Below are 115,343 nucleotides of genomic sequence, written 5' to 3' on the forward strand. Positions count from 1 at the left end.
CACTTGCGCCTCCGATCTCTCGTTAGCGGGAGGCGAATTCTACAGCGTTACACGCTGCTGTCAACACCTCTTTTTCTCCGCTTTCGACCGAGAGGATCGAAACGTTAATAGAGCCAAACAACATTGCTCTACTAACTCCTTCTGGGCTTCGATGGACTGAAGCAACTCGCTGTCGAATTCTGCATAACTCTTTGTTTACCAAGGAGTTTTCCGTTTCGACTGCGCCGGAAGTGGGGCGAATTATAGACTTCCAGAATCTGCCGTCAACCCCTATTTTCACAAATCTGTCATATCGGTCAAAAAAGCCCCGAAAACGCGAAAGCCGGCCCCCAGGGGCCGGCTTTCTATTCATGCAACCTTACAAACTAGGGAACGCGAACTGCGAGGCTTCATGGCTGGCACGCTGCGGCCAGCGCTGGGTGATCGCCTTGCGACGAGTATAGAAACGCACCCCATCCGGCCCATAGGCATGCAAGTCGCCAAACAGCGAGCGCTTCCAGCCGCCAAAGCTGTGATAAGCCACCGGCACCGGCAATGGCACGTTAACGCCCACCATGCCCACTTCAATCTCGTCACAGAACAGGCGTGCCGCTTCACCGTCACGGGTAAAAATGCAGGTGCCGTTGCCATATTCGTGATCATTGATCAGTTGCATCGCCGCTTCCAGGCTGTTCACCCGGACGATGCACAGCACTGGGCCAAAGATTTCTTCTTTATAGATACGCATCTGCGGCGTCACACGATCAAACAGGCAGCCCCCGAGGAAGAAACCGTCCTCATGCCCACTAACGCTCAGGCCACGGCCATCGACCACCAACTCAGCACCCGAAGACACACCGTCTTCTATATAGCCACTGACCTTGTCCCGCGCCTGCGCAGAAACCAGCGGCCCCATGTCCAGGCCACAAGAAGTCCCCGCGCCAATCTTCAGCGCCTTGATCTGCGGCACCAGCTTGGCAATCAATGCATCCGCCACCTGGTCGCCCACACACACTGCCACCGAGATCGCCATGCAACGCTCGCCGCAGGACCCGTAGGCTGCGCCCATCAAAGCACTGACGGCGTTATCCAGGTCCGCATCCGGCATCAGCACCGCATGGTTCTTGGCCCCGCCCAGCGCCTGTACACGCTTGCCGCGCTTGGTGGCTTCGGAATAGATGTACTCGGCAATCGGCGTCGATCCCACAAAACTCAAGGCCTTGACCTCAGGCGCCTCGATCAGCGCATCCACCGCGCCCTTGTCACCATGCACCACGCTCAACACACCTTTGGGCAAACCCGCGTCCTGCAGCAGTTGGGCAATCAGCAGGGTCGAGCTTGGATCGCGTTCCGATGGCTTAAGGATGAAACAGTTACCGCAGACGATGGCCAGTGGATACATCCACAGCGGCACCATGGCCGGGAAGTTGAACGGGGTGATGCCCGCCACCACGCCCAGCGGCTGGAAGTCGGACCAGGCATCGATGTTCGGGCCAACGTTACGGCTGTACTCGCCCTTGAGGATTTCCGGGGCCGAACACGCGTACTCGACGTTCTCGATCCCGCGCTTGAGCTCACCGGCAGCATCTTCCAGCGTCTTGCCATGCTCCTCGCTGATCAATTGCGAGATGCGGGCTTCGTTCTGCTCCAGCAATTGCTTGAAACGAAACATCACCTGGGCACGCTTGGCCGGTGGCGTATTGCGCCAGGCCGGGAATGCCGCCTTGGCCGAGTCGATGGCCCGTTGGATGGTTTCGCGGCTGGCCAATGGCACCTGGTGAATCACCTGGCCGGTGGACGGGTTGTAAACGTCGGCACTACGCCCGCTGTCGTTGACCATTTCGCCATTGATCAAATGCTGGATAAGGCTCATGCAAGGCTCCTGAAAAGTTGTCCACAGGCGCGACACGCGTCGCGCCAGGCTGTTGTTCTATATAGAAGGAGAAATCAGTCGATCTTGTTCAGCACTTCGCCGACTGCATCGAACAAGCGATCCAGGTCCTGCGGCTTGCTGTTGAAGGTTGGGCCGAACTGCAGGGTGTCGCCGCCAAAGCGTACATAGAACCCAGCCTTCCACAGCGCCATGCCCGCCTCGAATGGACGCACAATGGCATCCCCATCACGCGGCGCGATCTGGATCGCACCGGCCAGGCCGTAGTTACGGATGTCGATCACGTTCTTGCTGCCCTTGAGGCCATGCAGCGCACTCTCAAAGTGCGGCGCGACTTCGGCCACGCTCTGCACCAGGTTTTCCTTCTGCAACAGATCCAATGCCGCCAGCCCCGCCGCACAGGCCACAGGGTGTGCCGAGTAGGTGTAGCCGTGTGGGAATTCCACCGCGTACTCGGGCGTCGCCTGGTTCATGAACGTCTGATAGATCTCGCTGCTGGCAATCACCGCACCCATCGGGATCGCGCCGTTGGTGACTTGCTTGGCAATGCACATCAGGTCTGGGGTCACGCCGAAGCTGTCCGCACCGAACATCGAACCGGTCCGGCCAAAGCCGGTGATCACTTCGTCGAACACCAGCAGGATATTGTGCTGGTCACAAATTTCACGCAGGCGCTTGAGGTAACCCTGGGGCGGCACGAGTACGCCAGCGGAACCTGCCAGCGGCTCGACAAACACCGCCGCGATGTTCGACGCATCATGCAACTCGATCAGCTTGAGCAACTCGTCCGCCAGGGCAATACCGCCCTGCTCAGGAATACCGCGGGAGAAGGCATTGCTCGCCAGCAGGGTATGGGGCAGGTGGTCGACATCCATCATCGCCTGGCCAAAAATCTTACGGTTGCCGTTGACGCCGCCCAGGCTGGTCCCGGCGATGTTCACCCCGTGATAACCACGGGCGCGGCCGATCATCTTGGTCTTGGTCGCCTGGCCCTTTAAGCGCCAGTACGCACGCACCATCTTCACCGCCGTATCGGCGCACTCGGAGCCGGAGTCGGTGAAGAACACATGATTCAGATTGCCTGGAGTCAGGTCGGTAATCTTTTCTGCCAACTGGAAGGACAACGGATGACCGTATTGGAAGCCCGGCGAGTAGTCCAGGGTGCCCAACTGCTTGGCGACCGCTTCCTGGATTTCCTTGCGCGTGTGCCCTGCGCCGCAGGTCCACAGGCCTGACAATGAGTCATAGACCCGGCGCCCCTTGTCATCGATCAACCAACTGCCTTCGGCCCCCACGATCAGGCGCGGGTCGCGCTGGAAGTTACGGTTGGCGGTGTAAGGCATCCAGTGGGCATCCAGCTTCAATTGGCTGGCCAGGGTGGATGGGGCGTTTTCGGGCATGTTCATCAGCAAAACCTCGCAAGGCAAAAGGCAGCGTCGGGATTGAAAGCGTTGTTGCAGCTAAATTGCCACGGGGATAAAGTCTGGGAAATCCAACTCTTCTAACCTTCAGTCAGGTCTTTACTAAACTATGAGCAGCCGCCGACCCGACCCACTGGCCCAAGTCAGCGACTTCGATATCCGCCTGTTGCGCATCTTCCGCAGTGTGGTGGAGTGCGGAGGCTTCTCGGCGGCGGAAACCGTGCTAGGCATCGGCCGCTCCGCCATCAGCCAGCAGATGAGCGACCTCGAACAACGCCTGGGCCTGCGCCTGTGCCAACGCGGGCGCGCCGGCTTCTCCCTGACGGAGGAAGGCCGCGAGGTCTACCAATCGGCACTGCAACTATTAAGTGCCCTGGAAAGCTTCCGCACCGAGGTCAACGGCCTGCACCAACACCTACGTGGCGAACTGACCATCGGCCTGACCGATAACCTGGTGACCCTGCCCCATATGCGCATCACCCATGCCCTGGCGCAGTTGAAAGAACGTGGCCCCGACGTGCAGATCCAGATCCGCATGATCGCCCCCAACGAAGTGGAGCAAGGCGTGCTCGACGGGCGCCTGCATGTCGGCGTGGTGCCCCAGGCCAGCGCGCTGTCGGGCCTGGAATACCAACCCCTGTACAGCGAACGCTCGCTGCTCTACTGCGCGGTGGGCCATCCGTTGTTCTACGCCGACGACAGGCAACTGGACGACCAACGCATCAATAGCCAGGACGCCATCGCACCGACTTTCCGCCTGCCCGCCGATATCCAAGCCCACTATCAAGCGCTCAACTGCACCGCCAGCGCTTCCGACCGCGAAGGCATGGCCTTCCTGATCCTCACCGGGCGCTATATCGGCTACCTGCCCGACCACTACGCCAGCCTGTGGGTGCAACAAGGCCGACTGCGCGCGCTGAAACCGCCTACACGCTTTTACGATTTAAGCCTGGCTTCGGTCACCCGCAAGGGCCGTCGCCCCCATTTGGTGCTGGAAAGCTTTCTCGAAAGCCTGGCCGCGACCCGTTGATACGGGGCCCACAAAAAACCTGAGCAACTGGACAGCTTTTTGCAAGGCACAGGGACCATGAACCGTCAGCCCTGAGTCCCCATGCCATGCCACCAGAATCCTCCAGTGCCAGCGACCTGATCTACGGCCTCAACGACCGCCCCAAACCATTGCCCGCGTTGCTCGCGGCCCTGCAACATGTGCTCGCCAGCTTCGTCGGCATCATTACCCCACCGTTGATCATTGGCTCGACCCTTGGCCTGGCCGCCCACCTGCCCTACCTGATCAGCATGGCGTTGATGGTTTCCGGTGTCGGCACCTTCATCCAGGCCCGTAGACCATTTGGAATTGGCGCAGGGATGATCTGCCTGCAAGGCACCAGCTTTGCCTTTCTCGGCGCGGTGTTGTCGGCGGGTTTCCTGGTCAAGCAGCGCGGCGGCAGCCCGGAAGATATCCTGGCGATGATCTTTGGCGTGTGCTTTTTCGGCGCGCTGGTGCAGATCGTGTTGAGCCGTTTTATCGGCCAGTTGCGCCGGGTCATCACGCCGCTGGTAACCGGGATTGTGATTACCCTGATTGGCATCAGCCTGATCAAGGTGGGCATCACCGACCTGGGCGGTGGCTTCAATGCGCCGGACTTTGGCGCACCGACCAACCTGGCCCTGGGCCTGTTCGTGGTGCTGACGATTATCCTGCTCAACCGCTCGAACACGCCGTGGGTACGCCTGAGCGCGATCATCATCGGCCTGCTGCTGGGCAGCGTCGCCGCCTGGTTCAGCGGCAAGCTGGTGCCCCAGCCCTTGCCCGACCTGCCCTTGATCAGCCTACCGACGCCGTTCCATTTTGGCTTCAACTTCGACTGGAGCGCTTTCCTGCCGGTGGCGCTGATTTATCTGATCAGCAGCATCGAAACCGTGGGCGACCTCACCGCCAACTGCATGATCGCCCGCCAGCCCATCAACGGCCCTTCTTATATAAGCCGGCTCAAGGGCGGCGTGCTCGGGGATGGCGTCAGTTGCATGATCGCCGCCACCTTCAGTGCCTTCCCCAACACCACCTTTGCCCAGAACAACGGCGTGATCCAGTTGACCGGCGTCGCCAGCCGCCATGTGGGCCTGTACATCGGCGTGGTGCTGTTTGGCCTCGGGTTGTTTCCACTGCTTGGCGCGGTATTGCAGCAGATCCCCAAGCCAGTGCTTGGCGGCGCGACCCTGGTGATGTTCGGCAGTGTCGCCGCCGCCGGCGTGCGCATCCTGGCGCAGGCCCCGCTGGACCGACGCAGCATGCTGATCATCGCCACCTCGTTTGGGGTTGGCCTGGGCATCGCCGCGCAACCGAACCTGTTGCACCTGATGCCAACCCTGGTGCAAAACCTGTTCGATTCGGCTATCACCAGCGGAGGCCTGACGGCGATTGTGTTGTGCCTAATCCTGCCGGAATCCAAGGCAGTAACGCCTGCCGCAAATCCAGCCCTGGAAAGCGACACGCTGGAACCGCTTTGACGCTTTTATCGTATCGGGACTTGTCTGGGGCTTGAGGGTGGGTTATCTGTGCAGCAATCGCATTCATCGATCTGCACGGAAACCTCCATGAGCCTCGAAGTTCCTGCCCACAACAGCCACGCTGGAAAACCCGCCAGCCGCATTCGACAAAAGAACGAACAAGCGATCATCCAGGCCGCTGAAGACGAATTCGCCCGGCATGGCTACAAAGGCACCAGCATGAACACCATCGCCGCGAGCGCCGGGCTGCCGAAGGCCAACCTGCATTATTACTTCACCAATAAGCTGGGGCTGTATATCGCGGTACTGAGCAATATCCTCGAACTGTGGGACAGCACCTTCAACACCCTGACCGCCGAGGATGATCCCGCCGAGGCACTGACCCGCTATATCCGCACCAAGATGGAATACTCGCGACGCCAGCCGCAGGCCTCGCGGATCTTTGCCATGGAGATCATCAGCGGCGGCGAATGCCTTAGCGAATATTTCAGCCAGGACTACCGCACCTGGTTCAGCGGCCGGGCCGCGGTATTCCAGGCCTGGATCGATAGCGGCAAGATGGACCCCGTCGATCCGGTACACTTGATCTTCCTGCTGTGGGGCAGCACCCAGCATTACGCTGACTTTGCCACCCAGATCTGCCGCGTGACCGGTCGCACCAAGCTGACCAAACAGGACATGGAAGACGCCGGCAACAACCTTATCCACATTATTCTCAAAGGCTGTGGCATCAAGCCGGCCCTCTGAACGAAGCGACCCGATGCCTTTCACCCTTACGGGCTTTTGCGAATTTCGCGAAGAAATCCGCAAAAGCCGCTTCATCACCTACGCCGCGCCGATTACCAGCCCGCAAGACGCCCAGGGGTTTATCGAGCAGCACAGCGACCTCAACGCCACGCACAACTGCTGGGCCTGGAAACTCGGCGGGCAATACCGCAGCAACGACGACGGCGAACCCGGTGGCACGGCCGGGCGGCCGATCCTGGCCGCCATCGAGGCCCAGGGCTTCGATCAGGTCGTGGTGCTGGTGGTCCGCTGGTATGGCGGTATCCAACTGGGCACCGGTGGCCTGGCCCGGGCGTATGGCGGTGGCGCGAATAAATGCCTGCAAAATGCCGAGCGGGTCGAACTGATCAGCCGTGTGCCCTTGAGCTGCGCCTGTGGCTTCGCCGAGCTGCCCCTGGTCAAGCTGCGTGTCGCCGAACTGGGCGGCCTGGTGCTGGAAGAAACCTTCACCGCCAATGGCGTGGAGTTGCAACTGGCACTCGGCAAGGCCCATATCGACACCCTGCAAACGCAGTTAGCCGACCTGAGCCGCGGACGAATCCTGCTACAACGCTGAACCTGATAAGGTTGTTCACTGAACCTCGACGCCAAAGGAAGCCCTTATGTCTACGCCAAAAACCGCATTGATCATCGGCGCCTCACGCGGGCTGGGCCTTGGTCTGGTCAAGCAGTTGCTGGCTGACGGCTGGCAAGTCACCGCCACCGTGCGCAACCCGCAAAAAGCCGACGCCCTCCAAGCCCTGGGCCCGGTCCAGATCGAGCAACTGGATATGGACGACCAACAGGCCGTCATCGCCTTGAACCAGCGCCTGAAAACCCAGACCTTCGACCTGCTGTTCGTCAACGCCGGCGTCAAGGGCCCAGCCAACCAGGCCCCGGGCCATGCCACCCTGGCCGAAGTCGGCCAGCTGTTTTTCACCAATGCCGTAGCGCCGATCAACCTGGCCCAGCGCTTTGCCCCGCAGATCCGCCAGGGCAGTGGCGTGCTGGCGTTCATGAGCTCGGTGCTGGGCAGCGTGACCATGCCCGATGCGCCAGAACTTGCGCTGTACAAGGCCAGCAAGGCCGCGCTGAACTCCATGACCAACAGCTTCGTGACGCAACTGGGCGAGCAGAAACTGACGGTGTTGTCGCTGCATCCGGGCTGGGTCAAGACCGATATGGGCGGCGAAGGGGCCGACCTGGATGTGGAGACCAGCGTGCGCGGCCTGATCGCGCAAGTGAACGCCTACACCGGCAAGGGCGGCCATCACTTCGTCAACTACAAGGGCCAGACCATTCCCTGGTAAGCCGGTGGCAGATAAGCGGTGGATAGACCCCACCGCCCACTCCACGTAGACTTCCCTCCTCGCTCTTACCGGCGACCCTGGATCAGCAGACAGGGCAACACTGAGCTGGCAAACCTGAACCCATCATTCAGAGGAGCCGGCCAATGCCTGCGACCCGTATCTGGTTAAAAAACCCTCTCGCGATTTTCACCGCCAATGCCCTCGATGCCCGTGGCGGCCTGGTGCTGCAAGACGGCGTGATCGTCGAAGTGCTCGCCCTCGGCCAACAACCGAGCTTGGCCTGCGAACACACCTTCGACGCCCGCGAACATGTGATCCTGCCCGGCCTGATCAACACCCACCATCACTTCTACCAAACCCTGACCCGCGCCTGGGCGCCGGTGGTCAACCAGCCGTTGTTCCCCTGGCTGAAAACCCTGTACCCGGTGTGGGCGCGCCTGACCCCGGAAAAACTGGCCCTGGCCAGCAAAGTCGCGCTTGCCGAGCTGCTGCTCTCGGGCTGCACCACCGCAGCCGACCACCACTACCTGTTTCCCGATGGCCTGGAACAGGCGATCGACGTGCAAGTCGACAGCGTGCGCGAGCTGGGCATGCGCGCCATGCTCACCCGCGGTTCGATGAGCCTGGGCGAAGCCGACGGCGGCCTGCCACCGCAACAAACGGTGCAACAGGGCGAAGTGATCCTTGAAGACAGCCAGCGCCTGATCAAGCGCTACCACGAGCGCGGCGACGGCGCGCAAATCCAGATTGCCCTGGCGCCCTGCTCGCCGTTTTCGGTCACCCCCCAAATCATGAGCGCCAGCGCCGAACTGGCCAACCAGCTCGACGTGCGCCTGCACACCCACCTGGCCGAAACCCTCGATGAAGAAGACTTCTGCCTGCAACGCTTCGGCCTGCGTACCGTGGACTACCTCGACAGCGTCGGCTGGCTCGGCCCCCGCACCTGGCTGGCCCACGGCATCCACTTCAACCCCGATGAGATCGCCCGTCTGGGCGCGGCCGGCACCGGTATCTGCCATTGCCCAAGCTCCAACATGCGCCTGGCCTCCGGCATCTGCCCGACCCTGGACCTGATCGCCGCCGGCGCGCCGATTGGCCTGGGCGTGGACGGTTCGGCCTCCAACGATGCCTCCAATATGATCCTGGAAGCCCGCCAGGCCCTGTACATCCAGCGCCTGCGCTACGGGGCGGAAAAAATCACCCCTGAAGGCGTGCTGGGCTGGGCGACCAAAGGCTCTGCGCAACTGCTCGGCCGTAGCGACATCGGCGAGTTGGCCGTGGGCAAACAAGCTGACCTGGCGTTGTTCAAGCTCGATGAGCTGCGCTTCTCCGGCAGCCACGATCCGATTTCGGCGCTGCTGTTGTGCGGCGCCGACCGCGCGGACCGGGTGATGATAGGCGGCAAGTGGCGGGTGATCGACGGGCAAATCGAGGGCATGGACCTCAAGGGCCTGATCGCCGACCACAGCCAGGCGGCGCGGCAGTTGATCGCCGGCTAGCTACACGCCCAACAGCGACAGCATGATAAAGGTCGCAAACAGTACAAAATGGGTCATCCCTTCGATGGCGTTGGTTTCGCCATCGTTGAGGTTGATCGCGCTGACAATCAGCGTGATAAACACCATCACCGTTTGTACCGGGGTCATCGCCATCTGAAACGGCTGGCCGGTGTACAGCGCCATGGCTTCCATCACCGGCACCGTCAGGATCACCGTCGACAACGAAGCCCCCAGCGCGATGTTGACCACCGACTGCATACGGTTGGCCAGCGCCGCGCGCAAGGCGGTCAGAATCTCGGGGGCGGCGGAAATCGCCGCCACCAGGATCGCCGTGATCACCGGCGGCGCGCCCGTGCCTTCCAGGCCCAGGTCCAGGGTCTTGGACATCACTTCGGCCAATGCGCCAATCACCACCACGCCAAATACCAGGGTGACGATGGAGAATGTCAGGCTGACCGGCGAAGCTTGTTCGGCCGGCAACGGCTTGCGGCGTTTTTCCGGGTAGCTGTAGCTGAAAAAGTAACTGTGTGGCCCCACCTGCATGCGCAGGAACAAGGCATACAACACCACCATCGCGCCGATGGTGAAGGCCGAGTAGATTTTCCAGTCGGCCTCGGGGATAAATTCCGGCACCACCATGGACACGCCCATGGCGGTGAGGATCATCACGCTGTAGGTCCGCGCCGAATCATCATTGTAGGACTGTTCCCCATGCTTGATCCCGCCCATCAGCGCGGCCAGGCCGAGGATGCCGTTGATATCCAGCATCACCGCCGAGTAGATCGTGTCACGCACCAGGGTCGGCGAGGCCTCGTTGCCCATCATGATCGCCAGGATCACCACTTCCACCAACACCGCCGCCAGGGTCAGGATCATGGTGCCGTAGGGGTCGCCGACCTTTTCGGCGAGCAGTTCGGCGTGGTGGGCCACGCGCATCGACGCCATGACGATAAAGCCGATCAGCACCAGGCCACCGATAAGTGCCGTGGCCTGCCCACTGTGCAGCAGCCAGTGCTCCAGCGGGTAGGCGGCGATGGCTGCGATCAGTGCCAGCCACAGGAAGGTTTCTTGCTTGAGGGATGTGAGCATTGCAGGCCTTTCGAGCGGCGAAGCCATCATGGATGGGGTACAGACTGCGGCATCTTGCTAACGTTTCGTTACATCTTAGTTTATTCACCCAATGCCGCAGGCACGAACAATGCTTTCCGCTCGGTCAGGTTTTACCGATTATTTGCGCCCTGGCCTGTAGAATGCCGTCATTGCACCTGATGAGAACGCACCCATGTACGACTGGCTCAATGCCCTGCCCAAGGCCGAACTGCACCTGCACCTGGAGGGTTCGCTGGAGCCCGAGCTGCTGTTCGCCCTGGCCGAACGCAACAAAATCGCGCTGCCGTGGAACGACGTCGAAACCCTGCGCAAGGCCTACGCCTTCAATAACCTGCAGGAGTTTCTCGACCTCTACTACAAGGGCGCCGATGTACTGCGCACGTCCCAGGATTTCTACGACCTGACCTGGGCCTACCTGCTGCGTTGCCAGGCGCAGAACGTGATCCATACCGAACCCTTCTTCGACCCGCAGACCCACACCGACCGTGGTATCCCGTTTGAAGTGGTGCTCAATGGCATCGCCAGCGCACTCAAAGATGGCGAGCAGCAGCTGGGTATCACCAGCGGCCTGATCCTCAGCTTCCTACGCCACCTGAGCGAAGAAGAAGCCGAAAAAACCCTCGACCAGGCGCTACCGTTCCGTGATGCGTTTGTCGCCGTGGGCCTGGACAGCTCGGAAATGGGCCACCCACCGAGCAAGTTCCAGCGCGTATTCGATCGCGCCCGTGGCGAAGGTTTCCTGACCGTCGCCCATGCCGGCGAAGAAGGCCCGCCCGAATACATCTGGGAGGCCCTCGACCTGCTGAAGATCCAGCGCATCGACCATGGTGTGCGCGCCATCGAAGACGAGCGCCTGATGCAGCGGATCATCGACGAGCAGATCCCCCTGACCGTGTGCCCGCTGTCCAATACCAAGCTGTGCGTCTTCGATGACATGGCCCAGCACAATATCCTCGACATGCTTGAGCGTGGGGTGAAGGTCACGGTGAACTCGGATGACCCGGCGTATTTCGGTGGTTATGTCACCGAGAACTTCCACGCGCTGCACACCGCCCTGGGCATGACCCAGGACCAGGCCCGCCGCCTGGCGCAAAACAGCCTGGATGCACGCCTGGTCAAGCCCTGACCATCCCTGTAGGAGCCGGCAAGCCGGCTCCTACACAGCCGCCATCCGGGCAATTTCCAGGCGCCCGGCCTCGGTGACCTGCAGTGCGCTCGATTCGCTGATCGGTTTCAACCAGCGCGATTGCATGAACAACTGCAACAATCCCGCCCCCAACGCCCCCCCCAGGTGCGGCTGCTGCTCGCTCCAGTCAAAACAATCGCAAGCCATCGTCGAGTAACTCTGGTGGGCCAGGGCCTGGGTAAAAATGCCATGCCCGGCCAAATGGCGTGCGCCCAGGGGCGTCACATAGACCCGCTGTTCGTAGTGATCGATCCACTTCGCCAGCACCATGCGTTGATAGAGGGCCGCCGCCATTTCCCCACCCAGATGGTCATGGCAGAGTCGCGCCTGACGCAACGTCGCCGGCGCCAGCAACGCCGCTACCGGGCGGCAGGGTGCACTGCGCGCCACACTGGCCATTGTGGTACTGGCCAATGCATCGACTGCCGCGCCCACATCGGCCGCTGCCATGCGAAAGAAGCGTTTGCGCCCGCGGGCTTCAATGCGCAGTAATCCACCCGCCGCCAACCGCGCCAAATGCGCATTGGCCGATGGCGCTGACAACCCAGCCAGCATGGCCAGTTCCTCGGACGGTTTGGCCGAGCCGTCCATCAACGCCCAGATCATCGCGGTGCGCTTAGGGTCGGCCAGCAAGGTGGCGATCTGGCTGATGCAAGGTGCCTGTTCCATGTACTCACTCCCTGTTAAATCGTTGATCTGCTCCATTGCGCGCAAAAGTATAAGTGTGTAAGCAGCAGATTCCGTGGCGTCTTACAGCCAAATCAGCGACAGCACTTGCCTGAAATTTCCTGAATTCCCCGAGGTTATTGCGTAGTCCCCCGCCGTTCAGGCAACTGCGCGCCCAACTTCCCACAACGTGCCACGAGCATTTCGCGCAGGAGGTTGATCGGCTTGCTCAATTGCGCGCGATGGGCGCACAGCAGATTGAGCGGTGTGCGCTCGCCACGCAGCTCCGGCAAGAGCAACTGCAGGCGGCCGGCCAGTACTTCGGCGCTGACATCCAGCCAGGACTTATAGGCAATGCCCACCCCGGCCACGGCCCAGCGCCGCACCACATCGGCATCGTCACTGAAACGGTCGCCGCTGACCGTCAGGCTGATTTCCCGTTTGCCATCCTCAAAAGTCCAGTGATCGTGCACCCGGCTGCCGAGCATATACAGCAGGCAGTTGTGCTGGGCCAGTTCCTCCAGATGGCGCGGCTCGCCATGCCGGGCCAGGTAGCTGGGCGCCGCGCACAGCACCCGGCGATTGTCCGGCGCAACCGGCAAGGCCACCAGGCTCGAATCTTCGGGTTCGCCGTAGCGCAAGGCGATATCCACCGGCTGGCGGAACAGATCGGCGATCCGGTCGCCCAACAGCAGGCGCACGCTCAATTGCGGGTGCTCGCGCTGAAACTCGTCCAGCCACGGCAACAACAGGTTGCGTCCGAAGTCCGAAGGCGCCGACAGCTGCAGGACACCGCTGACATGATCCTGCCCACTGGCCAGCAGGCGCCGGCCTTCATCCAGTTGGCTCAAGGCGCCACGGGCGTATTGCAAGAAACCTTCGCCCTCGGCGGTCAGGCGCAGGCTACGGGTGGAACGCGCCAGCAATCGCGCGCCCAGTTGTTTTTCGATGCGTTTCAACGCCGCACTGGCCACCGCCGCCGACATATCCATGCCCCGTGCCGCGGCCGACAAACTCCCCAAGTCCGCCGCACGCACGAACAACTGCAAATCATCAAAACGCAGCATGACCACCGTCCCGGCTCATTATCAAAAATATATTGAAAGAGACTGCTCTTTTAGCGGCTTTTATCTGCAAGAGAAATAGCCAATGATCGGCTCATCCCATTCCGCACTGCCTGGAACCAGCCATGAAAGCCATCGCCTACTACGCCGCCTTGCCGATCAACGACCCCAAGTCCCTACAAGATATCCAATTGCCTGAGCCGGTCGCCGGCCCGCGCGACCTGCTGGTGGAAGTCAAAGCCATCTCGGTCAACCCGGTGGACACCAAGATCCGCCAGAACGTCACCCCGGAAAACGGCGCGGCCAAGGTACTGGGCTGGGATGTGGCCGGGGTGGTCAAGGCCGTCGGCAGCGAAGTCACGCTGTTCAAGGCCGGCGACAAGGTGTTCTACGCCGGCTCCCTGGTACGCCCGGGCGGCAACAGCGAGCTGCACACAGTGGATGAGCGCATCGTCGGCCATATGCCCAAGAGCCTGGGCTTTGCCGAAGCCGCCGCCCTGCCGCTGACCGCCATCACCGCCTGGGAACTGCTGTTCGAGCGCCTGCAAGTGCCGCAAGGCAAGACCGATCAAGGGCAAAGCCTGCTGATTGTCGGCGCGGCCGGTGGCGTAGGCTCGATCCTCACCCAACTGGCGGCGCAACTCACCGCGCTCAAGGTGATTGGCAGCGCCTCGCGCCCGCAAACCCAGGCCTGGGCCAAGGACCTGGGGGCCGATCTGGTGGTCGACCACCGCCAGCCCCTGAGCGAAGAACTCAAGCGCGTAGGCCACCCACAGGTGACCCACGTCGCCAGCCTGACCCAGACCGACCAGCACCTGGACCAGTTGGTCGAAGCCCTCGCGCCCCAGGGCAAACTGGCCTTGATCGATGACCCCAAGTCGCTGGACGTGCTCAAACTCAAGCGCAAGAGCCTGTCGCTGCACTGGGAATTTATGTACACCCGCTCGATGTTCGAGACAGCCGACATGATCGAGCAGCACAACCTGCTCAATCGGGTGGCCGAGCTGATCGACGCCGGCACCCTGAAAACCACGGTGGGCGAACACTTCGGCGTGATCAATGCGGCGAACCTGCGCCGGGCCCATGCCTTGCTGGAAAGCGGCACGGCCAAGGGCAAGATTGTGCTGGAAGGCTTCTAAGAGGCGGGCTCTGTCAGTGTCGTCCGCTATTGCTGTAGGTAACGGACGGCACCGCTAGTCAGACACTTGATCCTTGTCATATTTGTAAGCGTATTCGGGTTTATATTGGCCGCCTTTGCCACGCAATCTTTTACGTGAGGAAGTCAGCAATGAAGATCCTGATAAAAGCGTTAGCAAAATCCAAAGGCACCCAATGGCAGGTCCGCCTGGACCAGGACGCCATTACCTTCCGCAGTGAAGCCGAGGCCCGGGCCTTTGCCGACACCCTGCAAAACCGCATCCAGGCGCCCCATCGCTTTCCCCAAGGCCAGCAGCGCGCTACTGGCTGAAAACGCCGTCAGACCTGCGCTTGCAAGGCTCGCTGGCGTTGCAGGCGCTGGGTCAACATCGCCACGGCGACCGCCAACACCCCGCACACGCTGATGACAATCGCCATCGGCATGGCCGTGCCGTCGTGCAGCACGCCGACCAACGATGCCGCCCCCGCCGCCACGCTGAACTGGATGCACCCCAGCAACGCCGAAGCGCTGCCGGCCCGCGCCCCCTGCCCATTCATGGCACAGGCCGAGGTATTGGGCATGATGCAGCCCAGGCTGGCCATACAGATAAACAGCGGCACCAGCAGCGGCCACAAGGCTTCGGTCTGCAAGATACTGACCGCCAGCAACGCCAGCGCCGCCGCGAGGTAGACCCACACCGCACGGGTCAACAGAAACGCCGGGCCGCGCTTGGACAGCAGCCGCGCATTGAGCTGAGCCACCAGGATAAAACCTGCGGCATTGGTGCCGAACAGCCAGCCATAATGCTCGGCCGGCACGCCGTAGAGCTTGATAAACACGAAAGGTGAACCGGCAATGTAGGCAAACATCCCGCCAATGGCGACGCCACCGGTCACGGCATACCCCAGGTACACCCGGTCGGCCAGCAGGCGCCCGTACTGGCGCAACGCCCCAGACAATGGCTGGCGCGGCTGATGGGCCGGGAGACTCTCCGGCAAGCCGATCGCTACCGCCACACCGGCGCCGACGCTGAAGACCGTCAGCGCAAGGAAAATCGACTGCCAGCCCCACAGGCTGACCATCACCCCACCCAGCAGCGGCGCCAGGATCGGCGCCAGCCCGACCACCAGCATCAGTTGCGAAAAGACCTTGGCCGAGCCCACCGCGTCGCACTTGTCGCTGACCACGGCCCGGGAAATCACCATACCCGCACACCCGCCCAGGGCCTGGACGAAGCGCGCACCGATCAACCACTCCAGGGACGGCGCATAGGCGCAGGCCAGGGAGGCGACAGTGAACAAGGTGACACCGCTCAACAGCGGGACGCGCCGACCAAAACGATCCGCCAACGGCCCATAGATCAATTGGCCGATCGCCAGGCCCGAGAAATACACCGCCAGGGTCAACTGGATATGTTTTTCGTCGGTCCCGAACGCCACGGCCATGGCTGGGAAGCCCGGTAGGTAAAAGTCGATGGCCAGCGGCGCAAATGCGCTCAAGGCCCCCAGAATAAGGATTATGCGAAGGTTCATCAGGCATCCGGAAGAGTCGGCAGCCCGACAGTCTAGCCGCGCTTGGATGCCTTGAACATTACGTTAGCTCGCTACCTATTAAATAATCAGGCGAGCTTGGCGCTGTAGCCTTCTTCGCTGATCAGGCCGATCACTTCTTCCGGCGACAAACGACTTTCCACGCCCACTTCCTTGGCGCCCAGGTTCACATTGACACTGGCGGCCGGGTCCTTGCTTTGTACCGCCTGGGTTACGGCCCGAACGCAATGGCCGCAGGTCATTCCTTCAACGCTGAATATTTGCATGACATGACTCCTTGAATGAGGTTGCCCTCAGTTTCTTCCTTGACACGATGGCAAGGTCAAGGATTGAAAACAACGGCCGGGCTGGTATTCCAGGGCAGCGTCGGCCAAGCTGCAAGCATCCACGATTTGAAACCGGAGAATTCATCATGCGCTGGTCGTTTTTTGGCCTTGTCAGCCTGTTGAGCCTGTTCGCCGCCGTCCCCCAGGCCAGTGCGGCCGAGGACTATGCGGTGCTGATCATTTCCAGGGAGCGCCTGGAAGTCCCCACCAACTGCGAGATTGGCCTGTACGTCAATGACCGTTTGGCCGGGCGGCTGTTCCAGGAACAGGCCACCTCGTTCAACTTCCCCGAAGGCCGGGTCTCGCTGCGCCTCAAACTGCTGCCGGGCCAGGCCCCTGGCTGCCTGCCGGGCCTGTTGGCGCCCAAGGCCCAAGACATCCAGTTGAACGCCGGCGACGTGCGCAAGTTCCGCATTGCCCAAGGCGCCGACGGCATGTACCTCAAGGCCGCGAAGCTGGGCTACTGACCCGCCACCCGGGCTCATCACTGGAAGACGTAAAGGTGCTTGACCTTCCCCCAGGGTCAAGGTTGATCCTACAGGTAAGTTCACCCTGGAAGACTGCCCCATGAATGGATTCAACCTCTTTGAGCGCGGCGATCCGCGCCGGGGCCCCGCCGCCCTGCCCCGCGTGGGCGTGGCCGGCCCTGCACAGCTATTGAAAACCTGGAAACCCAAGGATCTGGAGGAGCACCGCCCATGAACATCGGCCAGGCAGCCCGGCAAAGCGGCTTGAGCGCCAAAATGATTCGCTACTACGAATCCATCAACCTGCTCAAGCCGGCCCATCGCAGCGACAGCGGCTATCGCCTGTATGGCGCCGACGACCTGCATACCCTAGGGTTTATCAAGCGCTCGCGGGACCTGGGGTTTTCCCTGGAGGAAGTCGGCAAGCTACTGGAGTTGTGGCAGGACCGGCAACGGGCCAGTGCCGACGTCAAGGCATTGGCTCGCCAGCATATCGAGGAGTTGAACCACAAGATCCGCGAGCTGGGGCAGTTGCGCGATACCTTGCAGGACCTGGTGGAGCACTGCCAGGGCGATCACCGGCCCGATTGTCCGATTCTCAAGGAGTTGGCGTCGGGCAGTTGCTGCCACTGACTGCACACAAAACCCAATGTGGGAACTGGGTTTGTGTAGGAGCTGGCTTGCCTGCGATGCAGGCACCTCGGTATATCAGTTGCACCGAGGTGATGCTATCGCGGGCAAGCCCTAATGCCAGTCAGTTAAGCCTTTTTGTAGGAGCGAGCTTGCTCGCGAAGAACTTGAGAGCGCCGCGTTTACCTAGCAAACACGCGTTATCGTTGACGTCCTTCGCGAGCAAGCTCGCTCCTACAGAAAGCAGAATCCGCTTAACTGACTGGCATTAGGGCAAGCCCGGCTCCCACACAAGCCCAGCTCCTACACAGCTAGCTCCCACATGTTTAGATCTCCATGAATCTGGAGATCACTGCATCCAGGGCGGCGGCGGTTCTTCTGCCGGTTTACCCGGTGGCGCATCATCCGCCGCACGGATCGCCTGGCGCCGCTCTTCGTCGAGGCGTGCCGCTTCGATCTCACGCATCACGCCGCCCACGTCCGCCAATTCTTCCGGCTCGTCGAACTCGCCAGTCAATACGCTGGCCGGGTGCAAGGTGCCGGCTTCGTACAGCGCCCACATTTCCTTGGCGTACTTGGTGGCCTTCAATTCCGGGGCAAAGCGCCCGAAATACGAAGCCATGTTGCCCACGTCCCGCTCCAGCATGGTGAATGCGTGGTTGTTACCCGCCGCGTCCACCGCCTGAGGCAGGTCGATGATCACGGGGCCCGTCGGCGTCAACAGCACGTTGAACTCCGACAGGTCACCGTGCACCAGGCCGGTACACAGCATCAGCACGATCTGCGAGATCAGGAAGGCGTGATACTCCCGGGCCTGATCCGGTTCCAGGACCACGTCGTTCAGGCGTGGCGCCGCGTCACCGTATTCATCGGCCACCAGTTCCATCAGCAACACGCCTTCAAGGAAGTCGTAGGGCTGGGGCACGCGCACACCGGCACCGGCCAGGCGAAACAGGGCCGCCACTTCGGCGTTCTGCCAGGCGTCCTCGGTTTCTTTCTTGCCGAACTTGGAGCCCTTGGCCATGGCCCGGGCCTGCCGGCTGTTGCGGACCTTGCGGCCTTCCTGGTATTCGGCCGCCTGACGAAAACTTCGTTTATTCGCCTCCTTGTAGACCTTGGCGCAACGTAACTCGTTGCCGCAGCGCACCACATAAACAGCTGCTTCTTTACCACTCATGAGTGGGCGCAGCACTTCGTCGACCAGACCGTCCTCGATCAGGGGTTCAATGCGTTTAGGAGTCTTCATCAGCTTTTATTGTGGGTCCTTTATTACCAAACACGCGTATGGCACTCGTTATACGGCAATCCTCGCACAGCGGGGAGAGGGTAACGAGCTTTGATCTGCTAAAGAATGCATCCAATATGCCAGATTAATCCGACAACGCCGTCATTGTTGAAGGCGTTCGGATGATAGCCGAGATCAGCGCTCAATGATTGCCGTCACGCCCTGCCCGCCCGCGGCGCAGATCGAGATCAGCCCACGGCCCTTGCCCGCCGCGTCCAGCAGCTTGGCCAGGTTGGCGACGATACGCCCGCCCGTGGCGGCAAACGGATGCCCGGCGGCCAGGGAACTGCCCTTGACGTTCAGGCGGCTGCGGTCGATGGCGCCCAACGGCGTGTCCAGGCCCAGGCGGGTCTTGCAGTAATCGGCGTCTTCCCAGGCCTTGAGCGTGCACAACACCTGGGCGGCGAAGGCTTCGTGGATTTCGTAGTAGTCGAAATCCTGCAAGGTCAGGCCATTTCTCGCCAACAGGCGTGGCACGGCATACACCGGCGCCATCAACAGCCCCTCGGCGCCATTGACGAAATCCACCGCCGCCGCTTCGCCATCGCGCAGGTAGGCGAGGATCGGCAAGCCACGTTCCTTGGCCCAGGCTTCGCTGCCCAACAGCACCAGGGACGCGCCATCGGTCAGTGGCGTGGAGTTGCCGGCGGTCAGGGTGCCCTTTGCGCTGCGCTCAAACGCCGGTTTGAGGCTGGCGAGTTTCTCCAGGGTCAGGTCCGGGCGCAGGTTGTTGTCACGGGTCAGGCCCAGGAACGGCGTGAGCAAATCGTTATGCCAGCCTTCAGCGTAGGACGCGGCCATTTTCTGGTGGCTTTCCAGGGCCAGTTGGTCCTGCTCGGCGCGGGGGATCTGCCAGGTCTGCGCCATCAGCTCGCAATGCTCGCCCATGGACAGGCCGGTGCGCGGCTCGCCATTGCGTGGCAGTTCCGGCTTCAGGTGTTGCGGACGAAGTTGTAACAGGACTTTTAATTTATCCGCCATGGATTGGCTGCGATTGGCTTGCAGCAGGATCTTGCGCAACCCCTCATTGACGCCGATGGGCGCATCGGAGGTGGTGTCGACGCCGCCGGCAATCCCGCATTCGATTTGCCCCAGGGCAATCTTGTTGGCCACCAGCAGCGCCGCTTCCAGGCCGGTGCCACAGGCTTGTTGAATGTCATAGGCCGGGGTTTGTGGCGACAGGCGCGAGCCCAGCACGCATTCACGGGTCAGGTTGAAATCCCGCGAGTGCTTGAGCACCGCGCCGGCGGCCACTTCGCCCAGGCGCAGGCCGTGCAGGTTGTAGCGCTCGATCAGGCCTTCCAGGGCTGCGGTCAGCATGGCCTGGTTACTCGCGGTGGCGTAGGGGCCATTGGAACGGGCGAAGGGGATACGATTACCGCCAATGATCGCGACACGGCGCAACTGAGTCATGGAAAGCTCCCGGTTAGGTGGTAGGTGCAATCCTGAGCCTAGACTAGGAACGACTGTCACCTATTGATGGTCCACCCTTTGAACCCCAGCAGCCGGAGAGCGTTCCATGTCTGACCGTTATATCGACTTCGCCAACTCAAGCCTCGGCCACCGCCTGGTCTCGGCCATTGGCCTGCCGTCCCCGGTACGCCTGGAGCGCTGGCAAGCCGGACGCCTGCGCCCGGTGGACGGCGCCCTGCTGTTGGGCGGCGGCCCGCTCGCGGCCCAGGTACAGGGGTTTGCCCATAAACTCACCGAGGCCATCTACAGCTACGGCCCCGAACCGCTGCCGGCCACGCCGTGGATTCCCGGGCATGGCCCCAAGCTCAAGGCGGTGCTGTTCGATGCCAGCCACTTGCAGCACACCGACCAACTCAAGCAACTGCGCGAATTCTTCCAGCCGCTGCTGAAAAATCTCGATCACAGCGCGCACCTGGTGATTCTCGGACGTGCCCCGGAAAGCCTCGGCGAACCGTTTGCCGCCAGTGCCCAGCGGGCCCTCGAAGGCTTCAGCCGCTCGCTGGCCAAGGAGCTGCGCAACGGCGGCACCTTGCAGTTGCTGTATGTCGCAGAGGGCGCCGAGGAGCAGCTGGAAGGTGCGCTGCGGTTTTTCCTCTCACCCAAAAGCGCCTATATCTCTGGCCAGGTGCTGCGCCTGAGCGCCTGCCCGACCCAGGTGCATGACTGGACGCGCCCGCTGGCCGGGCTCAAGGCCCTGGTGACCGGAGCCGCCCGTGGCATCGGTGCCTCGATTGCCGAAACCCTGGCCCGCGACGGTGCCGAGATTGTGTTGCTGGATGTGCCGCAAGCCAAGGCCGACCTCGACGCCCTCGCCGCACGCCTGGGCGGGCGTGGGATTGCCCTGGATATCTGCGCCGATGACGCCGCCACGCAACTGATCGAGCAATTGCCGGACGGCATCGACATCGTGGTGCACAACGCCGGTATCACCCGCGACAAGACCCTGGCCAATATGCCCCCGGAATACTGGGACGCCGTCTTGGCGGTCAACCTCAACGCCCCGCAAGTGTTGACCAAGGCCCTGCTCGACAGCGGCACCCTGCACGACAATGGCCGCGTGGTAGTACTCGCGTCCATCAGCGGCATCGCCGGCAATCGCGGGCAAACCAACTACGCCGCGAGCAAGGCCGGGCTGATCGGCCTGGCCCAGGCCTGGGCACCGCTGCTGGCGCCACGGGGGATCAGCATCAACGCGGTGGCCCCGGGGTTTATCGAGACCCAGATGACGGCGCATATCCCCTTCGCCCTGCGTGAAGCCGGGCGACGCATGAGCTCGTTGGGCCAGGGTGGCTTGCCGCAAGATGTTGCCGAAGCGGTGGCCTGGCTGGGCCAGCCGGGGTCGGGCGCGGTCAGTGGCCAGACGCTGCGGGTATGCGGGCAAAGCCTGCTGGGAGCGTAACCATGCTGTGGCACACCTTACCCGGCAGCCCGGCGCTGCCACCGCTGTACTGGCGCGCCGCGCTCAAGCGCAAGATCACCGGCACCACGTTGCCCGACTCTGGGCTGCACTGCCGGGTGCAGGTCAATCCCGAGGCGGTGGCGGCCTACCGCAAGGTCTGCGGGTTTGCCCAGAGCCCGGTGCTGCCGGCGACTTACCCGCACATCCTGGCGTTCGGCCTGCAGTTGCAGTTGCTGACCGCGCGAGAATTCCCCTTCCCGCTGCTGGGGCTGGTGCATTTAAGCAACCGTATCCGCGTGTTTCGCCCTATGGGCGGGGTCAGTGATGTGCGGGTCAGTGTGCATACGCGCAACCTGCAAGCCCATGCCAAGGGCGCGACCTTTGACCTGATCACCACCGTCGAGGATTCCCTGGGTTTGCTATGGGAGGGCGAAAGCCAAATGCTTTGTCGCGGGGTGAAACTCGAAGGCCTGGCGCCAGAATCCCTGCCCACGCCCAATAGGGTCAGCGAGCTGAGCCGCTGGCAGGCACCGTCCGATATCGGCCGGCGCTACGCTCGGGTATCCGGCGACTACAACCCGATCCACTTGAGCGCCCTCACCGCCAAGCTGTTCGGTTTTCCCCAGGCGATCGCCCATGGGCTGTGGAACAAGGCACGCACCGTGGCAGCCCTGGATGAACATCTGCCGGCGGCGAATATCGAGATCTACGTTGAGTTCAAGAAACCTGTGCGCCTGCCTGGGGAGGTCATCTTGTTGACCAGTGCGCCCGGCTCCAGCGGCGAGTTGCAACTCAAGGGGCCTGGCGATATCGAACATATGCTCGGCAAGTGGCAACCCATTGCCTGAAACAGAGGCGACTCGCTGATTAATTGTATATATACACCCTAAGTTATAGCGGGCTCTTGATAGCCCGCTAATTTATTCAACTAGTTGATTTACATCACACTCCCACAAACAAAAAACCACTTTATATACCTTTGGTATTAATCACCAAGACGCATACCCACGCCAGTATATAAATCGTTAATACCAAGTTGAGCGTTGCGATAAAGAGTCCCGAAGACTGTTATAGCCACAACGGACGCATGTATTGCCTGCCGCAGAACAGACGAACGTGCGAAACCAACAAAGGCTGTACCAGGTGCTAAGGAACTCATCATGAAAACTCAAGTCGTGTTGTGGAAGGCAAGTACTGCATTGGCCCTTATCCTGGCAATGAGCCTGGGAGGCTGCAGCAGTGGTGGTGGCGGTCATAAGAGCAGCGTTGCTTCCTCCTCCCCGGATGCCGGCGCCGGCACCGGTGGTGGTACTGGTGGTGGCGACGGTGGCGGAACCGGCGGTGGTACCGGTGGCGGCACGGGTGGCGGAACCGGCGGTGGTACCGGTGGCGGCACGGGCGGCGGAACCGGTGGTGGTACTGGCGGCGGCACGGGTGGCGGAACCGGTGGTGGTGATGGTGGTACTGGCTCGACCACCACCCCCTTGGTCACTGGCCAGATTGCCGCCAACCTGGGCGATACCCTCGGCAACGTAGGCACCGCCATTGGTGGTATCGGCACAACCGTTGGCGGCGTTCCAGTGGTCGGCGTCACCGCCGGCGGGCTGGTGACCAGCGTGGGCACCGCCGTTGGCAGCGTCAGTGATGGCCTGACCGATGGCCTCGGCTCCCTGGGCACCAACAGCAACTCCCTGGGCATTACCGTGGCCGGCGTGGGCAACGCGGTCGCCGATCTGGGCGCCGGTGTTTCGACCACGGGCCAATCCCTGTCCACCACCTTGGGTGGCATCCCGGTCGTCGGCGGGCTGGCCGGGGGTGTCGGCGGCACTGTCGGTGGCGTGGTCGACGGGGTGGGCCAAACCGTCACCATGCTCGGCGATACCTTGAGTACTGCCAGCACCACTGGCCCCCTGGGATCGGTCACCAGCACCCTGGGCGGCAACGTCCTGGTGCCGGTGGTCTCGCTGGTTGAAAACACCACAGGCAACCTCGGCACAGCCACCGGCCTGGGCACCCCGCTCAATGGCCTGCTGGATCAAGTCGGCTCAACCGTCACCAGCCTCAGTGGGCAAGTGGCTGACGCCGGCGGTACTGGCAACCCTGTCACCGGCGTCGTAAGCAGTGTACTCGGCGGTACAGGCACAGTGGCGGGCACTTCCGGCGGCCTGGTGTCGCCCTCTGCCGGTACCAGCCCGACTTCCGGCCTGCCGGAACTGGTGGGTGGCGTAGTGACCAACATCGGCAGCGGCCTGGATACCGGCACCACCACCGGCATCGGTACACCGGTCGACGGCCTGGTGACTCAAGTAGGCGGGGCGGTCAGCAGCCTCGGCACCAGCATCACCGCCACCAACACCAGCCCCATCACCAACACCCTGGGGCAAACCGTCAACACCGTGGGCGGGGTGGTCACCTCGCTGGGCGGCGCAGTCACCGGTGGCACCACCAGTACCACAGGCCTGCTCGGCGGCCTGACCGGCCAATAGAAGAATTACACCTGGCCCATTAGACGGCCTCCCCTACAGCGCCTACGCTTGGTTGAGACGAGAGATTCCAATGGGACTCTCGTCTTTTTTATGGGTGCTCCCCAACCGCGTCCAAGAACCCGGCGGGCCCCTGCGAAATGCCGCTGCAGTTTTGACCATGGAGTGTCCTATGCGCGTTTTGACGCCGTTGTTATTGCTCACCCTCAGCGCTTACGTCCAGGCCGAGACCCTACCCAGCTTCCTCAACAGCAACGACACCATCCGCAACCTCCCCGTCCCCAACCTGCCCGCCGACGCCTACCGCCCGGTGACGCCCCAGACCCAATTGCCGCAGCCCCCAGCCGCACAAGCGCAACCGTTGCTGATGGACACCAGGGTCACCATCGGCAAGCTGCAGATCGAAGGCGGCACGGTGTACCCGCTAAAGGACGTCGCCCAGGTGTTCGAGCCGTTGATTGGCCACGAAACCAACCTCGCCCAGCTGATCGAAGCCACCCGCAGCATCACCCGTCGCTATCAGCAGGATGGCTACCTGTTGTCCTACGCCTTCCTGCCCGACCAGCGCTTTGAACAGGGCCTGGTGCGCGTGGTCTTGGTGGAGGGGTATATCAAGGACTACCAGGTGCAGGGCGACATCGGTCCGGTCTCGGCCTACATCGACAAGCTGGCGCAAAAACTCCAGGCCGAACGCCCGCTGACCCGCAAGACCTTCGAGCGCTACACCACCTTGATGGGACGGATTCCCGGCGTGACCCTGCAAGCACAAGTACCGCCACCGGGCACGACCGATGGCGGCGCCCATATGAATATCCAGGCCAGCCGCAAACCCTTTACCAGCAGCATGAGCATGACCGACAACAGCCGTGGCGGCCTGCAAGCCCTGATCGCCGGCACCAGCAATTCCCAGACCGCGATGGGCGAACAACTGAGCCTCAGCGGCCTGTTCCCGCCGGGTGAAGACAAAGAGCATTACTACCGGCTCGACTACAGCCAGTTCATCAATGCCGAAGGCACGCAACTGAGCCTGTATGGCGCGCGTTATCGCAGCGACCCGAGTACCCACATCCGCCTGGACGGCGGCTTTTCACTCAAGCCGCACCGCGAGAACGACCGCTTCTCCATCGGCCTGAGCCATCCGCTGATCGCCTCGCCCGGCGAGTCCCTGACCCTCGGCACACGCTTTTACGGGGTCAACGACAAGACCCGCTATCAACTGGTGGGTTACCCGCAACGCTTCGACGTGGAAACCGACCTGCGTGCCCTGGCCTTTGAAGGCGATTGGCGCAAGGCCGACCAGCGCCAGCTGCGCATCCTCAGCGCCGGCCTGTACCAGGGCATCGACGGCCTGGGCGCCAATACGCGCAGTGACTTCGAGGGGATAAAATCCGACCTGGACTTCTTGCGCCTGCGCCTGTCCGGGGTACAGAGCGACAAGTTCTTCGACAACTGGCAAGGCGTGCTGTCGGCGGCGCTGTACTGGAGCGACGACACCCTGCCCGACAGCGAACGGGCGGTGTTTGGCGGGCAGAATTTCGGGCGGGGCTACCCCGATGACCAGGGCTCGGGCGACAAGGGCTGGGGCGTGGCCTACGAGGTCAACTACAGCTACAACCGTGCGGGCGACTGGGTCAGGATCGTCCAGCCCTACATCGTGCTCGACCGTGCCAGGACCTGGTTCAACGACCTGCCGGTGAAGGGCAGCGACCTGTCCTCTGCGGCGGTCGGCCTGCGGTTTGGCGATGCCAAGTACTACAACATTGCACTGGAGGCGGCCAAGCCGATGTCGGATATGGCATTGGACAGTTTTAACCGGCGGCCGCGGTATACGTTGAGCTTCAGCTATCAGTTGTAGTGTGGGAGCGGGCTTGCCCGCGATTGCGGTGTGTCAGTCAATCTATTCGGCGACTGACGCACCGCTATCTGGAGCAAGCCCACAGGAAATACCGCTGCGCACTCAGGTCAGGGCATCCCCCACCTTGCCAAAGAACGTGGTGATCTGCGGCCCCAGCAACTTCCCGGCCGCCAGCACCACCAGCGCAATGACCGCAATCAGAATCACATACTCGATGGCGGTCGCACCGTCCTTGCGGTGCAGGAACAGCATGAACCGCACATGCAACTTCAACAGCAGGGCAAACAACATGGGACCTCTCCTCGATACGTAATGATCAACGATGGCGCAATGGCGTGTTCATCTGTTCCCTGCGCCGGGGAAACAGAGTCTCCAGGGTCTCGATCAGGCGTGTCAGGTAAATGGGTTTGCGAAACAGGTCCAAAACCTGCAGTCGCAACATGTCGCTGACGTCATCCATTTCGGCATGGCCGGACATGACAATGACCGGGAGGTGTTGGCGCGAGGTATGTTCACGCAGGCGCTTGATCAGGGAGATGCCACTTTCTTCCGGCATGCGCAGGTCAGTGATGACCAGCGCGATATCCGGGTGCAGGGTCAGTTCCTGCAAGGCAAAGGTGACGGAGGTGGCGCAGAAACAAACAAAGCCCTCGTTCTCCAGCGACTCGGCCAGTTCAACGAGGGCATCCTCTTCATCATCCACCAGCAGGATTTGCTGGCGGCTCGCGGCAACGGCGTTCATGAGCAATACCTTCCACGACAATCACTGATGGGCATGCTCGATGTACCACGGCCGATCAGGTCAACGCTGCCCCGACTTTAGCGAACATGGCCGCGATCTGAGGCCCAAGCAGTTTCCCCGCCGCCAGCACAACCAACGCAATGACCGCGACCAGAATCACGTACTCAATCGCCGTGGCGCCCTCTTTGCGCTGAAAGAACAGTTGGAGTTGGACGTAGAGCTTCATCATGACGGTAAGGAACATATGACTTCTCCTTGGTGCCTGCTGGCGCAGATCGCGGTGCTGCACGGTGATTGCTGCGTGCCACTAGAGCATTGTCAACAAACCCCACCTCAACAACTGTAAGAACGGATTAATCACAAAGTAGTAGTCGCACCATTGGCGTCATCACCCCGGGGCTTAAGGACGCAGGTCGAACGTTTCAAAATAAATCACGATCGCTAATGGCATTTTGTCCTAGCTCGGCTACCGTCAAATAGCCAAATCGTTAGATGTTCATAGCTGCCTGGTTGCGAAATCAACTCGTTGGGAAAAACGGGCCTGTGATGCAACAGGAAAGGGAGAGCCTTCATGAACAGTCGTGTCAGCATGATCCTGGCTGGGTTGTTATTAATCGGTGCGCTGTTCGCAGGCTATTGGGGATTGGTGCTGAGTCGTCCACCTGAACTGGCGGCCGAGCCACCGCCATCCGGCGTTTCCATGGAAAAAACCGTCACTGCCGTCGAGGACCAGACCCGTCAAGCCGTGGTGGTCCTGGTACGTGATGTGCCGCCCTATGTGGCGCTCACCGCCGCTGACCTGGCCCTGGAAAAACTGCGCACGGCACCGGCCGGCAGCTTGACCCGCCTCGACCAGGCCATTGGCCGCACCCCGTGGAGAACCCTGCATGCCGGCACCTGGCTGGATGACGCCAGCTTCAATGCCGGTGGCCCCCTGGCGCGGATGATCCGCCCTGACGAACGCGCCCTGGCGGTGGCCGTCGATGAAGTCATCGGCGCGGCTGGCCAGTTGAGCCCCGGGGATTATGTGGATGTGCTGTTGTTCCTGCGCCCGGAAGGCACCAACCCGGAGCCCTCGACCCAGATCATCGTGCCCGCCCTGCGCCTGCTCAGCGTGGGCGATAACCTCGGCCCGACCAACGATGGCAAGCCCGCCGTTGCGCCGCCCTCCACCGATGAAGAAAAAGCCCGCCAGGCCCAACGCCAGGCAAGCCCGCCGCGGACCGTGGTGCTGGCCGTGCCGCAACCGTTGATGAGCCGCTTGATGCTGGCCACCAGTGTCGGCGCCTTGCGCCTGGCCGTACGCAGTGCCGATGAACAGCTGTTGAGCCAATACTGGGCCGGCAATAACGAGGCCCCCGCCAAGCTGCAAAGCGCCAATCGCGAGCTGTACCAGTTCACTCAACTGGCCATGGCCGGCGCCCCCAAAAGAGTCGCCCAAACCGGGAGCGCCAACGAATCCAGGCGTGCCGGCATCGAGGTCATACGCGGCAACCAAGCGACCCAACAAAATCCCTGATTGAACAAGGATGCCTTGAATGCCCCATCGTCTCGCACCTGCGTTCACGCACATGGCCTGGGCCCTGATGCTGTCCGGCCTGCCGGTTGGCCTGGCATTCGCCGCCCCGGACAGTTGCAGCAACCTGGGCGTCCTGCCGGCCGTGGTCGAGGTCAGCGAAGGTTTGCAACAAACCCTGCAATCGCCGGTGGCGATTACCCGCCTGGCCATCGGCGACCCGAAAATCGCCGATGTGCACCTCAACGGTGATCGTGGCTTCCTGCTCACCGGCATTGCCTCCGGGGCCACCAGCCTGATGGTCTGGACCCACTGCTCCAGCGCCCCGCGCCAGAGCATGGTGTTCGTCAAGGGCAAGGCCAATTCCAGCCTGACCAGCCTGGCCCTGGCACCGTCCGACGATCCGTCCCTGCCCAGCCAGGTGCAGACCGATATCCGCTTTGTCGAAGTCAGCCGCACCAAACTCAAGGAGGCCAGTACCTCGATCTTTGGCGGCACCCGCAACTTCCTGTTCGGCAGCCCGCGCACAGCCGGGGGGGCCCTGCCCCTGGATAACGAAAGTTTTAATATCGGCATCGGCGGCGGGCGCTTTTCGGCGATGATCAATGCCCTGGAACGCAGCGGCTTTGCCTACACCCTGGCGCGGCCAAGCCTGGTTGCCATGAGCGGGCACAGCGCGACGTTCCTCGCCGGCGGCGAAGTGCCGATCCCGGTGCCCAGTACCGGCAGTAACACCATCTCCATCGAGTACAAAGAGTTCGGTATCCGCCTGACCCTGACCCCGACCGTGATCGACCGCACGCGGATTTCCCTCAAGGTCGCACCGGAAGTCAGCGAACTGGATTACGCCAACGCCCTGCAGGTAGAAGGCATCCAGGTGCCCGCCCTGACTGTGCGCCGCACCGACACCACGGTGTCCCTGGCCGATGGCGAAAGCTTTGTGATCAGCGGCCTGATCAGCAATAACAACCGTTCCACCATCAGCAAGTTTCCAGGCCTGGGCGACATCCCGATCCTCGGTGCGTTTTTCCGCGACAGCAACGTCAGCCGCGAGGAAAAAGAGCTGCTGATGATCGTCACCCCGCACCTGGTCCAACCCCTGGCCGCCAACGCCCGCCTGCCCTCCCTGCCCGGGGAAAAACTGCGCAACTACGACCCCAACTGGTATCGCCTGTACTTCCTGGAAAACGGCAACTTCGACCGACGTACAGGACTTTCCCAATGAGCGATAACCTGAGCCAGACGTTCCTGGCAATCACCCGCAACACCACCGACCTGGAATGGCTGCAAGGCGCCCTGGCGCCCCTGGGCCAAGTGGTCAGTGCCGGGGGTGGCAGCCTCGATGAGCTACTGGCCCTGGTGGACGTGACCTTCGCCAACCTGGTGTTCGTGGGCCTGGACCGTGAGCATGTGGTGGCCCAGAGCGCCTTGATCGAGGGGGCCCTGGAAGCCAAGCCGATGCTGGCGATCGTTGCCCTGGGCGACGGTATGGACAACCAACTGGTGCTCAACGCAATGCGCGCCGGGGCGCGGGATTTTGTTGCCTATGGCTCACGCTCCAGTGAAGTCGCCGGCCTGGTGCGACGCTTGAGCAAGCGCCTGCCACCGGTGGCCCACAACACGCACCTGGGTGGCCTCACCGTGTTGTATGGCACCCAGGGCAATGCCGACGGCGCCCTGCTCGCCAGCCACCTGGCCATGGTGGTGCAAAAGAGCGGCCAACAAACCCTGCTGCTGGACCTGGGCTTGCCCCGGGGCGACAGCCTGGCCCTGCTGGGCCTGGAAAGCGCGTTCAACTTTGGCGATGCCTTGCGCCATTTGCGCCGCCTGGACACCACCCTGATCAACAGCGCCTTTACCGCCACCGACGGCGGCCTGCGCATCCTCGCCTACAGCGAAGGCGACGAGCCGCTGGAAATGACCAGTGCCGCCGAGCTGTACATGCTGCTCAGTGCCTTGCGCCAGCACTTCCAGCACATCGTAGTGAACCTCACCGGCCAGCGCGACAGCGAAGCCCTGCGCACCTTCGTCAGTCACTGCGACAAACTTCTGTGGTGCACCGACCAGAACGTCCTCGACTGCCGGCGCAACCTGGCGGTGCTCAATCAGTGGCGGGAAAAAGGCATGAAGCTTGATCATGCCAAGTTGCTGGTCGACCGCTACCTCAAAGGTGCTGCGCCAGATACCGAGGCCCTGGAAAAGAGCTTCGGCCTGGAAGCCATCGCGGTGTTGCCGCTCAGCGCCGAGGTCCGCCTGAATGCCAAGAACCAGGGGCAGACCCTGTTCAGCCTGGCGCCGCGAGAACCCCTGACGCAGCACCTCAAGACCCTCGGCGAACGCCTGGCCAAACGTACCGAGGGCCTGGAAAAACCTTCCCCCCGCTGGTTCACGCGGCTGTTGGGGAGCGCCAAATGAGCGGCGAAAACCTCTTCGGCACACCCACTCGCGGGCTGGGTAGCGCCGTGGATAACGACGGCCTGAAACTGGTGCTGCACCGCTACATCATCGACGCCATCGAAGAGTCGGGGAAAAACCTGCTAGAGGGGTCGCGCCAATCCCTGGCGCAATTTGTCATCGACAAGGTGTCCGAATACATCACGCGCATGCACCTGGCGATTTCCCGCTATGAAATGGAGCGCCTGGCCGAGGAAATCGTCGATGAGCTGACCGGCTTCGGCCCGCTGGAAGTGCTGTTGCGCGACCCCTCGGTGACCGAGATCCTGGTCAACGGCCCGCACCGGGTGTTTGTCGAACGGGACGGCCTGCTGCACCAGAGCGACCTGCGCTTTATCGACGCCCACCATGTGGAGCGGGTCATGCAACGCATCCTCGCGCCGCTGGGCCGGCGCCTGGATGAGTCATCGCCGATGGTCGATGCCCGGCTGCCCGATGGCAGCCGGGTCAACGCGATCATCCCGCCGATTGCCCTCGACGGCCCGTGCCTGTCGATTCGCAAGTTTCGCAAAGACATGCTCAAGAGCAGCGACCTGGTGGCGATGCAGACCATCGACCAATCGATCTTCGAGTTTTTCCAGGAGGCGGTGGGCAAGCGCTGCAATATCCTGATCAGCGGCGGCACCGGCACCGGCAAGACCACCCTGCTCAATATTCTCAGCCAGTTGATCAACCCCCATGAACGCCTGGTGACCATCGAAGACGTCGCCGAACTGCAACTGGGCCACCCCCACGTGGTCCGCCTGGAAACCCGCCCGCCCAATGCCGAAGGGCACGGCGAGGTGAAGGCCAGCGACCTGATCCGCAACGCCCTGCGGATGCGCCCGGACCGCATCATCCTCGGCGAGATCCGCGGTGTGGAAGTGCTGGATGTGATGACCGCCATGAACACTGGCCACGACGGTTCCATGAGTACCGTGCACGCCAACAATGCCCAGGACGCGCTGTTGCGCCTGGAAACCCTGGTGGGCCTGACCGGCCGCGCGATCGCGGAGAAAACCCTGCGCCAGATGATCTGCGCGGCGCTGGATGTGGTGATCCAGTTGACGCGCCTGCCCGATGGCCGGCGTTGCGTCAGTGAAGTGGTGGAAGTGGTGGGGGTACGCGATGACGTGTATGTCACCAACACCTTGTTCCGCCATGACCGGCGCACCGGCTTCGGCTTCCTGCGCGAGGCCATCAACCCGGCGGGTGAAAAGCTGCGCCGCGAATCCGCCCTGCCGTTATAGGAGCGTCACCATGACCGGCGCCATCCTGATGTTCAGCTGCGTGATCCTGATTGGCGTGTCGGTGCACCTGTTCCTCAGTGGCCTGCACCAGGCGCAAACCGACCGGGTCCTGGAACGGCTCGCCAAAGGCCAGCCATTGTTGGCCGAAGAGCGCGGCCATTGGGTCGGCCTGGAGCACATGTTCCAGCGCGCGGGCCTGGGCAAGCCCACCGACCGCCTGGGCCTGTGGCTGACCGGCTGGATGCTGGGCGCAGCCCTTGGGTTCCTGGTGTGGAGCTGGGCCGGCCTGTTCGCCATGGCCTTGCTGCCGCCCTTGTTGCTGCGGCTGTACATCGCCTGGCGCTATCGGCGGCGGGTCAAGCGGATGATCGAGCAGTTGCCGCAAGTGCTCGACCATACCGTGCGCAGCCTGAAGTCCGGGCGCACCCTGGCCGACGCCCTGCTGGGGGCCATCGACAGCACCGAAGAGCCCTTGAAGCCCGCCATGGCACGCATCCAGCGCAACGTGCAATTGGGGGTCAGCCTGCCCGACGCCGCCAGTGACTTCGCCGAATTCTACGAACAGGACGAGTTGCGCATGCTTGCCCTGGGGCTGAAGGTCAACCACCGCTACGGCGGCAACGCCAGTGACTTGCTGGAGAACCTGATCAAGGTCATCCGCGAACGGGAACAAGGCGCCCGGCAATTACGCGCCATGACCGGCGAGACGCGGGTCACCGCGTTTGTGCTGGCCGGCATGCCGATTGCGATGGTGGGGTATTTCATGCTGATCAACCCCGGCTACCTGCTGACCATGTGGAACGACGACAGCGGCCGCTACATGCTGCTGGCCGCGCTGACCATGCAGGTGCTGGGCTGCCTGACGATGTGGCGCATGTTGCGGAGTATTTGAGATGGTCTTGCTGATCAGTGCCTTGTTGTTCCTGGCTGCGCTCGTGCTGATCGTCGGCCAGTGGCTGACCCAGCGCCGCCGCCTGCGCCTGGTCAACCAACGCCTGCAAGGCCAGTTGGTGCGCGGCGACCGCCTCGGCACCCTGCTCAACCAGTTTGGTAACAGCCAGTTGGCCCAGCGCTCGGTGAACATGGATAACGAAACCCAGGTCCTGCTCAACCGCGTGGGCTGGCGCAAGGCCAATCAACGCGCGATCTTCGCCGCCTGCCAGATTGGCGTGCCGCTGGTGCTGGCCGGCGTGATCCTGGTGGGCGAGAGCTTGCTCTTTCCCAATGCCGACTCCCCGTGGATCGCGCCCCTGCTCGGCCTGGGCGTGGGCTACCTGATCCCCAAGCGCGTCCTCGCCAGCGTGGCCAAGGCCCGCCAGCAGCAAATCTCCCGCGAGGTGTCGACCTTTATCCCGCTGCTGCGCATCCTGTTCGAGTCGGGCATGGCGGTTGAACAGTCTCTGCGCGTGCTCAGTGTTGAAGCGCAGCGCCTGCTGCCGGCGCTGACCCAGGAACTGCGGTTGATCCTGGCACGGGTCGACTCGGGCCTGGAGCTGGGCGAGGAACTGGGCAAGACCGCCCGGTTGCTGGCCGTGGACGAGTTCACCGACACCTGCATCATTCTCCAGCAACTGATCCAGCAGGGCGGCGGCGCCATGAAGTCGCTGCTGGCCCTCAAGCAACTGCTCGACGACCGCCGCTTGACCCGTTTGCAGGAGTTCATCTCGAAGATGTCGGCCAAGATGTCGGTGGTGATGATGGTCTTCCTGTTTCCCGCTTTATTGATTGTGCTGGGGGGGCCGGCATTCATTGCGATCTCCCGGGCCCTGAGCAGTTTTTGAGGAGCGCGCGATGAAAGCACTGATTGCAGGCCTGGGCCTGCTGATGCTCGGCGGCTGTGCCAGCAACGGCCAGACGCCCTGGGCGGCACTGATGACCCCGGGCAGTTGCGCCAAGCCCAGCGCCGAACAGGAGCTGTCATTGAACCTGGCCGACGACATGGCCAACGAAGGGAAGATGCACGCCAGCCTGGCCAACCTGCAAAGCCTGCCGGAGTCTTTGCCGCAAGTGCGCCAGCGCAAGGCCAAGGTCTACCGCCTGCTCGGGCGCAGTGAAGCGCAACCGCTGTACCGCAGCCTGCTGGGCACCTGCATGGCGGCCGAAGGGGAACACGGCCTGGGGCAACTGGCGGCGGCCCAGGGTGACAACGCCCAGGCCCTGGCCCATATGCAACGGGCGGCGCAACTGGCGCCCACCGATGAAAAAATCCGCAACGACCTGGGGGTGGTCTACCTCCACCAACGGCGCCTGGAAGAGGCACGCTTTGAGTTCATGACGGCCATGGAGCTCAAGCAAAGCGATCAACTGGCGGCCGTCAACCTGGTGACCCTGTTGATCTACCAGGACAACTGGGGGCAGGCCGCGCAACTGGCCAGCCAGGTGGGCCTGAGCCCCGAACAGGTCACCGAGGCCCAGGCCCGGGCCGAGAAACTCAAAACCAAGGGCCAGGTGGCGGCGGCCAGCGATGCCCCGCCCGTACTGATCAAATAAGCGCTTGAAGGAGCCGCTGATGAAAATCCATTACCTCACCAGCCTGACGCTGCTGGCCCTGCCCCTGACGGTACTGGCCATCGAGCCGGGGCCCTCGTCCAAGGCCCAGCAGGAAACCGAGCACTGGCTGGGCCTGCAAGTCAGCGGGCAAGCCGCCTCACCCACGGTGCAAAGGGCAACGTCTGCCGAGCGCGAGCTGGCCATGCAACGCTGGATGGAAAGCAAAAAGTTCGCGATCCCCGAAAAATTCAACGAGGACGGCGCCAGCTCGGACGACAGCAAATAAGCCCCGGCACTGGAGAACCTGTGGGAGCGGGCTTGCCCGCGATAGCGGCGTGTCAGCCAGCAAATCTGTCACTGACATACCGCTATCGCGGGCAAGCCCGCTCCCACATGGCTGTACGCAAAGCTTCAGTGCGCCGTCACCCGCTGGCGCAAGGCCGAGTTGCTCGGCGACAGCGCCAACGCCAGTTGGGTACGGTTGTGCATATGGGTCAAGCGCAACACCTGGGACACGTACAGCTTGACCGTGTTCTCGGTAATCCCCAGCTCACAGGCAATCTGGTAGTTGGTCTGGCCCTTGCCGACCAACCGGGCAACATCCAGTTGCCGGGGGGACAGCTGATTGAAGATCGCCGGCACCTCCAGGCGCTCGGCCTCCTCGCCCTCGGCTGGCGGCGTCGGGCCGCGACGGACCTTGTCCAGGTCCTGGTACAGGTCGTCGATGGATTCAGAAAGATATTGCAGCTTCTGGTTCAAATTCCCCAGATGCAGGTTCTTGTGGCGCTCTGCCAGGGCGGCTTCCTGGCGTTGCAGGCCTTCGAGCAACTCATTGAGGTTGATGGGTTTCTGGTAGTAATCGGAGATGCCCACGCGCAAGGCCTTGATCACGTCCTGCTTGTCGGCCCGGCCGGTCAACATGATGGCCTCGAAGGCCCGCTGCTTGCCGGCGATTTTCTGCAAGGCCTGCACCAGCTCGATACCATCCATGTCGGGCATATGCAGGTCACACAGCACCAGGCCGATCTGCGGGTCTTCACTGAAACGTTGCACCGCCTGCTGGCTGGAACCACACGGGACACAGCGATAACCGCTGCTTTCAAGAAATTCGCAAAGCTCCTCCACAATCAGCGGCTGATCGTCGACCACGAGCACTTTTACTGCAGACGTAAGCTTGTTCACGCGCTACTCCATGCCTGGCAAGCCAAAGATTGACCTATCCGTTCCGAAGAACCTTCCTACTTGCTTGTGTAAATAAACTTAGACGTACTTTCCGACTATGTATATAGCGCTACAGAGCGCCCACGACTAATGGAGCCACAACCAGGCCAGGGTAAAACCCACTAGCAGAAACGGCGCAAAGGGCAGTTTCCTTGACGGCTCCACCACCAGATAGCCCAGGCGCGCTCTAACGCCTTGACTGGCAAGGGGCAACAGTCGCGGCCCATAGACCAGCCAGGCCATATTCGCCACGCCGGCGCCGACCAGCGACCACAACAGGTAGGTGGAATCCGACGCCAGCGCCAACGCCGCGAGCAACTTCACATCAGCGGCGCCCAGGCGCCCGAGGGCGTAGCCGGGCAGCGTCAACAGCAGCGCCAGGAAAACCGCCCACACCCCTTCAGCCCGGGAAGCCCCCAGCCATGTCGTGCCGCTCCACAGCAGGTAGAGCAACGCCAGCAGCACGGCGCCCAGGGTCAGGCGATTGGCAATCTGCCGCTGGCGAATATCCTGCACCGTACACACGCCCAACCAGACCAACACCACAAGGCCTTGGATCACGTAAAAACCGTCCCTTTTTGCTGATTGATTCTATGCTGATATCAGGTAGTAACCGTCAGGGTAGTCGCAGTGATGAAAACCAGCCTCCCTAGCAAGCAAAAAGGCGCCGTCGCTATCGAATTTGCTGCGGTGTTCGTGATTTTTTTTGCCGTGTTCTACGCCATGGTCAGCTACAGCCTGCCGCTGCTGCTATTGCAGTCGTTCAACCAGGCCACCGCCGAAGCCGTGCGCCGCAGCGTGGCACTGGACCCCAGCACCCCCAACTACAACACCGCGCTCATCCAGCGGGCGACCCAGACCGTACAAAGCCAATTGCAGTGGATCCCCGCAACCTTCCAGTTCCAGGCGGCCCATATCAACCCGACCTACACCGCGGGCGTGCTGACCGTCGAGATCAACTACCCCTCGGCCAATCTGAAGAACGTCCTGCCGTTTATTGTGCTGCCGGGCATTGGCACGGTGCCCCGGCTGCCGACCACACTGCACGCCCAGTCGAGCCTGCAATTTTGAACTCCGGTGACAAAATCTTCGGCAGGCTGCTTGGCCGCAGCAGCGTCCACGCCCTGGAGACGCCCGCCAACCCGCCGCCCCCAGGCCTGCACATGCGCCTGGACCAGCAAGGCCATGTGCTGCAGATCAGCCGTGCGTTGCACCCACAACTGGCCTACCACCTCAGCGCCCAACCCCACCCGCTGTTGCGCGACCTGCTGTGCCTGCCCGGCGCCCTGAGCATCGAAGGCACCCCCGGCGACTGGCAGCGCCACAGCCTGGACCTGGACTTTCAAGGCGCCGGCGACAACATCTTGCATACCCGTGGCTGGATCGAGCCGGATGGCGATGACTGGATCCTGCGCCTGCTGGATATCAGCGACCTGCTGAACGGCCGGCAATTGGCCCAGCAGCGCGAACAGAACCATCAACTGGCCAGCCAGATGAGCGAGCAACTGCGCGTGTGCAGCCTGACGCGCCTGCCGCACGTGTTCAGCGAGCACCTGCACAGCCTGGCCCAGCGCTGGCACATTCCCTGTGTGGCGATGGTCCTGCTCGACGACCAGGACTGGCGGGTCTACAGCGGCTACAGCGCCCACGATGCGCCGCAATTATGGGAGCCGGGCCAACGCCTCGGCACCTGCCTGGACAGCCTCAACGGCAACACCGCGCTGAGCCTGAAAACCCTCCAGGGCCGCAGCGAACACCCGCGCCTGTACAGCGTGTTTGGCAATGCCGAGGGCCTGCTGGTGCCCTATCGCGATAGCCAGGGCGTTGCCGCCTGGTTGCTGTGCGGGTTCTACAGCGGCCACCCCGACGTCAGCGAGCGTGACTGGCTGAACCTCGCCGCCGCCCTCGCCGCCCCCTTGCTCGGCCGCCTGCGCGAACAGCGTCATCACCAGCACCTGGAGCGGGTAGAAGCCTTGCAAGGCCTGCTCGGGACCGGCTGGTGGGAACTGCTGGCCAGTGGCGAGGAGATTCTGCTGGCGCCGCAACTGATGCGCAGCCTGAGCCCGGAAGATGCACCGACCCAACAAGTGCTGGCCAACTGGCTGGAACTGATCCACCCCGCCGACCGCCAGGAACTCAACAGCCGCCTGCAAGACCTGCAGACCCTGGGCAAGCCCTTGTTGACCAGCGTGCGCCTGCAACGCAGCGACGCCAAGCAGAACCCCATCTGGTATCGGGTCCAGGGCCAGGTGCTGGGGGCCGGCGAGCAGCGGCGCTGGATCGGTTTCATGCTCGATATCAGCGACATCAAGAACCAGCAACTACAGGCCGCCGCCGCCCATGCACGGCTGGACAACCTGATCGCCAGCTCCCCGGCGGTGATCTACGTGCAGCGCTACGTCAACGGTGCGCTGCACCCGGCCTTCTTCAGCGACAGCCTGCTGCCGCTGCTGGGCTGGACCCTGGCCGAATGCACCCACGACACCTCCGTGGAGTGGGTGCACCCCGAAGACCGCGACCTGTACTTCGAGCGCACCCGGCAATTGCTGCGCGAAGGCAGCGTGCGCAGTCGCTACCGTGTGCACGATCGCCAGGGCAATTACCACTGGTTGCTGGACGAAGCCAAGCTTTTGCGCGACGACCTCGGCCAACCGGTGGAAGCCGTCGGCCTGTGGCTGGACGTCACCGAAGCGACCCTGGCGGCGCAACAGATCAAGGACAGCGAAGAGCGCTACCGCCTCCTCGTCGAAGACTCACCGGCGATGATCTGCCGCTATCGCCCGGACCTGACCCTGACCTTCGGCAACACGCCCCTGGCCAACTACCTGGAATGCACGCCGGCACAACTGCCGGGGATCAACCTGGGCCACTGGTTATCGGAGGAGCAACGCAGTGCCTTTGTAAAACGCATCGGCCAGTTGAGCCCGGAATTCCCGGTCAGTACGGCTGAGATCAGCCTGCAACTGCCGGGGCGCGCACATGCATGGTGGGTCTGGTCCGACCGTGGCGTATTCGACGAGCACGGCCAGTTGCAGGAAATCCAGGCCGTGGGCCGCGACAACACCGAAGTGCGCCGCTCCCAACAACAACTGACCCAAAGTGCCAAAATGGCCACCCTGGGCGAGATGGCCACCGGCCTGGCCCATGAGATCAACCAGCCGCTGAACGTGATGCGCATGGCCATCGTCAATATGCTCAAGCGCCTGGGCAACGGCAACGTGCAGATCGACTACCTGACCGAAAAACTCCAGCGCCTCGACGCCCAGGTCCAGCGCGCGGCCAGGGTGGTGGACCATATGCGCGTGTTCGGCCGCCGCTCGGAGGTCGAGCAACAACCTTTCGACCCGGCCCAGGCGGTGGAAGGCACCCAGTCACTGCTCGGCGAAGGCCTGCGCGGCAAAGGCGTGGACCTGCGCATCACCCCCATGGACGGGCACGTGCAGGTCAACGGCCATGTCGATCAACTGGAACAGGTGCTGATCAACCTGGTGGTCAACGCCCGTGACGCGCTGATGGCGCGGCACGAAAAAAACCACGACTTGCGCCCATGGATCGCGCTGTACAGCGAACACGACAGCCGCCACATACGCATCTGGGTCGAAGACAACGGCGGCGGCATAGACGCGCGCTTGCTGGAGCGGATTTTCGAGCCGTTCTTTACCACCAAACCGATTGGCGTCGGCACCGGGCTGGGGCTGTCGGTGAGCTACGGCATTGTGGAAAACATGGGCGGACGCCTGAGCGTCGTCAACAGTGAGCATGGGGCGCGGTTTTGTGTGGAATTGCCGGTGGTGGGTGGGGGTTAGATTACAAGGTAGGCGTGGCCAGATTGGCAGCTCAGGTTGGCGCCTACATCCACTTTATTTAGATCGACGCCTAAGGCCAGTAAGAGGGTGTTTATCAGCGAGTCCAGTAACGGTGTCAGTGTGGTTTTGATCGTACTGATCAGCAGGGAAGTGACGCTATTGAGCGTGGTTCCAAGACCACCAATAAGATTGCCTAGCAAATTTTCGTTTCCGGGCTGCGGGCCATACATATTTAGAACAAGCCCCGCTGCTGCTCCCTTGGCAGGGTCCGTGAGCCCACTAACGATATTGCTGGTGGTGTAAGCGTAATAAAACGGTTGCTGCGAAATTTCCGGCAAATCGGGAGAGAGGTAAGTATGCGCAAGGTTTTTACTCCCTCCGACATCGATATTGGCAGATAACCCAATACCACCTCCTACAGAGGGAATACGGGCATTGCAGTCATTGAATATCAGAAAGCGGCGGCATGACTCAGTACCGATATCAACAATCTTCAAGGGTTTCACAACCATCTGGGGCGGAGCTTGACTACTGCCGAAAATGCTGGATAAGCCGTCAACTTGACCCAGTTTCAGATTGACCAGCGAGGTATTGGTGCTGGTTGTCAGGCTTTTATTGGTAGGGCTTGCGCAGCTGTAGGCAGTTACCCAACTACTGGCGCTGGCAGCCTCTACCGCAATATCCACATGGACAGGCGGAGGCAGAATCTGCAGGTTGGGTGAAGTACACAGTGCACCCAAACCACATGTCAGCGCATTGATCGCGCCCACAATATCAAGCTGTAGCAGCGCTCCCACCGTGTTTGCCAGAGGGCCCGCCAATCCGGTCACACCGTTCACCAAATCTAGGACCGTGTTCAGTACGGGCAAGTTGACCGAGAGCAGAACTCGTAGTTGAGACGTGCGCACATAGATGCGATTCGGACCGGTTTCAGGATTATGTCCTGCTGCTACAGCTTTGGCTGGATTGCCAACAGCAGATAATTGAGGCGGCTGTAAAACCTGAACCGTAGCGGTGATTTGCGCCACTCCAGGCAAGTCAATCGGGACACTTGCCAACAGGCCGTTTTTCTTGTTGGCCAGTTGCACAAAACCTTCGATCAGATCAAACACCCGCATGTTCACTGCCAGAGACGCCACATCAGTGCCACTCGCAATCTGCAGAATATCGCCCAATACCACTTGAGTAGTACCCGCTGCCGTCTTGAGCGCTTTCAAGCCGACAATCGTTACATCCGTGGTCAGGGTGTTAGTGGGATCCAATACATTGATCGCACTTTGAATTAACTGGCCGACACCGAGGGTATTGCCAAGAACTTCTGTATAACCAACCGCCGTCAGCCCCAGATCAAGCTTTAGTCGATCCAGATAATTCAGCAGAGAGATATTGGTATTAATCAAACCATTCCACCCGGCCACCGACAGGTTCAGTCCACCGCCCAACAACCCGCCGAACAAAGCGTTGAGAACAGAAGCCTTGCTGGCTGAGTCCACAACCACGGCGGTGCTGCGGATTGTGAGTGCGGCCACTGGGGTCGCCAACGCCGCCACCGCCGTCGCACTCAAGGTCGTATTAGCGTTATACGTCCCACTGAACAACCTCCACACCCCGTTGGCGATACCGGTCGTGATCGTGTGGGTAGCGACAACGCGGATGGCTTCGTTCTTGGTGGCATCGACAGTAAAGACACGGATGTTGAGGGCATTGGTCAGCAACGTCCCGCAAGTCACCGCCAGTGCGCGGGAGCTGTCGCTGGCGACGACGGTGAAGCCGTTGCGGGTGGCATTCTGCTTGGCGTAATCGACGGCCGTGGTGCTGCCGGAACACTGCCCGCCACGGTTGGCGGCTTCCAGGGCGGCGGTGTCGGCAATGGCCTGCAGCTTGCGTTTTTCCAGGTACAGGCGGCCGCTATCGACCACCAGCAATAGAAACACCAGGGCCAATGCCAGAGTGCTGGCGAATACCAGGCCGATTGCGCCACGCTGGCCAGAACGAAGTCGGGGAGACATCGAGCACTCCTTTGCCGGCGAACTGCCGAGCGCTTACTCTCCTGTAGTGAACAGCAGTGTAGACAAGGCTTGCAGGGGGCGCTGGCAAGTTGCCAGTTTGGCGACTGGCGGGAAGCCCAAGGGCACACGCAACACCTGTAGCTGCGATGCGGGCATCTCGGGGTATCGGGTGTACCGAGGCGATCCCATCGCAGCCTCGCCGGGGCTCGACAGCTCCCACAAGGGAGCGGCGGCACCTGTAAATTTGTCTCAAGGAACACCGATCAAATGTGGGAGCTGTCGAGCCCCAGCGAGGCTGCGATGGGATCGCCTCGGTGTACCTGTTGCACCGCAGCACCCGCATCGCAGCGTGCCACTTACCGTGGCGGGTAGTTGGACAGCACCTTGGTCACCGTCGCGCGGATCGCGGCGCTGCGGTCCTGTGGGTTGGGCGAGCTGCTCATCATCTGTTCGTCGCTGCCGCGCCACACCAGCTTGCCGTCCTTGCCGTCGAGCAGGTCGATCTGGAGGGTGGCGACCTTGTAGGTAACGTTGCGGGTTTCGTTGTACATCGGCGCGCCCCAATAGCCATTCCACGGGCCGCCCCAGGCGCCGCCGTAGTTGGTGGTGACTTGTTGCTGGCGGTCTTCGACGATCAGGTAGGCCTGCACGTTCACATCAGCCTTGGCCCCGGGGGCTGCCGGGCGCAGGCCGCGTTGGTCGAGCTGGTCGGCCACTGCCTGGCGGATGCGCTGTTCGGTCAGGTCGCTCTTGATCCGTGGATCGTCGGGGCGGTACTGCAACGCCGGATCTTTCCAGGCCCAGCTGCGGTAGGCGGCAAAGTCGCGGCTGGCGTCAAAGTCGTGGTTGACCTGATGGGTCTGGCATCCGCCCAGCAGCACGGCAAAAGCAAGCAAAGCGATACGACGCAACATGGTAGTTCTCCAAAGGGCAAACCCAATCTGAGATGAGAATAGCTGTTAACTCGGAGGATACGCCGTCATGGCCTTCTGCACAGCCTGGCGCAAGGCATCGCCGCGTTCACTCAGGCTGCCCTGGCTGCCCGTTTCGGCGCTGGCGCTCCATACCGGCTGGCCCGTGCGAGCGTCGAACAGGTTGACGCGCACCACCACGACCTGCACTTCATAGGTGCGCACGATCGGCACCGAGTTGTACATGCCGTAGCCGTTGCCATAGCGGTTGTAGCCACCGTAGCCATAGCCATAATCGTCCTGTACCTGGCGCAGGCGTTTCTCCAGATGCACATCGGCGCTGACCAGCAAGTCCGGCGCGCGCGGGCCATGCACCGGGCGCAGGCCGCGCTGATCGAGGGCGCCACTGACGGCTTCGGCGATCTGCGCAGGATCTGCCCAGGCCGAGCCCGCCGGCAACTGGCCGTTGCGCCAGGCCCAATTGCGGTAGGCGCCATAGTCGCGCACCGGCGCCGGATAGGCGCTGGCGTCAAAGGTGTTGGCCGCCTGGGCAGGCGCCGGCGGCATGGGTTTGGACGCCGCCACATACGGGTTGTGGCTGGAGCAGGCGCCCAGCCCCAGGCACAGCAGGATCAATGCACAGCGCTTCATTTCGATCTCCGCAGACTGGGCCGCTTAAACCGGACGGCAGATCCAGTGCAAATAACGCCCAAGTCCGGCAAAGCTTGGGTGACGACGGTGAGCGAGTTCCATCTCCAACACGTCCTGCAAATGGGTACGGGCCTGGAATTCCATCGGCATATAGTCGTGGAACACCCGCACCCCGCTCTGGCTTTCGACCTGCCACAGGCCTTCAAGTTGCGCCGCCAGCTCCCGTGGGTCCAGGGGCTGTTGCGGGGTCAGGCTGTGTTTTTCGCCGGCCATGTCGTTCTTGCGCATCTTGCGAAAGTGCCCCTTGAGCAAGTTGCGGTAAATCAGCGCATCCCGGTTGTAGAACGCCAGGGACAACCAGCCCCCCGGCGCCGTCAACTGGTGCAGCACCGGCAGGATCGCGTGGGGCTCGGCCAGCCATTCCAGCACGGCGTGGCACAGCACCAGGTCGTAGGGCTCGGTGAGCTGGCCCAGCAGGTCCTGCCACGGCGCCTGGATGAACGTTGCACGCTGCCCCGCCTCGGCGAACCGCTGGCGAGCGCCCTCCAGCATCGGCTCGGCGGGCTCGGCCAAGGTCACCTGATGCCCGCGCTCGGCCAGCCACAACGACATATGGCCCAGGCCTGCGCCGATATCCAGCACGCGCAACGGCCGCGCCGGCAAAGCCTCGGCCAGGTCGGCCTGCAACACTGCCAGACGGATCGCGCCCTTGGCGCCACCGTAGATCTTCTCGGCAAAGCGCGTGGCCAACTGGTCGAAATGACGATCACTCATGGCTAAACCGCCGCTCATTGTCGGCCAGCTTGGCGCTGACCACCTGGTTCATGTCCAGGCCCAGTTCGCCGCACAACAGCAGCAAGTAGAGCACGATGTCGCCCACTTCCTGGCCGGCATGGGCGAGTTGGTCGGCGGGTAACTGGCGCGACTGGTCTTCACTCAGCCACTGGAAGATCTCCACCAGCTCGGCCATTTCGACGCTGGCGGCCATGGCCAGGTTTTTCGGGCTGTGGAATTGTTTCCAGTCGTTGTTATCGCGGATGCGATGCATGCGTTCGGTAAGGTGTTCGAGATTCATGGGGCGCTCCTGAAGGGGTATAGCTTCGGGCTCAAAGGCGGGGATGGCAAATAAATTTACGGCGCTTGTCAGGGCGCTATCGCAGGCAAGCCAGCTCCCACATTTGGCGGTGTTTACAAATCAACATGGGGGAGCTGGCTGGCCTGCGATGGCGGTCTAATCGACCACGCTGAACTCAACCCTGGCCGTCTGCCCCGCCTCATCGAGCACACTCAGTTGATAGCGCCCCAACTGCTCCAGGCTGGCATTGATACTGTCCTGGTTGGCACTGTCGCCCAGCGGCGCGCCATTGAGGAACCACCAGCGCCGCCCACTGCCGCCCAACGCCGATAGCTTCAAGCGCAGTTGCTGCTGGCTACCCGCCGGCAAGCGCAGCTGGTCGCCCTCACGCACGCCCACCACCGACAACGGCGACGCCGCTGCCAGCGCCGGGGGCGGGCAATCCGGGTCTGGCGCCGGGATACGCGCGTCACGCCGCTCGATCCTCGGCAACCACGGCTCCAGCGGCGCCGGCCACAGGGCAATGTCCCGTGAGACCGCGCCCGGGCAACTGGCCGCCACGCGCAAACCCTTGGCATTGACCCACACGGTTTCCATCAAGCCGACACCCAAGGGCTGATCCAGGGCCTGCAAGGTCGGCGGCGTGGTGCTGTCCAGCGTCCAGGCAAACCGCTGGCGCCGGCAATTGGGGTCGCTGCGGCTCATGGGCTGGCCCAGGGGCCAACAGATCGCCGCCACGCCGACATTCATCGGCACCGCTTTAACCGGCGCGGTAATGCCGCGCTGGCTGTCGCGGTTGGTCAATACATCGTGCACTTGCAGCATCAACGGCGCCGCCGACGCCAGGCCGAACTGGCCGGGCACCGGGGTGCCGTCCGGGCGGCCGATCCACACACCAATCAAATAGCGCGGCCCGACCCCAATGGCCCAGGCATCGCGAAAGCCGTAGCTGGTGCCGGTCTTCCAGGCCAACACCGGGCGCTGCACCAGCTCGGCCCGGGGATCGCGGTCTGGCCGCGCCTGGCCACTGAGGATGCGTCGCACAATCCACGCCGAGCCTGGCGATAACAGAGGGCGCTCCTTGAGCACATCATCGGGCTGCAAACGAATGGCCGCGCTCTTGCCGTCGCGGGCCAACGCGCTGTAGCCGCCCACCAGGTCTTCCAGGCGGCTGCCGGCGCCGCCCAGGATCAATGCCAGGTTCGGCTCAGCCAGCGCCGGTAGCGCCAGGGGCATGCCGCCGATGCGCATTTCTCCGGCAAAGCGCTTGGGCCCGTAGGCTTCCAGCAACTGCACCGCCGGCAGGTTCAGCGAACTGGACAGCGCCGTACTGGCCGGCACCGCGCCGGTAAAACCCATGGAGAAGTTGCCCGGCCGGTAATCGCCATAGCGCCGTGGCACGTCCTGCAGCAGCGATTCGGAGTGAATCAGCCCCGCGTCCAAAGCCATGCCATACAGGAAGGGCTTGAGGGTCGAGCCCGGCGAGCGCAGGGCGCTGATCATATCCACATGGCCAAAGCGCCGTGCGTCGTTGATATCCACCGAGCCCAGGTAGGCGCGCACGGCCATGCTTTCTTCCTCAACCACCAGGATCGCTGCCGAAGTGTGCTCCGGCAGCCGCGCACGCCAACCCAACAGCAGGTCTTCGAGACGGCGTTGCAGGGTCGCGTCGAGAGTGGTGCGAATCAGTGGCGGGCTGTCAGGGCGGTTCAGGCGGCGCGCCAGCAGCGGCGCCAGGCTGGGCTCCAGGCGCGGCGCCAGCAACAGGGGTTCTTCCAGGGCTTCATCGACCGCCGATTGCGGCCACACCTGGAACTCGGCCAGGCGCCGCAGCACTTTGTCCCGGGCCTCCTGGGCGCGCTGCGGGTGGCGGTCCGGGCGCAGACGGCTCGGCGCCTGGGGCAGCACTGCGAGCAAGGCGGCTTCGGCGTGGGTCAGTTGCTGCGGCGACTTGCCCAGGTACGCCCAACTGGCCGCCGCCACGCCCTGCAACGTGCCGCCGAACGGTGCGCGATTGAGGTACAGGTTGAGGATCTGGTCCTTGGACAGGTGCCACTCCAACTGCGCCGTGCGCCACAGCTGGCGAAACTTGCCCGGCAAGGTGCGCGAATGGGGGTCGAGCAAGCGCGCCACCTGCATCGACAAGGTGCTGCCGCCCGACACCACCCGTGCACCGGTGAGGTTCTGCCAGGTCGCCCGCACCAGGGCCAGCGGATTGACGCCGGGGTGCTGGTAGAACCAACGGTCTTCGTAGGTCAGCAGCGCATCGAGGTAATACGGCGAGACTTCGCCGGTGGCCACCGGGTAACGCCATACGCCGTTGGCATCGGCGAAGCGCCACAGGGGCGTGCCGTCTTCAGCCAGCACCACACGGGCCAGGTCGTCCTTGGGCAGCGGCAGGGGCCAAAGGCGGTCGGCCAGCCACAGCAGGGCGATCACCACCAACAGGCTACCCAGGGTAGCGCGTGCAACTATTCGCAAATTCAAACGGGCAAACCTCTATGCTTCTAGGGAACTCGCCCAGGGGATTGGCGACCAAAGGCTCAGGTCCGGCAGATACGCCCACCCTTTCATCAGGAAACTCATATGCAGGTAGAAAGCTTTTTTGAATGGCTGGGCCAGGCGCTCGGTTCGATCATCCGCTTTATCGTCGACGGGCTCAGTGGCTTGTTCGGCGCCCTGACCCATGCCGGTGGCAACTTTATCGATGGCCTGTCGCGCACCCTGGGCATGGATACCTCGATCGTCAGCATCATCACCCTGATCATTGGCCTGATGCTGCTGTATTCGGCAGTCCGGGCGTTTATGCGGGCCTCGATCATCATGGGGATTATCTGGTTGATGCTGGGGTTGTGGCTGCTCAGTTGGGTTGTGCATTAAGTACAGACCCTGTGGGAGCGGGCTTGTGTGGGAGCAGCGGTGCGACTTGCTCGCGATAACGGTGTATCAGCCACCGAATGTATGGGCTGAAAGATCGCTATCGCGGGCAAGCCCGCTCCCACATAAATCTACCGCCAGTTCCTATAGGGGTTGGGCTTAACGGCCCTTGATCACCATATCGGCCGGGGTCTCCCCCACTGCCTGCCAGTTCGGCCGGTACATCGACTCCACTTGCGGCGGCGGTACGCGATAGGTCCCCGGCGTGACCGCGCGGGCCAGGTACAGCAGGTGCGTGGTGCCGTAACCATCCAGGTTCAGCGCGGCCACATAACGATCATCGCGGTATTCCTGATGCTTGATCGACGCATTTTGCATCGACTCGCGCCATTCCTTGACCTGGCTGCTGGCGTTTTCCAGGCTGGCGGCGCTTTGCCCCAGGTTCTGGTTTTCCAGCTCCAGGCCGGCCGGCAACAGGTCCACCACCAGGGCATCCGGCACCCGTTGCTTGTTGGCGCTGACGGCAATGTGCACCAGCACCAGGTCGCCGCTGCGTAGGCTTTGCAGGTTCAGCGGCTGGCCATTCATCCCCAGGTACTCGCGGCGAATGCTCAGGTTTTCGCCACCCGCTACCGGGGCGTGCTGTGGATAACCGGAGATACTCAATTGCTGGTAGATCGGCTCGCTGCCCGGGTTGCGCAGGGTCAGCGGTGAAGCCAGCAACGGACCTTCCAGCTTCAGGCCGGACTGGCCATTGTTCAGCTCACGGGTTTCGCCGCCGCTGTGCAGTTGCGCAGTCCAGTTGGTTTCCGGCTTGCCCAGCAAGCCACGCCCGGCGAGGAACAGCGAGTTGCGCTCCTGGGTCGACAGCCATGGGCTGGCCGCCATCTGGTCCGACAGCTCGAACAGGCGCTCTTCACGCTTGCCCTTGGCCAGGTCGTTTTCTTCCAGCAGGGCCAGGATCATCGCCTGGTCGCGCAGCGGGCTGCCGTAGTCGGCCAGCCATTCATTGGCCTTGCGGCGCACCGCCAGACCGGCCAGCGATGCCTGGTCGGCACGTGGCTGGTCGCCCATCTTCTGCAAGGCAATCGCCAACTGCACCAGGGGCAGGCCGGAACGCGCATCGCTGCGGCGTTCAAACAGGCTGCGCAACGCGCCCAGCGGGGCCTGTTGGGTGCGCGCCAGCACCAGGCCGGCATAGGCCTGTACGGCAAAACGCGTGTGGTCGGCATTGTCGCTGTAGTCGACCTCGATCAGGTTGCGCTCCTGCACATAACGCAGCAGGCGTTCGCTGGCCTTTTTCAGCGCCTCGGGCGGTACGGCAAAACCCTGGTCGCGGGCGCGTAGCAGGAAGTCGGTGACATAGGCCGTCAGCCAGTATTCCTCATCGCCATCCGCGCCCCACAAGCCAAAGCTGCCGTTATAGCGCTGCATACCCAGCAGGCGCTCGATACCCAGTTCGATCTTGCGCTTGCGCTCGGCATCCGGCTCGCCGGTCAGGCCCAGGCGCGTCAGTACGGCGGCATCGGCATAAAGGGATGGGTACAGGCCGCTGGCCGTTTGTTCCAGGCAGCCATACGGGTAGGCCTTGAGCGCACGAATCTGCTCGCCCAGGTTCAACGGCGGGCGGCTCGATAGGCTCAACAGCGCCTCACGCCCGGCCGGTTCAAACAGGGCCAGCTCGCTGTCCGGCAGGCTCCAGGCCTCGTCCTTGAGCACCGCGCGGTATTGCTTGAGCAGCGCCGGATAAGCCGGGCGCACGCCCAATGTCCATTCGCGGGTAAACGCCGGCAGGTTCTCGCCCGGCAGGTCCAGGCCATTGACCGTGACCTTGAGCTTGCCCTGGCCAAAACCGCCCAGTGCGCGCACCGGAATCTGCAAGGTGGTGCGCTGGCCCTGGGTCAGTTGCACACTTTGCGATGGCTCGCCCAGCAGGGTCAACTGCCCTTCGGCAGTCAGTTGCACATCCAACTTCTGTGCCTTGCCCGACAGGTTGGACAGGTCCAGCGCCAGGCGCGTCTGGTCGCCGCCCGCGAGGAAGCGCGGGGCCGACAGCTCGGCAATCAACGGCGCGGCGATCACGGTCTTGGCTTCGGCCATGCCGTAGCGGTCATCGCTCCAGGCCTGGGCCATCAGGCGCAACTCGCCGTTGAAGTCGGGGATATTCACGCTGACTTCGCCCTCGCCCTGGTCGTTCAAGGTCACCGGCGCGCTTTGCAGGGCGACGATGGTGACGCTGGTGTCCGGGCGCTTGCCGCCCTTGGCCAGCGCCGCGTCACCGCCAAAGGCCAGGCTGGCCAGGCGCCCCTGGCCGGCTTCGATCAACTGCCCGTAGATATCGAACTGGTCCACCCCGTAGGCCTTGCGACCGAACAGGCTGGCATACGGATCCGGCGTCGGGTATTCGGTGATGTTGAGGATGCCCACGTCCACCGCCGCCACCAGCACATGCACCTGTTTGGGCACGCTGCCATCGGCATTTTTTGCCGCGACCTTGACCGTCAGTGGCTGCTTGGGGCGCATTTTTTCCGGCGCCGTCAGGGTCAGGCCCAGCTTGCGCTGAGTACGGTCCAACGGCAGATGCAGCAAGCCCACTGCGCGTTTGGGGGTGATATTGGCCTTGCGCTCGCCGGGACGGATCACCAGAGCACTCACATACAGATCATGGCGCGACCATTTCGGGTCGAGCTTCACCGCAAAGCTCTTGCCTTCGGCCGGCACCTCGATCTCTTGCCACCACAACGGGCCTTCGCTGGACTCCACCAATAGGTAGCCTTTACCGGCCGCCGGTGGGGTGACGGTGACGTTGGCCGTGTCGCCATCGCCATACGCCGGTTTGTCCAGCGCCAGCTTGACCTGGTCCGGGCGCACGGCGCCGCCTTCGGTGTTGTCCTGAGCCTGGTAGCCGGCCCAGAAACGCTTGCTGCTGATCAGCCCGGTCTGCGGGTCTTCGACTTCAACGCGGTACGGGCCCCACTCCACCTGGAAGCTGACCTTGGCCGTGTCGCCGGCCTTGATGTTGACAGTCTGCTCATCGAGGTTGAGGAATTTCTCGTTGTAGTGATAGCTCCAGCCGTCGTTGTCCGAGTAGTTCCAGTAGTAGTCGCGGCGCTCGCGGATCAGGCGCACCTTGAGGTTGTCGGCCGCGAGTTTCTGACCGTCCTGGTTGGCCAGCAGCACCTCGAATTCCGCGGGGCCATCGCCATCGGTTTCCTTGCCCTCGAACAGGCCGCGCAGGCCGGGCAGTTGCTCGGCCGGCCAGACCGGTTGCACCAGGCGCCGGGTGATCGGGCGCCCGCCGGACTCTTGCAGGCTGGCCTGCACGATCAGTTGCAATGGCGACTTGGCCTCGCTCCACTTGCTTTCCAGGGTCAGTTTTTCCTGGCCCTGGGCATCGAGCACGCTTTCGTCCAGCTCAAAATCCTGGCTCAGTTCTTCTTCCGTTACCGAGCCAAACTCATAGCCTGGCAGGGCTTTGACCGCCTCGCGCAGCGGGCGCACATACACTTGCCCGCTCAGGCGATTACCCGCCGCCGGGGCGCCATAGAGGTAGCGGCCGTTGACCTGGATAACGGCGTTGTCCGCCGGGCTCAAGGGCGTGTCGCTGCCCTTGAGCTCCAGGGCCAGGCGCTCGGGCAGGAAGTCCTCGACAAGGAACTCATACAGCTGCGGCCTGCCGTCACCCAGGTCGAACACCAGTTGCCAGCGCCCGGTCGGCGCTTCGCCGGCCAGTTGCAGGGGGTATTGATAGAGGCCCGAGGCATCGGCCTCCCATACAAATTTGCGGCTGACCTGTTCATCCGGGCGGCGCACTTCGACACTCACCGGTTGCGGCTTGACGGCATTGCCGTCCTTGTCACGCAGCAGGGCGTTGAGCAGCACGGTTTCGCCCGGGCGGTACAGGTCGCGCGGGCCGAACACGAAAAATTGCAGCGGGTGCGCAGGCTGGCCGCCGATATCGAACTCGGCCAGGTCCAGCGCCGCGCTGTCGAGGCGCAACAGGCTGGTTTGCTCGCCCTGCTTGGCCAGCAGCACCTGGGCCTTTTTCGGCAGTGGCAGTTCGGCATGGCCGCCCTTCTCGGTCTTGCCCTGGCCCAGCACGCGGCCTTCGGCATCGAGGATTTCCAGCTCGACGCCATCCAGCGCCTTGCCGCCTTCCAGCGCCTGGGTAAACACATCCAGGCGGTTGGCATAACGGTGTACCGACAGGCCGATATCACTGAGGGTAAACAGCGTGGCCGGTTGCGAATAGTTGTAGGTGCCCGAAGCGCGCATCACCGCCAGGTACACGCCCGGCTGTTGCAGTTGCTTGAGACCGGCGATGGGCAGCAGCAGGGTTTCGCGGGTATTGCGCGCAGGATTGAGGTCGAAACGGCCGCCGTACACCAGGTCGGCCATGGGCAGCAGTTCGCGGGATTCATAGCTTTGCAGGCTGGTGTTACGGCCCCATTGAGCGAGGAAGGCCGGCAGCGATTCGGGCTTGATACGGAAGAACTCGACGTCGATCTTGTCGACATTCAGCGCGATCACCGGCAAACCTTCGGCCAGGCGGGTGGGCAACAGGGTGCCACGGCTGGCGAAACCGACGGTGGCTTGCAGGTCGCGGGTTTCCAGGCGCGCAATGTACTCGGCGGCGAGCTTGGCGTCATTGACGCCGCGCAGGCCGGCGTCCACAGTCAGCACCAACTTGCGCTGGGGCTCCAGGTGGCGCAGGCGCAGCTCCATCAGGTTATCGGAAAGCTCCCAAGCCCCATCGACCTTGCCGGACTTGCTGTCCACCAGGTGCAGCTTGTCGGCGAACTTCTGGTCTGGGTCCAGAGGGATCGAAAAACTCACCGACAAGGTGCTGGCGCCATCCAGTTGCACCTCAGACACATCCACCACGCTTAACTCACGGCCGGCATAACGCTGCTTGAGCGTCGCCACATCCACCGCGGCCTTGGCCGGCGCCGTCACCGCTGCCGCAGGGGCCGCGGGAGCTGCTGGTTTGTCGGAAGAATCGCAGGCGCTCAGCAGGGCCAGCGCACAGGCCAGGAACAATCCTTTGTTAAGCATGGGGCACTCGTTGTAAGGGTGTCTGAGGGGTGAACTATATATCAGCGCCAGTGAAGCGGGTTATGGTGGCGATCACATTGACCGACGGAGGGTGGTTTGGTTCTCGATCACCTCAAAAGCGCAGAAAATTCCCTATGGGAGCTGGCTTGTCGGGCTGGCATTTGGTCATGGTTTGTAAAGGGCCAGCAAGGCGTGTCGCTTTAAATTGCAGGACGTTTCCTAGACAATCCTTGGCGCCTTGTGCCTGTTGGAATCGGTGACTAGTCTGCGATCCGTCACTGCTTATCAGTGATCGGGTTTAGTCGCCCGACTCCAAATTCGGCGCATGGTCCATGTAGTTTTATGGTGGCTGTGCGCAGGGCGCCTTCGGGTGCGCCGGAGTTTCCGATTTTGGCCGGTCGACTAACCTGCGTACAGCCGCCACCTTCGTTAGTCGCGACAGGTTCGGCTTCAGAATCAAATTCGGAGCTAAGCCATGAATAAAATTGTCCCCGACCCACCCTGCGACCTGCTCAACGACCGCGCCGCCTTCAATCGCGCCCTCAGCCACTATCTACCGACCCAGGGCTTCCACTCCATCAGCGAAGAACTGAGTTTTGAAGACTCCCTGCTCTACACCGCCAGCCTGCTGAACAGCGCCTCGGCCACTGCGCTCGACTGTGGTGAACACTTGCCCGGTGCCGAACGGGCCAAGGTGCTGGCGGTGTGGCATTTGCTGGAGATCGCCAAGACCACGGTCGACCGCTCTATCGAGTGCTTGCATCCCCCGGGATAAACGCGATCAACAAGGTAGGAGCCTGCTTACCGACTCCTACCTTCAAAATCCAATAAACCCGCTCGCTGATCCCGGACAACCAACTCCTCGCTCTCGATTAGTTACAAACACATGCAGCTTTTTTTCGGATTAAAAACCACAGAGTCTTTAAACCTGCGAGGTTAAACAGTGGCCCTCATAACAAGGTAGATCTGTAAATGAATATACTCCCGAGCCCATCAACACCGCCCACCCCCCCTCCAGCTGCCAACACGCCTAAAATACAAGAAGGCCTACGTTACCTCACGCCTTTAGTCGATGATGGCAACGCCAATATCCAACATCTATCAGATTATAAAACCGACCCTCAAGGCAAGCTGGTCCCGAATGCCAGCAGAGTCCTGATTACCACTGCAGATCGGGCTGACACTATCAACATCACGATAGGGGCAGACCAACAACTCAATGCACGTATAAATGGCAAAGACTACAAACTACCACTAAATGCAAACAACGATGTGCACTCGCTGAGAATCCAGACCCAAGGAGGTAATGACCGTATTACCGTAGACAAGAACATCAACATCGAAATGCACATAGACGGTGGCGACGGTGATGACTATATCGAGGCCAATGGACGAACCGGCAGCGTATTAGGAGGCAAAGGCAACGATTACATACGCCTGGGCACCGGCCATATGGTTGCCTTGGGCGGAGATGGCGACGACATCATGATCGCAGGCACCGGTAACTCCACGATGCTGGGTCAAAAAGGCAACGACAAGTTATACGCCGACTATCCCGCACCGAAGACCAACCTACGCCAGGTTTACCTCAATGGCGGCCAGGGTAACGACGAACTCTATGCCGGGACCGGCAAAACCATCTTGAACGGCGGCCCCGGCAACGATAAGCACGTAGGTTATCGTCAGACTACTTTCTATACCGGCGCGGGCCAGGATACAGTCCATTCCTATGATGTTCAGGATCGGATCTACGCTAAAAAAACCGACACGATCCACAAACCCGCACAGGTAAACACCACCCATGTTGAATACAACAGCAACGCGGGTAAAAAAGGCCTGAAAATAGAAGGCACTCCAGAGTTCACTGAACAAACAGAGGATTACCTTGAACAACTCAGGGGATCGCCGGTCGGGCAGAAAGTACTGCAGGAAATGGACCGCCTTGCCGAAAAAAATGGCACCCACGTCACCATAAGTAGATCCCCGCTGTTTGAGGCGAACACTTACAGCCAATCTAATTCGGTTGGAGAGATCCCACGCGCCAGCCGGCTTCCTGAGCATGAATTTCTGCCTGAATACGGCCATATAACAAATGGCGTCGCCGGATCAAAAGCCGTAGATGGCGTAATCGGCTTTCTTCCAGAGCATTTCACGAAGGCCTTTGACACATCCCCCTTAATCGCCATGGACCATGAAACAATTCATGCCATCGTCTTTGCCGAGGGCAAAGGCATAGCCGGCGATAAGCCGATCTTTGATAAAGAAGGCAAGCCGGTCATGTTCCAGGGCGCACAGCTCAGGGTGAAGAACGCAGAGTATCAAGCTGTCGGTCTACCAACCAAAACCCGACCCTTCGACTTCGACAACGATCCCTCGACACCGCCCACAACAACCAACACGTCGCCGTTCACGGAAAACGCCCTGCGTGAAGAAATGGGCATACCGCTACGCGATCGATACGCGGAAGAAGAGCCCCCACTCATCGGTTAGGGCTGGGGCACAAGCCCCCTCACAAGACTGCGCCTGGAATCACGCTGGCTGTTTTTCAGCCAGCATAGCCAGCCCCCCTATCCAATCTGCTGTACTGCCAATGCATGGGTACAATGCTCCTCCCCCAAGGAGCCCCCATGTCCACCTTACTCACCGACTGGCGCCACCGCCCCACCCATCGCCGTGTCTGGGCCCTGGCCGCGCCGATGATTCTGTCGAATATCTCGGTGCCGCTGGTGGCCCTGGTGGACAGCATGGTCATCGGCCACCTGCCCCACGCCCACCAATTGGGCGCCGTGGCCGTGGGGGCCAGCCTGTATACCTTCCTGGCCTGGGCCATGGGGTTTCTGCGCATGGGCACCACCGGCTTTGCCGCCCAGGCCGCGGGGCGCAATGATGGCGCGGCGCTGCGGCAAATCCTGTTGCAAGGCTTGTTGCTGGCGCTGGGGTTGGCGATGGTGCTGGGCACGGTGGGCATTCCCTTGAGCCACTTGGCGCTGGAGTGGATGCAGCCCTCGGCCGAGTTGAATCAACTGACCCGCGAATTCTTCCACACCCGGCTGTTCGGCCTGCCTGCCGCCCTGGCTACCTATGCCTTGGTGGGCTGGTTCCTGGGCACGCAAAACGCCCGGGCGCCGCTGGCGATTCTGTTGACCACTAACCTGGTGAATATCGCCCTGAACCTGTGGTTTGTGCTGGGCCTGGACTGGGGCGTGGTCGGCTCGGCGCGGGCCTCGGTGATTGCCGAATGGACCGGCGCCCTGCTTGGCCTGGCCCTCACGCAAAAAGCCTTGCGCGCCTACCCCGGGCACATCGCCTGGGCGGCGCTCAAGGTCTGGCACAGCTGGCGCGCGCTGCTGGCGGTCAACCGCGACATCTTTATCCGCAGCCTGGCGCTGCAATCGGTGCTTTTCATGATCACCGTGCAGGGCGCACGGCTGGGCGATGCCACCGTCGCCGCCAATGCCCTGCTGCTCAATGGGCTATTGCTGACCGCCCATGCCCTGGATGGCCTGGCCCACGCGGTGGAAGCGTTGTGCGGCCACGCCATTGGCGCCCATGACCGCCAGGCCTTGCGTCGCTCGTTGGTGGTCGCCTGCGGCTGGTCGCTGATCGCCAGCCTCGGGTTTGTGCTGTTGTTTACCTTCGCCGGCCACTTGTTTATCGCCATGCAGACCGATATCCCCAGCGTGCGCAAAACCGCCGATATCTACCTGCCATACCTGGCGGTACTGCCGTTGATTGCGGTGTGGAGTTATCTGTTGGACGGTTTGTTTATCGGCGCGACCCGTGCGCGGGAGATGCGCAACGGCATGTTGCTGACGGTGCTGATTATGCTGCCGCTTGCCTGGGCGTTGCAGGGGCTGGGTAACCACGGGCTGTGGATAACGTTCCTGCTGTTTATGGCAGTGCGCAGTTTGACGTTGTGGGCGATTGCCTGGCGGCTGAATCGGCAGGGGCTGTGGCTGGGCGCTAACTGAAGGAGCACGGTCCAAAACGCTGGGCCCTGCGTGCAAAAATCAGCAACCATGGCTTACAAAGTGCCTTAGCGCTTTCCAGAGACGGGAACCACACAACCAGTGTGTTAACTCCCCACTCTCAAGTAGGCCAACAACCATGTTTATTAAAACATCCGCGACTTCGACACCTACTCCTGGACACCTCACTACGTCCCTGTCCAACACCCCCAATGCTGGAGCGCCCAGAAACCCTTATGAAAAAGTGTTGGCGGATGATGGCAATGTCAAAATACTGTTTAAACCCATCAAAGAAAGAGACCCACTTTCCAACACCCTCAACACGCGTCACCAAGTACAACTCAGTACTACTTACCGCTCGGACAAAGTTCATATCAGCGTGGATCAAAACAACAAGCTTGTCGCCTCCGTCAACGGAAAAGACTACAAGCTTCCGCTCTCGGCAGATAATAAATCGCACTCCTTGAATATCATGACCGGAGGCGGTAACGACCATGTTTCCATTGATAAGCGTGTCAACATAGAACTGCACATCGACGGCGGAGACGGCAATGATGTAATTCATGCAGAAGGAAACACAACCACGGTAAAGGGTGGCAAAGGCGACGATCAGATCATCCTGGGGCGTGGCAATACCGCCGCATTGGGCGGGGACGGCGATGACATCATGATTGCAGGCAGCGGCAATGCGGTCATGTCCGGCGGCAAAGGCAACGATCGCCTGTATGTCGGTGCCGGGCCCGACAATAGAGTGCTATACCTCAATGGCGACCAGGGTAACGACCTGCTACATGCGGGCCCTGGCACTGTTGTGTTAAACGGAGGACGAGGAAATGACATACTTTCTGGTTATAACCAGACTACTTTCTATAGCGGTGACGGGAAAGACACCATTCACTCCTATAATAAAAACGATAAAATTTATGCAAAACCCAAAGACAAAATCAACAATCCAATGGCAGCCAAAGTCACCCATTTGGAATATGCCGAGAGCGGTAAGAACGGTTTGAAAATAGAAGGCACACCCGAATTTATAGAACAGATGGAAGACATTGTAGATCGCCTAAGAGGCTCCCCCGTCGGCCAGGAAATGCTAAAAAAGATGGATCAATTCGTCGACGGCACGCGCGCGCCCATCACCGTCGCCGAGGGTGATTTTGAATACGAGCCGCATATTGACCACGTAGAAAACTTATCGGTCAAAGAGCTTCAAAACGATCCATATCCATCAGAATTTGGCTTTATAAGAAATAACCAACCGGGCTCAGTTTCGGCTCACTCCAGGATCGGCGCCAATCCCGTTTTTTTTGATAAGGATTTTGCCACGCCACCTGAGATCGCGTTCCAACATGAACTCGCTCATGCCTACGATGGCGGTACCGGAACGTTAATACCCGGCAGCGGTGATGTAATAGGTACAGATGGGATCCCCATCTTCCAGTTCGGAGAGCCGGCTCAAGTCGAAAACAGGGAATATCAAGCCGTTGGACTTCCCACGGCAGCCACCCACTTCGATGCTGAAAACGACCCTGACAACCCGATGAACAGCAAAAACCCCGCCCCCCTCACGGAGAACGCCCTACGTGCCGAAATGGGCGTTCCGTTGCGCGACCGGTATGACGTGGATGAAGCGCCGCGCATCGGATAAGCCCGTGGCTCAGGAAGACAGGTAAGACGAACGCGTCAGCCCCAGGCGCAACGCATCCAGGAACTGGGTACGCTCCGCCGCTGTGATCTTCGCGCTGGCGCACTTGTCGCGGTAGTGGGTCATCAACTCCTCCGGCGACAAGTGCACGTAGCGCAACATGTCTTCGATGGTGTCGTGGGTCTCGATCCCGGCGCTGTACACCGAACCGTCTGCGCGCTGGTAGATGTTCACCGAGTCGGTGTCACCGAACAGGTTGTGCATGTCCCCGAGGATTTCCTGGTAGGCGCCCACCAGGAAGATCCCCAGCAGGTAGTCTTCGCCTTCGTTCAAACCGTGCACCGGCAGGCTGGTCTCGATGCTTTGCTCGTCGACGTATTGCTTGATCTTGCCGTCGGAGTCGCAGGTCAGGTCTTGCAGTACCGCACGGCGCATCGGCTCTTCGTCGAGGCGATGCAGCGGCAGGATCGGCAGGACCTGGCCGATGGCCCAGGTGTCCGGCAGGCTCTGGAAGACCGAGAAGTTGCAGATGTACTTGTCGGCCAGCTTGTCGTTGAGTTCGTCCAGCACCTGGCGGTGCGAGCGCTGGCGGGCCTTGAGCGAGTTGTGCAGGCGGCGACACACGGCGAAGTAGCATTGTTCGGCCAGAGCCTTTTCCGCGAGGGTCAGCTTGCCGTCGGCGTACTGCGCGGCCACGTCGCTCATGTAGTGGGTGGCGCGCCAGTAGGTTTCGGTGACCATTTCAATGTCGGTCGGGCCCAGCAGGTCGACCAGCCATTGCACGGTTTCCGGCAGGCTTTCCTTGTTCTCGATCACCGGCACGTCGTCGTTGTGTTTCTCGACGTCGGTCACCTGCACCACCAGCATGGCGTGGTGGGCGGTCAGGGAGCGGCCGCTTTCGGAGAAGATGTTGGGGTGCGGCAGGTTCTGCGCGTCGCAGAATTCCTTGAGCATGCCCACCACGACGCCGGCGTAGTCATCCATGTCGTAGTTGATCGAACTGGCGTTGCGCGAGTGGGTGCCGTCGTAGTCCACGCCCAGGCCGCCGCCGACGTCGATGTGGTCCACCGGCAGGCCGAGGCTGCGCAGTTCGCCGTAGTAGCGGATGGCTTCCTTGAACCCGTGCTGGTAGTCCGCCAGGTTGGCGATCTGCGAGCCCATATGAAAGTGCAGCAGGCGGATGCCCTGGTCCAGGCCCGCAGCGCGGAAGCGCTCGACCACCGACAGCAACTGCGCTGCCGACAGGCCGAACTTGGACTTCTCGCCACCGGTGTCCGCCCACTTACTCGACGCCAGGGACGACAGGCGCACCCGCAGGCCGACCTGGGGCTTGACCTTGAGGTTGGCGGCTTCTTCGATCACCAGGCCCACTTCGGACTCTTTCTCGATCACGATAAACACGTTGTGGCCCAGCTTCTGGCCCATCAGCGCCAGGCGGATGAACTCACGGTCCTTGTAACCGTTGCAGACGATGGTGCCGCCTTTCGGCGCCAGGGCCAGCACAGCCAACAGCTCAGGCTTGGAGCCGGCCTCCAGGCCGATGGACACGTCCTGGGTGGCGATGATGTTCTCGATCACCGCTTCCTGCTGGTTGACCTTGATCGGGTACAACGCGGTGTATTTGCTCTGGTATTCCAGGCGTTCGATGTTCGCGTCGAAGGCACCGGTCAGCTGGCGCACGCGGTCTTGCAGGATATCCGGGAAGCGCACCAGCAGGGGCAGGGACAGGCCGCTTTTGCGCAGCTCGTCCACTTGCTCGTACAAATCGATGGGCGAACTGTTCGGGCCGTTCGGACGGACTTCAACGCGACCGGCATCATTGATCGCGAAATACCCGGCCCCCCAATGGCGAATCCCGTAAACACTGCGGCTGTCCGCAACTGTCCATTGGCTGCCATCGTCTTTGCGTGTGCGTCGTACGGACATCGAAGTCCCCTATATAAAGTCGAAGAGCGCCACCCAAGTCAGAGGCTGGCGCAGTCTAAAGAGTGAAAATGACGATTTGCCTGTGAGAGAGGTAGACCCCCCTTGCAGGACAGAGTTTAGACACCAGTCAGGAACAGGCTCTGTGAAACCATGGAGACGACGAGCGCGCTCGTCGGTGCGGGTTTCACAGAGGCTGCTAGCCGCCGGACTTCTTCGCCTTGTAACCGAGCTTGATCAACTCGGCCAACAGCAACTCGACGTGGTCGCCCTGGATTTCGATGATCCCGTCTTTCAGGGCGCCACCGGTGCCACAGCGCTTTTTCAGCACGGTGGCCAACTCCTTGAGTGGCTCGGCCGCCAGGGGCACGCCGGTGATGGTGGTCACCGTCTTGCCGCCACGGCCCTTGCTCTCGCGGCGTACGCGGGCAATACCGTCACCTTCGGGAATCAGGGTCTGTTTGCAGGTACAGGCGTCCACGGGCTGGCGACAGTCCGGGCAATGCCGACCTGCGTCGGTGGAAAACACCAGGCCACCAAGGGCGGCGAAGGATGCGGCTTTTTTGGCCACCGGCAATCCTCTTGGGAGGATGAAGACTGATCAGTGCCCGTCAACGGGATCACCGACCGCGAAGCCCCACTCAGGCAGGGGCAGCGCTACCGAGCCGCCAAGGCGGTTCGGCTTGAAAAGTCGCGCAGTGTAACGGCAAAAAGCCTACTTGCTAAGAGCCAAATGGCGCCAATTTATGCAACTTTAGCGACGCGCCGCCAGATAGCGTTTTAAGGCGGCCAGGGAGTCAGGGCAATAGGACTTTTGCTCGATATCCTCCAGCACCGCCTCGATGGGCATAAAACGCGCCTCCAGCACCTCTTCGGGCTGCAGCTGCAGCGGCCCGTCCCAGACCGCCGAGAACGCCGAGCACCAGAGCCGGTTGCCCGTGTCCTCGAAAAAGAAGTGGTCGTGGGCGGTCAGTTCCACGCCGCTGACGCCCAACTCTTCTGCCAGCTCACGGGCGGCCGACTGCTCGTAGGTCTCGCCCGCCGCCACCATGCCGCCCGCCGCCACGTCCCAGTAACCGGGATAGATGGCTTTGCTCAGGGTGCGCCGATGCACGCACAGCTCACCCTTTGAATTGAACAGCATGATGTAGGTGCCGCGCCCGATCAGCCCGCGCTCGCGCAGGTCGGCACGCACCAGGGCGCCGAGCAGGTTGTCCTGCTCGTCGACCCAGGCAATGTGCTCGGCATCCGAAGCCGCGCGGTGTGCGACCTCCTTGGCGCTATCGACCATGGCTCAACCCTGGTTCAGCAGTTGACGCAAGTCGATCACTGCCGCGTTGGCACGGGAGATGTAGTTGGCCATTACCAGCGAGTGGTTGGCCAATACGCCGTAGCCGCTGCCATTGAGGATCATCGGGCTCCACAGGGTTTCCTGGGAGGCCTCCAGCTCACGAATGATCTGGCGCACGCTGACGGTGGCGTTTTTCTTGGCCAGCACGTCGGCAAAGTCGACTTCGATGGCGCGCAACAGGTGGGACAGGGCCCACGCCTGGCCACGGGCTTCGTAGAACACGTTATCGATCTGCATCCATGGGGTTTCCACCACTTCTTCATCGACCTGCGGCACTTCGCCCGGCGCCAGCGCTTCGGTTTTCAGCGCGGTGTTGAGCTTGACCCGGCCGACGCTGGCCGACAGGCGCTGCGACAACGAACCCAGGCGGGTGGCGACATCGCCCAGCCAATTGTTCAGGTTGTCGGCGCGGGCATAAAACAGGGCGCCCTTTTGATTGGGGTCGGACAGGCGTGCCTGATAGCGGTTCAGGGAGTTGATGCCTTCCTGGTACTCCGATTCGCTGGAAGGCAGCACCCAGCTCTTGTTATCGAAGTTGAAGCGCGGCTCGGCCTTGGCCAGGTCGGCATCTTCGGCCGATTGCGATTGCGAGCGGGCGAAGTCCTTGCGCAGGGCGCGGGTCAGGTCACGCACCTGCACCAGCACGCCATATTCCCAGCTGGGCATGTTGTCCATCCACAACCCAGGCGGGAAGCGGTCGTTGGAAATGTAGCCCCCAGGCTTGTTGAGCAGGGTGCCCACCACGGTCTTGACGGTTTCGACGGTGGTAAAGCCGATCACCATTTGCTTGCCGTCTTTTTCGGCGGCCAGTTGTGCGTTTTGCTGGACCGGGAACAAGGCCGGCTCCTGGCTCCAATACCAACCCAGGCCACCGGTGACCAACAGGTAAATCACAACCAGGGTCAGCAGGGCCCGGCTCATCAGCAGATTACGAAAATAGCTGCGGGAGGCCGACGTGGGCGCAGGGCTTGGGCCTGGGGCGCTGCCTGCACGGTTTTTCCAGTCCAGCATGGCGGATATCCTTTCAGTCACTTGAGTTCAATAGCTACGACCACAACCCTACCCCATCGTGCCCGTCGGTGCGGGGCTTTTCATCAAGGTGGCGCAAAGCTGGCACTCAACTATAAAGGATGGGCGCTGATGCGCCTACGCGACCTAACGGTCAGCAAATGAATCCTTTGGACAGTGCAGTTAATTGACGTATGACACGCGTGCGAATGAAAAGAGGTGCTAGCATAGAGCCACCAGTCGACCTCAGCATGCACCCTTACCTAGTAGTCAGGATATGACCGAGCCAGAAGACCCAAGCCGTGAGCGTCTCAAGCAGCACTTTGCCCAGCGGGTAATTCATCAGGCGCGTCAAATTCTTGAGATCTGGCAGCGTTTGCAGCGCAGCGAATGGTCGAACGCCGAATTGAGCGAACTCAGCGAGGCCAATCTGCGCCTACTACGGTTTGCCGAGCGTTTTGAACAACCCGAGCATGGCCAGCTGGCCCGGCACATCATCGAGTCGCTTAAAGCCGTGGACGAAAACCGCGGCCGCCTGAGCAGCCACCTGATCACCGACCTCAACCGCCTGATGCAGCGTCTGTCGCGCACCGGCCTGCGCCAGGGCGACCAACTGGACCAGACGTTCCTGCCGCCGATGCGCAAGCCCATCTACGTGATGCTGGCCGATCACGACCGCGCCGAACGCCTGGCCAAGCAGTTGGAATTCTTTGGCCTGAGCGCGCAATCCCTGGACAGTGTGGCCGCCTTCCGCGACGTCATGGCCGACCGCCTGCCGGCGGCGATTGTGATGGATGTGGACTTCTGCGGCGCCGGGCTGGGCCTGAAGCTGGCCGCCGAAGCCCAGGAAGGCCTGGAACAGAAACTGCCGCTGCTGTTCTTCAGCCTGCACGAAACCGACACCCCTACCCGCCTGGCCGCCGTGCGCGCCGGTGGCCAGGAGTTTTTGACCGGCACCCTGGAAGCCTCGAGCCTGCTGGAAAAAATCGAAGTGCTGACCTGCGTCGCCCAGTACGAGCCTTATAAAGTACTGATCATCGACGACTCCCGCGCCCAGGCCATGCACACCGAGCGCCTGCTCAACAGCGCCGGGATCGTCACCCGCACCCTGATCGAGCCGATCCAGGCCATGGCCGAACTGGCGGACTTCCAGCCCGACCTGATCATCCTCGACATGTATATGCCGGCCTGCACCGGCACCGAGCTGGCCAAGGTGATCCGCCACAATGACCGCTATGTCAGCGTGCCGATCATCTACCTGTCGGCCGAGGACGACCTGGATAAACAACTGGACGCCATGAGCGAAGGCGGCGACGACTTCCTCACCAAGCCGATCAAGCCGCGCCACCTGATTACCACCGTACGCAACCGCGCCGCCCGCGCCCGCCATCTCAAGGCGCGGATGGTGCGCGACAGCCTGACCGGCCTGTACAACCACACCCATATCCTGCAACTGCTGGAAGACTGCAGCTTCCGCTCGCGCCGCGAGAACAAGCCGCTGAGCTTTGCCATGCTCGACATTGACCACTTCAAGCGGGTCAACGACAGCCACGGCCACCCCATGGGCGACCGCGTGATCAAGAGCCTGGCGCTGTTTCTCAAGCAGCGCCTGCGCAAGACCGACTACATCGGCCGCTACGGCGGCGAAGAGTTCGCCATTGTCATGCCCGACACCGACCTGGACGCCGCCTGCAAAGTGCTCGACGAAATCCGTGGGCGCTTTGCCGAAATCCATTACCCGGCCCAGCCCCAGGATTTGTGGTGCACCTTCAGCGCCGGCGTGGTCGAGCTGTGCGGCGGTTCCGACAGCCTGATGATGGCGGCCCAGGCCGACGAAGCGCTGTACCGCGCCAAGGATGCCGGGCGCAATCGCGTACACGCTGCGCGTGCATCAAAGCAAAGTGCCATCTTTTCACCGGACGCCACTGACTCCGTCATAACCTTGTAACCAAAGCGCAATAACTTCAGGCAACTATCCTTCCGCCGTTGGTTGAAACCACGCATGCGCCTGAAGCTGCTGACGAATCTGAACACCCTTCTGCTGGTCGCCGTTTGCCTGGCCCTGGGCGCTACGCTCTGGTGGTCGCAACGGGCCCTTGAGCGGCCCTACCTGCTGATGGAGCGCTACCTGGGCCTGTCCCAGGCCTTCCAGAACCAGACCGCGCGCAATATCGACGATTACCTGGCCAGCGGCGACGCCCTGCGCCTGAGCGCTGCCGGCCAGAGCCTGGAAACCCTGCTCCAGCACCTGGATGAGCTGCCGCCTGAGCTGACCCAACAGTTGCGCCCCGGCCTGCTGGACCTCGACGGCTTCAGCAAGACCGACCTGCTGGCCGCCGGCAAACTGGCCGGTGACCCACAAGCCCTGTTGCTGCAAGCCGAGCGGGAACTGGGGGCCAATCTGGAGCAACTGGGCCAGTACGCCATGGGCGTCAATTCATTGGACGCGGCGCGTTATCTGCCGCCGCTGCTCGCCGCCTCGCAGCATCTGGGCCGACTGTCCCTGGCGCGGGACAAACTGGTGAGCAGCGGGCGCAGTGAACTGGCCGACGATGTGGAGCGTGAACTGGCCACTATCCGCAGCCAGGCGGACGTGCTTGAACAGCTACCGCTGTTGGGCGTGACCGCCAGCAGTGCCTCCAACAGCGATGACTTTTCCGCCTTGATGGGCCTGGAAAGCAGCCAGACCACGGTGGCCGAGGACACCGGCGTGGGCCTCAAGCGCGAGCTCAACAGCCTGCTCACGCGCTACCCGGCAGAGCTTGCGCGGACCCGCGAGCAAATCCACAAACGCACCGAACTGGCCGCCGCGACTCATCTGAAAATCAACACCGTGCAGCAAGCCATCGCCGCGCTGGAGCCCGAAGTGCGTGCCCAGCACGCCCGGATCCAGGGCGAAGTCCGGGTGATCCAGGGCGTGATGATCGGCCTGATCCTGCTGATCGCGCTGCTGATCGACACCCTGCAACGGCGCCTGGCGCGGGTGCTGACCGGCCTGGCGCCGGCCTTGTCGACCTGGGCCGAGGGCGACTTCAGCCAACAGATCGCCCTGGGGGCGACCAACCGCGAACTGCATGATATTGAAGCCTCGCTCAATCGCCTGCGGGCTTACCTGGTGAACCTGGTGGGCACTATTCGCGCCAATGCAGAAGAAGTGGCCGGCAGCAGCCGCGCCCTGGCCGAACTGAGTGGCGGCCTGCATGACGGCGCCGAACGCCAGGCCGGCGACACCGCGCAAATCCGCGATTCACTGGGGGAACTGGAAGCCACCATCCAACAGGTCGCCGGCGACGCCAGCCAGGCCGCCGGGGCCAGCCGCAGTGCTGGCGAGGCCGTGGAGCATGGCCAACGGGTGATCGGCTTGAGCCTGACCGGCCTGCACGCGCTGGTGGGCGAAGTGCAGGACAATGCGCAGATGATCGAAAAACTCGCCGAAGAGTCCGCCACCATTGGCAGCGTGCTCACGGTGATCCGCTCGATTGCCGACCAGACCAACCTGCTGGCGCTCAACGCCGCCATCGAGGCCGCCCGCGCCGGTGAAGCCGGGCGCGGGTTTGCGGTGGTCGCCGACGAAGTACGCTCCCTGGCCCAGCGCACGGCCGGCGCCACCGCCGAGATCCAGACCCTGATCGCCGGCCTGCAAACCGCCGCCCGACAATCGGTGGACGGCATGCGCGCCCAGGTCGAACACGCCGAAGCCACCGCCCAGCAAGCCCAGGCGGCCGACGGCGCGCTGGATGAAATCGTCGGCGCGATCCAGACCATCTCCGACACGGCCATCCGTATCGCCGACGTAACGGCCCAGCAGAGCGGCGCGGTCAGTGAAATCCGCGATAACAGCGAGCGCATCCACCAATTGGGCGAAGACAACCTGCTACGCATTGGCCAGGGCCGCAGCCAGGGCGAGCATCTGCTGGTGCTCGGCGGGCAGCTCAATACCGCCGTGCAGGCCTTCCGCGTCTGATCGTTCCCACGTTCCGCTTGATCGTTCCCACGCTCCGCGTGGGAATGCATCCAGTGACACTCTGTGTCACGACGTTAAGGCGGGACGCGGAGCGTCCGGGGCAGCATTCCCACGCGGAGCGTGGGAACGATCAATGACCGGATCGCGCACCTCAGTCACATACTTTGCGCAATCCTCGCTAATCGTGCTGGCTATTGCAGAGAACTGGACAGTCACAAAGGCTTTGCGGCATAGTCGCCGGGTTCTGGCGTACCCACCTCCAATAACAAGGAACAGCGATGGCGACCTTACTGGTTCTGCACGGACCCAACCTGAACCTGCTCGGCACCCGCGAACCGGGTGTGTACGGTGCAGTCACCCTCGAACAGATCAACCTCGATCTGGAGCGACGGGCCCGTGAAGCCGGCCACCATCTGCTCTACCTGCAAAGCAATGCCGAGTATGAATTGATTGATCGGATTCACGCCGCGCGCAGCGAAGGCGTGGACTTTATCCTGATCAATCCCGCCGCTTTTACGCACACAAGCGTTGCATTACGTGACGCGTTGCTGGCGGTGAGCATCCCATTCATCGAAGTGCATTTATCGAACGTGCATAAACGCGAAGCTTTCCGCCATCACTCTTACTTCTCCGACGTAGCGGTAGGAGTGATCTGCGGCCTTGGCGCCAGCGGTTACCGACTGGCCCTGGAGGCCGCCCTGGAACACATTGAAGAACAGGCTAAACGCCCCTGACCGACCCTTGGGAGTTGATGATTCATGGATATCCGTAAAGTTAAGAAACTGATCGAACTGCTGGAAGAATCCGGTATCGACGAGCTGGAAATCAAGGAAGGCGAAGAGTCCGTACGGATCAGCCGCCACAGCAAGACCCCGGCCCAACAGTTCTACGCGCCACAGATGCAAGCGCCGGCGCCTGCCGCTGCTGCTCCGGTCGCCGCACCTGCTGCCGCCGCAGCGCCTGCTGCACCGGCCGCGCCAGTGCTCAACGGTTTCGTGGTCAAGTCGCCAATGGTCGGTACCTTCTACCGCACCCCAGCACCGACCTCGCCAGCCTTCGTTGAAGTGGGCAAGACCGTGAAAGTGGGCGACACCATCTGCATCGTGGAAGCGATGAAAATGATGAACCACATCACGGCCGAAAAAGCCGGCGTCATCGAATCCATCCTGGTAGAAAACGGTCAGCCGGTTGAGTACGACCAGCCGCTGTTCACCATCGTTTGAACCGCGGAGCGCCTTCGATGTTGAAACCTGCGAAGAAACTGCAAAAAGTCCTGATCGCCAACCGCGGCGAGATCGCGCTGCGGATCCTGCGCGCCTGTAAGGAAGAGGGCATCAAGACCGTCGCTGTTTACTCGACGGCCGATACCGAACTGATGCACGTGAAACTGGCGGACGAAAGCATCTGCATCGGCCCGCCACTGGCCACGAACTCGTACCTGAAGGTCTCGAACATCATCGCCGCGGCTGAAGTGACTGGCGCTGATGGCATCCACCCTGGCTATGGCTTCCTCGCGGAAAACGCCGATTTCGCCGAACAGGTGGAAAAATCCGGCTTCGCCTTCATCGGCCCGAAAGCCGAGACCATTCGCCTGATGGGCGACAAGGTATCGGCCAAGGACGCCATGATCGCCGCCGGCGTGCCAACCGTACCAGGTTCCGACGGCCCGCTGCCGGAAGACGAGGAAACCGCCCTGCGCATCGGTCGCGAAGTCGGTTACCCGGTGATCATCAAGGCCGCCGGCGGTGGTGGTGGTCGCGGCATGCGCGTGGTGCACAAGGAAGAAGAGCTGATCGAAGCCGCCAAGCAGACGCGCTCCGAAGCGGCTGCCTGGTTCGGCAACCCGATGGTCTACCTGGAAAAATACCTGACCAACCCACGTCACGTGGAAGTCCAGGTACTGTCCGACGGCCAGGGCCACGCCATCCACCTGGGCGACCGCGATTGCTCGCTGCAACGCCGTCACCAGAAGGTCCTGGAAGAAGCACCGGCACCGGGCCTGGATGAAAAGGCACGCCAGGAAGTCCTGGCACGCTGCGTCAAGGCTTGCATCGACATCAACTACCGTGGCGCCGGGACCTTCGAGTTCCTCTACGAGAACGGCCGCTTCTACTTCATCGAGATGAACACTCGTGTGCAGGTAGAGCACCCGGTGTCGGAGATGGTCACCGGTATCGACATCGTCAAGGAGATGCTCAGCATCGCCGCTGGCAACAAGCTGTCGTTTACCCAGGACGACGTGAAGATGCACGGCCACTCCCTGGAGTGCCGGATCAACGCCGAAGACCCGAAGACCTTTATCCCAAGCCCTGGCCTGGTCAAGCATTTCCATGCGCCCGGCGGCAACGGCGTACGTGTGGATTCGCACCTGTACAGCGGCTACAAGGTTCCGTCCAACTACGACTCGCTGATCGGCAAGCTGATCACCTGGGGCGCCACCCGCGACGAGGCCATGGCCCGTATGCGCAACGCCCTGGACGAAATCGTGGTCGACGGCATCAAGACCAACATCCCTCTGCATCGGGATCTGGTTCGTGATGAAGGCTTCTGCGAAGGCGGTGTGAACATTCACTACCTGGAACACAAGCTGGCCAACCAGTAAGTTCGTGCTCCACCCACAAAACCGCCTTCGGGCGGTTTTGTCGTTTATGGACCCACAAGAACACCACAACCCCCTGTGGGAGCTGGCTTGCCTGCGATAGCGGTGGGCCAGGCACTGATGAGCAAGCTGACACCCCGCCATCGCAGGCAAGCCTGCTCCCACATTTGGCCCCCGTGCTGTCAGTGGTGTCGTCTTATCCTCGCCGCTCGCGTAAACTTGCGCCCTTTCGCAGCCCCACCCCGCTGCACACTCATTTTTTCAAAGGTGCCCGCCATGCCTTGGCTGCAAGTCCGTCTCGCCATCAGCCCAGAACAAGCCGAAACCTATGAAGACGCGTTCCTTGAAGTAGGCGCCGTGTCGGTGACCTTCATGGACGCCGAAGACCAGCCGATTTTCGAGCCTGAGCTGAACACCACACCCCTGTGGTCCCACACCCATTTGCTGGCGCTGTTTGAAGACGGCACCGACGCCAGCAGCGTGTTTGCCCATATGGAACTGCTGACCGGCGGCCCGCTGCCCGAGCACCATAGCGAAGTGATCGAAGACCAGGACTGGGAACGCAGCTGGATGGACAACTTCCAGCCCATGCGTTTCGGCCAACGCCTGTGGATCGTGCCAAGCTGGCATGCCGCTCCCGAGCCTGAGGCGGTCAACCTGCTGCTGGACCCGGGCCTGGCATTCGGCACCGGCACCCACCCGACCACCGCCCTGTGCCTGGAATGGCTCGACGGCCAGGACCTGCAAGACTGCAACGTGCTGGACTTCGGTTGCGGCTCGGGGATCCTGGCCATCGCCGCGCTGCTGCTGGGCGCCAGGCAAGCCGTCGGCACCGATATCGACGTCCAGGCCCTGGAAGCCTCCCGCGATAACGCCGGGCGCAACAACATTGCCGAAGGCAAATTCCCACTGTACCTGCCCGAGGATTTGCCCCAGGTGCAGGCCGACGTGCTGGTCGCCAATATCCTGGCCGGGCCGCTGGTCTCGCTGGCCCCGCAACTGTCGAGCCTGGTCAGGCCGGGTGGGCGCCTGGCGCTGTCGGGGATCCTCGCCGAACAGGGCGAAGAAGTCGCCGCCGCCTATGCCCAGGACTTCGACCTGGACCCCATCGCCAACCGCGATGGCTGGGTACGCATCAGCGGTCGTCGGCGCTAGAATGAGCGCCTGTATGAATCGGATGGCCGCATGACCGACAGTTTCGTCACCCAGTGCCCGCATTGCCAAACCCGTTTCCGCGCAAGCCATGCTCAATTGAGTGTGGCCCGTGGCGTGGTTCGCTGCGGTTCGTGCCTGCAAGTGTTCAATGCCGCCCGGCAACTGCTGGAGCAGCGCGCCCACGCGCCTGAAACGCCGGCCGCCGAAGCCCCGCCACGCGCCATCAGCCAGAAACAGTGGGCCGCCGAAGAGCTGGACCTGGACCACCTGGACCTCGACGAAGAGCTGGCCAAGCTGGAGCGCCGGGAGATCCAACACCCCCAGCCCCAGGGCAGCGACCGCCGCCAGGCCGGCGCAGGTCGGCAAAAAGACGAACCGATGAGCGCCAGCCGCGACACGGCCAAGGCTGAAGAAGAACAGTGGGCCGCCAGCCTGTTCAGCGAGCCGCCGGACGAACGGGCTGCGACAATCGCCCACGCCGAGGAAACCGCCGAGCCGGCCCCGGCCCCCGTGGGCAAACCCCAGCGCACCGAACCCTCGATGTCCTTCGACCTGCACGAGGTGGACGACGAGCCCACGGTGCAGGCCGACGACACCCGCGCCGCGCCCGAGTCGCTCATCGACAGCGAGCCGGACGCGCCCATCGAGCCCGAGCCACGCCGCAAGCGCACGCGCGCCACGGGCAACGCCCATGACGAGATGCTGCAAGACCTGGAAGACGATCCGCTGCACCTGTACAGCGGCAAACGTCCCGCCGGTTGGGGCCGCCGCCTGCTCTGGCTGACCCTGGCGCTGCTGGCCGCCGCCGCCCTCGCCGGCCAGTACATTGCCTACCAGTTCGACGACCTGGCCCGCCAGGACAAATACCGGCCATGGTTCCAGGAACTGTGCCCGACACTGGGCTGCACCGTGCCATCACGGGTCGATATCGCCCACATCAAGAGCAGCAACCTGGTGGTGCGCAGCCATCCCGAGTTCGCCGGCGCACTGGTGGTGGATGCCATCATCTATAACCGCGCCACGTTCTCCCAGCCGTTCCCCCTGCTGGAGCTGCGCTTTGCCGACCTCAATGGCCGGATGATTGCCAGCCGGCGCTTCAAGCCCGCCGAGTACCTGAGCGGCGAGCTGGCCGGCCAGACCGAGATGCCGTCCCAGACCCCGATCCATATCGCCCTGGACATTCTCGACCCAGGCCACAAAGCCGTGAACTACAGTCTCAGTTTCCACTCCCCCGAGTGATTGGCGGCGCGCATCAAGGTTCGGACGGCTGGGTATTGACTTGGCCGTCCACGACCAAACCGCTGGCAATAAGAAAATAACTGCTCAGATTTTATCCAATTCAGCCTTTAACCAGTCATCGAGAGCGGGTATCATGCCAACCCTTTTTCGAACTCTAATGATCCGGCCCCACAACAGGGAAGTCCTATGTCGGCGGTACGCATCGGCCCATATACATTGCCAAACGCTCTGATTCTCGCCCCGATGGCGGGTGTCACCGACCAGCCCTTTCGTCAGCTGTGCAAACGTTTGGGCGCAGGCCTTGTAGTCTCGGAAATGGTCACCAGCGACATGAGCTTGTGGAACACCCGCAAATCGCGGATGCGCATGATCCACGAAGGTGATCCCGAGCCACGCTCGGTACAGATCGCCGGTGGCGATGCGCAAATGCTGGCGGATGCGGCCCGGGCCAATGTGGAGCTGGGTGCACAGATAATTGATATCAACATGGGCTGCCCGGCCAAGAAGGTCTGCAACAAGGCCGCCGGTTCCGCCCTGTTGAAAGATGAGCAGTTGGTGGCCGAGATCCTGCACGCCGTGGTGGGTGCAGTGGATGTGCCGGTCACCCTGAAGATTCGCACCGGCTGGGACCGGGACAACAAGAACGGCCTGACGGTGGCGAAGATCGCCGAACAGGCAGGCATTACAGCGTTGGCGGTGCATGGCCGCACCCGCGCAGACCTTTATACCGGTGAAGCCGAATACGACACCATTGCTGCCATCAAGCAGGCGGTGTCGATTCCGGTCTTTGCCAACGGCGACATCGACTCGGCCGAGAAAGCCCGGCGCGTACTGCACGCAACCGGTGCCGATGGCCTGTTGATCGGCCGGGCTGCCCAGGGGCGGCCATGGATTTTTCGTGAGATCGAGCACTTTCTGCGTACTGGCGAAATCATGCCGGCACCGGCACTGTTCGAGGTGGAACGTATTCTGCTAGAGCATCTGGCCGCCCTGCACACCTTCTATGGAGACGTGATGGGCGTGCGCATTGCTCGCAAGCATGTGGGTTGGTATCTCGCAACCCTGCCCGGCGCCAGAGAGTTCCGTACCGGGTTCAATCGTTTGGATGAAACGCAAGCACAGGTCACCGCCGTTCGTGAGTTCTTTGCCGAACGAGACAAGAGCCTGAGAGCAGGGGACGGAGAAGGGGTGGCCGCATGACGATGATGACCGAGACTTTAGTGAGTGGAACAACACCCGTGAGCGACAACGTCAATTTGAAACAGCACCTCAACACGCCGAGCGAAGAAGGCCAGACCCTTCGCGGGAGCGTGGAGAAAGCGCTGCACAATTATTTCGCCCACCTTGAGGGCGCGGCCGTCACGGATGTGTACAACCTGGTGCTCTCCGAAGTCGAGGCGCCCCTGCTCGAAAGCGTGATGAACTACGTCAAGGGCAACCAGACCAAAGCCAGTGAGCTGCTGGGCCTGAACCGTGGGACCCTGCGCAAGAAGCTCAAGCAGTACGATTTGCTGTAAGCATTCAATCAAACCAGAAAGGCGCCCGCGTAAAACCGGTCGCCTTTTTTGCTGACTCCTTTGCTTTTGATGGAAATTGAGATGACCGACCAGACTACCCGCCTGCCGATCCGCCGCGCCTTGATCAGTGTTTCCGACAAGACCGGGATCCTCGAATTTGCCCGGGAGCTGGAAGCCCTGGGTGTGGAAATCCTCTCCACGGGCGGGACCTTCAAACTGCTGCAGGACAACGGCGTGGCCGCAGTAGAAGTCGCGGACTACACCGGTTTCGCAGAAATGATGGACGGTCGGGTCAAGACCCTGCACCCGAAAATCCACGGCGGCATCCTCGGCCGTCGCGGTATCGACGATGCCATCATGAGCGAGCACGGCATCAAGCCGATCGACCTGGTGGCCGTCAACCTCTACCCGTTTGAAGCCACCATCAACAAACCAGGTTGCGACCTGCCGACCGCGATCGAAAACATCGATATCGGCGGCCCGACCATGGTGCGCTCGGCCGCCAAGAACCACAAAGACGTGGCCATCGTGGTCAACGCCAGCGACTACGGCCAAGTGCTGGAAAACCTCAAGGCCGGGGGCCTGACCTACGCCCAGCGCTTCGACCTGATGCTCAAGGCCTTCGAGCACACGGCCGCCTATGACGGCATGATCGCCAACTATATGGGCACCGTGAACCAGGCCGCCGAAACACTCAGCACTGAAGGCCGCAGCCAGTTCCCGCGCACCTTCAACAGCCAGTTCATCAAGGCCCAGGAAATGCGCTACGGCGAGAACCCGCACCAGAGCGCGGCGTTCTACGTGGAAGCCAAGCCGGCCGAAGTGGGGATCGCCACTGCGACCCAGCTGCAAGGCAAAGAGCTGTCCTACAACAACGTGGCCGATACCGACGCCGCGCTGGAATGCGTGAAAAGCTTCGTCAAGCCGGCCTGCGTGATCGTCAAGCACGCCAACCCGTGCGGCGTGGCCGTGAGCCCGGACGCTGAAGGCGGGATCCGCCAGGCCTACGAACTGGCCTACGCCACCGATACCGAATCGGCATTCGGCGGCATCATCGCCTTCAACCGCGAGCTGGACGCCGAGACCGCCAAGGCCATCGTCGAGCGTCAGTTCGTCGAAGTGATCATCGCGCCAAGCGTTAGCGAAGAGGCCCGTGCCATCGTTGCGGCCAAGGCCAATGTGCGCCTGCTGGCCTGTGGCGAGTGGTCGGCTGACCGCGCTGCGGCCTGGGACTACAAGCGTGTCAATGGCGGCTTGCTGGTACAGAGCCGCGATATCGGCATGATCGGCAGCCAAGACTTGAAAGTGGTCACCCAGCGCGCACCGACCGAGCAAGAGATCAACGACCTGATCTTTGCCTGGAAAGTGGCCAAGTACGTTAAATCCAACGCCATCGTCTACGCCAAGAACCGCCAGACCATCGGTGTCGGCGCCGGCCAGATGAGCCGCGTGAACTCGGCGCGTATCGCCGCGATCAAGGCCGAACACGCGGGCCTGCAGGTGGCGGGTTCGGTGATGGCATCGGATGCGTTCTTCCCGTTCCGTGACGGCCTGGATAACGCCGCAAAAGCGGGCGTGACGGCCGTGATCCAACCGGGTGGTTCGATGCGCGATGCCGAAGTGATCGCCGCGGCTGATGAAGCCGGCATCGCCATGGTCTTTACTGGCATGCGCCACTTCCGCCACTGATTGATCGCACCCACTCGGGCACTGGCTTCATGTGGGAGCTGGCTTGCCTGCGATAGCATCACCTCGGAGCACCGAGGTGCCCGCATCGCAGGCAAGCCAGCTCCCACAGAAAAGCCGCCCACAGAGCCCCCAAGAATTTTGCTTCATCCGAGGTTTTTGAAATGAATGTTTTGATCATTGGCAGCGGTGGCCGTGAACACGCTCTGGCCTGGAAAGTCGCCCAGGACCCACGCGTACAGAAAGTCTTCGTCGCCCCCGGCAACGCCGGCACCGCCATTGAAGCCAAGTGCGAAAACGTCGCCATCGACGTCTTGGCCCTGGAGCAACTGGCCGACTTTGCCGAGAAGAACGTGTCCCTGACCATCGTCGGCCCTGAAGTGCCGCTGGTGGCCGGTGTCGTGGACCTGTTCCGCAGCCGTGGCCTGGACTGCTTCGGTCCGACCGCCGGCGCGGCCCAGCTGGAAGGCTCCAAGGCGTTCACCAAGGATTTCCTGGCCCGCCACAAGATCCCGACCGCCGACTACCAGAACTTCACCGAGATCGAGCCGGCCCTGGCTTACCTGCGTGAAAAAGGCGCGCCCATCGTGATCAAGGCCGATGGCCTGGCCGCCGGCAAAGGCGTGATCGTGGCGATGACCCTGCAAGAAGCCGAAGACGCGGTGCGCGACATGCTCGCCGGCAACGCCTTCGGTGACGCCGGTTCGCGGGTGGTGATCGAAGAATTCCTCGACGGCGAAGAAGCCAGCTTCATCGTGATGGTCGACGGCAAGAACGTCTTGCCGATGGCCACCAGCCAAGACCACAAGCGCGTCGGCGACGGCGACACCGGCCCGAATACCGGCGGCATGGGGGCCTATTCCCCTGCCCCGGTGGTCACCGCCGACGTACACCAGCGTGTAATGGACCTGGTGATCTGGCCGACCGTGCGTGGCATGGCCGATGAAGGCAATGTCTACACCGGTTTCCTGTACGCCGGGCTGATGATCGACAAGGCCGGCAACCCGAAAGTCATCGAGTTCAACTGCCGCTTCGGCGACCCGGAAACCCAGCCGGTGATGCTGCGCCTGCAGTCAAGCCTGGTGCTGCTGGTGGAAGCCGCCCTGGCCCAGGCCCTGGACAAGGTCGAAGCCCAGTGGGACCCGCGCCCGAGCGTCGGCATCGTGCTGGCCGCCGGTGGCTACCCTGGCGACTACGCCAAGGGTGATGCGATCCAGGGCCTGGACGCAGCGGCCACCCTGGAAGGCAAGGTGTTCCATGCCGGGACCGCGCTCAAGGATGGCCAGGTAGTTACCGCAGGTGGCCGTGTGCTGTGCGCCACCGCCATGGGCGCCAGCGTCGATGCCGCCCAGCAGCAAGCCTACACGCTGGCCGCGAAGATCGACTGGCAGGGCTGTTTCTACCGCAAGGACATCGGCTACCGCGCCATTGCCCGTGAGCGGGGCGAAAATCAGTAAAACAGCTATCCGTTCGGCTAGGCAGGGGCCTTTTGCCCTTGCCGTCCGATTACGGTCCCGCGCATAGTTAACCCCGTGCATTAACCTACGAAGGGATTTCGCCGTGCGCTGGCTCAGGATCGCCATAGTTTTTACTGTCAGCTTGCTGACCCTGCTCTGTCTGTTGCCGGCCCAGGCCGTTGCCCAAGGCAGCGGCTGGGCTGTATTGCTGGATGAGCAGGCTGACCTGCAACTGAGCGACATTCGCTCCCCACGCTACACCAACCAATTCAGCCCCATCGAACTGGACCGGATCACCGCCGCCGAGCCCAATGGTGCGCTGTGGGTGCGCTTCAAGCTGCAACCCGGCAAGCACGAGCAAGTGCTGCGGGTCTTCGCGCCAGACCTGGCACACCTCAATCTGTATGTGCTGGACGGCGACACGCTGATCGAGCAACTGAACACCGGCACCCGCCAGCCCCAGGCCGAACGCCCGCTGCCCAGCAGCGACTTCATGCTGCCCATGCCCCAGAGCCAGAAGCCCCTGGATGTGTATGTGCGCCTGGTCTCGGAGCATGAACTGCGGCCGTACCTGACCCTGGAACCGGCCGTGATGGCCGCGGCCAACCAGACCCAGACGCTGGTGTATGGCCTGCTGTTCGGCTGCCTGCTGATGCTGATCCTGCACAACCTCGCACGCTACGCCTACCATCGCTCGCGCAGCAGCCTGTGGCTGGCGGCCTGCGAAGTGCTGCTGCTGCTCAGCCTGTTGCTGCTGCTCAACCTGCTGGGGCCGTGGCTGCCGGACTGGCACGCCATCCAGACCCCAGGCGCTTATATGGCCTTGCTGCTGACCGCGCCCTGCGGCTTGATGTTCGCCTACCGTTTCTTTGCGCCCCTGGGTCCGCACCCGCTGAACAAGCTGCTGATGGCGGATATCCTGTTGATCGTGCTATGTGGCCTGTTGCTGTTGTTCGTCAACACCCTGCCGCTGAATATCATCACCTACGCCCTGGTGGCGTTGGCCGGCCTGAGCATGCTGTTTGTCTCGGCCTACCACTGGCAAAAAGGCTACCGGCCGGCGCGGCTGTTCATGCTCGCCATGCTGGTGTTCAACACCGGCACGCTGATTATCCTGCCGGCCCTGCTGGGCCTGACCCTGGTGGCCCCGCAAGGCCTGATCATCACCCTGCTGGCGGTGATCTGCCTCAGCGGCCTGTTGATGAGCCAGGCCCTGGGCGAGCGCCAGCGCAGCATTGTCGAGGATCGCTTCAGCCTCAGCCGCGACCTGGCCGCCAGCAACGCCGAAATCGCCGCCAAAGCCGAGTTCCTGGCAAAGATCAGCCATGAAATCCGCACGCCCATGAACGGCGTGCTGGGCATGACCGAGTTGCTGCTGGGCACGCCGCTGTCGGTCAAGCAGCGCGACTATGTGCAGACCATCCACAGCGCCGGCAATGAACTGCTGACGTTGATCAACGAGATTCTCGACATCTCCAAGCTCGAATCCGGGCAGATTGAACTCGATGATGTGCAGTTCGACCTCAATGCCCTGATCGAAGACTGCCTGAGTATTTTCCGCGCCAAGGCCGAGCAGCAGAACGTCGAGCTGATCAGCTTTATCCAGCCCCAGGTGCCACGGGTCATCAGTGGCGACCCGACGCGCCTGCGCCAGGCCCTGTTGAGCCTGCTGGAAAATGCCCTGCAAAAGACCGACGAAGGCGAAGTGCTGATCGTGGTGGCCCTGGATGAACGCAGCAGCAAACCGCGCCTGCGCATTGCCGTGCAAGACAGCGGCCTGCCGATGGAAGCCGCCGAGCGCGATGCCCTGCTGCACAGCGAACTGCACAGCAAGAACTTCCTCTCGGCCACCCGCCTGAGCGGCCACCTCGGCCTGGTGATCGCCCGCCAACTGATCCTGTTGATGAATGGCGAGTTCGGCATCAAGGCGGGCAGCCAGCAAGGCAGCACGCTATGGCTGACCTTGCCCCTGGACCCGGAGCGCCTGGAGCACCCGACTTCCGACCTCGACGGCCCGCTGCAAGGCGCACGGGTGCTGGTGGTGGACGACAACGACACCTGCCGCAAGGTCCTCGTGCAGCAATGTACCGCCTGGGGCCTGAATGTCAGCGCCGTGCCGTCGGGCAAGGAAGCCCTGGCCCTGCTGCGCACCAAGGCGCACCTGCGCGACTATTTCGATGTGGTGCTGCTGGACCAGAACATGCCCGGCATGACCGGCATGCAACTGGCGGCGAAGATCAAGGAAGACCCGAGCCTGAACCACGACATCCTGCTGATCATGCTCACCGGCATCAGCAACGCGCCGAGCAAGATCATCGCGCGCAACTGCGGGATCAAGCGCATCCTGGCCAAACCGGTGGCCGGCTACACCCTCAAGACCACCCTGGCCGACGAGTTGACCCAGCGCAGCAAAGGTGTGGTCCAGCCACGCCATGCCGCGCCGAACGTCCCCGTCGCCATTACCGTGCCCAGCGATTTCCGCATCCTGGTGGCCGAAGACAACAGCATCTCCACCAAAGTGATTCGCGGCATGCTCGGCAAGCTCAACCTACAACCCGACACCGCCAGCAATGGCGAGGAAGCCTTGCTGGCGATGAAGGCCCAGCGCTACGACCTGGTATTGATGGACTGCGAAATGCCGATCCTCGATGGCTTCTCCGCAACCCAGCAATTGCGGGTCTGGGAAGTCAGTAACCAACGCACCCGCACGCCGGTGGTAGCACTGACCGCGCACATCCTCTCGGAACACAAGGAGCGCGCGCGCCAGGCCGGGATGGATGGGCACATGGCCAAGCCGGTGGAGCTGTCGCAACTGCGCGAGTTGGTGGAGTACTGGGTGACACAGCGTGAGCAGCCGACGGAGCAGGCGCATACGTCCTGAATCACCCACATCCCTGTGGGCTTGTGTGGGAGCTGGCTCCCACATTTGCTCGGTGTCGCTCTTTCGAGTCGCAGTCCTGATAAACTCCCCCTCGCCCTCCCTTCGCTGTGAGCTCCCGCCATGCTCCACGTGTTGTTCAGCGTTTATTTGAAGATGCTGGTGCTGTACAGCCCCTTCTTCGTCTTGTCCTGCTTTATCAGCCTGACCCGTGGCTATTCCAGCAAGGAACGCCGACGCCTGGCCTGGAAGGTCGCGCTGGCGACGCTGGTGTCGAGCGTGTTGCTCTACCTGTTCGGCCGGGTGATTTTCAGTGTGTTTGGCATCACTGTGGATGCCTTTCGCATCGGCGCCGGCAGCGTGCTGTTTATCTCCGCCCTGGGCATGGCCCAGGGCAAATCGGCAGTGCAGACTGACAATGTGCAGCAGGATGTGACCATCGTCCCGCTGACCATCCCCTTGACCGTCGGCCCCGGCACCATCGGCGCGCTGCTGGTGATGGGCGTCAGCCAGCCCCATTGGGATGACAAGCTCACCGCCATTCTCAGCATTGCCCTGGCCAGCCTGACCGTGGGCGTGGTGCTGTACCTGTCCAACCGCATCGAACGTATCCTCGGCGACCAAGGGCTGCAGATTGTCAGCCGCCTGATGGGGTTGTTCGTGTGCGCACTGGCGGCACAGATCATCTTTACCGGCGTACGCGGTTACCTGGTGCCCTGAGTCCCCCGGTCAAATCCGATATTGGGCGATGGCCAGCAAGACCTTATCGCCTGCACTCTCGCGCAGTTGCTTGAGCGTGGCATCGTTGACCGCTGCGGGATTGAGCATCAGGCAGGTCTGGCCGCTATAGGCTTCGACCGTGGAGCTGTCCCATTCGAGAAAAGGAATGCCCACTTTCTGGCTGACGCCGTGGGCGCTGTAGGTCACCAGCACCATCAACACTTCACCGTCGACTTCGGAACAGGAGGCCAGGCCAAAGTCGCCACCTTCATGATTGACGACGTTGCGCTTGAACAGATCAAACGGTGCCGACAGCTGCTTCAAGGCCTCGAAAGCATCCGCCGCCAACTTGGGCAGCGCCATGGCCAGGGAACCGGAAAGGAACGTCGAGGCCACCGTAGACGTGATGATGTTCAACGCCGCCATCTGCACAGACAACCCCTTCACAGAGGTGGTGACCCGCTCGAAACTACTGCGTATCGGCAACCACCCCAGGCTGGTCATGACCTTGATGAACTCGTCGTACCAGGCCTGCGTGCCACGCGCCAGCTTCAGCACATCACTCACGTAGCTGCTGGCCAGCAGATAACTCTTGCGGGTGTACTCCTTGTTGAGACGGCTCATGCCCGCGACAAACGAAAACACACTGTTATTGATCACCGCGCCATTCAAGTCACCCTCGGCCTGGACCGGCCCTGGCGGACTTGACGGCTGCCTGGTCAGCGGCAGTCGGTAGGCCGCAATCAGCTTGTTCTTTTTTGCCATATTGATTCGTTTATGTTTGCGCTCCATAACTGTTTCTCCACTAAAACCCACACGGGCTTACAAGAAACACTAGTCGCCCGATTGAACTTTTTTCAGTAGGTACGCCGAGGGTTATTACGCTGTAGGAAGGTTCTACATATTCTAAAACCCCCGCAAACACTGGGGATCGGCGGGCACCGGATAACGGCTGTCTTACTTTCTGCAACTAAAAGAGAGGAACCGTTAAATGTGTTGCGAAATCGCGGGGCCGAATACAGAAATTTCCGTCAGATCGGTTTGAGCTTTTCGGACACATCAGCGACCCCAGGGCGGGGTCGCCGAGACTTCAGGAGGCAGGTTTCTCGCCATACCAGCGCGGCGTGTACACCCACTCACCGCCACCTACCCGAGGGAACGTGCAGGTGGTGGACGACCCGATCAGCACCATGGTGCGCATATCCACCTGGTCCGGGGTCAACTGGCCCAGGGTGGTGGTGCGCAGCGTCTGCCCGGGGCGGCCAATATCGCGCCCCAACACCACCGGCGTGGCGGCAACGCGGTGCTGGGCGACGATCTCCAGGGCACGCCCCAGTTGCCAGGGGCGCGAACGGGAGATGGGATTGTAGAACGCCAGGGCCAGGTCGGCCTCGCACGCCAGGTCCAGGCGTTTCTCGATGATCGACCAGGGCTTGAGGTTGTCCGACAGCGACATCACACAGAAGTCATGCCCCAGCGGCGCACCGGCCTGGGCCGCCGTGGCGAGAGACGCCGAGACCCCCGGCAGGATTTCCAGCTCGACCCGTTGCCAGGCCGGGTCGCTGGACTCGTGCAACGCCTCCAGCACCGCCGCGGCCATGGCGAACACGCCAGGGTCGCCGGAAGACACCACCACCACCGAACGGCCCTGGGCCGCCAGCTCGAAGGCATGCCGCGCCCGTTGCATCTCTTCGCGGTTGTCGGTGCAGTGCTGCACCTGGTCGGCCCGAAACGGCCCGGCCATGCGCACATAGGTTTCGTAGCCCAGCACATCGCTGCAACGCGCCAGTTCAGCCTTGACCGCCGGCACCATCAGCTCGGCAGCGCCAGGGCCCAGGCCGATCACCGCAAGGCGGCCACGGGGGCGGCCCAGTTGCGCCAGGTCCACCGGCGCGGCGCTAGAATGGATGACCAGCTCCGGCCCGGCGGCCAGCGCCGTAAAGCGCAGCGGTACGCCCAGTTCCAGCGCCGCTTCATGCAATTGGCCGTTGGCCATGTCGGCAGTATCGGCCAGCAGGCACGCCAGGGACTGCACGGCGATGCCCTCCTGCTGCAACGCCTGGCGCACCCGTGCAGCCAACTCGGTGCCGGGACGACAGGCGACCCAAGTGTTTTTCGGATAGATCAGCAACTCGTTGGCCGCCGGCACCCGCTCGGCGCTGCCGACATGGATGCTCAGGCGCGCCTGCTGGTCCTGCGCCAGGTTGGCCTGGTCCAGCCATGGCGCGGCGCCTTCGATACGCACGTGCTCGCCGGCCAGCAGGTCCGAGACAAAGCGCTTGCCCAGCTCAAGGTCTGCCAGTTGATAACCCTGGGGCGGGTTGAGCAGGCAGGTGCCAAAGCGCAGTTCACCACTGGTGGTAATCGCGGCCGCCACCCCCAGGGCTGCGGCGATTTCCCGCGCCATAAGATTCACCCCGCCCAGGCCCCCAAGCAACGGCACCACCGCACTGCCGTCTTCAGCAACGGCCAGCACCGCCGGCTCCTCGCCTTTTTCCAGCAGCAGGGGCGCCAGGGTGCGGATCACAATCCCGGCCGCGCACAGGGCAATGATCGGCGTGCCCTGCTGATACAACTGGCGCAGGGTCGCGCCAAATTCGCTATAGGCCTGGTCGGCGCCCTCCACCCGGCCGGCCAGGCCGTGGATCAGGGCGCCGGGGTACACCTGCTGGAGGCTGCGCGCGGTGGCCAGGCTGCCCTGGCCGAGGATGACAATCGCCGGCGTTATCACCCTTGCCACCTTTCGCCCGGCACGATGATCAACGAGAAATACGGCGAAGACATCGGCTCGACCTGATCCAGCGCGACGATTTTCTGGTTGGCCATGGTGGCGCGCTCCACATACAGCGCGCGCCCGGCCAGCCCCAGTTCCTCCAGCACCTGGCGCACCTTGGTGAAGTTGCGCCCCAGCTTCATGATCACCGCCGCATCGGCATCCGCCAGGCGCCGCTTGAGTTCGTCATGGGGCAGCACGCCAGACAAGACCGACAGGCTCTGGTTGCGATACACCAACGGCGCCCCCAGCACCGAGGCACCACCGAGCATCGAGCACACGCCGGGGATGACCTGGGCCTCGTAGCGCTCAGCAAGGCGGTCGTGCAGGTACATGTAGGAGCCGTAGAAGAACGGATCGCCTTCGCAGATCACCGCTACATCGCGCCCGGCATCCAGGTGCGCGGCCACATCAACACTGGCGGCGTCGTAGAAATCGCTGATCACCTGTTCATAGGACAGCGGCGCCGGCAAGGCTTCGGTGGTCACCGGGTACACCAGCGGCATCAGCGTCTGCTCGGGCACCAGGTGCTCTTCGATAATGCCGAACGCATTGCCCTTCTTGCCCTTGGCGACAAAGTACGCGACCACCGGCGATTCGCGCAGCAGGCGCAGGGCCTTGAGGGTGATCAGTTCCGGGTCGCCGGGGCCGACGCCCAGGCCGATCAAACGTCCACGCGCCGGCATCATTCGACCTCCGTGGCCAGGGCGTTAACCGCCGCGGCGGCCATTGCACTACCACCCAGGCGGCCCTGCATGATCACAAACGGCACGCCACGGCTGTCTGCGGCGAGCATCGCCTTGGACTCGGCGGCGCCGACAAAACCCACCGGGAAACCGAGGATCAGCGCCGGCTTGGGGGCGCCGGCGTCGAGCATTTCCAGCAGGTAGAACAAGGCCGTCGGGGCATTGCCGATTACCACCACGCTGCCTGCCAGGTGCGGGCGCCACAGTTCCAGGGCGGCCGCAGAACGGGTGTTGCCCAGCTCCCGCGCCAGCTCGGGCACGCTGTCGTCGCGCAAGGTGCAGATCACCTCGTTGTTGGCCGGCAGACGCGCCCGGGTCACGCCTTCAGAAACCATCCGCGCATCGCACAGGATCGGCGCACCCGCGGCCAGGGCTTCGCGCCCGGCCTTGCCCGCGCCTTCAGAGAACTGCAGACCGTCGATGGCCTCGACCATGCCGCAGGCGTGAATCACCCGCACGGCGAGTTTCTCCAGGTCGGCGGGGATGCGATCCAACTTGGCCTCTGCGCGAATGATCGCAAAGGAGTTGCGATAGATCTCCTGACCGTCGCGGATGTAATCAATCATCGGTGCTGCTCCGTGGACGGGCACGCAACACGGCGCCCGCCGCTTCAATAGAAAGGTTGTGCGCGTGCAGGCGGCCGAAACCCGGCTGGCCTGCATCGCGAAAATAGAGGTCGTAGTGCCCGGTGCCCACCGCCAGCAAGGTGACCGGGGCAATGTGCGCCGCAGCACACGTGCGCGGGCAGCCAGACAGGTGCACATCAAGGCCATGGCCCTGAAGCAACGTGGCCAGGTGCAGGGCGTCGGCCTTGGTGTCGGCCTGGGCCTTGGCGCAGCCGCTGGACCCGGTGCAGGCAATCATCCGCGCCAGGGCCTGGTCGGCCGAACAGAGGAAGCCCAACTGCGCCAGGCCTTCGGCAACGCGCGCGGCAACGTCCGGCGCCAGATTGGGCAGCAGCAAGCCTTGCCATGGGGTGAAGCGCAATGTGTCGTCGCCATACTCCAGGGCCAGTTGCGCAGCGCCACGCAGCATGGCCGAGTCCAGGCGCCCCAATGGCGTGAGCGCCGCCACATAGACCCGCTGCGGTTGGCGCTGTGGATAAGTGCCCAGGCGCAAGCTGCTCGGGCTGGCGCGGCGGCGATAGCCATCGGCGGGGAGCAACGGCAGGCGCAAACGCCCGACGAAGTTATCCACAGGCGTTTGCGCCAGCACCTCGCGCATGCGGTTCTGGTCGGGGCGGGCCAGGTCGAGGAATAGCTCCAGCACCGCGACGACCAGCCCATGCCCTTGTTCCACAGGGACAGCGGCCAGCGGCGGGTCTTGCGCGGGGCAACCGGCCAGGCCGAACGCCAGCCAGGTCTGGCCCTGTGCGGCATAGGCCGATAACCACAGGTCGTGATGATGTTCGAGCATCGCCAGGGCTTCGCCGCCATCCAGTTGCACGGCGAACTTGGCCGATAACTCATGGAAACGCGGATGGGTTTGCAGGGTGGCGAGGATCTGCTCCGCCAGGGGCCGGGTGTCCAGCAGCATGTCGCGGTCGATGCCTGCGCCGGGGCTGAGCATCACATTGCGCACATCATCACCGCCGGCGGTGGTCGGGCCCAGGCCGACGGCCAGCAGCTGGGCGATCAGGCCGTCATGCTCCGGGCCGATGCCGCGAATCTGCAGGTTGGCGCGGTTGGTCGCCTCGATCACCCCACCGGCGTAAGTCTGCGCCGCGTGTGCCACCGCCTGCGCCTGCGCGGCGGTGATGGCCCCACCGGCCAGTTTGATCCGGCAAATCCCGCCATCCAACGCCTGGACAATACGCAGCAACCCCGGGCAACCCGAGGGACGTTTGCTGGTGGACAGAGGAAGTGGCTTCACGGGGGGCTACCGGTTCACGGGTAAAGGCGCGGTATTATGCCTGCTTTGTCCGGCGGCATGAAAAGCCTGCCCGTCGGATGTCGTTCAAGGAATCAATATGTCGCCCTGGCTGACGGTAGTAGGCATCGGTGAAGACGGCTTCAAGGGCCTGGGCAGGCATGCCCGGCATGCTCTGTTGCGCGCCTCTCGTATCATTGGCGGCCAGCGCCAGCTGGATTTGCTGCCGGTGTGCATCCGCGGCGCACGCGAGCTGTGGCCCAGCCCATTTTCCCTGGAGCCGCTCCTGGCCCGGCGCTTTGAGCCGGTTTGCGTACTGGCCAGCGGCGACCCGATGCTCTACGGTGTCGGTGCCAGCCTGGCGCGGCAGGTGGCGGCAGATGAGCTGTTGATCCTGCCGGCGCCCTCGTCGGTATCGCTGGCGGCGGCACGCCTGGGCTGGCCGTTGCAGGATGTGCTGACACTGTCGGTGGTCGCCCGCCCGGTGGCCGCGCTCAATGCCCACTTGGCCAGCGGTGTGCGCTTGCTGGTATTGAGCAACGACGGCCAGAGCCCGGCCGCCCTCGCCGCGTTGTTGCGCGCCAGCGGGTTTGGCCCGAGCCGCCTGAGTGTGTTTGAACACCTCGGTGGCACCGCCGAGCGGCGCATCGATGGCCACGCCGAAAGCTGGCAAGACCCGCCGCTTGCCGCGTTGAACCTGGTCGCCATCGACTGCCTCGCCGACGCCAATACCCCGCGCCTGTCGCGCTTGGCCGGCCTGCCGGATGCGGCGTTCCAGCATGACGGACAACTGACCAAACGCGATGTGCGGGCCATGACCCTCGCCCGCCTCGCCCCAACCCCCGGCGAATTGCTGTGGGATGTGGGCGCCGGCAGCGGCTCGATCGGCATCGAATGGATGCGCGCCCACCCCAGTTGCCGCGCCCTGGCGATTGAAGCCGATGCGGGCCGCCAACAGTTGATCGAACACAACCGCGATGCCCTCGGCGTGCCGGGCCTGCAATTGATTCGCGGCAGCGCGCCCCAGGCCCTGGCAGGGTTGGAAGTGCCCGATGCGATTTTCATCGGCGGCGGCGTGACCCGCGACGGCGTGCTCGACACCTGCTGGCAACACCTGCGCCCGGGTGGGCGGCTGGTGGCCAACGCGGTGACCCTGCAAAGCGAAATGACCCTGATGGCCTGGCGCGCACAGCACGGCGGCGAACTGACCCGCCTGCATGTGGCCCAGGCCCAGCCCCTGGGCGAATTCGACACCTGGCGCCAGGCACTGCCCATCACCCTGCTTGAAGTGATCAAGCCACGATGAAACGCATCCTGCTGCTGGGCGGCGTCACCGAAGCCCTGACCATCGCCCGCACCCTGGGCCCGCAACATATCTACAGCCTGGCCGGAATCGGCCGGGTACCCACCGACCTGGCGTGCCAGGTGCGCGTCGGTGGCTACGGCGGTGCCGAGGGGTTGGCGCAGTTTGTCCGCGCCAAGCACATCAGCCTGATACTCGACGCCACCCACCCCTACGCCGCACAAATCAGCGCCAACGCCGCCCAGGCTGCGCGCTTGTGCGCGATCCCCTGCTGGGCCCTGCGCCGTCCCGCATGGCAGCCACAACCCGCTGATGACTGGCGCGAAGTCAGTGACTGGGCCGGGCTGGTCGAGGCCCTGAAACCCTTCCAGCGCCCACTGTTCACCCTTGGCCGCGAACCGCTGCAACACCTCGACGAAATCCCCGCCGGGCAGTTCTGGACCTTGCGCGCACTGGACGTCTACCCCGGCAACGAGCGCTGCGAAGTGATCGGCGCCCGTGGGCCGTTTTTGCTCGAGGATGAACGGGCATTGTTTGAACGACGGCAGATCGATGTATTGATCAGCAAAAACAGCGGCAGCAGTGCCACCGAACCCAAGCTGCAAGTGGCCCGCGAGCGCGGCGTGCCGGTGGTGGTTTTGCAGCGGCCGGTGTTGGCGGGGGCGGATCGGGAGTTTTTGACGTCCCAAGAAACACTCACAGCGTTGGCAGATTTCACTCAATAAGTCAGGATCGCTCGCTTGCTTGATTAGTAACCTATTTGTTACCTTCGAGGCGAGCGATGATTGAGATCGAAGAATATAAACGCGACGGCCAAACCAGCCCATTCAAACAATGGTTTTTATCCCTGAGCGTCCAGGCACGTCTTAAGGTTTCAACATCATTGCTTCGGCTAGAAATGGGCAACACCAGCAATATCAAGTGGTTCGATGGGATGGGGGAATACCGGATCGATTGGGGCCCGGGGTATCGAATTTATTTGATACAGGAAGGCCAGCGCCTAATCATCCTGTTCGGTGGGGGCGATAAGTCCAGCCAGAAAAGAGATATCAGGGCTGCAAAATCGCTGATCCGCGATTATCAACGCGACAAAAAAACGGAACAAAAGAGGTAGCCAGCATGGCACTTACCCGCAGTTATAAACTCACGATTGCCGAAGCCGCCCAGCGCGACCCAGAGTTTGCCCAGGCACTCCTCGACGAGGCTGCTACGCTATTTCTCAACGGCGAACCAGAATTGTCCCGCATCATTCTGCGCGACCTGGTCAACGCCACTGTTGGTTTTGAGGGTTTGGCAAAGGAGACGGCCAAGCCGAGCAAAAGCTTGCATCGCATGCTTTCGGCTCATGGCAACCCAAGCATGGATAACCTGGCTGCGATATTTGCGGTACTGCGAAAGGGACTTGGGGTCGATATGCAGGTGCATGGCGTTCCCGTTACATAACTTGGGATCACTGCGACACCAAACCACACCAGCAACTTTTACTTATGCCCCCCGATCAGGCTAAATACCCACTTGATCGCTTAACTCTACGGATTGTCCGCCATGGCCCGTCAACGCTTTGCATTTGCCTGGATCGCCTGCCTTGCAGTGCTGTTCAATGCGTTTGCCATGCCGAACGCTTGGGCAATGCAGCAAGGCAAAAGCCCTGCCGAGCAATTGCTGTGGGGCAGTTTCTGCTCGTCCACCGGCAACAAGCTGGTGGCGATGTCCCTGGGTACGCTGGAGATACCGGCGCCGCAACAGGACGAGCACTCCAGCATGCAGCATTGCTGGTGCTGTTCGGGCTCGGCGCCGTTGGTGGCGCTGCCGGGGCATGTGCCGCAGTTGTATCTGACCCGGATCGACCCGGCGCCTGGCCTGCCATCGCCGGCCCTGCAAGCCCCGACCCCGCGCCAGCAATGGCCGAGCCTCAACCCCCGCGCCTCTCCTACCGTTTGATCACTTCGCAATCGAACTGCGTTTGAATCGTTCTGGAGAACTGCCATGCTCAAATCTTCCCTGCTTCTGGCGGCTTTGCTGCTGCCTGTGTTCGGTGCTGCCAATGCCGATGACTACAAGGCCGGCGACCTACTGGTGAGCGATCCCTGGTCCCAGGAATTGCCGCCCAATGCGCCGACGGTCGCCGCCTACTTTGTGATCCATAACCAGGGTGAAGCCCCGGACCGCCTGCTCAGTGCCGATACGCCAGTGGCGGCCAAGGCCGAGCTGCATGAGCATGTGATGCAGGGCGACCTGATGAAAATGCAGCAGGTGCCCAGCGTGGCCGTGCCGTCCAAGGGCGAGTTGACCTTCGCGCCGATGGCTTATCACGTGATGCTCCTGGACCTGAAGGATCGCAGCCAGTTGCGCGATGGCCAGCACTTCCCGCTGACCCTGAACTTTGAAAAGGCCGGGCCCGTAAAAGTGCAAGTCTCGGTACAAAAAGCACCGCCGATGGCCAACCACGCGCACCAGCACGCCCAGTAACCACCACAGGCCGCTCCCCATGGGTGCTCCCGCCAACCGGTCGACCCTGCACCGCCGCCAGCCCCTGAGGCTGGCCCACGGCAGCTGGATCAGCCTGTTCGCCATGCTGATGATTTTTATCGGACCGCTGATTTCCCAAGCGATGCCGATGGATCATCACGCCGGCATGTCCATGCAGATGTCCATGGACGACGTCTGCCATGCCGCGCCCCAGCCCCCGGCCGACCCTGCCAAGGCCCCCGCCGCCGACCACGTGATGTGGGAGAAGTGCGGCTATTGCAGCCTGTTGTTCAGTTGCCCGGCCCTGCCTGGCAGCGTGTCATTTGTGGCCCTCGGCAGCCCGCCGCCGGCCACTGGCCTGATCCCCGTACCGCGCCTGGGCCATGCCCGGCAGAGCATTTTCCCCGGCGCCCGCAGCCGCGCCCCACCCAGCCAGTCGTAAACCGCCAATCACACACCACTTCGCACGGCCGCCTTCACACAGACAGCCCCAGGCTGCTGGCCGTGTTGTTTACGACTGATGGATGGAATTTTTCATGTCCAGGTTTCCTGCTGACACCCGTATGGGATGTACCCCTGTGCTCGCCGTTTTGTGCGGTGCACTCTTGACGCCACAGGCCTATGCCGACGACCACGCCGAACACCACAATGAGCTGAGCCCGACGGTGATTACCGGCGTTGCCCCCAGCTCCCCACTGACCATCGTCACCAACCCCAAGGACCCGCGCCAGCCGGTGCCGGCCAGTGACGGCGGCGACTACCTCAAGACCATCCCCGGCTTTGCCCTGGTGCGCAACGGCGGCACCAATGGCGACCCGGTCCTGCGCGGCATGTTCGGCTCGCGCCTGAATATCCTCACCAACGGCAGCATGCTGCTCGGTGCCTGCCCAGGCCGCATGGACGCGCCCACCTCCTATATCTCGCCGGAAACCTACGACAAACTGACGGTGATCAAGGGCCCGCAAACCGTGCTCTGGGGCCCTGGCGCCTCGGCCGGCACGGTGCTGTTCGACCGTGAGCCGGAGCAGTTCGGCGAACTCGGCACGCGGGTCAATGCGAGCATCCTCGCCGGTTCCAACGGGCGCTTCGACAAAGTAGTGGATGCCGCCGCCGGTGGCTCCCAGGGTTATATCCGCGTGATCGGCAACCAGGCCCACGCCGATGACTACAAGGACGGTAACAACGACACCGTCGCCTCGCGCTACGACAAATGGAATGGCGACGTCGCCCTCGGCTGGACCCCGGACGCCGACACCCTGCTGGAGCTCACCGCCGGCCGTGGCGATGGCCAAGCGCGCTACGCCGGACGCGGCATGGACGGCTCGCAGTTCCTGCGCGAAAGCCTCGGCCTGCGCTTCGAGAAGTCCAATATCGGCGAGGTGCTGGACAAGGTCGAGGCCCAGGTCTACTACAACTACGCCGACCACGTGATGGACAACTACAGCCTGCGTACGCCGTCGGGCACCGGGATGATGGCCGGGCCCATGGCCTCCAACGTCGACCGCCGCACCCTCGGCGCACGGATCAAGGCCACCTGGCGCTGGGCCGATGTGCAACTGATCAGCGGCATCGACGCGCAGACCAACGAGCACCGCCAGCGCGGCAGCTCCGGTATCGACACCTACAAGGACCTGCCGCGCACCAAGGACGCCGACTTCCATAACTACGGGGTGTTTGGCGAGCTGACCTGGTACGCCGCCGACAATGACCGGCTGATCACCGGCGCCCGCCTGGATCGCGCCTCGGCCAAGGATTACCGGCAAAGCATCGGCAGCGGCATGATGAGCCGCGCCAACCCCACCGCCGGCGACACCCGTGCCGACACCCTGCCGTCCGGCTTCGTGCGCTATGAACACGACCTGGCCGACAGCCCCACCACACTCTACGCAGGCCTCGGCCACGCCGAGCGCTTCCCGGATTATTGGGAGCTGTTTTCGCCCAAGCTTGGCCCGGCCGGATCAGTGAACGCCTTCGACGCGATCAAGCCGGAGAAAACCACCCAGTTGGACTTCGGCCTGCAGTACAAGACCGCTGAGCTGGAGGCCTGGGCCTCCGGGTACATCGGCCAGGTGCGCGACTACATCCTGTTCAACTACACCCCCGGGATGATGGGCATGACCTCCCAGGCGCAGAACATCGACGCACGGATCATGGGCGGTGAATTGGGCGCCGCCTACAAGCTGACGTCCAACTGGAAAGCCGATGCCACCCTGGCCTATGCCTGGGGCAAAAACAGCAGCGACGGCAAGGCCCTGCCGCAAATGCCGCCGCTGGATGCACGCTTCGGCCTGACCTACAGCGAAGACGACTGGAGCGCCGGCGCCTTGTGGCGCGTGGTGGCGGCGCAAAACCGCATCGACCAGAACAAGGGCAACGTGGTCGGCAAGGACTTCGCCAAGAGCGGCGGCTTTGGCGTGTTCTCCCTCAATGCGGCGTACCGCATCAATAAGAACTTCAAGGTCAGTACCGGTGTCGACAACCTGTTCGGCAAGGCCTACGCCGAGCACCTGAACCTGGCCGGCAACGCCGGGTTCGGCTACCCGGCCAACGACCCGCAAGCCATCAACGAACCGGGGCGCACGCTCTGGACCAAGGTGGATATGAGTTTCTAACAACCGGTGGGAGACGGCTTTATGTGGGAGCGAGCAAGCCCGCTCCCACCGACCGACCTATAAATAAAAACCTTGCGGAGCACCCTGATGAATCCACCAAAGATTTCCTTCTACAACCTGGCCTGGCGCTGGCATTTCTACGCCGGGCTGTTTGTTGCGCCCTTCATGGTGTTGCTGGCCGTGACCGGCATCATCTACCTGTTCAAGCCCCAGCTGGACCCGCTGATGTACGCCGACCTGCTCAAGGTCGAGCCCGCCGCGCAGACCCTCAGCGCCGACGAGCAACTGCAACGGGCGAAGGCTGCCTACCCACAAGCCACCCTCAGCAAATACCTGCCACCGGTGGACGCCAGCAGCAGCGCGCAATTTGTCCTGCACAATGCCGGCCACGAACTGACAGTGTTCGTCGACCCCTATCGCGGCAACGTGCTCGGCGAGCAGGACGCGACCTACAACCTGCAAGCCATCGTCCGGGCCCTGCACGGTGAGTTGATGATCGGCACCACCGGCGACCGCCTGATTGAACTCGCGGCGGGCTGGGGCGTGATGCTGGTGGTGTCCGGCCTGTACCTGTGGTGGCCACGGGGTAGATCCGCCGCCGGCATCCTGTGGCCGCGCCTGGGCGGTCGCGGGCGCCTGTTCTGGCGTGACCTGCACGCGGTCACCGGGTTCTGGGGCGCGGCGTTCCTGCTGCTGATGATCCTCAGTGGCCTGACCTGGACCGGCTTCTGGGGCAAGCAATACGCCGATCTGTGGAACCACTTCCCAGCAGCGATGTGGAACGACGTACCGCAATCCGACCAGCAGGCCCGCAGCCTCAACACCGCCACGCAACAGACCGTGCCCTGGGCCCTGGAAAACACGCCGTTGCCGATGTCCGGCGAGCATGCCGAACACATGCAACACGGCGACATGCACCACGGCCCGGCCGCCCCCGCGATCAGCCTGCAACAGGTGGTGGACCTGGCCACCGCACGCCAAGTCGAACCGGGCTACAGCATCACCTTCCCCGCCACGGCCACGGGCGTGTTCACCATCGCCATATTCGCCAATGACCCGCGCAATGACGCCACCCTGCATGTCGACCAATACACCGGCAAGGTTCTGGCCGATGTGCGCTGGGAGCACTACAACACCGTGGCGCGGGTCACCGAGTCCGGGGTGATGCTGCACGAGGGCAAGATGTTCGGCATGGTCAACCAGATCATTGTGCTGCTGGTGTGCCTGATGATTCTGCTGAGTGCGGTCAGCGGCCTGGTGATCTGGTGGAAGCGCCGGCCACAGGGTGGCCTGGGGGTTCCGCCGTTGCGCCATGACCTGCCGAAGTGGAAGACTGCAATGGCGATCATGCTGGCCCTGGCGATTATCTTCCCGCTGGTCGGCGCCTCGCTGATCGGGGTGTGGGTCTTGGATCGGCTGGTGTTGGCGCGCTGGTTCAAGCAACGTGAGTCGGCCTCATCTTCGGCATGAGGTTGGCGAGATGCCCTACATAGAGGCGTTATGTATCTTACGCGGGCTTTCATCACCAACCTAAGAAGTGTTAACTTATAACACTTGCAGCATTGCCCCCCCACTCGAAGCCAGCAGCCAGTACCGTGACGGCGGACTACACATGCACCCTGTGGGAGCGGGCTTGCTCGCGATGGCTGAGTGTCAGTCGATACATTAGTTGACTGATACACCGCCATCGCGAGCAAGCCCGCTCCCACACAAGCCCACTCCCACACTGGATCGCTGCTTGACTTGAGATATTTGATGCCCACACTCAACCTCCACCACCTCGCCTGGTCCCCCCAGGGCCTGGGCCACTGTCATCACCAGTTCCACCTGCGTGATGCCAGCCTGCAGGTGGGGGCAGGGGAGTTTGTCGGGTTGATCGGGCCCAATGGCAGCGGCAAGACCAGCCTGTTGCGCTGCGCCTATCGCTTCAGCAAGCCCGAGCAGGGTGAAGTGCGCCTGAATCACCAGAACGTGTGGAAGCAATCCTCGCGCTGGTGCGCCCAGCGCATTGCCGTGGTGCTGCAGGAGTTCCCCGACGCCTTCGGCCTGCGGGTCGATGAAGTGGTCGCCATGGGCCGCACCCCGCACAAAGGGCTGTTCGACAGCGATACCCCGCACGACCGCCAACTGATTCAACAGGCCCTCCACTCCGTCGGCCTGCTGGGCTTTGAAGACCATGCCTTCGCCACCCTGTCCGGCGGTGAAAAGCAGCGCGTGATCCTCGCCCGCGCCCTGGCCCAGCAACCGCAATTGCTGATCCTCGACGAGCCGACCAACCACCTCGACCCGCGCTACCAACTGGAGCTGCTGGGGCTGGTCAAGCGCCTGAAGATCGGCACCCTGGCCAGCATCCACGACCTGAACCTGGCCGCCGCCTTCTGTGATCGCCTGTACGTGATCAACCATGGCCGTATCGTCGCCAGCGGCACGCCCCACGAGGTGTTGACCGCCGAACTGCTGCGCGAGGTGTTCGGGGTCGAGGCCTTGATCGATACCCACCCCCTTTCCGGCTACCCGCGAATCACCTGGATAACCCAACCATGATCCTGCGTTCCCTGCTGTGCCTTGCCCTGCTGTGCGGTGCAAGCCAGGCCTTTGCCGAGGCCACTCGCTACCCGTTGACGATCCAGAGTTGCAACCGCGAAGTGACCTTCAACCAGGCCCCCGAACGCGCGGTCAGCCACGACATCAACATGACCCAGATGATGCTCGCCCTGGGCCTCAAGTCGCGCATGGTCGGCTACAGCGGCGTGACCGGCTGGAAGGCGGTGACCCCGCAAATGGCCACCCTGCTTGACGGCCTGCCGGAGCTGGCGAGCAAGTACCCGTCGGTGGAAACCCTGCTCAATGCCAATGTGGATTTCTTCTTCGCTGGCTGGGACTACGGCATGCGCGTGGGGGGCGACCTTACCCCGCAAACCCTGCAACCGTTGGGCATCAACGTGCTGGAGCTGACCGAGTCCTGCGCGTTCGTGATGAAGCGCCCGGCGGCAACCCTGGACGATACCTATAACGACCTGCGCAACCTGGGCCGGATCTTCGATGTGCAGGACCGCGCCAACGCCCTGATCGCCCGGATGCAGGCCCAGGTCGGCGCGGTGCAGGACACCCTGCCCGCCGAAAAACCACGGGTGTTCCTCTACGACAGCGGCGAAGACCGCGCCATGACCTCCGGCCGCCTGGGCATGCCCCAGGCGCTGATCGCTGCCGCCGGCGGGCGCAATATCCTCGACGACGTGGACGCCAGCTGGACCCGGGTCAACTGGGAGACGGTGGTGGAACGCAACCCCCAGGTGATCGTGATCGTCGACTACAGCGAAATCACCGCCGAACAGAAAATCCAGTTCCTGCTGGATAACCCGGCCCTGCAAGCGGTGGACGCGATCAAGCAGCGGCGCTTTATCGTGATTCCCTACGTGCAGGCCACGCCGGGTATCGACAATGTACTGGCGGTAGAAACCCTGGCCAAGGGGTTCCACGGCCAATGATCGAGCGCCGCTATGCCTTGCTGCTCGCCACCCTTGGCGCGGTGCTGCTGGCCTCCTGTGTGGTCTCGCTGGGCTTTGGTTCGGCGCGGGTGCCGGTGGACGTGGTGTGGCGGATCCTGCTGCACAAGGCCCTGGGTATCGGGGCGGTGGATTGGGCGGTGGGCCAGGAACATATCGTTTGGCTGATCCGCGTGCCGCGCATGTTGCTCGGCGCGCTGGTGGGGGCCGGGCTGGCGCTGATCGGCGCGGTCTTGCAGGCGGTCACGCGCAACCCGCTGGCCGATCCGCACCTGCTGGGGGTGACCTCGGGCGCCACCCTGGGCGCAGTGATTGTGGTGTTGCATGTGGGCGAAATCATCGGCCTGCTGACCCTGCCCATCGCCGCCTTTATCGGCGCGCTGCTGAGCATGCTGGTGGTGCTGGCGGTGGCCAGCCGCAATGGTCGGCTGGAGAGTGATCGCCTGTTGCTGTGCGGGGTGGCGGTGTCATTCGTGATGATGGCAGCGGCTAACCTGCTGCTGTTCATGGGCGACCATCGCGCCGCCTCGGCGGTGATGTTCTGGATGCTCGGCGGCCTGGGCCTGGCGCGCTGGGAATTGCTGGCGGTTCCCAGCCTCACCGTGCTGCTGGGCCTGCTGTTGCTGCTGGGCATGGCGCGCCCGCTCAATGCGCTGATGGCCGGCGAGCAGACCGCCGTGACCCTGGGCCTGAATGCGCGCAATGTGCGCCTCAAGGTGTTCTTGATCGCCTCACTGCTGACCGGCGTCCTGGTGTCGATCAGCGGCTCCATCGGCTTTGTCGGGCTGATGGTGCCGCATATCGCCCGGCGCCTGGTGGGCGCCGAACACCGGCGCCTATTGCCGGTGTGCGTGCTGTTGGGCAGCCTGTTCCTGGTGTGGGTCGATGTTGCCGCACGCACCCTGATCGCCCCCGAAGACCTGCCCATTGGCGTAGCCACGGCGGCGATTGGCGGGTTGTTTTTTATTGGCCTGATGCGCCGGCGCTAAAGGGCCTACAGCTCATCCCGGTCACGGATACTCAGTGGCTCGTCCACCGCCGCGGCGTCGATCCGCAAACCGTTGGCCTGCCCCAGATGCTGTTCGGTCAACAGCCCTTCGTTCATCCAGAAGGCGTCCCGGTCCAGGATAAACAGCTTGCCGGCGGTGACCACGCCCTTTAGAAACACCGAAGGATGAACCGTTGAACCGGCGACCAGTACCTGGCTTTCCAGCCCAGAGAAACTGGGCTGGTATTTCAACAGCGCACCGCCCTGGCACGACAGGTACAGGGCGGCGGCCGGGCGAGATAACCCGCGCAACACCGTAATGAAATAGCTCATCAAGTCCGGTGCCACGAAATTGCGCACCAGGGCCTGGTCCTTTGGCTCACGGCTGCCCGTTACAGGCATGCTGCTGTAGAGCAGGTGAACACCCGCAACCCCATAATCGGCTGGAAAGTCCGGCATAGGGGCAGGAGGGACCGCCGGCTGGACCACTCCCCGGGGGCCGCTATAGAACAGGCGCAAAATCATCGCCAGCCCCATGCCCGGCGCCACTGGCCGGGTGGCCAGGAACGAAGCGCCCTCAGTGTCGGCCAGCACCGCAGAGAGGTATTGCTGATCCCGATAAGGCGAGAATCGGCGCTTGAGATAACGCACGGCGTCATCCTCATGGGAAAACACCGGGCCACATACCGCCGCCCACGGCTCGACAAACGCCTCGGCAACGCCAGGTTGCCAGAACTGATCGATCCGGTTGCGAGTGGTCCAGACACGCCCCTGGACCAGGGTATCCAGATGGCCGATTGCAACAAGATCACGCACATAACTGAGCACCGTCCTTTCGCCTTCCCACAACTGTTGCCGGATCTCGACCAATCGCCCCCAGCTGTCCAATTGGGCCTCACTGCCCTGGTACTGATACTGAAGCAGGGCACCGTCCTGGCACGATAGGTAAAGCGCCAGTTGCTTGTCCTTGACCCCATGCAGGGAAAACCGGATGGCGGTGTCGATATCCGTGGGGGAAAAGAAGGCCTGGCGCAGTGGGTCACTGTCAGGCGCCAGGGCTTCATTGCTCGCGCAGAGGTAGAACCCCTCCAGCCTGTAGTCCTGGGGGAACAGGCCGTGGGGAAACACTTGCCCGAAGTCGCGATAACTCTGGCGCACCAACGGCAGGCTGACCATATAGCGCCCGTTTTTCTTCGACTTGAAGACGTAGCCAAACTGCAGGTTCTCCCCAGGCCGGCACTGCTCATGGGCATAACGCACCGCATCTTTTTCCTGGGCAAAAACCGGGCTGAACGCCGGGTCCGCCAGGGCATTCCTGATCATCAACGGCTCAGGCTGCGCGGCAATCAGCTCCCCGCTTATGCGCCGCGCAATGCCCCAGGTTTTGCTGCCCTCCACCACGTGTAAAGCCCCGGCAGCGCCAAGGCGGGCGACAAACGCAGCGGGGGTCGTCTCTCCCTGACGGATCTGGCGTTCGATACGGTTGTTCAACAAGTCCGCCCGTACCGGGTTCAGCGGCTGCAAGTCCATCTTCAGCTGGCCTTCCAGCGCGGTCTGGCTGCGGGTGTAACTGACCACACAGCCATCGGAGCCCAACAGGTACTCACGGGTCAGGCTGGCATCCTGGCCCGCAAGGGCCGCTGAAATCACCCGGGTGGACAACATATTGCGATAGAGGCTCGCTTGCTCGGCCTCCAGGGCGAAAGGCAACTCGCGCACCGGGCTTGAGCGGTAACGCGCCACAAGGGTGTGGGCCGCAGGAAAACCGCCGGTGCTGACCACCTCATCAGGAAAAATCCATTTGGGGTCAAAATCTTCACGGGGCACTTTCAACGGTTCGGTCGCCACAAACAACCCATCTGGACGCTTGAGAACCAACCCGCCCATCAACCCGTTGCCCTGGAGCAGCGAGCGTACATGACGTACCGCATCATCCTGGTCGTGGAAGGCCGGGCCCAGGCGACGGCGCACAAAATTGGCATAAGGCCGCCATTGCCCGGCACCTTGAACCGCCACGCCACGACGGTCCCAGCACTGGCTGCTGTATAGCACCCGCAGGTCACCGGCGCGGGCGATCAATGAAATAAACCTGCGGGTGTCAAACGTGCCGTTACGCAGGTTCATGCCCTGGATCGTCGCGCCCTCGCCGGGGCTGCCTGCCTGGAGCAACGACGAGGCTTGTGGCTGATAACGCAACAGGGCGCCATCGAGCGTAGACAAGTAGACCGGCAACACCCCAGTAGCCGAGGCACGCGGCAGATACCGGGCATCTTCTTCGGCACGCAGCAGAACATCCGGGGTGACAAAGAACTGGGTCAGCCAGGCCTCCACCGTGGACAACCCCGAAGGCAGCCATTGCTGGGAATAGAGCAGCCCCACCACCACAAAATGGCTGGCAAAGCTACCACCGTGCAGATAGCCAACCGCCCTGGAGGAGTCGCTTAACCAACGCCCACTGGAGCTGACCGGCAGCAGCTCGCTGACCACGTACTCATCGGCCTGCGGGTTCTTGAGCACATACGCCGTACACCCCTGGGCGTCCAGGTTGCGCCCATACCAACGGACATGGGCATTCAGGGCGGCCTCGTCCTGGCTACTGAAAATCGCCCCCAAGGCCGGGCTTTGCAGGTCGATATCGGCGTAATCGAAATTGGCCACCCAGTCGTCGTAGACCCTGCCTCGCGGCCCCCAGAGTGGGCTCTGGACCAGCACCTGCAGGCTGCCCGCGTCGGCCAGCCTCGTCACGATATCCACCGGCTTGAGCACACCCGCTTCCAGCCGCTCGAAATAGCCGTTTTTGCCAGGCTCACGGGTGGTATTGCTCTGGACCAGCAGCTCCCTGGCCGAACCACTGGGGGTATAGCTGATCAGGTTATTCGGCGAGCCACTCAGATAGGCAGGCAACCCGGACTCAATCACCGAACCGATCTCCTGGTCCGAGAACATCGTGGTGTGCACTTCAAGGTCAGTCAGCGTCCAGCCCAACCGCCGTTGACGCTCCCGATCAGCCGAGGACAGCGCAGCGTGGGAGGCGTAGCGCGCATACAGCTCATAACCCGCTGGCGGCACCAGCAAACCATTGCCCACGAACGGCGTCAGCAGGTCGCCGGCAAAACCATCGCCGTAGAGGCTAAGGGGCTCGGTGAATACAAACCGCCCGGTTCCAGCCTTGAGGATGTAACCGCCATACGCCGTGGCCCGACGAAAGCCGATCTTTTCGTGGGCATGGCGCGCGGCATCGTCGGCGGTGAGGAACGCCGCGCTCAAGGCCTGGGTGCCCGACCCCAGTGGCAACCGCTCGCTGCCGTGCACCAGCCCGAGGGTGTTCCACAAAGCGCCCTGCTGGAGCACCGACAGCTCGCCGGCACGGATCACCCGGCGTACAAACTCCCGGGGGGACAGCGTGCCGTCGAGCAAGGCGGCCTGGTTACCGTTATCGGTCACCGTCTGGCCGCTGATCGTAAACAGTTCGTTTGCCGACGCGGCACTCGGCACCTGCCACTGCAGCAAAGCGTTATCGGCAGTGCGCAGGTACAGCCTGAGCCCCAGCCCGGCGACCTGCTGGGCAAAGGTGGCCAGCGCCTGAGCCATGGTCTCCACCAGCAGCGCAGGGCTGGCGAACCGTTTGTACAGCCAGGCCTCCTGCGCCGGCAGTTGCTTCGGCTCCACGGCGGGCGCATTGCGGTAGAGCCCCACCACACGGTAGTTGGAGAGCAGTCTTGGCTGGCCATCGGCCCGCTTCGGGAACTGGCTCGCCAGGCTCGTGCCGACCGCCACAGGCAGGGTCGCGACATAGCTCGCGGTGCTCTGGTGCTTGAGCACAAACCCCTGGTACGCACCGGCCGGCAAGGCGCTGAGGTTGCTCAGTGCGATCAGCGCGGCCACTTGCCCCATGTTCGTCACGGGGGTGAAGAAGGGCTGCTCCTGCACGGTGCCGGCAGGGCTGAGCGGGCTGCCGAGTATCCAGCCCCTGGCGACACGGCCACGAACGCCGCCCCAGACACGATTGGGCACGACCACCCGCAGGTCGCCGGCAGTGGCCAGGTTCCAGATAGCCCCTTCAAACTCATTGAACGGCTCGATCTTGCGTTCACCGAGCAGTTGCTGGAGCAGCGTTTTTTCTTCTGCCGACCCGCTGCTCACGTACTTGAGCAACGAGCCTTCGGGCCCGGACAGGTAGTGAGCCGGGGCGAAGGCGCGATTGCCGATGACAAACGCCTGGTCATCGGCCGAAAAAAAGCTGATAAACAGGCTGATCTGCTCGGCAGAGAACTGCGCCTGCAACTGCTGCTCACCGACTGAACCTGCTGGGTGCGAGTGATAAAACGCCTCGCAGGTGAAGGGCGATGGCGCGACAAAGTAGTCATGCTCATCACTGGGCATGATCGTGCGGAAGTCAACGTGTATGGACTCGCCAGCCATCGGTTCAGTGGCGAAATAGCGCACGCCTTGTTTCAACACCGCGCCGCCGTATTCCTTGTCACGGCGGTTGCCGATCCGGGTATGGGCCCAGCGGGCCGCATCGTCAGCCGTGACAAAGGCCGGGCTCAAGACCGGCTTGGGGATCTGGGAAAAGGCACGCCATTGCGCATCGACCGGGCCGGTCTTGTCCCAGATTTTGCCCGGGCGGATCACCGACAAATGCCCCGCCGCCGCCACACGCAGGACAAACTCGTGGGGACTCAAAGCGCCTGCAAGCAGCGCCGAATCGATCTGGTTATCCAGCACCCGGCCATCTGGCTCGACGCGAAACAGCGCGGCCTCGTCCGCCGAGAACGAACAGGTGTATTGCAGCAACGCACCATCATTGAGGCTGCGGTACAACGAAAGACGGTGCCTTGGCCCCAGCAACTGGGCAGACCGGTGCCCCTGGTAAAGCTGGGTGGCCAGTTCAAGGGGGGTGAAGAAATTGCGGTACAACCACGGCTCCTGAGCGGCGAGCTGGAGGGGCACCGCCGTTCGCCCCAGGTAGACGCCAAACCAATGAAAATACTCGTGCGTGACGCGCGTGCCATCCGGCTTCAATGGAAAGAGCTGCTGGATAGATACACCGGCCAACGGTTCGACCAGCACATAGTCCTCTTTGTCGATGTGCTTGAGGATAAACACCGGCCGGGCCGGCTGGGGGCTGCGGTGCTCCAGCAAGGCCTGTACCGCCGCCACACCGGCCTGGACAGGCCCGCAGGCCGGCAACTCGTAGCTACTTGAGATAAATGCCGAAAACGGTTGCCACTGCCCAGGCACGGTGCCTATCGAACCGCCCCACAAGGAACTGGGCACCACAATCGACAGCTGGCTGACACTGAGGGTCTTCTTGATCAGACTCTCCGGCTGATTGTCGCCAGGACCGTCGACGTGATTGAAGGGCAGCCGCTGATCGAGCCAGACCCCGAAACGCCGCTCCGCCTCCGAGCCGCGAGTGACATGCTTGAGCAGCGCACCGTCAGGCCCGGACAGATACGACGCGGAAAAAAACCCACGTTCCTGAATGTTGATGGCCAGGTCAATGTCCGAAAAGAAGCTGTTCAGTGCCCTGACCTGGCGCTCGGAAAACTCAGGATTATTGGCTTTGAACTCATCGAACAGATCGGGGTGGGAATGATAGTCGGCCACGCACCGATAGCCTTCCGGGTGCAGGTACTGCCCATTGCTATCGACCTTCAACACCTTCCAGTGATCGAAACTATTACGCTCCCCGGCCATGGGGGCTGTGGCATAAAAATAGCCATCGGCCAGGCTCTCCAGAATCACCCCACCGTACTCGACATCCCGTCGCTCGCCGATCTGCTGGTGCGCGTAGCGGGCCGCATCATCCATGCTGACAAAGGCCGGCCCCACTGGAGGCAGCGCAACATCTGACTTCAAGCCGCCGCCAAACCAGCCGCGCTTAGGTCGTTCCATGACTTTCCCTCAAATATGCCGTGACCAGACGCTGGCCAGGGTCACGGCGATGTTCACCGTTGGCGCGAACGCGAGGGCGCTAAATAGTTATCCACCGGGCCACCCGCCCTGCCCCGTTCGGGCGCACGTCACGCACCAGCCCGCCCGGCAAGCCCCCACTTGGTGCAGCCTGACCGACCGATCCAGCCCATCGCCCACAGAACAGGGCAACGCAGCCAATAGGCACAGCCTTTGCAAACGCTTCTGCAACGCCCCTATCTGCCCTCATAAAAATATTGAGTTCTGGAGACCGCACCATGAAGCGTCGCAGCTTGATCAAGGCTTTCACCCTGTCGGCATCCATTGTTGCCATGGGCCTGACCTGGACCGTCCAGGCCGCCGAGACCATCAAGGTCGGCATCCTGCATTCGTTGTCCGGGACCATGGCCATCTCCGAAACGTCCCTCAAGGACATGGCGCTGATGACCATCGACCAGATCAACGCCAAGGGCGGAGTGAACGGCAAGATGCTTGAAGCGGTGGTGGTCGACCCGGCCTCCAACTGGCCGCTGTTTGCCGAGAAGGGCCGGCAGTTGCTGACCCAGGACCAGGTCGCGGTGGTGTTCGGCTGCTGGACCTCGGTGTCGCGTAAATCGGTGCTGCCGGTGTTTGAAGAACTCAACGGCCTGCTGTTCTACCCGGTGCAATACGAAGGCGAGGAAATGTCGCCCAACGTGTTCTACACCGGCGCCGCGCCGAACCAGCAGGCGATCCCGGCGGTGGAGTACCTGATGAGCGAAGAAGGCGGCAGCGCCAAGCGTTTCTTCCTGCTGGGCACCGACTACGTGTACCCGCGCACCACCAACAAAATCCTGCGCGCGTTCCTGCACTCCAAAGGCGTGGCCGACAAGGACATCGAAGAGGTCTACACCCCGTTCGGCCATAGCGATTACCAGACCATCGTGGCCAACATCAAAAAGTTCTCGGCGGGCGGCAAGACCGCCGTGGTGTCCACGGTCAACGGCGACTCCAACGTGCCGTTCTACAAGGAACTGGCCAACCAGGGCCTGAAGGCCACCGAAGTACCGGTAGTGGCGTTCTCGGTGGGCGAAGAAGAACTGCGCGGCATCGACACCCAGCCGCTGGTGGGCAACCTGGCCGCGTGGAACTACTTCCAGTCGGTAGAGAACCCGGTCAACGCCAAGTTCGTCGCCGACTGGAAAGCCTATGCCAAGGCAAAAAACCTGCCGGGCGCCGACAAAGCGGTGACCAACGACCCGATGGAAGCCACCTACGTCGGCATCCATATGTGGGCGCAGGCGGTGGAGAAAGCCAAGTCCACCGACGTCGACAAAGTGCGTGAAGCCCTGGCCGGCCAGACCTTCGCCGCGCCGTCGGGCTACACCCTGACCATGGACAAGACCAACCACCACCTGCACAAGCCGGTGATGATTGGCGAGATCCAGTCCGACGGCCAGTTCTCGGTGGTGTGGCAGACCGAAGGGCCGATCCGTGCCCAGCCGTGGAGCCCGTACATCCCGGGCAATGACAAGAAGCCGGATCACGCGGTGAAGAGCAACTAAACCGCACCACAGATCAAATGTGGGAGCAGGTCGAATCGCCGCTCCCACATAAACCTAGTCCGCGCATGACCAGGACATTTGTTTATGCCCACTGCCCTCCACCGCTTCCTCCTGGCCTGCCTGCTGTTGCTGCCCCTGGCCGCACACGCCGGCGATGCCGAAGACTTCCTCGCCGCCAACCCGAGCCAACAAGCCAAGCTGTTGCAGGCCTGGGCCGCCCAGCCCGACCCTGCGCGTATCGAGTTGGTCAACGCCCTGCAACAAGGCCAACTCATGGTCAACGGCGAACCCAAGACCGTGCGCCTGAACAACCGCCTGCGCGGCTTGATCAACAACGTACAAGCCAGCCAGCAGTTGCTCGCCAGCGAGCCCAAGGTGCGCCTGGCGGCTGCGCAACAACTGCAAAAAAGCGCAACCCCGGCCCAACTGAAATTCCTCGACCAGCAACTCGCCAGCGAAGCCGACGACGACGTGCACAGCGCCCTGAGCCTGGCCCTGGCCAACCTGCAACTGGTCGACCCCGACCCGGCCGTGCGCCTGGCCGCCGTGCGTCTGCTGGGCAGCACTGGCGACCCACTGGCCCGCACCCGCCTGGAAGCCTTGCTGGCGCCCGGCGTAGAAACCGATGCCGGGGTGCACACCGCCGCCGAAACCAGCCTGGCCCAGGTCAAGCGCAAGCTGCTGGTGGGCGAGATCCTTGGGCAAGCCTTCAGCGGCATGTCCCTGGGCTCGATCCTGTTGCTGGCGGCCCTGGGCCTGGCGATCACCTTCGGCCTGCTCGGGGTGATCAATATGGCCCACGGCGAGATGCTGATGCTCGGCGCCTACTCCACCTATGTGGTGCAGTTGCTGATGCAGCGCTATGTGCCCCAGGCCATCGAGTTCTACCCGCTGATCGCGCTGCCGGTGGCGTTTTTTGTCACCGCCGGCATCGGCATGGCGCTGGAGCGCACGGTGATCCGTCATCTCTACGGCCGGCCGCTGGAAACCCTACTGGCCACCTGGGGGATCAGCCTGATGCTGATCCAACTGGTGCGCCTGCTGTTCGGCGCACAGAACGTCGAAGTGGCCAACCCGGCCTGGCTGTCGGGCGGGATCCAGGTACTGCCCAACCTGGTGCTGCCGTACAACCGCATCGTCATCATCGGCTTTGCCCTGTGCGTGGTGGTGCTGACCTGGCTGCTGCTGAACAAGACCCGCCTGGGTCTCAACGTGCGCGCCGTGACGCAGAACCGCAACATGGCGGCCTGCTGCGGCGTGCCCACCGGGCGTGTGGATATGCTCGCCTTTGGCCTCGGCTCGGGCATCGCCGGCTTAGGTGGCGTGGCCCTGAGCCAGATCGGCAACGTCGGCCCGGACCTGGGCCAGAGCTACATCATCGATTCGTTCCTGGTGGTGGTGCTCGGCGGCGTCGGCCAGTTGGCCGGCAGCGTCATGGCCGCCTTCGGCCTGGGCATCGCCAACAAGATTCTTGAACCGCAGATCGGTGCCGTACTCGGCAAGATCCTGATCCTCGCACTGATCATTCTGTTTATCCAGAAACGCCCGCAGGGACTCTTCGCACTGAAAGGACGGGTGATCGACTGATGAACCAGCCATTGATGCTTACAGCCGCGCAAAAGGCCGGCCCCAAGGTAACGATCGCGCTGGGTGTGGTGATCCTCGCCGTGCTGCTGGCGTTGCCGCTGCTGTCGCTGCTGCCTGCCGATAACGCATTGCATGTCTCGGCCTACACCCTGACGCTGGTGGGCAAGATCCTCTGCTACGCCATCGTCGCCCTGGCCCTGGACCTGGTGTGGGGCTACGCCGGCATGTTGTCCTTGGGCCACGGCCTGTTCTTTGCCCTTGGCGGCTACGCTATGGGCATGTACCTGATGCGCCAGGCCGCCGGCAGCGAGTTGCCGGCGTTCATGACCTTCCTGTCGTGGAGCGAATTGCCGTGGTATTGGCTCGGCACCCAGCACTTCCTCTGGGCCCTGTGCCTGGTGGTGTTGGCGCCGGGTTTGCTGGCGCTGGTGTTCGGCTTTTTTGCCTTCCGCTCGCGGATCAAGGGCGTGTATTTCTCGATCATGACCCAGGCCCTGACCTTTGCCGGGATGCTGTTGTTTTTCCGCAACGAGACCGGCTTTGGCGGCAATAACGGCTTTACCAACTTCCGCAGCATCCTGGGCTTTGGCATCACCGAGCCCGGCACGCGGGCGGTGCTGTTTTTGGCCACGGTGCTGCTGTTGGTGGGCAGCCTGTTTATCGGCTGGCGCCTGGCCCGGAGCAAGTTCGGCCGGGTGCTGACGGCCCTGCGCGACGCGGAGAACCGCCTGATGTTCTGCGGCTATGACCCGCGGGGCTTCAAGCTGTTTGTGTGGGTGTTGAGTGCGGTGCTGTGCGGCCTCGCCGGGGCGCTGTACGTGCCGCAGGTGGGCATCATCAACCCCAGCGAAATGTCGCCGACCAACTCCATCGAAGCCGCCGTGTGGGTGGCCCTGGGCGGGCGCGGCACCCTGATCGGCCCGCTGCTGGGTGCCGGTGTGGTCAACGGCATGAAGAGCTGGTTCACCGTGGCCTTCCCGGAGTACTGGCTGTTCTTCCTGGGGGCGCTGTTCATCATCGTCACCCTGTACCTGCCCAAGGGCATCATCGGCCTGCTGAAGAAAAGGGGCGAACAATGAGAGTCACGGCAACCGCTGAGTTCATGCTTGAACCCGTGCTTGACGCCGGCAGCAGCCGCGACGCCATCGGCCTCGGCCAGGTCGCAGGCAAGGGCCTCGATACCCGCCACGGCACGATCCTGACCCTGGAAGACATCAGCGTCAGCTTCGACGGCTTCAAGGCGCTGAACGACCTCAACCTGTACATCGGCGTCGGCGAGCTGCGCTGCATCATCGGCCCCAACGGCGCGGGCAAGACCACGCTGATGGACGTGATCACCGGCAAGACCCGCCCCAGCCACGGCAAGGCCTGGTTTGGCGAAACCCTGGACCTGACGCGCATGAGCGAGGTGCAGATCGCCCAGGCCGGCATCGGCCGCAAGTTCCAGAAGCCCACGGTGTTCGAGGCCCTGAGCGTGTTCGAGAACCTGGAACTGGCGCAGAAGACCGACAAGTCCGTGTGGGCCAGCCTGCGGGCGCGCCTGAGCGGTGAACAGAAGGACCGCATCGATGAAGTGCTCGACACCATTCGCCTGACGACTTCGGTACAGCGCCCGGCGGGTTTGCTGTCCCACGGCCAGAAGCAGTTCCTGGAAATCGGCATGCTGCTGATGCAAGACCCGCAACTGTTGCTGCTCGATGAGCCGGTGGCCGGCATGACCGACGCCGAGACCGAGTTCACCGCCGAGTTGTTCAAGCGCCTGGCGGGCAAGCATTCGCTGATGGTGGTGGAGCACGACATGGGCTTTGTCGGCTCGATTGCCGACCATGTGACAGTGCTGCACCAGGGCAGCGTGCTGGCGGAGGGGTCGCTGGAGCAGGTGCAGGAAAACGAGCGGGTGATCGAGGTGTACCTCGGTCGTTGAGCCTGATGCAATCCGCTTTATGTAGGCGCTGGCTTGCCAGCGATAGCGAGGGTGACTGACACAGCGCCATCGCAGGCAAGCCAGCTCCCACAGTTGATCCGGTTCCCACAGGGGATTTGAGGAGAGTTTGAACATGCTGCAAGTCGACAAGCTGCACCAGTACTACGGCGGCAGCCACATCCTGCGCGGCCTTTCGTTCGACGTGAAAGTCGGCGAAGTCACCTGCCTGCTCGGCCGTAACGGCGTGGGCAAGACCACCCTGCTCAAATGCCTGATGGGCCTGTTGCCCGCCAAGGAAGGTGCAGTGAACTGGGAGGGCAAGGCCATCACCGGCTTCAAGCCGCACCAGCGGGTCCACGCCGGCATCGCCTATGTGCCCCAGGGCCGGGAGATTTTCGGGCGGCTGACCGTGGAAGAAAATCTGTTGATGGGGCTGTCGCGCTTTCCGGGTTCTGAAGCCAAGGAAGTCCCCGCGTTTATCTACGAACTGTTCCCGGTGTTGCTGCAAATGAAGCATCGGCGCGGCGGCGACTTGTCCGGTGGTCAACAACAGCAGTTGGCGATTGGCCGTGCGCTGGCCAGCCGCCCGCGCCTGTTGATCCTCGATGAGCCCACCGAAGGCATCCAGCCCTCGGTGATCAAGGAGATCGGCGCGGTGATCAAGAAGCTCGCAGAACGCGGCGACATGGCGATTTTACTGGTGGAGCAGTTCTACGATTTTGCCGCCGAACTGGCCGATCAATACCTGGTGATGTCGCGGGGGGAAATTGTCCAGCAGGGCCGTGGTGAAAATATGCAGGCCGACGGTGTGCGCGGCCTGGTTACCATCTAATCTGTAGCGTCCCGTTGATTAAGCCCTGGCCATGACCCTTCCTGCCCCCACCGCCCTGTTCACCCCCAGCTGGCACGCTGCGCTGGAGTTGGGCTATGCACGCTTCGGCGCCTGCACGCGCCCGGTGCTGCGCCGCCATGTGGGCCCGCTGCGGGTGCAAAAGCACCTGTACGCCGAAGGCCCGGAGGTGTGCCAGCACATCATTGTGCACCCGCCGGGCGGGATTGCCGGGGGCGATCGCCTGGAGATCAGCGCCCACCTGGCCGAAGGCGCGTGGGCGCAATTGACCAGCCCCGGCGCTGCCAAGTGGTACCGCGCCAGCGGGCCGGCCTATCAGCAGGTGACCTTGACGGTCGAGGCCGGCGCCACCCTGGAATGGCTGCCCCAGGAAACCATCGTGTTCAGCGCGGCCCAGGCCGAACTCAGCACCCGCATCGACCTGCACGGCGACGCCCGGCTGTTGTACTGGGATGTGGTGGCGCTGGGGCGCCCGGCCAGCGGCGAGCGTTTCGAGCGTGGGCACTTCCAGTCGCACCTGGATATCCGCCGCGACGGCCAGTTGCTGTGGCATGAGCGCCAGCGCATCGTCGGCGACGACGGCCTGCTCGACTCGCCGATTGGCCTGGATGGGCAGCCGGTGTTCGCCACGTTGCTGGTGAGCGGGGAAATCGATACCGAACTGCTTGAACAATGCCGAGCGCTGCCGCATGCAGTGCGCGGCGACCTGACCCAACTGCCGGGTTTGCTGGTGGCGCGCTGCCTGGCCGGCGAAACCCTGCTGGCGCGGGCCTGGTTGATTGATTTATGGCGGCTGTTGCGCCCGGCGTTGCTGGGGCGTGAGGCTGTGCCCCCAAGAATTTGGAACACATGAATACTCAAGCCAGCTCCTACATTGATGAGTCTTCGGTGTTTTTTAGAATGTTTTTTATGACGGACTGCTGACCATGGACCTAACCCCAAGGGAAAAAGACAAACTGCTGATCTTCACCGCCGGCCTGGTGGCTGAACGCCGCCTGGCGCGTGGCGTGAAGCTCAATTACCCGGAAACCATCGCCTACATCTCCGCCGCCCTGCTCGAAGGCGCGCGCGACGGGCGCACCGTGGCCGACCTGATGCACTTTGGCACCACCCTGCTCAGCCGCGAACAAGTGATGGAGGGCATCCCGGAAATGATCCCGGATATCCAGGTCGAAGCCACCTTCCCCGACGGCACCAAACTGGTGACCGTCCATCAACCCATCGCCTGAGGCCCGGCCATGTCCTTGCTGATTCGTGACGCGGTGCACGGCGACCTGCCGGCGATCCGCGATATCTACAACGATGCCGTGCTCAACACCACGGCGATCTGGAACGAGCAACCGGTGGACCTGGGCAATCGCCAGGCCTGGTTCAGCGCGCGCCAGGCGCAGTTCTACCCGATCCTGGTGGCGGTGGAGGCCGAGCAGGTGGTCGGCTATGCCTCGTTTGGCGACTGGCGGCCCTTCGACGGCTTTCGCCACACCGTCGAGCATTCGCTGTACGTGCGCAACGACCAACGCGGCAAAGGCCTGGGCCCACGGCTGATGCAGGCCCTGATCGAACGCGCCAGGGCCTGCGACAAACACGTGATGGTCGCCGCCATCGAAAGCGGCAACCTGGCCTCGATCCGCCTGCATGAACGCCTGGGCTTTGGCATCACCGGGCAGATGGCCCAGGTGGGCACCAAGTTTGGCCGCTGGCTGGACCTGACCTTTATGCAACTGCTGCTCAACCCCGGCGCCCAGCCGCCGGCGGTCCACAAGGAGTAACTCCGATGAATGCTGCCCAACTGCGTCGAGTCAATGCTGAAAGTTTTGCCCATTACCGCCTGGGTTTGATTGAGCTGTTGCTGGACGCGGTGAAGCATGGCGCTTCGGTAGGTTTCATGGCCGACTTCGATGATGCCCAGGCCCGCACCTATTTAAGCGGTGTGCAGGCGAGTATCGAAGAGGGCAGCCTGCTGCTCTGGGTAGTGGTGCGCGACGAGCAAGTGATCGCCAGTGTGCAATTGGCGTTGTGCCTCAAAGCCAACGGCCTCAACCGCGCCGAAGTGCAAAAACTGCTGGTGCAAAGCAGCGCCCGCCGCCATGGCCTGGGCCAGCAATTGATGAGTACCCTGGAACTGTGTGCACGCCAGCACAAGCGCGGCCTGCTGTACCTGGACACCGAAGCCGGCTCCCCCGCCGAAGCCTTCTACCAGGCGCTGCGCTACACAAAAATCGGCGAGCTGCCGGACTACTGCCAAAGCCCGGACGGGCGCTACAGCCCAACCGCCATCTACTACAAGACCCTGGGGCAACCTGCATGATTCCTGGCCAATTCCAGATCCAGCCTGGCGAGATCGAACTCAACGTCGGTCGCCGTACCCTCAGCCTGAATGTGGCCAACCGTGGCGACCGGCCGATCCAGGTGGGTTCCCATTACCATTTTTTCGAGACCAATGACGCGCTGACCTTTGACCGCGCCCAAAGCCGCGGCATGCGCCTGAACATCCCGGCGGGCACGGCGGTGCGGTTTGAGCCGGGGCAGAGTCGCGAGGTGGAGTTGGTGGAGCTGGCAGGGTTGCGCCGGGTGTTCGGGTTTGCCGGGAAGATCATGGGTGATCTTTAGGGCCTCATCGCAGGCAAGCCAGCTCCCACATGGGAATGCATTTCAAATGTGGGAGCTGGCTTGCCTGCGATAGCGGATTCACATTCAACACAAACTCTTCAGGACACCCCTATGAAAATCAGCCGCCAAGCCTACGCCGACATGTACGGCCCCACCGTCGGTGACAAGGTCCGCCTCGCCGACACCGAACTGTTCATCGAAGTGGAGCAGGACTTCACGGTTTATGGCGAAGAAGTGAAGTTCGGCGGCGGCAAAGTCATCCGCGATGGCCAGGGCCAAAGCCAACTGCTCGCCTATGAAGTGGTGGATACGCTGATCACCAACGCGCTGATCATCGATCACTGGGGCATCGTCAAGGCCGACGTTGGCTTGAAGAATGGCCGCATCCACGCCATTGGCAAGGCCGGTAACCCGGACATCCAGCCCGGCGTGACCCTGGCCATCGGCGCCAGCACCGAAGTGATCGCCGGTGAAGGCATGATCCTCACCGCCGGCGGCATCGACTCACATGTGCATTTCATCTGCCCGCAGCAGATTGAAGAGGCGCTGACCAGCGGCGTCACCACCATGATCGGCGGCGGCACCGGCCCGGCCACCGGCACCAATGCCACCACCTGTACTTCAGGCCCGTGGCACCTGGCGCGCATGCTGCAAGCCAGCGACTCATTCCCGATGAACATCGGCTTTACCGGCAAGGGTAACGCCAGCCTGCCCGAGCCGTTGATCGAGCAGGTCAAGGCCGGCGCCATCGGTTTGAAGCTGCACGAAGACTGGGGCACCACGCCCGCCAGCATCGACAACTGCCTGAGCGTGGCCGATGAGTACGATGTACAGGTGGCGATCCACAGCGACACCCTCAACGAGTCAGGGTTTGTCGAAACCACCCTCGCCGCGCTCAAGGGCCGCACCATCCACACCTATCACACCGAAGGGGCCGGCGGCGGGCATGCGCCGGATATCATCAAGGCCTGCGGCTTGCCTAACGTGCTGCCCAGCTCCACCAACCCGACCCGGCCGTTCACCCGCAATACCATCGACGAACACCTGGACATGCTGATGGTCTGCCATCACCTCGACCCGAGTATTGCCGAGGATGTGGCCTTCGCCGAAAGCCGCATCCGCCGCGAGACCATCGCCGCCGAAGATATCCTGCACGACCTCGGCGCGTTCTCGATGATCAGCTCCGACAGCCAGGCCATGGGCCGCGTGGGCGAAGTGATCATGCGCACCTGGCAAACCGCCGACAAAATGAAGAAACAGCGCGGGCCGCTGCCCGGCGACGGCGCAGGCAACGACAACTTCCGCGCCAAGCGCTATATCGCCAAGTACACCATCAACCCGGCGATCACTCACGGTATCAGCCATGAGGTGGGCTCCATCGAAGTCGGCAAATGGGCCGACCTGGTGCTGTGGCGCCCGGCGTTCTTCGGCATCAAGCCCACGCTGATCCTCAAGGGCGGGGCGATTGCGTCCAGCCTGATGGGGGATATCAACGGCTCGATCCCCACCCCGCAACCGGTGCACTACCGCCCGATGTTCGCCAGTTTCGGCAGCGCGCTGCACGCCACCAGCCTGACGTTTATCAGCCAGGCGGCGCTGGCCGAGGGCCTGCCGCAGGCCTTGGGCCTGAAGAAGCAGATCGGGGTGGTCAAGGGGTGTCGCCAGGTGCAAAAGAGCAACCTGATCCACAACGATTACCTGCCAAGCATCGAGGTCGACCCGCAGACCTACCAGGTCAAGGCCGATGGCGAGCTGTTGTGGTGCGAGCCGGCGGACGTGCTGCCGATGGCCCAGCGTTACTTCCTGTTCTGACCGTTCATCGGCAGATACCCGCCGTGCCAGTGAAGCGAAGAGGCGTAAGGCGCTACGATGCGCCACGCTTCTTCACCGTCTTGCACTTGGGAACCTGGCTATGCGCCTATCCGAATTCATCGTGTTGCATGCCGAGCGGATCGTCGATGAATGGGAGCAGTTTGCCGAAACCCTGACCCCGGCCGCCGACACCTTGAACCGCACGCAACTGCGCGACCATGCACACTCGATCCTGCTGGCCGCCGCACGGGACATGAACACCCGCCAGAGCGCCAGCGAACAGGCCGCCAAGGCCAAGGGCGAAGGCCCGGAAAAAACCCCAAGCCTGGACGCCGCCGCCGCCAGCCATGGCGAACTGCGCCATACCGTAGGCTTTGACCTGGTGCAGATGACCTCCGAGTTCCGCCACCTGCGCGCCTGCGTGATCCGGCTGTGGGTCGATAGCCTGGCGTCGCCGGATATGACGTATTTCCAGGACATGATCCGCTTCAACGAAGCCATCGACGAAGCCCTGGCCGAATCCACGGCGGCCTACGCCGAACAGGTCAATCGCTCGCGGGATATCTTCCTCGCCATCCTCGGCCACGATCTGCGCACACCGTTGCAGGCGGTGAAGATGTCCACCGAGATGTTGTTGCGCAAGGCCCCGTTGGACAGCCATGGCCTGGGCCTGGTGGGCAATATCCAGAAGGGTGCCCGACACATGGAGGCGATGGTCAGCGATCTATTGGGGTTTGTACGCAGCCGGCTGGGCAGCAGTCTGCCGATCGAGCCCAAGCCGATGAACCTGGCCGACGCCGCCAGGGAGGCCATCACCGAAGCGTGCGCGAGCCGCCCGGATTGCCAGGTTCACTTGCATCTCCAGGGCGATACCCAGGGGTTGTGGGATCGCGGGCGCATTGATCAGCTGTTGCAGAACCTGATTGGCAATGCCTTGCAGCACGGCCTCAACAGCCAGGCGGTGACCCTGAGCCTCGACGGCTCCCCTGGCAGCGTAGAACTGCGCATGCACAACTACGGCCCGCCGATTCCCCAGGAGGCGCTGGGCACCGTGTTCGACCCGCTGGTGCGCAGCACTACCGAAGAGCCGGGCAGCAACTCGACCAGCCTCGGGCTGGGGTTGTTTATCGTCAGGGAAGTGGTGGAGGCCCACAGGGGTACGATTGAAGTGGCGTCCAGCGAGACGGCAGGCACCACATTTACCGTGATACTGCCGCGCCGGTATCTGGGAGCTGTCGAGCTTTAGCGAGGCTGCGATAGCGGTGGACCAGCCAACATCAATGCCAGCAATACCACCGCCATCGCAGCCTCGCCGGGGCTCGACAGCTCCCACATTGGGCTTGTGTGCCTGACATAGATTGGGAGGCGCCGCCGCTCCCTTGGGGGAGCTGATTGGGCTTGTATTCCTGTCACACATTTAGAAGCGCCGCCAATCCCTTGTGGGAGCTGATTGGGCTTGTATTCCTGTCACAGATTTAGAAGCGCCGCCGATCCCTTGTGGGAGCTGTCGAGCTTTAGCGAGGCTGCGATAGCGGTGGACCAGCCAACATCAATACCAGCAATACCACCGCCATCGCAGCCTCGCCGGGGCTCGACAGCTCCCACAGGGTTCGCCTGCCCACCACAGGGATCGGTTAGCGGGTCCAGGTTTCCCGTGGATCAAAATTGGCCTTTTTCGCCAACTCCTGCCACAACGCCTTGACCTCCTCGTCGCTGCTTTTGGGCATCACCGCCTTGAGCTGCACAAACAGATACCCACGCTGCCCGGCCTTGTTCAGCAAGCCATGGCCCTTGGCCCGCATGCGCTGGCCATTCTGGCTGCCGGCCGGCACCTTGAGGTTGATCTTGCCGGTCAGGGTCGGCACCGCGACTTCCGCGCCCAGGGCCAATTCCCACGGGGCCAGCGGTAAAGTGATCACCAGGTTTTCGCCTTCCACCTCGAACTTCGGATGCGGCGCAAAACGGATGATCAGGTACAGGTCGCCATTGGCGCCGCCGCCAATCCCCGGTGCACCCTGGCCCTTGAGGCGGATCCGCTCGCCATCGGCCACACCGGCCGGGATCTTCACATTCAGGCTCTTGGTGGTGTTACTGACGTGCTGGCCCGCCGCATTGTATTGCGGCACCTGGAAGCTGACCGCCTTGGACTCGGTGGACAGGGTCTCTTCCAGGAACACCGGCAGTTCCATCTCCACATCCTGGCCGCGCCGACCGGGGCTGCGCCCTTGCCCGCCGCCAAAGCCGTTGCCACGGGAGCCAAAGATCGAGCTGAAAAAGTCAGAAAACTCGCCGCTGTCCTGGCCACCGCCAAACCCGCCACGGCTTTGCCAGCCTGGTGGCCCCTGGAAGGGCTGGCCATGCTGGCCATAGCGGCGCAACTCGTCGTATTCGGCGCGCTTGTCGGCACTTTTCAGCGCTTCATAGGCTTCCGAGGCGTCCTTGAACTTCTCCTCCGCGTCCTTTTCCTTGCTGACGTCGGGATGATACTTACGGGCCAGCTTGCGATAAGCGGCCTTGATCTGCTTGTCATCGGCCGTCGGCTCGACACCAAGAATCTTGTAATAGTCTTTGAAATCCATGGGGGCATCACCATCCGTTATCGAGATCGCACAGTCGGGCCCTGCCTGCCGGGGCATTGCGGGGCGGTTCGAGGTGCGTCAGAAAATTATCGGCGGCTTGCAGGACACACTTGATCCTTTCGACAGCCACCAACCGTATGCACAGGAGTTGGGGGCAGCGAGCCGAGCTTTCAAGGTAACAAGTCTGCTGTATTTAGCGGATAGTCGGCCTACGCATCTGCACGCGAGTGACATACACTGCGCGGCCGTTTTTTAACCGGAACCTGTTAGACATGAACAACACCTCCCCAGCCCGTGCCTGCGGCATCGACTTCGGCACGTCCAACTCCACTGTCGGCTGGATCCGCCCCGGCATGGAAACGCTTATCGCGCTGGAGGACGACAAGATCACCCTACCGTCGGTGGTGTTCTTCAACTTTGAAGAGCGCCGCCCGGTGTATGGCCGCCTGGCGCTGCACGAGTACCTGGAAGGCTACGAAGGCCGCCTGATGCGCTCGCTCAAGAGCCTGCTGGGCTCCAAGCTGATCAAGCACGACACCAGCGTGCTGGGCACGGCCATGCCGTTCAAGGACCTGCTGGGCCTGTTTATCGGCCAGCTCAAGAACCGCGCCGAAGCCACCGCCGGCCGTGAGTTCGAGGAAGTGGTACTGGGCCGCCCGGTCTTTTTCGTCGACGACGACCCAATGGCCGACAAAGAGGCCGAAGACACCCTGGTGGACGTGGCCCGCAAGTTGGGCTTCAAGGAAGTCTCGTTCCAGTACGAACCGATTGCCGCGGCCTTCGACTACGAATCCACCATTGAACAAGAAGAGTTGGTCCTGATTGTCGACATAGGCGGCGGTACGTCCGACTTCTCCCTGGTGCGCCTGTCGCCCGAGCGGCGCAAGCACGACAACCGCCACGACGACATCCTCGCCACCGGCGGCGTGCATATCGGCGGGACCGACTTCGACAAACAGCTCTCGCTGGCCGGCATGATGCCGCTGTTCGGCTACGGCAGCCGCATGAAAAGCGGCGCCTACATGCCCACCAGCCACCATATGAACCTGGCCACCTGGCACACCATCAACTCGGTGTACTCGCAAAAATCCCAACTGG

Annotated in this window: 101 protein-coding genes (1 of these 101 running past the window's edge); 69 read left to right on the forward strand and 32 right to left on the reverse strand. The window is 62.5% G+C overall.

Going from position 1 to position 115,343, the window contains the following annotated elements; genetic code table 11:
• Positions 1-358: 358 nt before the first annotated feature.
• Both BLL38_RS04420 and aptA read right to left on the reverse strand, forming a co-directional pair.
• On the reverse strand, positions 359-1,852 hold the full coding sequence (locus BLL38_RS04420; RefSeq protein ID WP_076961444.1) for a CoA-acylating methylmalonate-semialdehyde dehydrogenase: 1,494 nt from the start codon (positions 1,850-1,852) through the stop codon (positions 359-361).
• 74 nt (positions 1,853-1,926) lie between these two features.
• Positions 1,927-3,276, reverse strand: a complete 1,350-nt coding sequence (gene aptA / locus BLL38_RS04425; RefSeq protein WP_076961445.1) for an omega-aminotransferase AptA — start codon at positions 3,274-3,276, stop codon at positions 1,927-1,929.
• Positions 3,277-3,400: 124 nt separating this feature from the next.
• On the opposite strand from aptA, the gene BLL38_RS04430 reads away from it, so the two are divergent.
• The 6 genes from BLL38_RS04430 to BLL38_RS04455 all read left to right on the forward strand — a co-directional run bounded on the left by BLL38_RS04430 (position 3,401) and on the right by BLL38_RS04455 (position 9,376).
• Positions 3,401-4,321: a LysR family transcriptional regulator gene (locus BLL38_RS04430; protein ID WP_076961446.1), complete on the forward strand. Its 921-nt coding sequence runs from the start codon at positions 3,401-3,403 to the stop codon at positions 4,319-4,321.
• Between the two features lie 86 nt (positions 4,322-4,407).
• The gene (locus BLL38_RS04435) at positions 4,408-5,802 is read left to right on the forward strand and encodes a uracil-xanthine permease family protein (protein ID WP_076961447.1); all 1,395 of its coding nucleotides are present in this window, start codon (positions 4,408-4,410) and stop codon (positions 5,800-5,802) included.
• A gap of 87 nt (positions 5,803-5,889) precedes the next feature.
• Positions 5,890-6,549 carry a TetR/AcrR family transcriptional regulator gene (locus BLL38_RS04440; protein ID WP_076961448.1) on the forward strand — a complete coding sequence of 220 codons (660 nt, stop codon included), beginning with the start codon at positions 5,890-5,892 and terminating at the stop codon, positions 6,547-6,549.
• A gap of 13 nt (positions 6,550-6,562) precedes the next feature.
• The gene (locus tag BLL38_RS04445; RefSeq protein WP_076961449.1) at positions 6,563-7,144 is read left to right on the forward strand and encodes an IMPACT family protein; all 582 of its coding nucleotides are present in this window, start codon (positions 6,563-6,565) and stop codon (positions 7,142-7,144) included.
• 46 nt (positions 7,145-7,190) lie between these two features.
• Positions 7,191-7,877, forward strand: a complete 687-nt coding sequence (locus BLL38_RS04450) for an SDR family oxidoreductase (RefSeq protein ID WP_076961450.1) — start codon at positions 7,191-7,193, stop codon at positions 7,875-7,877.
• A gap of 143 nt (positions 7,878-8,020) precedes the next feature.
• Complete coding sequence (locus BLL38_RS04455) at positions 8,021-9,376, forward strand: 8-oxoguanine deaminase (protein ID WP_076961451.1); 1,356 nt, start codon at positions 8,021-8,023, stop codon at positions 9,374-9,376.
• Here the strand turns inward: BLL38_RS04455 and BLL38_RS04460 are convergent, their stop codons facing one another.
• Positions 9,377-10,465, reverse strand: a complete 1,089-nt coding sequence (locus BLL38_RS04460) for a calcium:cation antiporter (protein ID WP_076961452.1) — start codon at positions 10,463-10,465, stop codon at positions 9,377-9,379.
• Between the two features lie 193 nt (positions 10,466-10,658).
• Here BLL38_RS04460 and BLL38_RS04465 point away from each other — a divergent pair, with 193 nt between their 5' ends.
• Positions 10,659-11,612, forward strand: coding sequence for an adenosine deaminase (locus tag BLL38_RS04465; RefSeq protein WP_076961453.1), 954 nt, complete (start codon positions 10,659-10,661; stop codon positions 11,610-11,612).
• A 30-nt stretch (positions 11,613-11,642) separates the two neighbouring features.
• Here the strand turns inward: BLL38_RS04465 and BLL38_RS04470 are convergent, their stop codons facing one another.
• Both BLL38_RS04470 and BLL38_RS04475 read right to left on the reverse strand, forming a co-directional pair.
• Entirely contained in the window at positions 11,643-12,341 is a 699-nt protein-coding gene (locus BLL38_RS04470) for an ArsR/SmtB family transcription factor (RefSeq protein WP_076961454.1), read from the reverse strand.
• Positions 12,342-12,475: 134 nt separating this feature from the next.
• Positions 12,476-13,405 carry a LysR family transcriptional regulator gene (locus BLL38_RS04475; protein ID WP_076961455.1) on the reverse strand — a complete coding sequence of 310 codons (930 nt, stop codon included), beginning with the start codon at positions 13,403-13,405 and terminating at the stop codon, positions 12,476-12,478.
• A gap of 122 nt (positions 13,406-13,527) precedes the next feature.
• Between BLL38_RS04475 and BLL38_RS04480 the strand changes: the two genes are divergently transcribed.
• Together BLL38_RS04480 and BLL38_RS04485 are read left to right on the forward strand one after the other, a co-directional pair.
• Positions 13,528-14,541 carry a zinc-binding alcohol dehydrogenase family protein gene (locus BLL38_RS04480; protein WP_076961456.1) on the forward strand — a complete coding sequence of 338 codons (1,014 nt, stop codon included), beginning with the start codon at positions 13,528-13,530 and terminating at the stop codon, positions 14,539-14,541.
• A gap of 149 nt (positions 14,542-14,690) precedes the next feature.
• The gene (locus BLL38_RS04485; protein WP_076961457.1) at positions 14,691-14,870 is read left to right on the forward strand and encodes a hypothetical protein; all 180 of its coding nucleotides are present in this window, start codon (positions 14,691-14,693) and stop codon (positions 14,868-14,870) included.
• Between the two features lie 8 nt (positions 14,871-14,878).
• On the opposite strand, the gene BLL38_RS04490 is transcribed toward BLL38_RS04485, so the two are convergent.
• Both BLL38_RS04490 and BLL38_RS04495 read right to left on the reverse strand, forming a co-directional pair.
• Positions 14,879-16,072, reverse strand: coding sequence for a multidrug effflux MFS transporter (locus tag BLL38_RS04490; protein ID WP_076961458.1), 1,194 nt, complete (start codon positions 16,070-16,072; stop codon positions 14,879-14,881).
• Between the two features lie 86 nt (positions 16,073-16,158).
• Positions 16,159-16,356 carry a heavy-metal-associated domain-containing protein gene (locus BLL38_RS04495; protein ID WP_076961459.1) on the reverse strand — a complete coding sequence of 66 codons (198 nt, stop codon included), beginning with the start codon at positions 16,354-16,356 and terminating at the stop codon, positions 16,159-16,161.
• A 146-nt stretch (positions 16,357-16,502) separates the two neighbouring features.
• Here BLL38_RS04495 and BLL38_RS04500 point away from each other — a divergent pair, with 146 nt between their 5' ends.
• The 3 genes from BLL38_RS04500 to cueR all read left to right on the forward strand — a co-directional run bounded on the left by BLL38_RS04500 (position 16,503) and on the right by cueR (position 17,516).
• Entirely contained in the window at positions 16,503-16,883 is a 381-nt protein-coding gene (locus tag BLL38_RS04500) for a hypothetical protein (protein WP_076961460.1), read from the forward strand.
• A 100-nt stretch (positions 16,884-16,983) separates the two neighbouring features.
• The gene (locus BLL38_RS31645; RefSeq protein WP_262387733.1) at positions 16,984-17,118 is read left to right on the forward strand and encodes a hypothetical protein; all 135 of its coding nucleotides are present in this window, start codon (positions 16,984-16,986) and stop codon (positions 17,116-17,118) included.
• The gene (gene cueR, locus BLL38_RS04505; protein WP_076961461.1) at positions 17,115-17,516 is read left to right on the forward strand and encodes a Cu(I)-responsive transcriptional regulator; all 402 of its coding nucleotides are present in this window, start codon (positions 17,115-17,117) and stop codon (positions 17,514-17,516) included. The genes BLL38_RS31645 and cueR overlap by 4 nt, the downstream gene beginning before the upstream one ends.
• A gap of 346 nt (positions 17,517-17,862) precedes the next feature.
• Here the strand turns inward: cueR and BLL38_RS04510 are convergent, their stop codons facing one another.
• Both BLL38_RS04510 and BLL38_RS04515 read right to left on the reverse strand, forming a co-directional pair.
• Positions 17,863-18,759: a PA4780 family RIO1-like protein kinase gene (locus tag BLL38_RS04510; RefSeq protein ID WP_076961462.1), complete on the reverse strand. Its 897-nt coding sequence runs from the start codon at positions 18,757-18,759 to the stop codon at positions 17,863-17,865.
• 174 nt (positions 18,760-18,933) lie between these two features.
• A complete protein-coding gene (locus BLL38_RS04515; protein WP_076961463.1) occupies positions 18,934-20,211 on the reverse strand; it encodes an acetyl-CoA C-acetyltransferase in 1,278 nt (425 codons plus the stop codon).
• A gap of 106 nt (positions 20,212-20,317) precedes the next feature.
• Between BLL38_RS04515 and BLL38_RS04520 the strand changes: the two genes are divergently transcribed.
• The 4 genes from BLL38_RS04520 to BLL38_RS04535 all read left to right on the forward strand — a co-directional run bounded on the left by BLL38_RS04520 (position 20,318) and on the right by BLL38_RS04535 (position 26,008).
• Positions 20,318-21,670, forward strand: coding sequence for a 3-oxoacyl-ACP reductase (locus tag BLL38_RS04520; RefSeq protein WP_076961464.1), 1,353 nt, complete (start codon positions 20,318-20,320; stop codon positions 21,668-21,670).
• A gap of 2 nt (positions 21,671-21,672) precedes the next feature.
• Positions 21,673-22,518, forward strand: coding sequence for a MaoC family dehydratase (locus BLL38_RS04525; protein ID WP_076961465.1), 846 nt, complete (start codon positions 21,673-21,675; stop codon positions 22,516-22,518).
• Between the two features lie 312 nt (positions 22,519-22,830).
• A complete protein-coding gene (locus BLL38_RS04530) occupies positions 22,831-24,156 on the forward strand; it encodes a collagen-like triple helix repeat-containing protein (RefSeq protein WP_076961466.1) in 1,326 nt (441 codons plus the stop codon).
• A gap of 169 nt (positions 24,157-24,325) precedes the next feature.
• Positions 24,326-26,008 (forward strand): ShlB/FhaC/HecB family hemolysin secretion/activation protein, encoded by a 1,683-nt coding sequence (locus BLL38_RS04535; RefSeq protein WP_076961467.1) that lies wholly within the window; start codon positions 24,326-24,328, stop codon positions 26,006-26,008.
• Positions 26,009-26,110: 102 nt separating this feature from the next.
• Here BLL38_RS04535 and BLL38_RS04540 read toward each other — a convergent pair whose 3' ends face one another.
• The 3 genes from BLL38_RS04540 to BLL38_RS04550 are packed head-to-tail and all read right to left on the reverse strand — an operon-like array spanning position 26,111 to position 26,994.
• Complete coding sequence (locus BLL38_RS04540) at positions 26,111-26,299, reverse strand: Flp family type IVb pilin (RefSeq protein ID WP_076961468.1); 189 nt, start codon at positions 26,297-26,299, stop codon at positions 26,111-26,113.
• Between the two features lie 25 nt (positions 26,300-26,324).
• Complete coding sequence (locus BLL38_RS04545) at positions 26,325-26,750, reverse strand: response regulator (RefSeq protein WP_076961469.1); 426 nt, start codon at positions 26,748-26,750, stop codon at positions 26,325-26,327.
• Between the two features lie 55 nt (positions 26,751-26,805).
• The gene (locus tag BLL38_RS04550; RefSeq protein ID WP_076961470.1) at positions 26,806-26,994 is read right to left on the reverse strand and encodes a Flp family type IVb pilin; all 189 of its coding nucleotides are present in this window, start codon (positions 26,992-26,994) and stop codon (positions 26,806-26,808) included.
• A gap of 327 nt (positions 26,995-27,321) precedes the next feature.
• On the opposite strand from BLL38_RS04550, the gene cpaB reads away from it, so the two are divergent.
• Genes cpaB through BLL38_RS04590 form a run of 8 tightly spaced genes read left to right on the forward strand, consistent with a single transcriptional unit; the run spans position 27,322 to position 34,725 of the window.
• Complete coding sequence (cpaB, locus tag BLL38_RS04555) at positions 27,322-28,269, forward strand: Flp pilus assembly protein CpaB (RefSeq protein ID WP_076961471.1); 948 nt, start codon at positions 27,322-27,324, stop codon at positions 28,267-28,269.
• Between the two features lie 19 nt (positions 28,270-28,288).
• Positions 28,289-29,491, forward strand: coding sequence for a type II and III secretion system protein family protein (locus BLL38_RS04560; protein WP_076961472.1), 1,203 nt, complete (start codon positions 28,289-28,291; stop codon positions 29,489-29,491).
• Entirely contained in the window at positions 29,488-30,681 is a 1,194-nt protein-coding gene (locus tag BLL38_RS04565) for a CpaE/TadZ family protein (protein ID WP_076961473.1), read from the forward strand. The genes BLL38_RS04560 and BLL38_RS04565 overlap by 4 nt, the downstream gene beginning before the upstream one ends.
• Positions 30,678-31,949, forward strand: a complete 1,272-nt coding sequence (locus BLL38_RS04570; protein ID WP_076961474.1) for a TadA family conjugal transfer-associated ATPase — start codon at positions 30,678-30,680, stop codon at positions 31,947-31,949. Before BLL38_RS04565 ends, BLL38_RS04570 begins: the two co-directional genes overlap by 4 nt.
• Positions 31,950-31,959: 10 nt before the next feature.
• Positions 31,960-32,841, forward strand: a complete 882-nt coding sequence (locus BLL38_RS04575) for a type II secretion system F family protein (protein ID WP_076961475.1) — start codon at positions 31,960-31,962, stop codon at positions 32,839-32,841.
• A gap of 1 nt (position 32,842) precedes the next feature.
• On the forward strand, positions 32,843-33,730 hold the full coding sequence (locus tag BLL38_RS04580; RefSeq protein ID WP_076961476.1) for a type II secretion system F family protein: 888 nt from the start codon (positions 32,843-32,845) through the stop codon (positions 33,728-33,730).
• A gap of 10 nt (positions 33,731-33,740) precedes the next feature.
• Positions 33,741-34,439, forward strand: coding sequence for a tetratricopeptide repeat protein (locus tag BLL38_RS04585; protein ID WP_076961477.1), 699 nt, complete (start codon positions 33,741-33,743; stop codon positions 34,437-34,439).
• Between the two features lie 19 nt (positions 34,440-34,458).
• Positions 34,459-34,725 (forward strand): DUF3613 domain-containing protein, encoded by a 267-nt coding sequence (locus tag BLL38_RS04590; protein ID WP_076961478.1) that lies wholly within the window; start codon positions 34,459-34,461, stop codon positions 34,723-34,725.
• A gap of 125 nt (positions 34,726-34,850) precedes the next feature.
• Here the strand turns inward: BLL38_RS04590 and BLL38_RS04595 are convergent, their stop codons facing one another.
• Entirely contained in the window at positions 34,851-35,621 is a 771-nt protein-coding gene (locus tag BLL38_RS04595) for a response regulator transcription factor (RefSeq protein ID WP_076961479.1), read from the reverse strand.
• 126 nt (positions 35,622-35,747) lie between these two features.
• The gene (locus BLL38_RS04600) at positions 35,748-36,221 is read right to left on the reverse strand and encodes a prepilin peptidase (protein WP_076961480.1); all 474 of its coding nucleotides are present in this window, start codon (positions 36,219-36,221) and stop codon (positions 35,748-35,750) included.
• A gap of 72 nt (positions 36,222-36,293) precedes the next feature.
• Between BLL38_RS04600 and BLL38_RS04605 the strand changes: the two genes are divergently transcribed.
• A complete protein-coding gene (locus BLL38_RS04605; RefSeq protein WP_076961481.1) occupies positions 36,294-36,731 on the forward strand; it encodes a TadE/TadG family type IV pilus assembly protein in 438 nt (145 codons plus the stop codon).
• Entirely contained in the window at positions 36,728-39,466 is a 2,739-nt protein-coding gene (locus BLL38_RS04610; protein ID WP_076961482.1) for a PAS domain-containing sensor histidine kinase, read from the forward strand. Before BLL38_RS04605 ends, BLL38_RS04610 begins: the two co-directional genes overlap by 4 nt.
• Here BLL38_RS04610 and BLL38_RS04615 read toward each other — a convergent pair.
• From BLL38_RS04615 to pbpC, 6 genes are all read right to left on the reverse strand, one after another.
• On the reverse strand, positions 39,463-41,475 hold the full coding sequence (locus tag BLL38_RS04615; protein WP_076961483.1) for a pilus assembly protein TadG-related protein: 2,013 nt from the start codon (positions 41,473-41,475) through the stop codon (positions 39,463-39,465). The genes BLL38_RS04610 and BLL38_RS04615 overlap by 4 nt on opposite strands.
• A 356-nt stretch (positions 41,476-41,831) precedes the next feature.
• Positions 41,832-42,389: a DUF4136 domain-containing protein gene (locus BLL38_RS04620; protein WP_076961484.1), complete on the reverse strand. Its 558-nt coding sequence runs from the start codon at positions 42,387-42,389 to the stop codon at positions 41,832-41,834.
• A 45-nt stretch (positions 42,390-42,434) separates the two neighbouring features.
• The gene (locus tag BLL38_RS04625) at positions 42,435-43,037 is read right to left on the reverse strand and encodes a DUF4136 domain-containing protein (RefSeq protein WP_076961485.1); all 603 of its coding nucleotides are present in this window, start codon (positions 43,035-43,037) and stop codon (positions 42,435-42,437) included.
• A 24-nt stretch (positions 43,038-43,061) separates the two neighbouring features.
• On the reverse strand, positions 43,062-43,811 hold the full coding sequence (locus tag BLL38_RS04630; RefSeq protein ID WP_076961486.1) for a methyltransferase: 750 nt from the start codon (positions 43,809-43,811) through the stop codon (positions 43,062-43,064).
• On the reverse strand, positions 43,804-44,112 hold the full coding sequence (locus BLL38_RS04635) for a MazG-like family protein (protein WP_076961487.1): 309 nt from the start codon (positions 44,110-44,112) through the stop codon (positions 43,804-43,806). The genes BLL38_RS04630 and BLL38_RS04635 overlap by 8 nt, the downstream gene beginning before the upstream one ends.
• A 156-nt stretch (positions 44,113-44,268) precedes the next feature.
• Positions 44,269-46,599: a peptidoglycan glycosyltransferase PbpC gene (gene pbpC, locus BLL38_RS04640; RefSeq protein ID WP_076961488.1), complete on the reverse strand. Its 2,331-nt coding sequence runs from the start codon at positions 46,597-46,599 to the stop codon at positions 44,269-44,271.
• Positions 46,600-46,698: 99 nt separating this feature from the next.
• Between pbpC and BLL38_RS04645 the strand changes: the two genes are divergently transcribed.
• Positions 46,699-46,992 (forward strand): hypothetical protein, encoded by a 294-nt coding sequence (locus tag BLL38_RS04645; protein WP_076961489.1) that lies wholly within the window; start codon positions 46,699-46,701, stop codon positions 46,990-46,992.
• 156 nt (positions 46,993-47,148) lie between these two features.
• Here the strand turns inward: BLL38_RS04645 and BLL38_RS04650 are convergent, their stop codons facing one another.
• A complete protein-coding gene (locus BLL38_RS04650) occupies positions 47,149-52,044 on the reverse strand; it encodes an alpha-2-macroglobulin family protein (RefSeq protein WP_076961490.1) in 4,896 nt (1,631 codons plus the stop codon).
• A gap of 475 nt (positions 52,045-52,519) precedes the next feature.
• On the opposite strand from BLL38_RS04650, the gene BLL38_RS04655 reads away from it, so the two are divergent.
• From BLL38_RS04655 to BLL38_RS04670, 4 genes are all read left to right on the forward strand, one after another.
• Positions 52,520-52,819 carry a DUF6124 family protein gene (locus BLL38_RS04655; protein WP_076961491.1) on the forward strand — a complete coding sequence of 100 codons (300 nt, stop codon included), beginning with the start codon at positions 52,520-52,522 and terminating at the stop codon, positions 52,817-52,819.
• Positions 52,820-53,016: 197 nt separating this feature from the next.
• Positions 53,017-54,534 (forward strand): M91 family zinc metallopeptidase, encoded by a 1,518-nt coding sequence (locus BLL38_RS04660; RefSeq protein WP_083743032.1) that lies wholly within the window; start codon positions 53,017-53,019, stop codon positions 54,532-54,534.
• A 137-nt stretch (positions 54,535-54,671) separates the two neighbouring features.
• Positions 54,672-56,015 (forward strand): MATE family efflux transporter, encoded by a 1,344-nt coding sequence (locus BLL38_RS04665; protein WP_076961492.1) that lies wholly within the window; start codon positions 54,672-54,674, stop codon positions 56,013-56,015.
• 136 nt (positions 56,016-56,151) lie between these two features.
• Positions 56,152-57,660: a M91 family zinc metallopeptidase gene (locus BLL38_RS04670; protein ID WP_083743033.1), complete on the forward strand. Its 1,509-nt coding sequence runs from the start codon at positions 56,152-56,154 to the stop codon at positions 57,658-57,660.
• A gap of 9 nt (positions 57,661-57,669) precedes the next feature.
• Here the strand turns inward: BLL38_RS04670 and speA are convergent, their stop codons facing one another.
• The 4 genes from speA to BLL38_RS04690 form a co-directional block, all read right to left on the reverse strand.
• The gene (speA, locus tag BLL38_RS04675) at positions 57,670-59,583 is read right to left on the reverse strand and encodes an arginine decarboxylase (RefSeq protein ID WP_076961494.1); all 1,914 of its coding nucleotides are present in this window, start codon (positions 59,581-59,583) and stop codon (positions 57,670-57,672) included.
• A gap of 196 nt (positions 59,584-59,779) precedes the next feature.
• On the reverse strand, positions 59,780-60,151 hold the full coding sequence (locus BLL38_RS04680; protein WP_029297635.1) for a translation initiation factor Sui1: 372 nt from the start codon (positions 60,149-60,151) through the stop codon (positions 59,780-59,782).
• Positions 60,152-60,334: 183 nt separating this feature from the next.
• The gene (locus BLL38_RS04685; protein WP_076961495.1) at positions 60,335-60,871 is read right to left on the reverse strand and encodes an NUDIX hydrolase; all 537 of its coding nucleotides are present in this window, start codon (positions 60,869-60,871) and stop codon (positions 60,335-60,337) included.
• A gap of 3 nt (positions 60,872-60,874) precedes the next feature.
• Positions 60,875-61,942 carry a DUF2333 family protein gene (locus tag BLL38_RS04690; protein ID WP_076961496.1) on the reverse strand — a complete coding sequence of 356 codons (1,068 nt, stop codon included), beginning with the start codon at positions 61,940-61,942 and terminating at the stop codon, positions 60,875-60,877.
• Positions 61,943-62,216: 274 nt separating this feature from the next.
• Here BLL38_RS04690 and BLL38_RS04695 point away from each other — a divergent pair, with 274 nt between their 5' ends.
• The 13 genes from BLL38_RS04695 (at position 62,217) to BLL38_RS04755 (ending at position 79,154) form a co-directional block, all read left to right on the forward strand.
• The gene (locus BLL38_RS04695) at positions 62,217-63,887 is read left to right on the forward strand and encodes a response regulator (RefSeq protein ID WP_076961497.1); all 1,671 of its coding nucleotides are present in this window, start codon (positions 62,217-62,219) and stop codon (positions 63,885-63,887) included.
• Positions 63,888-63,941: 54 nt separating this feature from the next.
• A complete protein-coding gene (locus tag BLL38_RS04700) occupies positions 63,942-65,903 on the forward strand; it encodes a methyl-accepting chemotaxis protein (RefSeq protein WP_076961498.1) in 1,962 nt (653 codons plus the stop codon).
• A gap of 278 nt (positions 65,904-66,181) precedes the next feature.
• The gene (aroQ, locus tag BLL38_RS04705; RefSeq protein ID WP_057437567.1) at positions 66,182-66,637 is read left to right on the forward strand and encodes a type II 3-dehydroquinate dehydratase; all 456 of its coding nucleotides are present in this window, start codon (positions 66,182-66,184) and stop codon (positions 66,635-66,637) included.
• A gap of 24 nt (positions 66,638-66,661) precedes the next feature.
• Positions 66,662-67,126, forward strand: a complete 465-nt coding sequence (gene accB, locus BLL38_RS04710; protein WP_076961499.1) for an acetyl-CoA carboxylase biotin carboxyl carrier protein — start codon at positions 66,662-66,664, stop codon at positions 67,124-67,126.
• 17 nt (positions 67,127-67,143) lie between these two features.
• Entirely contained in the window at positions 67,144-68,505 is a 1,362-nt protein-coding gene (gene accC, locus BLL38_RS04715) for an acetyl-CoA carboxylase biotin carboxylase subunit (protein ID WP_076961500.1), read from the forward strand.
• Positions 68,506-68,778: 273 nt separating this feature from the next.
• Complete coding sequence (prmA, locus tag BLL38_RS04720) at positions 68,779-69,657, forward strand: 50S ribosomal protein L11 methyltransferase (RefSeq protein ID WP_076961501.1); 879 nt, start codon at positions 68,779-68,781, stop codon at positions 69,655-69,657.
• Positions 69,658-69,687: 30 nt separating this feature from the next.
• Positions 69,688-70,896, forward strand: coding sequence for a DUF3426 domain-containing protein (locus BLL38_RS04725; protein ID WP_076961502.1), 1,209 nt, complete (start codon positions 69,688-69,690; stop codon positions 70,894-70,896).
• Positions 70,897-71,082: 186 nt separating this feature from the next.
• Positions 71,083-72,096, forward strand: coding sequence for a tRNA dihydrouridine synthase DusB (dusB, locus tag BLL38_RS04730; RefSeq protein ID WP_076961503.1), 1,014 nt, complete (start codon positions 71,083-71,085; stop codon positions 72,094-72,096).
• Positions 72,093-72,413 carry a DNA-binding transcriptional regulator Fis gene (gene fis, locus BLL38_RS04735; RefSeq protein WP_003186237.1) on the forward strand — a complete coding sequence of 107 codons (321 nt, stop codon included), beginning with the start codon at positions 72,093-72,095 and terminating at the stop codon, positions 72,411-72,413. The genes dusB and fis overlap by 4 nt, the downstream gene beginning before the upstream one ends.
• An 81-nt stretch (positions 72,414-72,494) precedes the next feature.
• Entirely contained in the window at positions 72,495-74,102 is a 1,608-nt protein-coding gene (gene purH / locus BLL38_RS04740) for a bifunctional phosphoribosylaminoimidazolecarboxamide formyltransferase/IMP cyclohydrolase (RefSeq protein WP_076961504.1), read from the forward strand.
• A gap of 161 nt (positions 74,103-74,263) precedes the next feature.
• Entirely contained in the window at positions 74,264-75,556 is a 1,293-nt protein-coding gene (gene purD / locus BLL38_RS04745; RefSeq protein ID WP_076961505.1) for a phosphoribosylamine--glycine ligase, read from the forward strand.
• 103 nt (positions 75,557-75,659) lie between these two features.
• Positions 75,660-78,437: a hybrid sensor histidine kinase/response regulator gene (locus BLL38_RS04750; protein ID WP_076961506.1), complete on the forward strand. Its 2,778-nt coding sequence runs from the start codon at positions 75,660-75,662 to the stop codon at positions 78,435-78,437.
• Positions 78,438-78,557: 120 nt separating this feature from the next.
• A complete protein-coding gene (locus tag BLL38_RS04755) occupies positions 78,558-79,154 on the forward strand; it encodes a MarC family protein (protein WP_003171467.1) in 597 nt (198 codons plus the stop codon).
• 9 nt (positions 79,155-79,163) lie between these two features.
• On the opposite strand, the gene BLL38_RS04760 is transcribed toward BLL38_RS04755, so the two are convergent.
• From BLL38_RS04760 to cobG, 5 genes are all read right to left on the reverse strand, one after another.
• Positions 79,164-79,946 carry a hypothetical protein gene (locus tag BLL38_RS04760; protein ID WP_076961507.1) on the reverse strand — a complete coding sequence of 261 codons (783 nt, stop codon included), beginning with the start codon at positions 79,944-79,946 and terminating at the stop codon, positions 79,164-79,166.
• Positions 79,947-80,244: 298 nt separating this feature from the next.
• Entirely contained in the window at positions 80,245-81,882 is a 1,638-nt protein-coding gene (gene cobJ, locus BLL38_RS04765; protein WP_076961620.1) for a precorrin-3B C(17)-methyltransferase, read from the reverse strand.
• Entirely contained in the window at positions 81,882-82,616 is a 735-nt protein-coding gene (locus BLL38_RS04770; protein WP_373562154.1) for a precorrin-2 C(20)-methyltransferase, read from the reverse strand. The genes cobJ and BLL38_RS04770 overlap by 1 nt, the downstream gene beginning before the upstream one ends.
• Positions 82,613-83,239, reverse strand: coding sequence for a precorrin-8X methylmutase (locus BLL38_RS04775; RefSeq protein WP_076961508.1), 627 nt, complete (start codon positions 83,237-83,239; stop codon positions 82,613-82,615). Before BLL38_RS04775 ends, BLL38_RS04770 begins: the two co-directional genes overlap by 4 nt.
• Positions 83,232-84,530 (reverse strand): precorrin-3B synthase, encoded by a 1,299-nt coding sequence (cobG, locus tag BLL38_RS04780; protein ID WP_076961621.1) that lies wholly within the window; start codon positions 84,528-84,530, stop codon positions 83,232-83,234. The genes BLL38_RS04775 and cobG overlap by 8 nt, the downstream gene beginning before the upstream one ends.
• 112 nt (positions 84,531-84,642) lie before the next feature.
• Here cobG and cbiE point away from each other — a divergent pair, with 112 nt between their 5' ends.
• The 12 genes from cbiE (at position 84,643) to BLL38_RS04840 (ending at position 95,421) form a co-directional block, all read left to right on the forward strand.
• Positions 84,643-85,848: a precorrin-6y C5,15-methyltransferase (decarboxylating) subunit CbiE gene (gene cbiE, locus BLL38_RS04785; RefSeq protein WP_076961509.1), complete on the forward strand. Its 1,206-nt coding sequence runs from the start codon at positions 84,643-84,645 to the stop codon at positions 85,846-85,848.
• On the forward strand, positions 85,845-86,570 hold the full coding sequence (locus tag BLL38_RS04790; RefSeq protein WP_076961510.1) for a cobalt-precorrin-6A reductase: 726 nt from the start codon (positions 85,845-85,847) through the stop codon (positions 86,568-86,570). The genes cbiE and BLL38_RS04790 overlap by 4 nt, the downstream gene beginning before the upstream one ends.
• A gap of 56 nt (positions 86,571-86,626) precedes the next feature.
• Positions 86,627-86,959, forward strand: coding sequence for a type II toxin-antitoxin system RelE/ParE family toxin (locus tag BLL38_RS04795; protein WP_076961511.1), 333 nt, complete (start codon positions 86,627-86,629; stop codon positions 86,957-86,959).
• Positions 86,960-86,964: 5 nt separating this feature from the next.
• Complete coding sequence (locus BLL38_RS04800) at positions 86,965-87,288, forward strand: helix-turn-helix domain-containing transcriptional regulator (protein ID WP_076961512.1); 324 nt, start codon at positions 86,965-86,967, stop codon at positions 87,286-87,288.
• Positions 87,289-87,390: 102 nt separating this feature from the next.
• A complete protein-coding gene (locus BLL38_RS04805) occupies positions 87,391-87,786 on the forward strand; it encodes a DUF2946 domain-containing protein (RefSeq protein WP_076961513.1) in 396 nt (131 codons plus the stop codon).
• A 45-nt stretch (positions 87,787-87,831) separates the two neighbouring features.
• Positions 87,832-88,314, forward strand: coding sequence for a copper chaperone PCu(A)C (locus BLL38_RS04810; protein ID WP_076961514.1), 483 nt, complete (start codon positions 87,832-87,834; stop codon positions 88,312-88,314).
• Positions 88,315-88,333: 19 nt separating this feature from the next.
• Entirely contained in the window at positions 88,334-88,756 is a 423-nt protein-coding gene (locus tag BLL38_RS04815) for a DUF2946 domain-containing protein (RefSeq protein WP_076961515.1), read from the forward strand.
• Positions 88,757-88,850: 94 nt separating this feature from the next.
• Positions 88,851-90,926 carry a TonB-dependent copper receptor gene (locus BLL38_RS04820; protein ID WP_076961516.1) on the forward strand — a complete coding sequence of 692 codons (2,076 nt, stop codon included), beginning with the start codon at positions 88,851-88,853 and terminating at the stop codon, positions 90,924-90,926.
• Between the two features lie 87 nt (positions 90,927-91,013).
• A complete protein-coding gene (locus tag BLL38_RS04825) occupies positions 91,014-92,396 on the forward strand; it encodes a PepSY-associated TM helix domain-containing protein (RefSeq protein WP_076961517.1) in 1,383 nt (460 codons plus the stop codon).
• Positions 92,397-92,681: 285 nt separating this feature from the next.
• Positions 92,682-93,470, forward strand: a complete 789-nt coding sequence (locus tag BLL38_RS04830) for an ABC transporter ATP-binding protein (protein WP_076961518.1) — start codon at positions 92,682-92,684, stop codon at positions 93,468-93,470.
• Positions 93,467-94,414, forward strand: coding sequence for an ABC transporter substrate-binding protein (locus BLL38_RS04835; RefSeq protein WP_076961519.1), 948 nt, complete (start codon positions 93,467-93,469; stop codon positions 94,412-94,414). The genes BLL38_RS04830 and BLL38_RS04835 overlap by 4 nt, the downstream gene beginning before the upstream one ends.
• Positions 94,411-95,421: a FecCD family ABC transporter permease gene (locus tag BLL38_RS04840; RefSeq protein ID WP_076961520.1), complete on the forward strand. Its 1,011-nt coding sequence runs from the start codon at positions 94,411-94,413 to the stop codon at positions 95,419-95,421. The genes BLL38_RS04835 and BLL38_RS04840 overlap by 4 nt, the downstream gene beginning before the upstream one ends.
• Positions 95,422-95,426: 5 nt before the next feature.
• On the opposite strand, the gene BLL38_RS04845 is transcribed toward BLL38_RS04840, so the two are convergent.
• On the reverse strand, positions 95,427-101,321 hold the full coding sequence (locus BLL38_RS04845; protein WP_083743034.1) for a DUF4329 domain-containing protein: 5,895 nt from the start codon (positions 101,319-101,321) through the stop codon (positions 95,427-95,429).
• A 296-nt stretch (positions 101,322-101,617) separates the two neighbouring features.
• On the opposite strand from BLL38_RS04845, the gene urtA reads away from it, so the two are divergent.
• From urtA to BLL38_RS04910, 12 genes are all read left to right on the forward strand, one after another.
• Positions 101,618-102,883, forward strand: coding sequence for an urea ABC transporter substrate-binding protein (gene urtA / locus BLL38_RS04855; protein ID WP_076961521.1), 1,266 nt, complete (start codon positions 101,618-101,620; stop codon positions 102,881-102,883).
• 84 nt (positions 102,884-102,967) lie between these two features.
• Positions 102,968-104,470: an urea ABC transporter permease subunit UrtB gene (urtB, locus tag BLL38_RS04860; RefSeq protein WP_076961522.1), complete on the forward strand. Its 1,503-nt coding sequence runs from the start codon at positions 102,968-102,970 to the stop codon at positions 104,468-104,470.
• The gene (gene urtC, locus BLL38_RS04865) at positions 104,470-105,549 is read left to right on the forward strand and encodes an urea ABC transporter permease subunit UrtC (protein ID WP_076961523.1); all 1,080 of its coding nucleotides are present in this window, start codon (positions 104,470-104,472) and stop codon (positions 105,547-105,549) included. The genes urtB and urtC overlap by 1 nt, the downstream gene beginning before the upstream one ends.
• Positions 105,546-106,394: an urea ABC transporter ATP-binding protein UrtD gene (gene urtD / locus BLL38_RS04870; RefSeq protein ID WP_076961524.1), complete on the forward strand. Its 849-nt coding sequence runs from the start codon at positions 105,546-105,548 to the stop codon at positions 106,392-106,394. Before urtC ends, urtD begins: the two co-directional genes overlap by 4 nt.
• A gap of 133 nt (positions 106,395-106,527) precedes the next feature.
• On the forward strand, positions 106,528-107,226 hold the full coding sequence (gene urtE, locus BLL38_RS04875) for an urea ABC transporter ATP-binding subunit UrtE (RefSeq protein WP_076961525.1): 699 nt from the start codon (positions 106,528-106,530) through the stop codon (positions 107,224-107,226).
• 31 nt (positions 107,227-107,257) lie between these two features.
• The gene (locus tag BLL38_RS04880; protein ID WP_076961526.1) at positions 107,258-108,097 is read left to right on the forward strand and encodes an urease accessory protein UreD; all 840 of its coding nucleotides are present in this window, start codon (positions 107,258-107,260) and stop codon (positions 108,095-108,097) included.
• Positions 108,098-108,170: 73 nt separating this feature from the next.
• Positions 108,171-108,473: an urease subunit gamma gene (locus BLL38_RS04885; protein ID WP_032862374.1), complete on the forward strand. Its 303-nt coding sequence runs from the start codon at positions 108,171-108,173 to the stop codon at positions 108,471-108,473.
• Between the two features lie 9 nt (positions 108,474-108,482).
• Entirely contained in the window at positions 108,483-109,013 is a 531-nt protein-coding gene (locus BLL38_RS04890) for a GNAT family N-acetyltransferase (RefSeq protein ID WP_076961527.1), read from the forward strand.
• Between the two features lie 5 nt (positions 109,014-109,018).
• A complete protein-coding gene (locus tag BLL38_RS04895; RefSeq protein ID WP_076961528.1) occupies positions 109,019-109,552 on the forward strand; it encodes a GNAT family N-acetyltransferase in 534 nt (177 codons plus the stop codon).
• Positions 109,549-109,854 carry an urease subunit beta gene (locus tag BLL38_RS04900; protein ID WP_076961529.1) on the forward strand — a complete coding sequence of 102 codons (306 nt, stop codon included), beginning with the start codon at positions 109,549-109,551 and terminating at the stop codon, positions 109,852-109,854. Before BLL38_RS04895 ends, BLL38_RS04900 begins: the two co-directional genes overlap by 4 nt.
• Before the next feature lie 111 nt (positions 109,855-109,965).
• Positions 109,966-111,666 (forward strand): urease subunit alpha, encoded by a 1,701-nt coding sequence (gene ureC / locus BLL38_RS04905; protein ID WP_076961530.1) that lies wholly within the window; start codon positions 109,966-109,968, stop codon positions 111,664-111,666.
• Positions 111,667-111,766: 100 nt separating this feature from the next.
• Positions 111,767-112,912 carry a sensor histidine kinase gene (locus BLL38_RS04910; protein WP_076961531.1) on the forward strand — a complete coding sequence of 382 codons (1,146 nt, stop codon included), beginning with the start codon at positions 111,767-111,769 and terminating at the stop codon, positions 112,910-112,912.
• 388 nt (positions 112,913-113,300) lie between these two features.
• On the opposite strand, the gene BLL38_RS04915 is transcribed toward BLL38_RS04910, so the two are convergent.
• Complete coding sequence (locus BLL38_RS04915) at positions 113,301-114,245, reverse strand: DnaJ C-terminal domain-containing protein (RefSeq protein ID WP_076961532.1); 945 nt, start codon at positions 114,243-114,245, stop codon at positions 113,301-113,303.
• 272 nt (positions 114,246-114,517) lie between these two features.
• On the opposite strand from BLL38_RS04915, the gene BLL38_RS04925 reads away from it, so the two are divergent.
• Positions 114,518-115,343: the 5' portion of an Hsp70 family protein gene (locus BLL38_RS04925; protein ID WP_076961534.1), read on the forward strand. The gene runs 443 nt beyond the window's last position; only the first 826 of its 1,269 coding nucleotides appear in the window; the start codon lies at positions 114,518-114,520; the stop codon falls past the right edge of the window.

It is taken from the genome of Pseudomonas gessardii (assembly GCF_001983165.1).
In the GTDB taxonomy this organism is placed as follows: Bacteria; Pseudomonadota; Gammaproteobacteria; order Pseudomonadales; family Pseudomonadaceae; genus Aquipseudomonas; species Aquipseudomonas gessardii.

Coding starts and splice junctions, on each gene's coding strand:
- aptA (WP_076961445.1), bottom strand. CDS start 3,276: ATGAACATGCCCGAAAACGCCCCATCCACCCTGGCCAGCCAATTGAAG.
- BLL38_RS04845 (WP_083743034.1), bottom strand. CDS start 101,321: ATGGAACGACCTAAGCGCGGCTGGTTTGGCGGCGGCTTGAAGTCAGAT.
- BLL38_RS04660 (WP_083743032.1), top strand. CDS start 53,017: ATGAATATACTCCCGAGCCCATCAACACCGCCCACCCCCCCTCCAGCT.
- BLL38_RS04695 (WP_076961497.1), top strand. CDS start 62,217: ATGACCGAGCCAGAAGACCCAAGCCGTGAGCGTCTCAAGCAGCACTTT.
- BLL38_RS04455 (WP_076961451.1), top strand. CDS start 8,021: ATGCCTGCGACCCGTATCTGGTTAAAAAACCCTCTCGCGATTTTCACC.
- BLL38_RS04880 (WP_076961526.1), top strand. CDS start 107,258: ATGACCCTTCCTGCCCCCACCGCCCTGTTCACCCCCAGCTGGCACGCT.
- BLL38_RS04815 (WP_076961515.1), top strand. CDS start 88,334: ATGGGTGCTCCCGCCAACCGGTCGACCCTGCACCGCCGCCAGCCCCTG.
- BLL38_RS04605 (WP_076961481.1), top strand. CDS start 36,294: ATGAAAACCAGCCTCCCTAGCAAGCAAAAAGGCGCCGTCGCTATCGAA.
- BLL38_RS04460 (WP_076961452.1), bottom strand. CDS start 10,465: ATGCTCACATCCCTCAAGCAAGAAACCTTCCTGTGGCTGGCACTGATC.
- aroQ (WP_057437567.1), top strand. CDS start 66,182: ATGGCGACCTTACTGGTTCTGCACGGACCCAACCTGAACCTGCTCGGC.
- BLL38_RS04620 (WP_076961484.1), bottom strand. CDS start 42,389: ATGTTGCGTCGTATCGCTTTGCTTGCTTTTGCCGTGCTGCTGGGCGGA.
- BLL38_RS04690 (WP_076961496.1), bottom strand. CDS start 61,942: ATGCTGGACTGGAAAAACCGTGCAGGCAGCGCCCCAGGCCCAAGCCCT.
- BLL38_RS04820 (WP_076961516.1), top strand. CDS start 88,851: ATGTCCAGGTTTCCTGCTGACACCCGTATGGGATGTACCCCTGTGCTC.
- BLL38_RS04435 (WP_076961447.1), top strand. CDS start 4,408: ATGCCACCAGAATCCTCCAGTGCCAGCGACCTGATCTACGGCCTCAAC.
- urtE (WP_076961525.1), top strand. CDS start 106,528: ATGCTGCAAGTCGACAAGCTGCACCAGTACTACGGCGGCAGCCACATC.
- BLL38_RS04585 (WP_076961477.1), top strand. CDS start 33,741: ATGAAAGCACTGATTGCAGGCCTGGGCCTGCTGATGCTCGGCGGCTGT.
- BLL38_RS04665 (WP_076961492.1), top strand. CDS start 54,672: ATGTCCACCTTACTCACCGACTGGCGCCACCGCCCCACCCATCGCCGT.
- BLL38_RS04755 (WP_003171467.1), top strand. CDS start 78,558: ATGCTCCACGTGTTGTTCAGCGTTTATTTGAAGATGCTGGTGCTGTAC.
- BLL38_RS04770 (WP_373562154.1), bottom strand. CDS start 82,616: ATGATGCCGGCGCGTGGACGTTTGATCGGCCTGGGCGTCGGCCCCGGC.
- urtA (WP_076961521.1), top strand. CDS start 101,618: ATGAAGCGTCGCAGCTTGATCAAGGCTTTCACCCTGTCGGCATCCATT.
- BLL38_RS04445 (WP_076961449.1), top strand. CDS start 6,563: ATGCCTTTCACCCTTACGGGCTTTTGCGAATTTCGCGAAGAAATCCGC.
- BLL38_RS04500 (WP_076961460.1), top strand. CDS start 16,503: ATGCGCTGGTCGTTTTTTGGCCTTGTCAGCCTGTTGAGCCTGTTCGCC.
- BLL38_RS04835 (WP_076961519.1), top strand. CDS start 93,467: ATGATCCTGCGTTCCCTGCTGTGCCTTGCCCTGCTGTGCGGTGCAAGC.
- BLL38_RS04520 (WP_076961464.1), top strand. CDS start 20,318: ATGTCTGACCGTTATATCGACTTCGCCAACTCAAGCCTCGGCCACCGC.
- BLL38_RS04450 (WP_076961450.1), top strand. CDS start 7,191: ATGTCTACGCCAAAAACCGCATTGATCATCGGCGCCTCACGCGGGCTG.
- BLL38_RS04515 (WP_076961463.1), bottom strand. CDS start 20,211: ATGACTCAGTTGCGCCGTGTCGCGATCATTGGCGGTAATCGTATCCCC.
- BLL38_RS04625 (WP_076961485.1), bottom strand. CDS start 43,037: ATGAAGCGCTGTGCATTGATCCTGCTGTGCCTGGGGCTGGGCGCCTGC.
- BLL38_RS04485 (WP_076961457.1), top strand. CDS start 14,691: ATGAAGATCCTGATAAAAGCGTTAGCAAAATCCAAAGGCACCCAATGG.
- BLL38_RS04535 (WP_076961467.1), top strand. CDS start 24,326: ATGCGCGTTTTGACGCCGTTGTTATTGCTCACCCTCAGCGCTTACGTC.
- BLL38_RS04570 (WP_076961474.1), top strand. CDS start 30,678: ATGAGCGGCGAAAACCTCTTCGGCACACCCACTCGCGGGCTGGGTAGC.
- BLL38_RS04565 (WP_076961473.1), top strand. CDS start 29,488: ATGAGCGATAACCTGAGCCAGACGTTCCTGGCAATCACCCGCAACACC.
- accB (WP_076961499.1), top strand. CDS start 66,662: ATGGATATCCGTAAAGTTAAGAAACTGATCGAACTGCTGGAAGAATCC.
- purH (WP_076961504.1), top strand. CDS start 72,495: ATGACCGACCAGACTACCCGCCTGCCGATCCGCCGCGCCTTGATCAGT.
- BLL38_RS04885 (WP_032862374.1), top strand. CDS start 108,171: ATGGACCTAACCCCAAGGGAAAAAGACAAACTGCTGATCTTCACCGCC.
- BLL38_RS04790 (WP_076961510.1), top strand. CDS start 85,845: ATGAAACGCATCCTGCTGCTGGGCGGCGTCACCGAAGCCCTGACCATC.
- urtB (WP_076961522.1), top strand. CDS start 102,968: ATGCCCACTGCCCTCCACCGCTTCCTCCTGGCCTGCCTGCTGTTGCTG.
- BLL38_RS04540 (WP_076961468.1), bottom strand. CDS start 26,299: ATGTTGTTTGCCCTGCTGTTGAAGTTGCATGTGCGGTTCATGCTGTTC.
- BLL38_RS04470 (WP_076961454.1), bottom strand. CDS start 12,341: ATGGAACAGGCACCTTGCATCAGCCAGATCGCCACCTTGCTGGCCGAC.
- BLL38_RS04685 (WP_076961495.1), bottom strand. CDS start 60,871: ATGGTCGATAGCGCCAAGGAGGTCGCACACCGCGCGGCTTCGGATGCC.
- BLL38_RS04420 (WP_076961444.1), bottom strand. CDS start 1,852: ATGAGCCTTATCCAGCATTTGATCAATGGCGAAATGGTCAACGACAGC.
- BLL38_RS04900 (WP_076961529.1), top strand. CDS start 109,549: ATGATTCCTGGCCAATTCCAGATCCAGCCTGGCGAGATCGAACTCAAC.
- BLL38_RS04430 (WP_076961446.1), top strand. CDS start 3,401: ATGAGCAGCCGCCGACCCGACCCACTGGCCCAAGTCAGCGACTTCGAT.
- BLL38_RS04615 (WP_076961483.1), bottom strand. CDS start 41,475: ATGTCTCCCCGACTTCGTTCTGGCCAGCGTGGCGCAATCGGCCTGGTA.
- cbiE (WP_076961509.1), top strand. CDS start 84,643: ATGTCGCCCTGGCTGACGGTAGTAGGCATCGGTGAAGACGGCTTCAAG.
- BLL38_RS04580 (WP_076961476.1), top strand. CDS start 32,843: ATGGTCTTGCTGATCAGTGCCTTGTTGTTCCTGGCTGCGCTCGTGCTG.
- purD (WP_076961505.1), top strand. CDS start 74,264: ATGAATGTTTTGATCATTGGCAGCGGTGGCCGTGAACACGCTCTGGCC.
- BLL38_RS04890 (WP_076961527.1), top strand. CDS start 108,483: ATGTCCTTGCTGATTCGTGACGCGGTGCACGGCGACCTGCCGGCGATC.
- cpaB (WP_076961471.1), top strand. CDS start 27,322: ATGAACAGTCGTGTCAGCATGATCCTGGCTGGGTTGTTATTAATCGGT.
- BLL38_RS04550 (WP_076961470.1), bottom strand. CDS start 26,994: ATGTTCCTTACCGTCATGATGAAGCTCTACGTCCAACTCCAACTGTTC.
- BLL38_RS04545 (WP_076961469.1), bottom strand. CDS start 26,750: ATGAACGCCGTTGCCGCGAGCCGCCAGCAAATCCTGCTGGTGGATGAT.
- urtD (WP_076961524.1), top strand. CDS start 105,546: ATGAGAGTCACGGCAACCGCTGAGTTCATGCTTGAACCCGTGCTTGAC.
- cueR (WP_076961461.1), top strand. CDS start 17,115: ATGAACATCGGCCAGGCAGCCCGGCAAAGCGGCTTGAGCGCCAAAATG.
- BLL38_RS04830 (WP_076961518.1), top strand. CDS start 92,682: ATGCCCACACTCAACCTCCACCACCTCGCCTGGTCCCCCCAGGGCCTG.
- BLL38_RS04645 (WP_076961489.1), top strand. CDS start 46,699: ATGCAGGTAGAAAGCTTTTTTGAATGGCTGGGCCAGGCGCTCGGTTCG.
- BLL38_RS04795 (WP_076961511.1), top strand. CDS start 86,627: ATGATTGAGATCGAAGAATATAAACGCGACGGCCAAACCAGCCCATTC.
- speA (WP_076961494.1), bottom strand. CDS start 59,583: ATGTCCGTACGACGCACACGCAAAGACGATGGCAGCCAATGGACAGTT.
- BLL38_RS04635 (WP_076961487.1), bottom strand. CDS start 44,112: ATGAATCTCGAACACCTTACCGAACGCATGCATCGCATCCGCGATAAC.
- urtC (WP_076961523.1), top strand. CDS start 104,470: ATGAACCAGCCATTGATGCTTACAGCCGCGCAAAAGGCCGGCCCCAAG.
- BLL38_RS04490 (WP_076961458.1), bottom strand. CDS start 16,072: ATGAACCTTCGCATAATCCTTATTCTGGGGGCCTTGAGCGCATTTGCG.
- BLL38_RS04495 (WP_076961459.1), bottom strand. CDS start 16,356: ATGCAAATATTCAGCGTTGAAGGAATGACCTGCGGCCATTGCGTTCGG.
- BLL38_RS04480 (WP_076961456.1), top strand. CDS start 13,528: ATGAAAGCCATCGCCTACTACGCCGCCTTGCCGATCAACGACCCCAAG.
- dusB (WP_076961503.1), top strand. CDS start 71,083: ATGTCGGCGGTACGCATCGGCCCATATACATTGCCAAACGCTCTGATT.
- BLL38_RS04655 (WP_076961491.1), top strand. CDS start 52,520: ATGAATAAAATTGTCCCCGACCCACCCTGCGACCTGCTCAACGACCGC.
- fis (WP_003186237.1), top strand. CDS start 72,093: ATGACGATGATGACCGAGACTTTAGTGAGTGGAACAACACCCGTGAGC.
- BLL38_RS04775 (WP_076961508.1), bottom strand. CDS start 83,239: ATGATTGATTACATCCGCGACGGTCAGGAGATCTATCGCAACTCCTTT.
- BLL38_RS04650 (WP_076961490.1), bottom strand. CDS start 52,044: ATGCTTAACAAAGGATTGTTCCTGGCCTGTGCGCTGGCCCTGCTGAGC.
- BLL38_RS04805 (WP_076961513.1), top strand. CDS start 87,391: ATGGCCCGTCAACGCTTTGCATTTGCCTGGATCGCCTGCCTTGCAGTG.
- BLL38_RS04560 (WP_076961472.1), top strand. CDS start 28,289: ATGCCCCATCGTCTCGCACCTGCGTTCACGCACATGGCCTGGGCCCTG.
- BLL38_RS04670 (WP_083743033.1), top strand. CDS start 56,152: ATGTTTATTAAAACATCCGCGACTTCGACACCTACTCCTGGACACCTC.
- BLL38_RS04895 (WP_076961528.1), top strand. CDS start 109,019: ATGAATGCTGCCCAACTGCGTCGAGTCAATGCTGAAAGTTTTGCCCAT.
- BLL38_RS04575 (WP_076961475.1), top strand. CDS start 31,960: ATGACCGGCGCCATCCTGATGTTCAGCTGCGTGATCCTGATTGGCGTG.
- BLL38_RS04810 (WP_076961514.1), top strand. CDS start 87,832: ATGCTCAAATCTTCCCTGCTTCTGGCGGCTTTGCTGCTGCCTGTGTTC.
- BLL38_RS04760 (WP_076961507.1), bottom strand. CDS start 79,946: ATGGAGCGCAAACATAAACGAATCAATATGGCAAAAAAGAACAAGCTG.
- BLL38_RS04525 (WP_076961465.1), top strand. CDS start 21,673: ATGCTGTGGCACACCTTACCCGGCAGCCCGGCGCTGCCACCGCTGTAC.
- BLL38_RS04590 (WP_076961478.1), top strand. CDS start 34,459: ATGAAAATCCATTACCTCACCAGCCTGACGCTGCTGGCCCTGCCCCTG.
- BLL38_RS04510 (WP_076961462.1), bottom strand. CDS start 18,759: ATGAAGACTCCTAAACGCATTGAACCCCTGATCGAGGACGGTCTGGTC.
- prmA (WP_076961501.1), top strand. CDS start 68,779: ATGCCTTGGCTGCAAGTCCGTCTCGCCATCAGCCCAGAACAAGCCGAA.
- BLL38_RS04530 (WP_076961466.1), top strand. CDS start 22,831: ATGAAAACTCAAGTCGTGTTGTGGAAGGCAAGTACTGCATTGGCCCTT.
- BLL38_RS31645 (WP_262387733.1), top strand. CDS start 16,984: ATGAATGGATTCAACCTCTTTGAGCGCGGCGATCCGCGCCGGGGCCCC.
- BLL38_RS04915 (WP_076961532.1), bottom strand. CDS start 114,245: ATGGATTTCAAAGACTATTACAAGATTCTTGGTGTCGAGCCGACGGCC.
- BLL38_RS04800 (WP_076961512.1), top strand. CDS start 86,965: ATGGCACTTACCCGCAGTTATAAACTCACGATTGCCGAAGCCGCCCAG.
- accC (WP_076961500.1), top strand. CDS start 67,144: ATGTTGAAACCTGCGAAGAAACTGCAAAAAGTCCTGATCGCCAACCGC.
- ureC (WP_076961530.1), top strand. CDS start 109,966: ATGAAAATCAGCCGCCAAGCCTACGCCGACATGTACGGCCCCACCGTC.
- BLL38_RS04465 (WP_076961453.1), top strand. CDS start 10,659: ATGTACGACTGGCTCAATGCCCTGCCCAAGGCCGAACTGCACCTGCAC.
- BLL38_RS04725 (WP_076961502.1), top strand. CDS start 69,688: ATGACCGACAGTTTCGTCACCCAGTGCCCGCATTGCCAAACCCGTTTC.
- BLL38_RS04840 (WP_076961520.1), top strand. CDS start 94,411: ATGATCGAGCGCCGCTATGCCTTGCTGCTCGCCACCCTTGGCGCGGTG.
- BLL38_RS04700 (WP_076961498.1), top strand. CDS start 63,942: ATGCGCCTGAAGCTGCTGACGAATCTGAACACCCTTCTGCTGGTCGCC.
- BLL38_RS04440 (WP_076961448.1), top strand. CDS start 5,890: ATGAGCCTCGAAGTTCCTGCCCACAACAGCCACGCTGGAAAACCCGCC.
- BLL38_RS04630 (WP_076961486.1), bottom strand. CDS start 43,811: ATGAGTGATCGTCATTTCGACCAGTTGGCCACGCGCTTTGCCGAGAAG.
- BLL38_RS04910 (WP_076961531.1), top strand. CDS start 111,767: ATGCGCCTATCCGAATTCATCGTGTTGCATGCCGAGCGGATCGTCGAT.
- BLL38_RS04475 (WP_076961455.1), bottom strand. CDS start 13,405: ATGCTGCGTTTTGATGATTTGCAGTTGTTCGTGCGTGCGGCGGACTTG.
- BLL38_RS04825 (WP_076961517.1), top strand. CDS start 91,014: ATGAATCCACCAAAGATTTCCTTCTACAACCTGGCCTGGCGCTGGCAT.